The organism is Pseudarthrobacter sp. PvP090, from assembly GCF_040547365.1.
GTDB lineage: Bacteria > Actinomycetota > Actinomycetes > Actinomycetales > Micrococcaceae > Arthrobacter.
On record NZ_JBEPPO010000004.1, the window covers coordinates 228,938 to 327,388 of the forward strand.

99 protein-coding genes and 1 pseudogene (1 of these 100 running past the window's edge) are annotated in these 98,451 nt (G+C 68.5%); 33 read left to right on the forward strand and 67 right to left on the reverse strand.

All coding sequences use genetic code 11. From position 1 onward, the window contains the following. The 4 genes from ABIC21_RS06305 to lysS all read right to left on the reverse strand — a co-directional run. Positions 1-1,161, reverse strand: partial view of an ATP-dependent Clp protease ATP-binding subunit gene (locus tag ABIC21_RS06305; RefSeq protein ID WP_354349560.1) — the start only. Its footprint begins 1,332 nt before the window's first position; 1,161 of the gene's 2,493 nt are visible here — the first part of the coding sequence; its start codon is at positions 1,159-1,161; its stop codon lies beyond the left edge, outside the window. A gap of 380 nt (positions 1,162-1,541) precedes the next feature. Then, positions 1,542-1,868, reverse strand: a complete 327-nt coding sequence (locus tag ABIC21_RS06310) for a histone-like nucleoid-structuring protein Lsr2 (RefSeq protein WP_354349561.1) — start codon at positions 1,866-1,868, stop codon at positions 1,542-1,544. A 142-nt stretch (positions 1,869-2,010) separates the two neighbouring features. Beyond that, a complete protein-coding gene (locus ABIC21_RS06315; protein WP_354349562.1) occupies positions 2,011-2,199 on the reverse strand; it encodes a hypothetical protein in 189 nt (62 codons plus the stop codon). 2 nt (positions 2,200-2,201) lie between these two features. Next, positions 2,202-3,734 carry a lysine--tRNA ligase gene (lysS, locus tag ABIC21_RS06320; RefSeq protein ID WP_354349563.1) on the reverse strand — a complete coding sequence of 511 codons (1,533 nt, stop codon included), beginning with the start codon at positions 3,732-3,734 and terminating at the stop codon, positions 2,202-2,204. A gap of 77 nt (positions 3,735-3,811) precedes the next feature. On the opposite strand from lysS, the gene ABIC21_RS06325 reads away from it, so the two are divergent. The 3 genes from ABIC21_RS06325 to ABIC21_RS06335 all read left to right on the forward strand — a co-directional run bounded on the left by ABIC21_RS06325 (position 3,812) and on the right by ABIC21_RS06335 (position 6,337). After that, the gene (locus tag ABIC21_RS06325) at positions 3,812-4,756 is read left to right on the forward strand and encodes an alpha/beta fold hydrolase (RefSeq protein ID WP_354349564.1); all 945 of its coding nucleotides are present in this window, start codon (positions 3,812-3,814) and stop codon (positions 4,754-4,756) included. 47 nt (positions 4,757-4,803) lie between these two features. After that, positions 4,804-5,430, forward strand: a complete 627-nt coding sequence (locus tag ABIC21_RS06330) for a thymidine kinase (RefSeq protein WP_354349565.1) — start codon at positions 4,804-4,806, stop codon at positions 5,428-5,430. A gap of 73 nt (positions 5,431-5,503) precedes the next feature. Beyond that, complete coding sequence (locus ABIC21_RS06335; RefSeq protein ID WP_354349566.1) at positions 5,504-6,337, forward strand: alpha/beta fold hydrolase; 834 nt, start codon at positions 5,504-5,506, stop codon at positions 6,335-6,337. Positions 6,338-6,382: 45 nt separating this feature from the next. On the opposite strand, the gene ABIC21_RS06340 is transcribed toward ABIC21_RS06335, so the two are convergent. Next, the gene (locus ABIC21_RS06340; RefSeq protein WP_354349567.1) at positions 6,383-7,864 is read right to left on the reverse strand and encodes a DHA2 family efflux MFS transporter permease subunit; all 1,482 of its coding nucleotides are present in this window, start codon (positions 7,862-7,864) and stop codon (positions 6,383-6,385) included. Positions 7,865-8,102: 238 nt separating this feature from the next. Here ABIC21_RS06340 and ABIC21_RS06345 point away from each other — a divergent pair, with 238 nt between their 5' ends. Next, positions 8,103-8,558: an SRPBCC family protein gene (locus ABIC21_RS06345; RefSeq protein WP_354349568.1), complete on the forward strand. Its 456-nt coding sequence runs from the start codon at positions 8,103-8,105 to the stop codon at positions 8,556-8,558. On the opposite strand, the gene panC is transcribed toward ABIC21_RS06345, so the two are convergent. The 14 genes from panC to dacB all read right to left on the reverse strand — a co-directional run bounded on the left by panC (position 8,555) and on the right by dacB (position 22,298). Further along, positions 8,555-9,454: a pantoate--beta-alanine ligase gene (panC, locus tag ABIC21_RS06350; RefSeq protein WP_354349569.1), complete on the reverse strand. Its 900-nt coding sequence runs from the start codon at positions 9,452-9,454 to the stop codon at positions 8,555-8,557. The genes ABIC21_RS06345 and panC overlap by 4 nt on opposite strands. Before the next feature lie 15 nt (positions 9,455-9,469). After that, positions 9,470-10,378 (reverse strand): Rossmann-like and DUF2520 domain-containing protein, encoded by a 909-nt coding sequence (locus ABIC21_RS06355; protein WP_354349570.1) that lies wholly within the window; start codon positions 10,376-10,378, stop codon positions 9,470-9,472. Further along, positions 10,371-11,954, reverse strand: a complete 1,584-nt coding sequence (locus ABIC21_RS06360) for a PH domain-containing protein (RefSeq protein WP_354349571.1) — start codon at positions 11,952-11,954, stop codon at positions 10,371-10,373. Before ABIC21_RS06360 ends, ABIC21_RS06355 begins: the two co-directional genes overlap by 8 nt. Positions 11,955-11,990: 36 nt before the next feature. Beyond that, positions 11,991-12,503, reverse strand: a complete 513-nt coding sequence (locus ABIC21_RS06365; RefSeq protein WP_354349572.1) for a PH domain-containing protein — start codon at positions 12,501-12,503, stop codon at positions 11,991-11,993. After that, entirely contained in the window at positions 12,484-13,005 is a 522-nt protein-coding gene (locus ABIC21_RS06370) for a DUF3180 domain-containing protein (protein ID WP_354349573.1), read from the reverse strand. Before ABIC21_RS06370 ends, ABIC21_RS06365 begins: the two co-directional genes overlap by 20 nt. Continuing rightward, complete coding sequence (gene folK / locus ABIC21_RS06375) at positions 13,005-13,532, reverse strand: 2-amino-4-hydroxy-6-hydroxymethyldihydropteridine diphosphokinase (protein ID WP_354349574.1); 528 nt, start codon at positions 13,530-13,532, stop codon at positions 13,005-13,007. Before folK ends, ABIC21_RS06370 begins: the two co-directional genes overlap by 1 nt. Next, positions 13,529-13,897: a dihydroneopterin aldolase gene (folB, locus tag ABIC21_RS06380; RefSeq protein ID WP_354349575.1), complete on the reverse strand. Its 369-nt coding sequence runs from the start codon at positions 13,895-13,897 to the stop codon at positions 13,529-13,531. The genes folK and folB overlap by 4 nt, the downstream gene beginning before the upstream one ends. Before the next feature lie 14 nt (positions 13,898-13,911). Then, positions 13,912-14,853, reverse strand: coding sequence for a dihydropteroate synthase (gene folP, locus ABIC21_RS06385; RefSeq protein ID WP_354349576.1), 942 nt, complete (start codon positions 14,851-14,853; stop codon positions 13,912-13,914). 11 nt (positions 14,854-14,864) lie between these two features. Continuing rightward, on the reverse strand, positions 14,865-15,509 hold the full coding sequence (gene folE, locus ABIC21_RS06390; protein ID WP_502935960.1) for a GTP cyclohydrolase I FolE: 645 nt from the start codon (positions 15,507-15,509) through the stop codon (positions 14,865-14,867). A 9-nt stretch (positions 15,510-15,518) separates the two neighbouring features. Further along, positions 15,519-17,588 (reverse strand): ATP-dependent zinc metalloprotease FtsH, encoded by a 2,070-nt coding sequence (gene ftsH, locus ABIC21_RS06395; RefSeq protein WP_354349577.1) that lies wholly within the window; start codon positions 17,586-17,588, stop codon positions 15,519-15,521. Positions 17,589-17,803: 215 nt separating this feature from the next. Beyond that, positions 17,804-18,355 (reverse strand): hypoxanthine phosphoribosyltransferase, encoded by a 552-nt coding sequence (gene hpt / locus ABIC21_RS06400; RefSeq protein ID WP_354349578.1) that lies wholly within the window; start codon positions 18,353-18,355, stop codon positions 17,804-17,806. Positions 18,356-18,384: 29 nt separating this feature from the next. Continuing rightward, a complete protein-coding gene (gene tilS, locus ABIC21_RS06405; RefSeq protein WP_354349659.1) occupies positions 18,385-19,422 on the reverse strand; it encodes a tRNA lysidine(34) synthetase TilS in 1,038 nt (345 codons plus the stop codon). Between the two features lie 80 nt (positions 19,423-19,502). After that, a complete protein-coding gene (locus ABIC21_RS06410; protein WP_354349579.1) occupies positions 19,503-20,621 on the reverse strand; it encodes an Rv3626c family coenzyme F420 biosynthesis-associated protein in 1,119 nt (372 codons plus the stop codon). Positions 20,622-20,792: 171 nt separating this feature from the next. Further along, positions 20,793-22,298, reverse strand: coding sequence for a D-alanyl-D-alanine carboxypeptidase/D-alanyl-D-alanine endopeptidase (gene dacB, locus ABIC21_RS06415; protein ID WP_354349580.1), 1,506 nt, complete (start codon positions 22,296-22,298; stop codon positions 20,793-20,795). A 156-nt stretch (positions 22,299-22,454) separates the two neighbouring features. On the opposite strand from dacB, the gene ABIC21_RS06420 reads away from it, so the two are divergent. The 3 genes from ABIC21_RS06420 to ABIC21_RS06430 all read left to right on the forward strand — a co-directional run bounded on the left by ABIC21_RS06420 (position 22,455) and on the right by ABIC21_RS06430 (position 25,227). Then, complete coding sequence (locus tag ABIC21_RS06420) at positions 22,455-22,943, forward strand: inorganic diphosphatase (protein WP_282378589.1); 489 nt, start codon at positions 22,455-22,457, stop codon at positions 22,941-22,943. A 150-nt stretch (positions 22,944-23,093) separates the two neighbouring features. Continuing rightward, the gene (locus ABIC21_RS06425) at positions 23,094-24,428 is read left to right on the forward strand and encodes a carboxylesterase family protein (RefSeq protein ID WP_354349581.1); all 1,335 of its coding nucleotides are present in this window, start codon (positions 23,094-23,096) and stop codon (positions 24,426-24,428) included. A gap of 37 nt (positions 24,429-24,465) precedes the next feature. Next, positions 24,466-25,227 (forward strand): DUF429 domain-containing protein, encoded by a 762-nt coding sequence (locus tag ABIC21_RS06430; protein ID WP_354349582.1) that lies wholly within the window; start codon positions 24,466-24,468, stop codon positions 25,225-25,227. 40 nt (positions 25,228-25,267) lie between these two features. On the opposite strand, the gene ABIC21_RS06435 is transcribed toward ABIC21_RS06430, so the two are convergent. Continuing rightward, positions 25,268-27,808 carry a phosphoketolase family protein gene (locus tag ABIC21_RS06435; RefSeq protein ID WP_354349583.1) on the reverse strand — a complete coding sequence of 847 codons (2,541 nt, stop codon included), beginning with the start codon at positions 27,806-27,808 and terminating at the stop codon, positions 25,268-25,270. Between the two features lie 139 nt (positions 27,809-27,947). Between ABIC21_RS06435 and ABIC21_RS06440 the strand changes: the two genes are divergently transcribed. Beyond that, on the forward strand, positions 27,948-28,547 hold the full coding sequence (locus ABIC21_RS06440) for a MarR family transcriptional regulator (RefSeq protein WP_354349584.1): 600 nt from the start codon (positions 27,948-27,950) through the stop codon (positions 28,545-28,547). 53 nt (positions 28,548-28,600) lie between these two features. On the opposite strand, the gene ABIC21_RS06445 is transcribed toward ABIC21_RS06440, so the two are convergent. Further along, positions 28,601-29,491: an HAD family hydrolase gene (locus ABIC21_RS06445; RefSeq protein WP_354349585.1), complete on the reverse strand. Its 891-nt coding sequence runs from the start codon at positions 29,489-29,491 to the stop codon at positions 28,601-28,603. Between the two features lie 134 nt (positions 29,492-29,625). Beyond that, the gene (serS, locus tag ABIC21_RS06450; RefSeq protein ID WP_354349586.1) at positions 29,626-30,906 is read right to left on the reverse strand and encodes a serine--tRNA ligase; all 1,281 of its coding nucleotides are present in this window, start codon (positions 30,904-30,906) and stop codon (positions 29,626-29,628) included. A gap of 78 nt (positions 30,907-30,984) precedes the next feature. Between serS and ABIC21_RS06455 the strand changes: the two genes are divergently transcribed. Continuing rightward, a complete protein-coding gene (locus tag ABIC21_RS06455; protein WP_354349587.1) occupies positions 30,985-32,049 on the forward strand; it encodes a diacylglycerol/lipid kinase family protein in 1,065 nt (354 codons plus the stop codon). Here the strand turns inward: ABIC21_RS06455 and ABIC21_RS06460 are convergent. From ABIC21_RS06460 to ABIC21_RS06470, 3 genes are all read right to left on the reverse strand, one after another. Next, positions 32,046-32,282: a hypothetical protein gene (locus ABIC21_RS06460; protein WP_354349588.1), complete on the reverse strand. Its 237-nt coding sequence runs from the start codon at positions 32,280-32,282 to the stop codon at positions 32,046-32,048. The genes ABIC21_RS06455 and ABIC21_RS06460 overlap by 4 nt on opposite strands. Before the next feature lie 93 nt (positions 32,283-32,375). Further along, positions 32,376-33,356 (reverse strand): prephenate dehydratase, encoded by a 981-nt coding sequence (gene pheA, locus ABIC21_RS06465; RefSeq protein WP_354349589.1) that lies wholly within the window; start codon positions 33,354-33,356, stop codon positions 32,376-32,378. Positions 33,357-33,374: 18 nt separating this feature from the next. Then, the gene (locus ABIC21_RS06470; RefSeq protein ID WP_354349590.1) at positions 33,375-33,701 is read right to left on the reverse strand and encodes a rhodanese-like domain-containing protein; all 327 of its coding nucleotides are present in this window, start codon (positions 33,699-33,701) and stop codon (positions 33,375-33,377) included. Between the two features lie 381 nt (positions 33,702-34,082). Between ABIC21_RS06470 and ABIC21_RS06475 the strand changes: the two genes are divergently transcribed. The 4 genes from ABIC21_RS06475 (at position 34,083) to ABIC21_RS06490 (ending at position 38,549) form a co-directional block, all read left to right on the forward strand. After that, positions 34,083-35,522, forward strand: coding sequence for an amidase (locus tag ABIC21_RS06475; RefSeq protein WP_354349591.1), 1,440 nt, complete (start codon positions 34,083-34,085; stop codon positions 35,520-35,522). An 84-nt stretch (positions 35,523-35,606) separates the two neighbouring features. Beyond that, positions 35,607-36,719 carry an alcohol dehydrogenase catalytic domain-containing protein gene (locus ABIC21_RS06480; RefSeq protein ID WP_354349592.1) on the forward strand — a complete coding sequence of 371 codons (1,113 nt, stop codon included), beginning with the start codon at positions 35,607-35,609 and terminating at the stop codon, positions 36,717-36,719. A 179-nt stretch (positions 36,720-36,898) separates the two neighbouring features. Continuing rightward, positions 36,899-38,368, forward strand: coding sequence for a peptide MFS transporter (locus ABIC21_RS06485; RefSeq protein ID WP_354349593.1), 1,470 nt, complete (start codon positions 36,899-36,901; stop codon positions 38,366-38,368). A 4-nt stretch (positions 38,369-38,372) separates the two neighbouring features. Then, the gene (locus ABIC21_RS06490; RefSeq protein ID WP_354349594.1) at positions 38,373-38,549 is read left to right on the forward strand and encodes a hypothetical protein; all 177 of its coding nucleotides are present in this window, start codon (positions 38,373-38,375) and stop codon (positions 38,547-38,549) included. Between the two features lie 16 nt (positions 38,550-38,565). Here ABIC21_RS06490 and ABIC21_RS06495 read toward each other — a convergent pair whose 3' ends face one another. Beyond that, positions 38,566-39,165 (reverse strand): DUF4190 domain-containing protein, encoded by a 600-nt coding sequence (locus ABIC21_RS06495; protein WP_354349595.1) that lies wholly within the window; start codon positions 39,163-39,165, stop codon positions 38,566-38,568. 136 nt (positions 39,166-39,301) lie between these two features. Between ABIC21_RS06495 and pgm the strand changes: the two genes are divergently transcribed. Continuing rightward, positions 39,302-40,963 (forward strand): phosphoglucomutase (alpha-D-glucose-1,6-bisphosphate-dependent), encoded by a 1,662-nt coding sequence (gene pgm / locus ABIC21_RS06500; RefSeq protein ID WP_354349596.1) that lies wholly within the window; start codon positions 39,302-39,304, stop codon positions 40,961-40,963. 97 nt (positions 40,964-41,060) lie between these two features. Here pgm and ABIC21_RS06505 read toward each other — a convergent pair whose 3' ends face one another. Then, a complete protein-coding gene (locus ABIC21_RS06505; RefSeq protein ID WP_354349597.1) occupies positions 41,061-42,224 on the reverse strand; it encodes a GGDEF domain-containing protein in 1,164 nt (387 codons plus the stop codon). A 326-nt stretch (positions 42,225-42,550) separates the two neighbouring features. Continuing rightward, a complete protein-coding gene (locus ABIC21_RS06510) occupies positions 42,551-43,156 on the reverse strand; it encodes a malonic semialdehyde reductase (RefSeq protein WP_354349598.1) in 606 nt (201 codons plus the stop codon). Positions 43,157-43,372: 216 nt separating this feature from the next. Between ABIC21_RS06510 and ABIC21_RS06515 the strand changes: the two genes are divergently transcribed. Then, a complete protein-coding gene (locus ABIC21_RS06515) occupies positions 43,373-44,710 on the forward strand; it encodes a uracil-xanthine permease family protein (RefSeq protein WP_354349599.1) in 1,338 nt (445 codons plus the stop codon). A 94-nt stretch (positions 44,711-44,804) separates the two neighbouring features. On the opposite strand, the gene ABIC21_RS06520 is transcribed toward ABIC21_RS06515, so the two are convergent. Further along, entirely contained in the window at positions 44,805-45,056 is a 252-nt protein-coding gene (locus ABIC21_RS06520) for a hypothetical protein (protein ID WP_354349600.1), read from the reverse strand. 56 nt (positions 45,057-45,112) lie between these two features. Continuing rightward, positions 45,113-46,012, reverse strand: coding sequence for an SDR family oxidoreductase (locus tag ABIC21_RS06525; protein WP_354349601.1), 900 nt, complete (start codon positions 46,010-46,012; stop codon positions 45,113-45,115). Between the two features lie 283 nt (positions 46,013-46,295). Here ABIC21_RS06525 and ABIC21_RS06530 point away from each other — a divergent pair, with 283 nt between their 5' ends. Beyond that, positions 46,296-46,769 (forward strand): DUF6328 family protein, encoded by a 474-nt coding sequence (locus tag ABIC21_RS06530; protein ID WP_354349602.1) that lies wholly within the window; start codon positions 46,296-46,298, stop codon positions 46,767-46,769. A 1-nt stretch (position 46,770) separates the two neighbouring features. Continuing rightward, positions 46,771-47,478 carry a DUF6766 family protein gene (locus ABIC21_RS06535; RefSeq protein ID WP_354349603.1) on the forward strand — a complete coding sequence of 236 codons (708 nt, stop codon included), beginning with the start codon at positions 46,771-46,773 and terminating at the stop codon, positions 47,476-47,478. 19 nt (positions 47,479-47,497) lie between these two features. On the opposite strand, the gene ABIC21_RS06540 is transcribed toward ABIC21_RS06535, so the two are convergent. Then, entirely contained in the window at positions 47,498-48,622 is a 1,125-nt protein-coding gene (locus tag ABIC21_RS06540; RefSeq protein ID WP_354349604.1) for a glycerate kinase, read from the reverse strand. A gap of 133 nt (positions 48,623-48,755) precedes the next feature. On the opposite strand from ABIC21_RS06540, the gene ABIC21_RS06545 reads away from it, so the two are divergent. Together ABIC21_RS06545 and ABIC21_RS06550 are read left to right on the forward strand one after the other, a co-directional pair. Further along, complete coding sequence (locus ABIC21_RS06545; protein WP_354349660.1) at positions 48,756-49,505, forward strand: histidine phosphatase family protein; 750 nt, start codon at positions 48,756-48,758, stop codon at positions 49,503-49,505. Next, entirely contained in the window at positions 49,489-50,448 is a 960-nt protein-coding gene (locus ABIC21_RS06550) for an ADP-dependent NAD(P)H-hydrate dehydratase (protein ID WP_354349605.1), read from the forward strand. The genes ABIC21_RS06545 and ABIC21_RS06550 overlap by 17 nt, the downstream gene beginning before the upstream one ends. Before the next feature lie 16 nt (positions 50,449-50,464). On the opposite strand, the gene ABIC21_RS06555 is transcribed toward ABIC21_RS06550, so the two are convergent. The 10 genes from ABIC21_RS06555 to ABIC21_RS06600 all read right to left on the reverse strand — a co-directional run bounded on the left by ABIC21_RS06555 (position 50,465) and on the right by ABIC21_RS06600 (position 60,133). Further along, complete coding sequence (locus tag ABIC21_RS06555; protein ID WP_354349661.1) at positions 50,465-51,208, reverse strand: glycerophosphodiester phosphodiesterase family protein; 744 nt, start codon at positions 51,206-51,208, stop codon at positions 50,465-50,467. A 105-nt stretch (positions 51,209-51,313) separates the two neighbouring features. Further along, on the reverse strand, positions 51,314-51,562 hold the full coding sequence (locus ABIC21_RS06560) for a hypothetical protein (protein WP_354349606.1): 249 nt from the start codon (positions 51,560-51,562) through the stop codon (positions 51,314-51,316). Positions 51,563-51,691: 129 nt separating this feature from the next. Continuing rightward, positions 51,692-52,510 (reverse strand): HAD family hydrolase, encoded by an 819-nt coding sequence (locus ABIC21_RS06565; protein ID WP_354349607.1) that lies wholly within the window; start codon positions 52,508-52,510, stop codon positions 51,692-51,694. Between the two features lie 190 nt (positions 52,511-52,700). After that, positions 52,701-53,213, reverse strand: a complete 513-nt coding sequence (locus ABIC21_RS06570) for a YbhB/YbcL family Raf kinase inhibitor-like protein (RefSeq protein WP_354349608.1) — start codon at positions 53,211-53,213, stop codon at positions 52,701-52,703. Between the two features lie 9 nt (positions 53,214-53,222). Then, a complete protein-coding gene (locus ABIC21_RS06575) occupies positions 53,223-54,227 on the reverse strand; it encodes a carbohydrate kinase family protein (RefSeq protein WP_354349609.1) in 1,005 nt (334 codons plus the stop codon). 62 nt (positions 54,228-54,289) lie between these two features. Next, positions 54,290-55,654, reverse strand: a complete 1,365-nt coding sequence (locus tag ABIC21_RS06580; protein WP_354349610.1) for an MBL fold metallo-hydrolase — start codon at positions 55,652-55,654, stop codon at positions 54,290-54,292. A gap of 124 nt (positions 55,655-55,778) precedes the next feature. Continuing rightward, positions 55,779-57,128 (reverse strand): Na+/H+ antiporter NhaA, encoded by a 1,350-nt coding sequence (nhaA, locus tag ABIC21_RS06585; RefSeq protein ID WP_354349611.1) that lies wholly within the window; start codon positions 57,126-57,128, stop codon positions 55,779-55,781. 78 nt (positions 57,129-57,206) lie between these two features. Continuing rightward, complete coding sequence (locus ABIC21_RS06590) at positions 57,207-57,902, reverse strand: potassium channel family protein (RefSeq protein ID WP_354349612.1); 696 nt, start codon at positions 57,900-57,902, stop codon at positions 57,207-57,209. Further along, complete coding sequence (locus ABIC21_RS06595; protein ID WP_354349613.1) at positions 57,895-59,286, reverse strand: TrkH family potassium uptake protein; 1,392 nt, start codon at positions 59,284-59,286, stop codon at positions 57,895-57,897. Before ABIC21_RS06595 ends, ABIC21_RS06590 begins: the two co-directional genes overlap by 8 nt. Positions 59,287-59,338: 52 nt before the next feature. Next, positions 59,339-60,133 (reverse strand): alpha/beta hydrolase, encoded by a 795-nt coding sequence (locus ABIC21_RS06600; RefSeq protein WP_354349614.1) that lies wholly within the window; start codon positions 60,131-60,133, stop codon positions 59,339-59,341. A 212-nt stretch (positions 60,134-60,345) separates the two neighbouring features. On the opposite strand from ABIC21_RS06600, the gene ABIC21_RS06605 reads away from it, so the two are divergent. Further along, positions 60,346-61,452, forward strand: coding sequence for a GTP pyrophosphokinase (locus ABIC21_RS06605; RefSeq protein ID WP_354349615.1), 1,107 nt, complete (start codon positions 60,346-60,348; stop codon positions 61,450-61,452). Positions 61,453-61,464: 12 nt separating this feature from the next. Here ABIC21_RS06605 and ABIC21_RS06610 read toward each other — a convergent pair whose 3' ends face one another. The 4 genes from ABIC21_RS06610 to ABIC21_RS06625 all read right to left on the reverse strand — a co-directional run bounded on the left by ABIC21_RS06610 (position 61,465) and on the right by ABIC21_RS06625 (position 64,801). Further along, positions 61,465-62,205 carry a Type 1 glutamine amidotransferase-like domain-containing protein gene (locus ABIC21_RS06610; RefSeq protein WP_354349616.1) on the reverse strand — a complete coding sequence of 247 codons (741 nt, stop codon included), beginning with the start codon at positions 62,203-62,205 and terminating at the stop codon, positions 61,465-61,467. Between the two features lie 108 nt (positions 62,206-62,313). After that, entirely contained in the window at positions 62,314-62,598 is a 285-nt protein-coding gene (locus ABIC21_RS06615) for a DUF1540 domain-containing protein (protein ID WP_056428399.1), read from the reverse strand. A gap of 125 nt (positions 62,599-62,723) precedes the next feature. After that, on the reverse strand, positions 62,724-63,164 hold the full coding sequence (locus tag ABIC21_RS06620; protein WP_354349617.1) for a protein-tyrosine phosphatase family protein: 441 nt from the start codon (positions 63,162-63,164) through the stop codon (positions 62,724-62,726). A gap of 113 nt (positions 63,165-63,277) precedes the next feature. Next, positions 63,278-64,801: a SulP family inorganic anion transporter gene (locus tag ABIC21_RS06625; RefSeq protein WP_354349618.1), complete on the reverse strand. Its 1,524-nt coding sequence runs from the start codon at positions 64,799-64,801 to the stop codon at positions 63,278-63,280. Between the two features lie 294 nt (positions 64,802-65,095). On the opposite strand from ABIC21_RS06625, the gene ABIC21_RS06630 reads away from it, so the two are divergent. After that, positions 65,096-66,094 carry a bile acid:sodium symporter family protein gene (locus tag ABIC21_RS06630; protein ID WP_354349619.1) on the forward strand — a complete coding sequence of 333 codons (999 nt, stop codon included), beginning with the start codon at positions 65,096-65,098 and terminating at the stop codon, positions 66,092-66,094. A 62-nt stretch (positions 66,095-66,156) separates the two neighbouring features. On the opposite strand, the gene deoC is transcribed toward ABIC21_RS06630, so the two are convergent. The 7 genes from deoC to ABIC21_RS06665 form a co-directional block, all read right to left on the reverse strand. Further along, the gene (gene deoC, locus ABIC21_RS06635; protein WP_354349620.1) at positions 66,157-66,831 is read right to left on the reverse strand and encodes a deoxyribose-phosphate aldolase; all 675 of its coding nucleotides are present in this window, start codon (positions 66,829-66,831) and stop codon (positions 66,157-66,159) included. A gap of 21 nt (positions 66,832-66,852) precedes the next feature. Then, positions 66,853-68,844 carry an ABC transporter permease/substrate-binding protein gene (locus tag ABIC21_RS06640; protein WP_354349621.1) on the reverse strand — a complete coding sequence of 664 codons (1,992 nt, stop codon included), beginning with the start codon at positions 68,842-68,844 and terminating at the stop codon, positions 66,853-66,855. Next, positions 68,841-70,331: a sugar ABC transporter ATP-binding protein gene (locus tag ABIC21_RS06645; protein ID WP_354349622.1), complete on the reverse strand. Its 1,491-nt coding sequence runs from the start codon at positions 70,329-70,331 to the stop codon at positions 68,841-68,843. The genes ABIC21_RS06640 and ABIC21_RS06645 overlap by 4 nt, the downstream gene beginning before the upstream one ends. Position 70,332: 1 nt before the next feature. Further along, positions 70,333-70,737, reverse strand: coding sequence for a D-ribose pyranase (gene rbsD, locus ABIC21_RS06650; protein ID WP_354349623.1), 405 nt, complete (start codon positions 70,735-70,737; stop codon positions 70,333-70,335). A 60-nt stretch (positions 70,738-70,797) separates the two neighbouring features. Beyond that, positions 70,798-71,772, reverse strand: a complete 975-nt coding sequence (locus ABIC21_RS06655; protein ID WP_354349624.1) for a ribokinase — start codon at positions 71,770-71,772, stop codon at positions 70,798-70,800. A 33-nt stretch (positions 71,773-71,805) separates the two neighbouring features. Continuing rightward, positions 71,806-72,816: a LacI family DNA-binding transcriptional regulator gene (locus ABIC21_RS06660; protein ID WP_354349625.1), complete on the reverse strand. Its 1,011-nt coding sequence runs from the start codon at positions 72,814-72,816 to the stop codon at positions 71,806-71,808. Positions 72,817-72,985: 169 nt separating this feature from the next. After that, a complete protein-coding gene (locus ABIC21_RS06665; RefSeq protein WP_354349626.1) occupies positions 72,986-73,552 on the reverse strand; it encodes a LacI family DNA-binding transcriptional regulator in 567 nt (188 codons plus the stop codon). 178 nt (positions 73,553-73,730) lie between these two features. Between ABIC21_RS06665 and ABIC21_RS06670 the strand changes: the two genes are divergently transcribed. Beyond that, entirely contained in the window at positions 73,731-74,345 is a 615-nt protein-coding gene (locus tag ABIC21_RS06670) for a DUF6919 domain-containing protein (RefSeq protein WP_354349627.1), read from the forward strand. 71 nt (positions 74,346-74,416) lie between these two features. Here the strand turns inward: ABIC21_RS06670 and ABIC21_RS19315 are convergent, their stop codons facing one another. Next, positions 74,417-74,536 (reverse strand): DUF8730 family Cys-rich protein, encoded by a 120-nt coding sequence (locus ABIC21_RS19315; protein WP_502915579.1) that lies wholly within the window; start codon positions 74,534-74,536, stop codon positions 74,417-74,419. A 120-nt stretch (positions 74,537-74,656) separates the two neighbouring features. Between ABIC21_RS19315 and ABIC21_RS06675 the strand changes: the two genes are divergently transcribed. Further along, positions 74,657-75,973 carry an MFS transporter gene (locus tag ABIC21_RS06675; RefSeq protein WP_354349628.1) on the forward strand — a complete coding sequence of 439 codons (1,317 nt, stop codon included), beginning with the start codon at positions 74,657-74,659 and terminating at the stop codon, positions 75,971-75,973. Next, entirely contained in the window at positions 75,970-76,515 is a 546-nt protein-coding gene (locus ABIC21_RS06680; protein WP_354349629.1) for a hypothetical protein, read from the forward strand. Before ABIC21_RS06675 ends, ABIC21_RS06680 begins: the two co-directional genes overlap by 4 nt. A gap of 89 nt (positions 76,516-76,604) precedes the next feature. Here the strand turns inward: ABIC21_RS06680 and ABIC21_RS06685 are convergent, their stop codons facing one another. Then, entirely contained in the window at positions 76,605-76,967 is a 363-nt protein-coding gene (locus ABIC21_RS06685) for a hypothetical protein (protein ID WP_354349630.1), read from the reverse strand. Between the two features lie 256 nt (positions 76,968-77,223). Between ABIC21_RS06685 and ABIC21_RS06690 the strand changes: the two genes are divergently transcribed. From ABIC21_RS06690 to ABIC21_RS06700, 3 genes are read left to right on the forward strand one after another with little or no spacing between them, the layout of a single operon-like run. Next, on the forward strand, positions 77,224-77,979 hold the full coding sequence (locus ABIC21_RS06690; RefSeq protein WP_354349631.1) for a DsbA family protein: 756 nt from the start codon (positions 77,224-77,226) through the stop codon (positions 77,977-77,979). Then, positions 77,979-78,917, forward strand: a complete 939-nt coding sequence (locus ABIC21_RS06695; protein ID WP_354349632.1) for a cytochrome c biogenesis CcdA family protein — start codon at positions 77,979-77,981, stop codon at positions 78,915-78,917. Before ABIC21_RS06690 ends, ABIC21_RS06695 begins: the two co-directional genes overlap by 1 nt. Beyond that, entirely contained in the window at positions 78,904-79,443 is a 540-nt protein-coding gene (locus ABIC21_RS06700; protein ID WP_354349633.1) for a hypothetical protein, read from the forward strand. The genes ABIC21_RS06695 and ABIC21_RS06700 overlap by 14 nt, the downstream gene beginning before the upstream one ends. On the opposite strand, the gene ABIC21_RS06705 is transcribed toward ABIC21_RS06700, so the two are convergent. Next, positions 79,440-80,219 carry a GntR family transcriptional regulator gene (locus ABIC21_RS06705; RefSeq protein ID WP_354349634.1) on the reverse strand — a complete coding sequence of 260 codons (780 nt, stop codon included), beginning with the start codon at positions 80,217-80,219 and terminating at the stop codon, positions 79,440-79,442. The genes ABIC21_RS06700 and ABIC21_RS06705 overlap by 4 nt on opposite strands. Before the next feature lie 188 nt (positions 80,220-80,407). Here ABIC21_RS06705 and ABIC21_RS06710 point away from each other — a divergent pair, with 188 nt between their 5' ends. From ABIC21_RS06710 to ABIC21_RS06725, 4 genes are all read left to right on the forward strand, one after another. Next, entirely contained in the window at positions 80,408-81,019 is a 612-nt protein-coding gene (locus ABIC21_RS06710) for a hypothetical protein (RefSeq protein WP_354349635.1), read from the forward strand. 107 nt (positions 81,020-81,126) lie between these two features. Next, positions 81,127-81,705, forward strand: coding sequence for a copper resistance CopC family protein (locus ABIC21_RS06715; protein WP_354349636.1), 579 nt, complete (start codon positions 81,127-81,129; stop codon positions 81,703-81,705). A 53-nt stretch (positions 81,706-81,758) separates the two neighbouring features. Next, entirely contained in the window at positions 81,759-82,361 is a 603-nt protein-coding gene (locus ABIC21_RS06720) for a copper chaperone PCu(A)C (RefSeq protein ID WP_354349637.1), read from the forward strand. After that, positions 82,358-83,638, forward strand: a complete 1,281-nt coding sequence (locus ABIC21_RS06725; protein WP_354349638.1) for a Dyp-type peroxidase — start codon at positions 82,358-82,360, stop codon at positions 83,636-83,638. The genes ABIC21_RS06720 and ABIC21_RS06725 overlap by 4 nt, the downstream gene beginning before the upstream one ends. A 36-nt stretch (positions 83,639-83,674) precedes the next feature. On the opposite strand, the gene ABIC21_RS06730 is transcribed toward ABIC21_RS06725, so the two are convergent. From ABIC21_RS06730 to ABIC21_RS06785, 12 genes are all read right to left on the reverse strand, one after another. Continuing rightward, complete coding sequence (locus ABIC21_RS06730) at positions 83,675-83,977, reverse strand: antibiotic biosynthesis monooxygenase family protein (protein WP_354349639.1); 303 nt, start codon at positions 83,975-83,977, stop codon at positions 83,675-83,677. 94 nt (positions 83,978-84,071) lie between these two features. After that, on the reverse strand, positions 84,072-85,592 hold the full coding sequence (locus ABIC21_RS06735; RefSeq protein ID WP_354349640.1) for an aldehyde dehydrogenase: 1,521 nt from the start codon (positions 85,590-85,592) through the stop codon (positions 84,072-84,074). Continuing rightward, a complete protein-coding gene (locus tag ABIC21_RS06740) occupies positions 85,589-86,344 on the reverse strand; it encodes an HD domain-containing protein (RefSeq protein WP_354349641.1) in 756 nt (251 codons plus the stop codon). The genes ABIC21_RS06735 and ABIC21_RS06740 overlap by 4 nt, the downstream gene beginning before the upstream one ends. Before the next feature lie 41 nt (positions 86,345-86,385). Next, on the reverse strand, positions 86,386-87,729 hold the full coding sequence (locus ABIC21_RS06745) for an NAD(P)/FAD-dependent oxidoreductase (RefSeq protein ID WP_354349642.1): 1,344 nt from the start codon (positions 87,727-87,729) through the stop codon (positions 86,386-86,388). Between the two features lie 2 nt (positions 87,730-87,731). Next, positions 87,732-88,052 carry a 2Fe-2S iron-sulfur cluster-binding protein gene (locus tag ABIC21_RS06750; protein ID WP_354349643.1) on the reverse strand — a complete coding sequence of 107 codons (321 nt, stop codon included), beginning with the start codon at positions 88,050-88,052 and terminating at the stop codon, positions 87,732-87,734. Positions 88,053-88,101: 49 nt separating this feature from the next. After that, positions 88,102-88,908 (reverse strand): SDR family NAD(P)-dependent oxidoreductase, encoded by an 807-nt coding sequence (locus ABIC21_RS06755; protein WP_354349644.1) that lies wholly within the window; start codon positions 88,906-88,908, stop codon positions 88,102-88,104. A 7-nt stretch (positions 88,909-88,915) separates the two neighbouring features. Beyond that, positions 88,916-90,784: a PEP-utilizing enzyme gene (locus ABIC21_RS06760; protein WP_354349645.1), complete on the reverse strand. Its 1,869-nt coding sequence runs from the start codon at positions 90,782-90,784 to the stop codon at positions 88,916-88,918. Between the two features lie 65 nt (positions 90,785-90,849). Then, positions 90,850-92,013 carry a PEP/pyruvate-binding domain-containing protein gene (locus tag ABIC21_RS06765; RefSeq protein ID WP_354349646.1) on the reverse strand — a complete coding sequence of 388 codons (1,164 nt, stop codon included), beginning with the start codon at positions 92,011-92,013 and terminating at the stop codon, positions 90,850-90,852. Positions 92,014-92,018: 5 nt separating this feature from the next. Continuing rightward, complete coding sequence (locus tag ABIC21_RS06770) at positions 92,019-93,296, reverse strand: cytochrome P450 (protein ID WP_354349647.1); 1,278 nt, start codon at positions 93,294-93,296, stop codon at positions 92,019-92,021. Between the two features lie 331 nt (positions 93,297-93,627). Then, on the reverse strand, positions 93,628-94,422 hold the full coding sequence (locus ABIC21_RS06775; RefSeq protein WP_354349648.1) for an IclR family transcriptional regulator: 795 nt from the start codon (positions 94,420-94,422) through the stop codon (positions 93,628-93,630). A 163-nt stretch (positions 94,423-94,585) separates the two neighbouring features. Continuing rightward, a complete protein-coding gene (locus tag ABIC21_RS06780) occupies positions 94,586-95,842 on the reverse strand; it encodes an FAD-dependent oxidoreductase (RefSeq protein ID WP_354349649.1) in 1,257 nt (418 codons plus the stop codon). After that, entirely contained in the window at positions 95,835-97,184 is a 1,350-nt protein-coding gene (locus tag ABIC21_RS06785) for an MFS transporter (RefSeq protein WP_354349650.1), read from the reverse strand. The genes ABIC21_RS06780 and ABIC21_RS06785 overlap by 8 nt, the downstream gene beginning before the upstream one ends. 49 nt (positions 97,185-97,233) lie before the next feature. Here ABIC21_RS06785 and ABIC21_RS06790 point away from each other — a divergent pair, with 49 nt between their 5' ends. Continuing rightward, positions 97,234-98,046 carry an IclR family transcriptional regulator gene (locus ABIC21_RS06790; RefSeq protein ID WP_354349651.1) on the forward strand — a complete coding sequence of 271 codons (813 nt, stop codon included), beginning with the start codon at positions 97,234-97,236 and terminating at the stop codon, positions 98,044-98,046. A gap of 217 nt (positions 98,047-98,263) precedes the next feature. Continuing rightward, positions 98,264-98,451 (forward strand): annotated as a pseudogene (locus ABIC21_RS06795) (cupin domain-containing protein); the annotation flags it as partial.

Below are 98,451 nucleotides of genomic sequence, written 5' to 3' on the forward strand. Positions count from 1 at the left end.
GCGCTCGGAAAGGCTCGCTGCCGAGGCGAGGGCGCCGTCGGTGATGGTGACACGGTGGTGCGCCTCGTACCGGTCGCGAAGGCCCTTGAGGATCTCGATCGCGTGCGCGACGGAGGGCTCCTTGACCTGGATCGGCTGGAAACGGCGTTCCAGCGCGGCGTCCTTCTCGATGTGCTTGCGGTACTCGTCCAGGGTGGTGGCACCGATGGTCTGGAGCTCGCCGCGGGCCAGCATGGGCTTCAGGATCGAGGCCGCATCGATGGCTCCCTCGGCGGCACCGGCACCCACCAGGGTGTGGATCTCGTCGATGAAGAGGATGATGTCGCCGCGGGTGCGGATTTCCTTGAGGACCTTCTTGAGGCGCTCTTCGAAGTCACCGCGGTAGCGGGAGCCGGCCACGAGGGACCCGAGGTCCAGCGTGTACAGCTGCTTGTCCTTGATGGTCTCCGGAACGTCGCCGCGGACGATCGCCTGGGCGAGGCCTTCGACGACGGCGGTCTTGCCGACGCCGGGCTCACCGATCAGCACGGGGTTGTTCTTGGTGCGGCGCGACAGGACCTGCATCACGCGTTCCATTTCGGATTCGCGCCCGATGACAGGGTCCAGCTTGTTCTCGCGCGCAGCCTGGGTCAGGTTGCGGCCGAACTGGTCCAGGACGACGGAACCGGCAGGAGTGCCTTCGGCCTGGCCCGGCCCAACACCGGCTCCGGTCGTTTCCTTGCCCTGGTAGCCCGAGAGCAGCTGGATGACCTGCTGGCGGACACGGTTCAGGTCTGCACCGAGCTTGACCAGCACCTGGGCGGCAACACCTTCACCCTCGCGGATGAGGCCGAGCAGGATGTGCTCCGTGCCGATGTAGTTGTGTCCCAGCTGCAGGGCCTCGCGGAGCGAGAGTTCCAGAACCTTCTTGGCGCGGGGGGTGAAGGGGATGTGTCCGGACGGGGCCTGCTGGCCCTGCCCGATGATCTCCTGTACCTGCTCGCGGACGCCGTCGAGCGAAATGCTCAAGGACTCAAGGGCTTTGGCAGCAACACCTTCACCTTCATGGATCAGACCCAAGAGGATGTGTTCGGTACCAATGTAATTGTGGTTCAGCATGCGTGCCTCTTCTTGGGCAAGCACAACTACGCGACGGGCACGGTCCGTAAATCGCTCAAACATTTCGCCACACTCCTAGCTACGACGTACTTTGATGCTACGTGGCCGGGTTCAAGATTTGTGGCTTGTTCGCCACAGGGGAAACCGGGACGCCGCAGCCGCGTCACATCGGGGCGCAAACCGGGGCCTTCGGACCCCCGGCAGGGCGGCCGGCCGGGGCGCGCAGCGACGTCCGGCGGATGGTCCGACGGCGGCCGCAGCGACAACCCAGGGGGCGGCTGGACCCAAGCGCACTGCCATCCGGCTCCCCGGCGACAGCCGACCGTGGCGGCGCCGCCAGCGTCGGGGCCCACGTACGACAAAGCCCCCGACCAAAGCGGGGGCAAAGTCATCGGTATTGCACCATGGCACTGCGTCCACGACGCAGGCTTTTGGATCGGCCGCTAGGAATTCGCCTTTTGGTAGGCTTCCTGAATTTCAGCCTGGATGCGTCCGCGGCTGTTTACCGCATAGCCGTTATCGCGGGCCCACTGCCGGATCTGGGCGGAGTCCTGGTTCCGGCCGGAAGAAACCTTGGTGCGTGTTGGGCGGCCGCTCGAAGTCTTGCGTGCATGGTTCACAAACCGCTCGACTGCGGAGCGCAACTCGGAAGCATTCGCCGCCGACAGGTCGATTTCGTAGCTGACGCCGTCAAGGCCAAACCGGACGGTCTCGTCCGCGGATCCCCCATCCAGATCATCGACAAGGATGATTTTCACTTTCTGTGCCATAAATGACTCTCTTTCCAAACCAAAAGGATGGGTATTTCCGAAAAGCAGGATGTTTCTTGTTAAAAGTATCCTCCGCTTTATGGCAACGAGTCAAAGCGAAAAAGAGTTTCCAAAGGAAAACCCAAGGCCGAATAGTCCGCTATTAGTTCGGGCCGCTGGAATCGTCGCGGCCGCGGGGGGTATCGGCCCCCTGGGCATTTGCTTCGGCCTCAGCCTGGGCCCGCGCCTCGGCCTGGCGCTCGGATTTGTCGGCATTGAAAATCGATTTCATGGCGAACCAGAAAATCAGGCCGACGACCACGGAGGGAAGCAATACGGCGATGTACTCCATGGTCAGTGTCCTTCGGGCTTCAGCAGCGGGAACAAAATGGTCTCGCGGATGCCTGCACCGGTGAAGAGCATAACGAGCCGGTCGATGCCCAGCCCGATGCCGCCCATCGGCGGGGCCCCGTACTCCAGGGCACGCAGGAAGTCCTCATCCAGCTGCATGGCTTCCACGTCGCCGGCGGCCGAGCGGCGGGACTGCTCGGTAAGCCGTTCGCGCTGGATGACCGGGTCAATAAGTTCGGAGAACGCCGTGCCGCGTTCCATGCCGCCGATGATGAGGTCCCACGCTTCGATCAGCCGGTCGTCCTCGCGGTGCTGGCGGGCCAGCGGCTGGGCGGAGGGCGGATAGTCGTAAACGAAGGTCGGGTTCAGCAGCGTCGGCTCGACGAGTTCACCGAAGAGTTCCACCACGAGCTTTTCGGCGTCCCAGTTGGCGTCGACCTTGACCTCGTGCTTGGCGGCGAGCGCCAGCAGTTCCGACGCCGGGGTCTCCGGGGTGATTTCCTGGCCCACGGTTTCGGAGAGTCCCGGGTAGACCGCCATCCAGGCCCAGTCGCCGTCGAGGTTGATCTCCCCGGCCTCGGTCTGCAGGACGCGGCCCACGCCGGCGGCGTCGGCGGCGTCGAGGATGAGTTCCTTGATCCGGTCCGCCATGACGAACTGGTCGGCCCAGGCCTCGTAGCTTTCCAGGGTGGTGAATTCAGGGCTGTGGGTGGAGTCGACGCCCTCATTGCGGAAGACGCGGCCCATGTCGTAGACCCGGTCGATCCCGCCGACAACGGTGCGCTTGAGGTACAGCTCGGTGGCGATCCGCAGCGTCATCTTCTGGTCGAACGCGTTCATGTGCGTCTCGAACGGACGGGCCGTGGCGCCGCCGTGGACCAGCTGCAGCATCGGGGTTTCCACCTCGACGTAGCCCTGGCGGTGCAGGGTCTCGCGGATGGAACGGGTGATCGCGGCGCGGGTGTAGACCATTTCACGGGCTTCGTCGCGGACAATGAGGTCCACGTAGCGCTGGCGGACCCGGGTTTCCTCGTTGAGCCCGGCGTGCAGCACGGGCAGCGGGCGCAGCGCCTTCGACGCCATCGACCAGGACCCGGCCATGACGGAGAGCTCACCGCGCCGCGAGGAGATGACCTCGCCCTTGATGAAAACGTGGTCACCCAGGTCCACGAGGGCCTTCCAGTCGGCGAGCGCGTCCTCGCCGATGTTGGCCAGGCTCAGCATGACCTGCAGCCGGACGGCCTTGCCGTCCACGCCGCCCTCCTGGAGCGTGGCGAAGCAGAGCTTGCCGGTGTTGCGGATGAAGACGATGCGGCCGGTCACTCCGGCGACGTCGCCGGTGGTTTCGTCGGCCTGGAGGTGCGCGTACTTCTCCCGGATTTCTCCCAGTGAATGGGTGCGCTCAACGCCCACCGGATACGCCTCGACGCCGCGCTCGATCAGCTTGGCGCGCTTCTCCATGCGGATGCGCGTCTGCTCGCTGGCTTCATGGGAATCGGCGGCGGTATTCGGGGCGGAGGTGTTTTGGGAAGTCACAATCCCCAAGTTTACCGGGGATTCTGCCCGGGCAGGTCCCTCCCGGCCAAGGGCGGTGGCGGAATAGACTCAAGGCTGTGGAGACGCGGACCATCAGCACCGACGACGGCGACGGGCACCTTGAGCTGCACACCTTCCGTCCGCCTGCGCACCCGGCCGCTCCGGCACCAAGAGTCCCGGCGGCAGGACCCGCCACCGGTCAAGCACCCGGTCAGGGCATCGTCGTCGTGCACGGCACCATGATCACCGCCTCGCTGTACCGCCCGTTCGCGCGGAACATCAGCCGTCTGCTGGACCGCCCCGTGCACTGTTACAACCGGCGCGGGCGCGCCGGGTCCTCCCCGCAGCCGGCCGGGTACTCCGCGGCCATGGAGGTTGGAGACCTCGCTACGGTGATGCGGGAGACGGACTCGTGCGACGTGGTGGCGCACAGCTACGGCGGCTTTGTGGCCCTGCAGGCGGCACGAACGGTGCCGATCCGCAGGATGGTGACCTATGACGCGGCCGTGTCCCTTTCCGGGAACCTCACCCACCGCTGGCGGCCCGAGCTGGAGCGTTCGGTGGCTGCCGGGGAACTCGACGAGGCCTGGGCGCACCTGGTCCAGGGCATTGAGGTGGGCGGGCCCGTCGCCAAGCTCCCGCTGGGTGCGCTGCGGATGCTCAGCATCCTCTCCGCACGGACGAGCATGGGCGCCGAGATGCGCGAACTGCTGCCCACTGCCGTCGCTGAGATGCGTGCAGTTCTGGACGCCGATGCCGAACTGGCCGACTTTGCGGCCGTGACCACCCCGATTCTGATGCTGAGCGGCAGCTGGAGCCCGGACTACTTCACCGAAACGGGCCGGCAACTCGCCGCCGCCGTCCCCTCGATCGAGTGCGCCGTGCTGCCGGGACAGCTCCACGAAAGCCCGCTCCGGCCCGGCATCCGGCTGCCCCGGGCCGTTGCGCGTTACCTCCTGGCCGGGGAAGGGACCCTGAAGCGCCTCCCGGCGCGCAGGCGGCGGCTCAAGCTGGGCCGCTGAGGGGCGCGCCTTTACAATCGGTGGGCGACCCTTTCGAAAGGACCCCCTTGGCCAAGCTCTACTTCCGCTACGGCGCGATGAACTCCGGCAAGTCAACGGGGCTGCTGCAGGCCGCCTTCAATTATGAGGAGCGCGGCCAGCGGGTCCTGCTGGCCAAGCCGGATGTCGACACCAAGGGCGACGCCGACGTCGTGTCGCGCCTGGGCATGACCCGGTCTGTGGACTTCCTGATCCCTGCCGGGGCCTCCGCCAGGGAACTGTTCACCGCCCACGCGCACGGGGACGACCCCGACGCGCTGCTGGAGCACGTGGACACGCAGCCGGTGGCCTGCCTGCTGGTGGACGAGGCGCAGTTCCTCGAACCGGCCCAGGTGGATGACCTCTTCCGGATCGCAGTCCTGGACAACGTTCCCGTTCTGGCCTACGGCATCCGCACGGACTTCCGCACCCGGGCGTTCCCGGGATCGCTGCGGCTCCTGGAAATCGCGCACACCCTGGAGGAACTCAAGACCATCTGCCGCTGCGGCCGCAAGGCCATCTTCAACACCCGCCGGGCCGGGGACCAGGTGGTCTTCGACGGCGACCAGGTCGCGATCGACGGCCAGGACGTCTGGTACGAGTCGCTGTGCGGCTCCTGCTACCTCGAGGTCTCCGGCGGGCGGCTGGGCGGCTAGCCGGCCAGCCCCTGCGCGCAGCAGCCACGGCAACCTACTACGCCGTAGCTGCAGCCTCGGCTAGGCTCGGACCATGACCCGCGAGAACATCAGAACCCCCGACGGCGGAACAATCGAGCTTTTCAGCACGGGTGCCGAACTGGCCTCGGCGGGCTCCGGCGTCGTCGTTGTTGCGGCCTCCATGGTGACCGCCGCCGATTACACCCGCTTCGCGCAGAAGCTCAGCGCGTCCCTCGGGCGCCCGGTGCATACCTTCAACCGGCGCGGCCGCGGTTCCTCCTCCCCGCAGCCGGAGGACTATACCCTCGACGTGGACATCAGAGACCTCGACGCGGTGATGAAGCACACCTCCAGCACGGACGTTTTCGGGCACAGCTTCGGCGGCGCGGTGGCGCTGCACGCCGCCCGCACCCTGCCGGTGGAGCGCCTCGCCGTGTACGACCCGGCCGTCTCCGTGAACCACAGCGTCACCGCGGACTGGACCACCGAATATGAGAAGGCGACGGCGGCCGGCGACGACGACCGCGCCCTCGCCGTCTTGCTGCGGGGCCTCGAGACCGGCAGCGCCCTGTCCCGGATGCCGCTGTCCATGCTGACCCTGGCGAACAAGCTGGCCGCCGGCACCCCGCTCGGCAAGCAGATGCGCGAGCTGATGAAGACCGGGGTCCGGGAGATCAAGGCCATCATCGCCGCCGACATGCCGGCCGAGCCGTTCCTGGAGCTTCCGCTGGAAACGCTGATCATTGTCGGCGAGAAGAGCCCGGCGTATTTCGGCGTGGCGTGCGCCCAGATCCACGAGGTGCTCTCCGGCTCCAGCTACACGATCCTGCCGGGCATGGGCCACGACGGCGTCAACAAGGCACCGGACAAGCTCATCTCCGAACTCAGCGAGTTCTTCGCCAGCTAGCCACAACGCCGCACCACCCCAGCGCCGCACCACCCCAACGGGGGTTTAGTGGGCGGCGGGGGCGGCGGGGGCGGCGTGGTCCGCTGCGGCGGTCTTGCGCATCAGTGCGGACAGGACGACGGCGGCGACGGCAATGACCGACGCCGTGAGGAACGCCGCGTGCATTCCCGCGACGATTCCCGCACCGGCGGACACCACAGCGTAGATCGAGACGAGCAGCGCCGTTCCGGCGGCCCCGGCCACCTGCTGCAGGGTGCTCATGATGGCGGAGCCGTGGGAATACAGGTGCGGCGGCAGCGGGTTCAGCCCGGTGGTGAACGCCGGGGTGAAGATCAGGGCCAGCCCCAGGCTGAGGCCCACGTGCAGCGCAATGATCCACCCGACCGGCGTGCCTTCATCGAGCAGCGAAAACTGGAACAGGGCCACCACCAGCAGGGACGAGCCAGTGACCGTCAGCGGCAGCGGGCCGACCTTGTCAAACAGCCGCCCGATGAACGGGCCAAGCAGGCCCATCGCCAGGCCTCCGGGCAGCAGGGTCAGCCCGGTTTCCAGGGACGACAGCCCGCGGACCTCCTGGAGGTACAACGGCAGCAGGATCACGGAGCCAAACAGGGCGATCATCGCCACAACGAGCAACAGCACGGACACCGTGAACATCCGGAACGTAAATGCCCGCAGGTCCAGCAGGGGCGCCTCGGACTTCTGCAGCCGCAGCTGGCGGAGTACAAAGGCCACCATGGCGATGGCACCCACGGCCAGGGCGGTGATGGCGGGCGAGCCGGGTCCGCCCTCGCCGCCGATCTGGCTCAGGCCGTAAACGATCCCGCCGAACGCGGGAACGGTCAGCAGCACGGACAGGACGTCGAGCCGGGTCTTTTCCTTTTCACCGATGTTGGTCAGGAACCGGGCCCCGATGGCGAACGCGGCCACGGCGATCGGCAGGACGAAGACGAACATGAAGCGCCAGGAAAAGTGCTCAAGAATCAGGCCGGACACCGTGGGGCCCATGGCCGGCGCCACCGAGATGGCGATGCTGACGTTGCCCATCACGAAGCCGCGGCGCGTCACGGGAACCAGCGTGAGGATGGTGGTCATCAGCAGGGGCAGCATGATGGCCGTGCCCGCAGCCTGGACGATCCGTGCGAGCAGGAGGATTTCAAATCCGGGAGACATCGCCGCGAGCAGGGTGCCCCCGGAGAACAGGCCCATGGCCAGCATAAAGACAGCGCGGGTGGACAGCCGCTGCAGGATGAAGCCCGTTGTGGGGATCACGATGGCCATCGTGAGCATAAAACCGGTCGACAGCCACTGCACGGTGGGCGCGGTGACGCCGAGATCCACCATCAGGCGCTGCAGTGCGACGTTCATGATGGTTTCGTTCAGGATCACCACGAAGGTGGCCACCAGCAGGGTGGCGATGACGGTGACCGATTCCCGGGACATCTTTGCCGGCGGTGCGGCAGCCTCCGCGGCGGCCAGGGCCTGCGCGGGATCGCCGGCGGGCTTTGAAGAGACGTCAGTAGACATAGCGGTTCCCTCAGGGAGTTTTTTAACGTGGGGTCGGCGAGCGTCGTCGCTTCATCAGGTGCCAACCGGCGATGCGCCGCGGTAATTCCCGGCGCTGTAGAAAAGATTCCGGCGCCCGACGACCGGCAGGACCTTCTGCCCTACTCCCGAACGGCACAACGGCGTTGCCTAGACTGCAGGGAGCGCCACCGTCTACCGCTGGGCGCTGCCTCTCACCCCATGTTCAGAGGAGCTTTCGATGGGCCACATACAGCAGAGCATCCAGATCAACGCACCCGTGGACCGGGTTACGGACATCGCCACAGATCCCCGCCATTGGGCCTCCTGGTGGGTGAACCTCAGCGAGGCCAAGACTGTGGACGGCGACGGCGGCCCCGGAACCGTCGTCAAGCACAGCTACCTGATGGCCGGTGTGCCGTTCCCGGTCACCACCCGCGTCGTCGAGAACGCCCCCACAGAGTCAGGCGGCAGGCACGTGCGCATCGAGTTCGAGGGGCCGCTCAAAGGCTGGCAGACCTGGGACTACGAACCCGAGAATAACGGCACCAAAGTGTCCCTGGAGATCGAATACAACATTCCCGGCGCCGCGATCGGCAAATTCACAGACCGCGTGCTGGTGGAACGGCTCCAGGACAGGGCAAGGGAGCAAACCCTCGGCAACCTGAAGCTCATGGCGGAGAGCGGAACCGCCTAGGAATTTAGCGGGACGTTGTCGATGAGCCGGACCGGGCCGACCGTGGCCGCGATGATCGCCAGGCCCTCGCCACGGAACGGGGTGTCCCGGCAGTTCTCGGCCAGCGGGTCCAGGCTGCGGGGATCCACCACCTCGAAGTAGTCCAGGTCCACCAGCGGCTGGGACTCCACGAGTGCCCGCGCGGACTCGAGGTCCAGGGGCTGGTGGGCGTTGGCGCGTTCCTCGATGAGCCGCAGGGCCCGCGAGAGCACCAGCGCCGCCTCGTGTTCCGCGGCGGAGAGGAAGCGGTTGCGGCTGGACAGCGCGAGGCCGTCCGCGGACCGCACGATCGGCACGGGGACGATCTCCACCGGGAAGTTCAGATCCGCGACCATACGCTGGACCAGGGCCAACTGCTGGGCATCTTTCTGTCCGAAGTACGCCCGGTAGGCCGGCAGCTCGGGGCCCGCGGCGGCACCGGGCGTCCCATAGTGCAGCAGCTTGGCCACCACTGTCAGGGCGCCGTCGAAGTGGCCGGGGCGGGATGCACCCTCCCACTTTCCCGCCATCGGGCCCGCGCTGATCCGGACGCGGGGCGCCCCGCCGGGGTAGACCTCGTCCACGTCCGGGGCGAACACCAGGTCCACGCCGACGGCGTCCAGCAGCGCGAGGTCCGCCTCCAGCGTCCGGGGGTACCGTTCCAGGTCCACCGCCTCGCCGAATTGCAGCGGGTTCACGAAGATGCTCACCACCACCACGTCGTTCTGCTCGACGGCGGTGCGCGCCAGCTCGGCGTGCCCCGCGTGCAGGGCGCCCATGGTGGGCACCAGGCCCTGCGAGGTGCCGCCCTTCTCCTTGAGCAGACGGGCGCTTTCGGCCTTCAGCCGGGCAGCGGTGGTCACGAGTTGGATCGCCAAGTCAGGGAACCTTCCTTAGGTTTGCGGGCCGTCGAGGTCCGGGCCCTCGAGCGCCTGCGTGATGTCGCCGAGTTGCTCCGGCTTCAGCAGTCCCCGGCGTCCTGCCCGGCGGGCGGTCGCCCGGGCCATGGCCAGGTACGCCTCCAGAATATCGTCGCCCGAGCCGCCGTCGTGCTCCCGCAGGGACTCGGCGTGCGCGGCGACGGTGCCCACATCGCCGCGGGCCACCGGGCCGGTCAGGGCCGATTCGCCCGAGGCGAGCGCGTTTTCCAGGGTCGCCCGCAGCAGCGGTCCCAGCATGCGTTCGGGGGCCTCGACGCCGACCTCCCGGAGCAACTGCGAGGCCTGCGCCACCAGGGTGACGAGGTGGTTGGAGCCGTGCGCGAGGGCCGCGTGGTACAGCGTGCGGTCGGCCTCGGCGATCGCGACGGGCTCCGCGCCCATCTCCACCACAAGGGCCTGGGCAATGGGCAGCATCGCGGCGTCCGCCGTGACGCCGAAGGTGCAGTCCAGCAGCCGGGTCAGGTCCAGGCTCATCCCGGTGAAGGTCATGGCGGGGTGCAGCGCCAGCGGGATGGCGCCGGCGGCGCGGACGGGATGCAGGATCCCGACGCCGAAGCGGCCGGAGGTGTGTGCGACGAGCTGGCCGGGCTGCCAGGCGCCGAGCTTCGCCAGGCCCTCGATGAGCGGGCCGAGCGCGTCGTCGGGGACGGCCAGGAGCACCAGTTCCGCGCGCTCGACGATGTCCTGCACGTCCAGCACCGGGACACCCGGAAGCAGTGTCTCCGCGCGTTCGCGGCTGGCGTCCGAGACCGCGGAGACCCCGATGATGGCGTGCTCCGCGCCGCGCAGCGCCGCCCCCAGGACGGCGCCGACCTTGCCGGCGCCGATGATTCCGATGCCGAGTCGTCCTGGCTTAGCCATGCTGCGGGTCTTCCTGACTGTTGGGTTCTTCGGTGCGGGAATCTCCAGCCACGAGCGGGCGGACCTGGTCCAGCCAGTGCTCGCTGGTCTGGCGTTTGCGCGCGGCCCGGGCCCTGGCCGCCTGTGCATCCAGCAGGGCCCGGCCCTCGTCGAGGCCGGCCTGGACCAGCCGAGGGGACACCGGCCCGGCGGTGGTGTGCAGCACCAGGTCCGCCACCCGGAAGCGCCGGGCCAGGGGGCCCTGCTCCAGGGCCATGGACTGGGTGCGCTGGTGCGGGACCACGACGAGGTGCCGCCACCAGCGGCCCGAGCGGATCAGCAGGGCCGTGCCGGTGGCGGTGAAGCCGTTGCGCCGCCAGCCCAGGGGGGCCAGCAGCCGGGCGCGCCGCGGGGTGGTGACGAAGCCGCCGTCGTCCGTCCCGGACCCCGCCGTCTCCGCCGGACCCGACGGCCCCTCCCCCTGCAACGACACTGCAGGGGCGAGGCCGTTGATGCCGGCGGCGAAGATCCGCACAGGGTCCGGGGTGCCCGGGTCGGGCAGGACCAGGGAAAGCATGGTGAGCACGTCGGGGAAGGTGCCCACGGGCAGGAGCGTGGTCCGGGATGAGGCCTCGCCGTTGCTGCCCGCGGCGCCGTAGCCGGCCACGTTGACCTGGATCCGGTACCAGCCCAAGATCCGCCACAGCGGCGGCTGGCTGACGCGCAGGGCCTGGATCCGCCCGGGCGGCAGGGTCTGGGCCTGGGTGTCCAGCAGCCCGTACCGCAGCCGGATGCCGTCCGGGGAGATGGCGGCGGTGAAGTTGTAGCCCCTGTTGATGGCGTTCCAGTACGCGGCCACCATGCCCAGCACGGCGGGGATCAGGAAGAGGTAGAAGCTGCGGTTCTCGGTGACGGCGGAGAGCACGACGGAGGCCAGCCCGCCGGCGACGACGACGACGCTCTGCTCGCTCAGGAGCAGGGATCCGATGAGGCGGCCGGGCGGGACGGTCAGCACGGCATGTTCGGGCGCCTCCGCCGCGGCGGCCCCCGGCTGCGCGGGGTCCGGAGCCACGCCGGCGGCGCGGGCCAGGATCGTGGCCCGGAGCTGCCGCGCTTCGTCCATGCGGAGGTACGCCAGCCGCACCGCGGACTCGCCGGCGTCGGCGACCTCGAACTTGAGCTCGGCCAGCCCGAAGATCCGGGCGAGCAGCGGCTGCACGATGTCGATCGCCTGGACCCTGTCCAGCCGCGCCTGCCGCTGCTGTTTGAAGAGGAATCCGGTGTTGATCCGGACATAGCCTTCCGCCACCTGGTAGCGGGTGAAGTACCAGCTCAGGACGTAGCCCAGCCCGGTGAGCAGCAGCAGCACACCGCCGCCGAGCAGCAGCCACGGCGCCCGGCCCGCGAGCTGCTCATCGACGAGGGGGCCGCCCTGGAGCACCCGTTCGAAGGTGTCCCGGAAGAAGAAGAACGCAATGGCGGCCAGCGCCACCCAGCCGCGCACGAACGGTGAGGCCGGGTGCACGCGCTGCCACCCGCCGTCGGGGGTTCCCGCGTCGGCGCCTGCGGACGCCTCCGGGGCCGCGTCCGGCTTCACTGGGCTCCCCCAACGGAGGTCCTCACGGCGGAGCCGTCACAGTCCGGCCAGCCGGGCTTCACCACGGGCGGAGAGCTGCTCGCGGAGCCGCGCGCCCTCCGCGGCGGGCAGGCCCGGGATTTCCGCGTTGGTGCCGGCGGAGGCGGTGTGCAGTTTCAGCGTGCACAGGCCCACGCCGCGTTCCACCGGTCCGGCGCCGATGTCCACGTACTGCATGCGGCCGTAGGGCACCACGAGGGTGCGCTGGAAGAAGATGCCGCGGCGGATGAGCAGGTCATCTTCACGCTCGGCGTAGCCGATGGCGCGCACCTGACGGGGAATGAGAAGGAGCCGCCACAGGGCCAGGACCAGCATCCCGGCCGGGAGGGCGACAGCCAACCAGAGCGGGAAGGTCTCCCACCGGCCGCTAACGACAAGGACCAGGGGAACGCAGAGCAGGCCCACGACGACGAGGTTGGCCAGCGCCCAGCTGGCGAGCCGCACTGTGACGTATTTTGGCGAGACGCGCAGCCACGTGATGCCCGGGGGATCAATCGCCTCGGTACGCATATTCGCCTTCCGATTTGGGCTTGCGCTGCTCCTGGCGGCCCGGGGCCGCTTCGCCGTCGCCCTCCTCGGGCGGTATCCGGCAGAACCGTTCCACCATCAGGCCGACCCCGATCATCGCCAGGCCGCCGCCGGCCATGGCCAGGGCCTGCCAGGCGAGGGTCTGGTCACTGCGCAGATTCCAAAGGCGCAGCTGGTCAACGAAGATCCCGGCATGCCAGCCGAGCAGCACGCTGCCGGTGTAGGCACAGGCCTGGGCGAGGACGAGGGTCCAGGCGGCCAGGATCGGGTTCAGCATTTTCTTCTTGTTGCCGTTCCTCCAGCGGAGCACGCGGATGCCCAGCACGAGGGTGAGCACCACGATCACACCCATTGTGATGAGTCCGTTGAGCGGCAGCACGGGGGTGTTCAGTCCGTAGCGGGTGGTCAGCAGGGCGGCGAGCCAGCCCAGGATCCCGACGGCCACGCTGATCACGAGCAGCGCCAGGGGGCTGGTCAGCTTCATCACTCCACCGCCCCGGCCACGCCGTGGAGGTTTTCGAAGCCGTCGAAGGGCACGAGGTCGGCGAAGTCGGCGGCCTTGGCGGCCAGTTCGCCGACGCGTTCGCCGTTGAGCTCCGCGCCGGGGTCGATGAGCGACCACGGGTAGAGCACGAACGCCCGCTCGGCTGCTCGCGGATGGGGCAGGGTCAGCTCCGGGTCGGAACTGGCCAGCTCGCCGTACGTGATGATGTCGACGTCGAGGGTGCGCGGGCCCCAGTGCACGTCGCGGACGCGGAGGTGTTTCTGCTCCACCTCGTGGCAGTGCCGCAACAGCTCGAGGGGCGCCAGCGTGGTCTCCACGGCGATCACCATGTTGAGGAAGTCCGGCTGGCCGGCCGGCCCGCCGACGGCCTTGGTCTGCACGATCGGCGAGATGGCCAGCAGGCGGACCTCGGGTGGATCGACGATGTCCGCGACGGCCGCCGAGAGGGTGTCGCTGCGCGCCCCCAGGTTGCTGCCGAGCGCGAGTACGGCACGGGTGTAGTTCATGGCTGTTCCTGCCGGGTCCGCCGGACGCTGACGGAGACGTCGCCGAATTCGACTTGGATCGGGGCCTTGGGTTTGTGCACGGTGATGTCCACGGCGGCGACGGGGAACTTCGACAGCACGTCCTCGGCGATCCGCACGGCCAGCGCCTCGATCAGGTTCAGCGGCTCCCCCGTGATCCAGCCCCGGATGCATTCGGCCACTTCACCGTAGTGCGCCGTGTCGAGGACGTCGTCGGAGGCGGCGGCGCGGCTGAAGTCCAGGTGCAGTACGGCATCGACCACGAACGGCTGGCCGTTGCGCCGCTCGAAATCAAACACTCCGTGGTGGCCGACGGCGGTGACGCCGCTCAGCGTGATCTGGTCCATGGTCGCCTGCCGGTTCAGTTGTCGCCGGCGGCGGGCGCGGCTGGTGCCTGTGCCGGGGTCATGCGGGCGGCGACCTTGACGGCGTCGAGGCTGGGGCCGACGTCGTGCACGCGGACCGCCCAGGCGCCCCGGTGGGCGCTGATGGCGGTGACTGCGGCGGTGGCGTCGTCGCGTTCGGCCGGCGGGGCGGCCTTGCCGGCCACGGTCAGTAGGCTGCCGAGGAAACGCTTGCGGGACGCTGCGACAAGCACCTTGTGGCCCATGGCCTGCAGGACGTCCAGACGGCGGAGCAGTTCCCAGTTCTGCTCCTCGTTCTTGGCGAAGCCCAGTCCCGGATCCAGGATGATCTGTTCCGGGGCGACGCCTGCCGCGTACAGCTTGTCGCGGACGCCGGCGAGTTCCGCGGCCACGTCTTCCGCGACGTTTCCGTACTCGGCGAGGGAGTCCATCGTGCTGGCGTTGCCGCGGCGGTGCGTGAGGATGTACGGAACCTTGCTGCGGGCCACGAGTTCGGCCATTTCGGGCTCCATGGTCAGCCCGGAGACGTCATTAATGATGGCGGCACCGGCGTCGAGCGCCGCTGCGGCGGTGGCGGCGTGCGTGGTGTCGATGCTGACCAGGGCCCCGGCCTTGACCAGCGCCTGGATCACGGGCAGCACCCGCCGCAGCTCCTCCTCGACGCCGACCTCGACCGCCCCCGGGCGGGTGGATTCACCGCCGACGTCGATGATGTCCGCTCCGCCGTAGAACATCCGCAGGCCGGCCGCGATGGCGGTGTCCGCGGCGGCGTGCTTGCCGCCGTCGCTGAAGGAGTCCGGGGTGACGTTCAGGATCCCCATCACGAGCGTCCGGTCCGTGGGGAGGTTCTCGAACTTGGCGGCCGGGCGGGCCTTGCGCAGGACGGGCAGGGGCGAAGTCGCCGGTCCGGTCCCGGGGGCTGCGGCTAGGGAGTCCATAGTCTGTGTTGTTACCTTCCGATGATGAGGCTCATGGCTTCGGCTCGGGTGGCCGGGTCATGGAGTTGCCCGCGGACCGCGCTGGTGACGGTTTTGGCGCCGGGCTTGCGGATGCCGCGCATGGACATGCAGAGGTGTTCGCATTCGATGACGACGATTGCTCCGCGCGGCTTGAGATGGGTGACGAGGGCCTCGACGATCTGGGTGGTCAGGCGTTCCTGGACCTGGGGGCGGCGGGCGAACATGTCCACGAGCCGCGCGAGTTTGCTCAGGCCGGTGACTTTCCCGTCGTGCGAGGGGATGTAGCCCACGTGGGCGACCCCGTGGAACGGAACGAGGTGGTGCTCGCAGGTGGAGTAGAACGGGATGTCCTTGACTAGGACGAGTTCCTCGTGGTCCAGGTCGAACTGGGTGGCCAGGATTTCGGCCGGATCGTGGTGGAGCCCGGCGAACATCTCGGCGTACGCCTTCGCGACCCGTTTCGGGGTGTCCAGGAGGCCGCTGCGGTCCGGGTCCTCGCCGATGGCCAGCAGGACCTCCCGGATGGCCGCCTCGATCCGGGGCTGGTCCACGGGGCTGGTGCCGGGGACGGGTGCTCCCGCCGCCAGGGAACCGTTGGCGGGAGCGTCGTCGTCGTCATTGAAGAAAGAAGTCACGGAAGAAGCCTAGCCGGGATGGCCGTCGGGCCCGAGATCCGTTACACCGCCTTGGAACGGCTCCTGTCCGGAGACTCCCTGGGCGTGCGGCGGGAAGGTGTCCAGCGGTTCCTCGAGGCGGGCTTCCTTGGCTTCCTGCTGCGCTTCGCGTTCGGCCTTCTCCCGGCGCGATTCTACCGGACCGATCTCCTGGATCGGGCGGGTCTCCTTGGAGAGCCAGATCTCGCGGAAATCGCGTTTCCGGATGTTGGTGAAGACCTGCGCGATTTCGGCCTGGTTCAGCGTTTCGCGTTCCAGCAGCTCGAGGGCCAGCTCGTCCAGGACGTCGCGGTTTTCCACCAGGATGGCGTAGGCCTCGTCGTGTGCGCCCTCGATGAGGCGGCGCACTTCCTCGTCGACGATGTAGGCGATCTGGTCGGAGTAGTTGCGCTCATGGCCGGCATCGCGGCCCAGGAAGGGCTCGCCGCCGCCCTGGCCGAGACGCACCGCGCCGACGCGTTCGCTCATGCCGAACTCGGTGACCATCTTGCGGGCGATCCCGGTGGCCTTCTCGATGTCGTTGGACGCGCCGGTGGACGGGTCGTGGAAGACGAGCTCCTCAGCGACGCGGCCGCCCATGGCGTAGGCCATCTGGTCGAGCAGTTCGTTGCGGGTCACGGAGTACTTGTCGTTCTCCGGCACCACCATCGTGTAGCCCAGGGCGCGGCCGCGGGGCAGGATGGTGATCTTGGTGACGGGGGCCGAGTTCCGCAGCGCCGCCGCCACGAGGGCGTGCCCGCCTTCGTGGTAGGCGGTGACTTTGCGTTCGTGTTCCTTCATGACGCGGCTGCGCTTCTGCGGCCCGGCCATGACGCGGTCGATGGCCTCGTCGAGGGCGCGGTCGTCGATCAGGTTGGCGTTGGAGCGGGCGGTCAGCAGCGCGGCCTCGTTCAGGACGTTGGCCAGGTCCGCGCCGGTGTAACCGGGGGTCTTCTTGGCCACGGCCTTCAGGTCGACACCGGGAGCCATCGGCTTGCCCTTGGCGTGGACCTTCAGGATCTGGTCGCGGCCGATCAGGTCGGGGGCCTCGACGGAGATCTGGCGGTCGAAGCGGCCCGGCCGCAGCAGGGCCGGGTCCAGGACGTCGGGACGGTTGGTGGCGGCGATCAGGATGACGTTGGTCTTGACGTCGAAGCCGTCCATTTCGACCAGCAGCTGGTTAAGGGTCTGCTCACGTTCGTCGTTGCCGCCGCCGATACCGGCACCGCGGTGGCGGCCGACGGCGTCGATTTCGTCGACGAAGATGATGGCCGGCGCGTTGGACTTAGCCTGTTCGAACAGGTCGCGGACGCGGGAGGCGCCGACGCCGACGAACATTTCGACGAAGTCGGAACCGGAAATGGAGAAGAAGGGTACGCCGGCCTCGCCGGCGACGGCGCGGGCCAGCAGGGTCTTGCCGGTGCCGGGAGGGCCGTAGAGCAGCACGCCCTTGGGGATCTTGGCGCCCACGGCCTGGAACTTCGCCGGTTCCTGCAGGAATTCCTTGATTTCTTCGAGTTCCTCGACGGCTTCGTCGGCCCCGGCGACGTCGCTGAAGGTGACCTGGGGCATGTCCTTGTTGACCAGCTTGGCCTTGGACTTGCCGAACTGCATGACCTTGGAGCCGCCGCCCTGCATGCGGGAGAGCAGGAACCAGAAGAGGACACCGAGGAGGAGGACCGGGATCAGGAGGGAGAACAGTCCGGCGAACCAGTTGTTCTCAACCGGCTGGTCGGTGTAGCCGCTCGGGGGCCGGGAGTCGGTGACGGCTTTAACGACGTCGTCCGCGCGGGCGTTGACGTAGTAGAACTGGATGTTCTTGCCCTTGTCCTGCCCATCAACCTGCAGGTTTTCCTTCAGGACCAGGTCCACGCGGTTTTCCGCGTCGAAGATCTTTGCCTGTTCCACCTTGCCGCCGGCGTCGGTCAGCAGCGCGAGGCCCTTGTCCGTATCGATCCGGGCTGAGCCGCCCGGGGACAGGGTGGCAAAGGCCAGCAGGAGCATGCCAACAACAACGACAATCCAGATGCCCGGGCCCTTGAAGAAACTCTTAGCTTTCATCTGTTCGGGGCAGGCCCCGTCCCTCCTGGTAGTGCTGCACGGCGACCGTTCTGCGCGCGTGTAATGCTGCATCAGTGTCTAGCTATACACCGTCGCAGTAGCTCACGCACGGTGAAGTCCAAAAGTTCCCTGTGGGCGTAGCGGGGCCGGGCGGGACCGGCCCCCTGCCGGTCCCGCGCCGTGCCTGTCCTGCCGGACGTAGCGGCAGCGGCGGGCTACTCGTAGACGTGCGGCGCCAGGGTGCCGACGAAGTCGAGGTTGCGGTACTTCTCGGCGTAGTCCAGGCCGTAGCCCACCACGAACTCGTTGGGGATGTCATAGCCGACGTACTTGACGTCGATCTGGACCTTCGCGGCCGTGGGCTTGCGGAACGCGGTGCAGATTTCCACCGAGGCCGTGCCGCGGGATTCCAGGTTGGTCTTGAGCCAGGACAGGGTCAGGCCGGAGTCGATGATGTCCTCGACGATCAGGACATCCTTGCCCATGAGGTCCGTGTCAAGGTCCTTGAGGATGCGGACCACGCCGGAGGACTGGGTGCCGGACCCGTAGGACGAGACCGCCATCCAGTCCATTGAAACGTGGCTGTGAAGGGCGCGGGCGAGGTCGGCCATGACCATCACGGCGCCCTTGAGCACGCCGACGATCAGCAGATCGCGGCCTTCGTAGTCCTTGTCGATCTGGGCAGCGAGTTCGGTGATCCGTGCCTGGATCTGCTCCTTGGAGTACAGAACGTGCTTGAGATCTGCCTGGACGTCGTTTGAATCCACCAATAACTCCTGTGTAGATGCGGGGGCAACTATATTTTGGGCGGTTTTTGAGGCCGGAATACAAGCTTCCCACAGCGCGCCGCTTCGCGGGGAACACCGCCGGGGCCCGGCTGGCCTTCGGCGAGAAGCTGGGCGAGCGAGAGCCGGTAGACGCTGACGCCGCCGGGGAGCTCCACGGGACCCGCCGACCCCTGCCGGCGGAGCAGTGCTTCCGCGGCGAGCAGACGCTGGTAACTGGGCTGCTGGCCTCCGACGGCGGCCGCGGCCTTCGCGATGACCCGGAACCTGACGGCCGGTGCCAGCTCGCGCAGTGCTTCCTCCGGGAGGCTGATGGTGGCGCCGGACTGTTCCCGCAGCCGGACAAAGGTGTCGTTGGCCACGTCCTCGAGGTAATCGGCGTCCAGCTGCAGGATCGCGGCGGTCCGCGCGAGCGATTCTGCCACCCCCGGTCCCAGCTTCTCCTCGAGCAGCGGCAGAACTTCGACCCGGGTCCGGGACCTGGCAAACGCCGGATCCGCGTTGCTGGGATCGTGCCAGGGGTCAAGGCCCTCGACCTCGCAGATCTCGAGCGTGTCCGCGCGGCGCAGTCCCAGGAAGGGCCGCAGCAGGCGGTCGCGGGCGGGCCGCATGCCCGCCAGGGATCGGGTTCCGGAGCCGCGGGCCAGCCCCAGCAGCACCTGTTCGGCCTGGTCATCCAGGGTGTGGCCGAGCAGGATGGCTTGGGCGCCGGTGTCGTCGGCGGCGGCGTCGAGGGCGGCGTGCCGGGCGTCCCGGGCGGCCGCCTCCGGCCCCATCCCGGTGGAGGCTACCTCAACTGTCCTGACCTGCACGGGCGAGAGCCCCAGTTCCCGCAGCGTCTCAGCGGTGGCGGCGGCGACCCCGGCGGAACCGGGCTGCAGCTGGTGGTCCACGACGACGGCGCCCACGGAGACGGGGTGGCCGTCCACGTGCCCGCGGCGCGCGAAGTAGGCGGCGACGGCGGCGAGGGCCAGCGAGTCGGGCCCGCCGCTGCAGGCGACCATGATCCGTTCCGGGTACCCCGCCCCGGCCAGGGCGTCCTGCAGCATCTTCCGCGCCGTGCCGACGACGGGCGCCAGCCGGCCGGGCCGGCGTCGTCCGCTGGAAACGGGACTGGACGTCACGGGACCTAGTGCCCCATCCGCTCGAGCCAGAGCCGGGAATTGTGGATCTCGGCCTCGGTCGGCAGGTGGTCCGCGGACTCCCAGACCTTGTTGAAACCTTCCATGCCAGCCACGTCCACGACTTCGCGGACGAACTTTGACCCGTCGGCATACTGGCGCATCTTGGCGTCCAGCCCGAGCAGGTTGCGGATGAACTTTTCGATGACGCCGCGGTCACTGGCCCGGGAGTTGAAGCGCTGCCGGATGGTCTTCACGGACGGCACGATGCTGGCATCGACCGCGTCCATCACCACGTTGGCGTGCCCTTCGAGCAGGCTCATCAGTGCCGTCAGGCGCGAGATCGCGGCCTTTTCCTCCGGGTTCTGCAGCAGGTCGAGGATGGCGCCCCGGCTCGGGGCGGAGCCGGACGCGGTGCGGTCCTTGAGCGATTTCGCGGCGGCCGAGGCCCGTTCCATCAGGGAGTCGACATTGCCGAGGAGCTGTCCGCTGAGGCTGTCGATCTCCTCCAGCATGTGGTGCCGCAGCCAGGGTGCCGCGGCGAACTGCACACGGTGGGTTTGTTCGTGGAGACACACCCAGAGCCGGAAGTCTTCGGGCTCGACGTTGATTTCGCGCTCGACGGAGATGATGTTCGGCGCAACGAGGAGCAGCCGGCCGGCGGCGGGTGCGGTGGAGTTCTCGGCGAGGGCGGAGAAGGGGTCGTACTGGCCCAGGACCTTGCTGGAGAGGAAGGCGAGGATGGCGCCGAGCTGGCTGCCGGTGATGGCGCCGCTGACGCTGGCCGCGCCGGGGTTGAGGGTGCCGCGGCGGCCCTCTAGCATCTTTTCCATCGCGGGCTGGAGCATAACGGCGAAGCTTTGCGTGTTGGCCTTGGCCCAGGAGGCGCGGTCCACGACGAGGACCGAGGAGTCGCGCAGGTCGCGGGCGGCCTCCAGGCCGGTGATGTCATGGACGTGCGGCACGGACAGGTCCGCCATCAGCCGCAGGTTGTCGACGGCGGCGCCGATCTCCGCCGACCCTAGGGTGGGTCCGGCCGGCGTCAGGCGGGCGGCGGTGGAGGCGGCAAGCTCCCAGTTGATCAGGGCTTGGGCTTGGGCTGATGTCTCGCGGGCAGAGGACTCCATAGGCTCCATCAGATCACAGGGGACTGACATTGCGCCTTAAATTCGTCGGGCGGCGAACGCCGGCGGGCTGATCGCCGTCGTCCGGGACATCCGCTGCTCCGTAACTGCCGTTTTGGGGGTCCAAAAGGGCGTTTACGGAGCAGTCGACGGTTCGACGTCGGCCGGAGGCGGTCAGCGGCAGCCGCAGCCGGCAAGGACGGAGGCGGTGCGGTCCAGGGCCGTCCTGTTCCCCGCCCCCGGGGTCAGCCCGTTGCCGATGAAGGAAAACACCAGGAGCCGGCCGTCGGCGTCCACGACGTAGCCGCTCAGGGCAATCACTGTGTTCAGCGTGCCGGTCTTGGCGCGGACCAGGCCTGCACCGCCCGCCGTGGCCGCGTCGCCCACGTACCGGTCCTCCAGGGTTCCGGTGAGGCCGGCGACCGGGAAACCGGCCAGGCCGGCGCGCAGCCGGGTGTCCGCGCCCGACGTCATCGCCCGGACCACTTCGGAGAGCTGCCGGGCGGAGACCTGGTTTGCCAGCGCCAGCCCGGAGACGTCCGCGGCGCGCAGGGTGGCGGCGGGGATTTTCAGGTCTTTCAGCTGCTGCAGCACGGCGGCGACGGCGCCGTCATTGCTGCCGGGCTGTCCGGCGGCGAGCGCCGCCATGCGGCCGATCACCTCGGTGAGGTAGTTATCCGAGGTGCGCAGCATCAGGTCGACCTGCTGGCCCACCGTCGCGGACTGTACTTCGGCCAGGACCCTGGTGCCGCCGTCGTGCGTTCCGGCGGGGACCCGCGCGACGCCGGGCGCCACCGTCAGCCCGGCAGCGCCGGCCGCCGCCGCGAGTTGCGCGGAAAAAGCCTCGGCGGCGTTCATCGCGGCATCCTGCGGGCGGGGGCCGGTGGTTGTGGCCGGGTCGAAGCGGGCCGAGTTCAAGGCGAGCGGGAACAGCGGCGCCACCTCGCCGGCGGCGACATCCTCCGGGCTCCAGGCCGGGTTCAGCGCGGGGCCGGTGAACAGGGAGTCGTCCAGCAGGACCGTGACGGGGACGGAGACGCCGTCGTCCTGCAGGGCACGGACGGTCGACTGCGCCAGGCTGGCGAGGCCGGCGCGGCCCAGCACTGCGCCGGGCACCGATTCGCCGGCGCCGAGGAGCACGTCCCCGCCGCCGGTGAGCACCACCGACCCGGGGGCCGCCCCGGCCACGGCCCTGGTGCTGAAGCGGCGTTCCGGGCCGAGGGTGCGGAGGGCCGCGGCGGCCGTGAGGAGCTTCATGTTGGAGGCGGGGACCCGGGCCTCGCCGCCGGAACGGTCGAAGAGGACCTCGCCGGTGAGGGCGTCCTGCACGACGCCGGTGAAGTTCCCGGCGCCGTCGGTCTTCAGGGTTTCGTTGAGCTGGGCCGCCAGCGGGCCGGGCTGCGGGACGGGGGCGCCGGCGGTGAGCGGCCCGATGCCGTCCGGGGCGGGGCCGGCCGCCGCGCCGTCGCGGGCGGCCAGTGTGCCGGGCACCTGGTGCCAGGGCGGAGCCGGCTGCGCGGCGGGTCCCGAAGTGCCGGGGCCGAGGAAGGCTGGGGCGACGGCAATGCCGGCGGGGAGGGCGAGCGCCGCGACGAGCAGGGTCTGGAGCAGCAGCGGGAGGCTCCGCCGCAGCGGCCCGGTCACCGGGTCAGCGCCCGGGCGGCTCGTTCTGCGTTTCATGCTGCTGGTCCTTTATTCCTGAAATGTCCCCACTAGTTCCTGAAACCTGGGCCTCTCGCTATATCCTCAATAGTAGTCGGCGGCACCGGCAGCCTTTTGTGTGTGCCGCGCACCCCTGAAAACCGCGCATCCCCTGAATTTCTCAAGGAGCAGTCCATGAAGCATGACGTGACCATCGAGATCCCCAAGGGATCACGCGTCAAGTACGAAGTCGACCACGAAACGGGCCGCGTCCGCCTGGACCGCGTCCTGTTCACCTCGATGCAGTACCCCACGCACTACGGTTTCTTCGAGAACACCCTGGGCGAAGACGGCGATCCGCTGGACGCCCTGGTGCTGCTGCAGGACTTCGACCTGCACCCCGGCGTCATTGTTGAGTCCCGCCCCATCGGCGTGTTCAACATGACCGACGACGGCGGCGGTGACGCCAAGGTGCTTTGCGTGCCGGTCGACGCCCGCTTCGACCACATCAACGAGATCAGCGACGTCAGCGAATTCCTGATCAAGGAAATCGAGCACTTCTTCACCCGTTACAAGGACCTGGAGCCCGGCAAGTGGGTCAAGGCCGAGGGCTGGGGCGACCGCGCCGCCGCCGAGGCCGAGCTCGAGGCATCCATCAAGCGTTACGTTCCGCACACGCACTAACCTCCCCACCCACCACCAACGCGGGGTCACTTGCCGCCCATCCGGACGACGGACATGGGCCGGCAGTGACCCCGCGTTGCTGTTTAAGGGGCTGTCCTGGCCCTAGGCGGCTGTCAGTGACAGGTCAGGAATGTGTGAAATCGTGGGCTTATGAACGCCGAGCCTGCCTTTAGCCCTCCCTGCGGTCCGGTTACCGGATGGCGCGACGGTGACGTCGTGCGGGCCACCGGAATCCCGTATGCGACGGCGGGACGTTTCCAACCGCCGGCGGCTGCCCCGGACTGGAGCGCGGTCCTCGCGGCCACGTCGCTGTCGCCGGCGTGCCCGCAGGCCCCGGTGCCGTTCCTGGATGACATCCTCGGCACCCGCTACGGGGAGCTCCCCGGCAGTGAGGACTGCCAGCGGCTCTCCATCACCATCCCGGCCGGCCTCGCCGCGGACGAGCGTGTCCCCGTGATGGTGTGGCTCCACGGCGGGTCCTACACTTCCGGCTCCGGCGACCTGGCCATTTTCGACCCCAAGGCCCTCGTCGCCGAAAACCGGGTCATCGTGGTGTCCGTTACGTACCGCCTGGGCCTGTTCGGCTACCTTGCGACGGGCACGGGCCGGCCCGCGAACCTCGGCCTGCTGGACCAGCTCGAGGCGTTCCGCTGGGTGCAGCGCAACATCAGCGCCTTCGGCGGCGACCCGGAACGTGTCACGGCTTTCGGGCAGTCCGCCGGGGGCGACGCCGTCGCCCACCTCATGGCGACGCCGGAAGCCCCCGCCCTCTTCCAGCGGGCCATCATTCAAAGCGCGCCGCTGGGCATCACCCGGGGCCGGGAAAAGATGAGCACCGCGATGGGCATCGCGGCGGAGCACGTCACCGAGGACACCCCCGCGATGGAGGTCGTGGAGATCGAAGAGCGGGTGTCGCAGGTGGCCCGAAAGTTCGGGCTGATCGCGGCCATGCCGTTCGGCACGCAGTACGGGCATGCCCCCTTGCCACCGGAATCCGGCATTGAGGACGCGTGGAACGCCACGGCCCCCGGAATCGAGGTCCTGATCGGGCACACCTCCGAGGAAGCCCGGCTGTTCCTGCCGCGCAACCCGGTCATCGGCCGCGTGGCCAGGGTCCCGATGCTCGGGACCGCCGTCGTCAAGGCCGTCAACTGGGCGGTGACCGAAGCAGTGTACGGCCGGGCCGCCCGGAAGTTCGCCCGCCGGCACGCCCGGGCCGGGGGCACGGCCTACAGCTACGTGCTGTCCTGGGCGGCACCGGGGAACTCCTACGGGGCCGCGCACACGGTCGACCTGCCGCTGCTGTTCGGCGACAGGCAGACCTGGGCCGGGGCCGGGCTGCTCGCGGGCGCCAGCTGGGAGGAAATCAACGCCCAGGGCCGGGCCCTCCGCGCCGTATGGGCCCGCTTTGCCGCCGGGGAGGGCCTGGACAGCCGGGGCGGGCTGCCCGGCGCCCTGCAGTACCGGGCGGTCAGCGCCGGATGAAACGGACCCTAATGGTTGCCCTCCCGGGCGGACCGCGGTGAGGACCCTCGGCGTCGATCTCGCCGCGGCCACCCGGAAGACCGCCGCCGCCGTCATCGAATGGGGCAACGGCACGGCCCGCCTGGCGCACCTGGCCCTCGACGTCGGCGACGACGAGATCGTGCGGCTCTTCGGCGCCAGCGACATGACGGGGATCGACTGCCCGGTGGGCTGGCCGGACGCCTTCCTGCCCTTCCTGGCCGGGCATTTGGCCTTCGAACCGGACCCCGTGCTGGATTATGACGGCATCGAAGGGCGCCGGCTGCTGGCCTACCGGGACACCGACCGCTTCGTCACCGCCCAGACCGGGCTGATTCCCCTGAGCGTCTCCGCCGACCGGCTGGCCCACCCGGCGATGCGCTGCGCTGTCATCCAGGCCAAAATCGCCCGGGACCACGGCCCGCAGTCCCGGGACGGCAGCGGCCGGCTCGCCGAGGTGTACCCGGCGGCGTCGCTAAAGACCTGGGGCCTGCCGGCCCGGGGCTACAAGGGGCGCGGCGGCGCCGAGGCGCAGCGGCTGGCCGAGGTCCTGGCCGGTCTGACCGCGGCAGCGCCGTGGCTGGACCTGGCGGGATACGAGGGCCGGCTGGCGGGCTCCGACGACATGTTCGACGCACTCATCGCCGCCCTCACCGCGCGGGCCGTGGCCCTCGGCCTGACACTCCGCCCGGATGCCGGGCATGCCCGGGCGGCTGTGACCGAGGGCTGGATCCACTTGCCCGCCGGCGGGCTGGACGGGCTCCCCGGCACCCGGCCGTAGCGGACGGCTCCCTGTCGCGGGACTATTCCAGCCCGCGCGGCTAGTCCAGGCCGAGCGTCCAGCCGCTGATTTCCTCCGAGTCCTCGCCGTGGTCCCTGGTGTGGTTGTGCGCCCGGATCCGGCTGTCCTGCAGCGCCTGCCGCAGCAGCGAATGCTTCTCCGCCAGTCCCGGCACCCGGTCGATTGCGTCGATGGCGAGCTGGAAGCGGTCAATCCCGTTGAGCATCGCCATGTCGAACGCCGTCGTGGTGGTGCCCTCCTCCTTATAGCCACGGACGTGCAGCCCCTCCTGGTTGGTCCGCCGGTACGCCAGCCGATGGATCAGCGACGGATAGCCGTGGTAGGCGAAGATGATGGGCTTGTCCGCCGTGAAAATCCCGTCGAAGTCCCGGGACGTCAGGCCGTGCGGGTGTTCGCTGGCGTCCTGCAGGCGCATCAGGTCCACCACGTTGACCACCCGGATCTTCAGCCCGGGGGCGCCGGCCTTCAGCAGTTCCGCCGCGGCGACTGTCTCGACCGTGGGCACGTCGCCGGCACAGGCCAGAACGACGTCGGGTTCCTCGCCGGGGACTTCGGAGCCGGCGAACTCCCAGATGCCCAGGCCGCGCTGGCAGTGGTGCGCGGCGTCGGCGGGCCCCAGCCAGGTCGGCGAGGGCTGCTTGCCGCTGACCACAATGTTGACGTAGTCCCGTGATCCGAGGCAATGCTCCATCACGGAGAGCAGCGTGTTCGCATCCGGAGGCAGGTAGACGCGGATGACCTCGGCCTTCTTGTTCACGGCGTGGTCGATGAAGCCCGGATCCTGGTGCGAGAACCCGTTGTGGTCCTGCTGCCAGACATGCGAGGACAGCAGGTAGTTCAGCGACGCGACCGGCCGCCGCCAGGCCAGCTCACGGTGCACCTTGAGCCACTTGGCGTGCTGGTTGAACATGGAATCCACGATGTGGATGAACGCCTCATAGCAGCTGAACACACCGTGCCGGCCGGTCAGCAGGTACCCCTCCAGCCAGCCCTGGCAGAGGTGTTCGCTGAGGACCTCCATGACCCGCCCGGCGCGGGCAAGATGCTCGTCGAGCTCCTCGATCCGGTACTGCCACACCTTGTCCGTGACCTCGTAGACGTTCTGCAGACGGTTGGACGCGGTCTCGTCCGGGCCGAACAGCCGGAACGTCTCCGGATTCTGGCTGATCACGTCGCGAAGCCAGGACCCCAGCGTGATCATGGCACTGACCCGCTCCACGCCCGGCTGGGCCACCGCGACCGCATGGTCCTCGTACTTCGGCAGCTTGAGGTCCCGCAGCAGCACACCGCCGTTCGCGTAAGGGGTGGCGCTCATCCGGAGCGCCCCCTCGGGCGCATTCGCCGCAACGTCTTCCCGCAGCCGCCCGGCGTCGTCGAAGAGCTCGTCGGGCCGGTACGACTCGAGCCATTCCCCCAGCTGCGCCAGGTGCTCCGGGTTGGTGCGCACCTCGGACAGCGGCACCTGGTGGCTCCGCCACGTTCCCTCCACCTGCAGTCCGTCGACCACCCGGGGCCCGGTCCAGCCCTTCGGGGAACGCAGCACGATCACGGGCCAGCGCGCGGCCGGGGCGCCGGCTGTCACATCGTCCCCGGCTGTCGGGTCGCCTTCGGCGGGCCCGGCCGCACCGCCCCCTGCAGTTCCGCTCCTGCGGGAGGACTGGATCGCCCGGATCTCCGTGAGGCAGTCATCCAGGACGGCGGCGAAGTCCCGGTGCGCGGCCGCCGTGTCGTCCGGATGGCCCACGGTCACAAAGTGCGGCTCGTGCCCGTAGCCGCGCAGCAGCTGTTCCAGCTGGGCCTCGGGCATGCGGGCCAGGATGGTGGGGTTGGCGATCTTGTAGCCGTTCAGGTGCAGGATGGGCAGCACCGCGCCGTCGTGGACCGGGTCCAGGAAGTTGTGCGAGTGCCAGCTGGCCGCCAGCGGCCCGGTTTCGGCCTCGCCGTCGCCGATGACGACGGCGGTGATCAGGTCCGGATTGTCGAAGACGGAGCCGTAGGCGTGCGCCAGGGAGTAGCCCAGCTCTCCGCCCTCGCTGATGGAGCCCGGGGTTTCCGGGGCGGCGTGGCTCGGGATGCCGCCCGGGTAGGAGAACTGCCGGAAAAGTTCGGCCATCCCGGGTTCGTCGCCGCCGACATTGCTGTAGATCTCGGAGTAGGTGCCCTCAAGCCAGGCGTTCGCCACCACCGCCGGCCCGCCGTGCCCGGGCCCGGCAATAAACAGCATGCTCTGGCTGTCCCGGCGGATCACCCGGTTCAGGTGGGCGTAGACGAAGTTCAGTCCCGGCGTCGTGCCCCAGTGGCCCAGAAGCCTCGACTTTGTGTCGGCGGCGCTCAGGGGTTCGCGCAGCAGCGGGTTGGACCGGAGATAGATCTGCCCCACGGACAGGTAGTTGGCGGCCCGCCACCAGCGGTCCACGAGCTCCAGTTCCGCGCCGCCCCCGGACTCCCGCCGGGTGCCTTCCGGACGCGCGTCGGAGGCTTTGCCCGGGCTGCTGCCGGCGAACGGATCGGTGTCGGGATTCAGGTCGCTGGTCAACGCACCGGTCAACTTGCTGGTCATGGGATTCCTCGCTTCACGGGGGCCTTGGGCTGTGCGCAACCTCCATCGCAACACGTCGCAGGACCGGAGACAAGCCCGCGGGACCGTGTCCAGGAGACGCTCTTGCCAGCCCCTTACCACCGGGTAGTGTGGATCCAGAATGTTCACGCTGACCATCAACCAAACAGACAGCCGGCGCGACGGCGACTGCGTGCCGCAGCTCCTCAAGGACCTGCGGCACATTCCCGCGCGCCTGGATTTCGACCGCTCGGTTGAGGACGAGGTCCAGGGCATTGTCGACTCGCCGCACCAGGCCGTCGAAGCGGCGATGATCGCGCTGCGGACCGGCAGCTGGTACGTGGGCATCGGCGTCGGGCCCGTCAACGAGCCCCTGCCGAACCAGATCAAGGACGCCTCCGGGCACGGGCTGATTTACGCCCGCCGGGCCGTCGACCGGCTGCGCAACGGCAAGGACCGGATCCCGGTGGCCGTGGAAGGACCGCTGGCCGACCTGGCCGCGGAGTCCGAGTCCGTGCTGCGGCTGCTGGGGCACATCGTGCACGACCGAAGCCCTGCGGAATGGCGGGTCCTGGACCTGCTGACCCCCGGGGTCCGCGGACAGCAGAAGGCGGTGGCCGAGGAGCTCGGCATCACCACCCAGGCGGTCAGCAAAGCCGTGGCGCGGGCGCAGTGGAATGAGGAACACGCGGCGCGGCCCGCCGCGGCCCGGCTCCTGGGCCTCATCCTCGAGGTGCGCTGACAGCAGGCCTGCTGCAGGGCTGCCCGCCGGGGCCCAGAGCGGGCCGCCGGAGCCTACAGCAGCAGGCTGCGCAGCACGTGGGCGGCGCCGTCGTCGAACACCGAGTGCGTGACCTCGTTCGCGGCTGCGATGACTTCCTCCGGCGCCTGGCCCATGGCCACACCGCGGGCGGCCCAGGTGAGCATCTCGATGTCATTGCGGCCGTCGCCGACGGCGACGGTGCGGTGCGCCTCGATCTCCAGCCGGCCGCGGAGGTGCTCCAGGGCGCTGGCCTTGGTCACCCCGGCGGCGGCGATGTCCAGCCACGCCGTCCAGCCCACCGAGTAGGTCACGCCGGCCAGGCCGATGTGCTGGATGGCCGTGTTGAACTCCTCCGGTGTGTTCTCGGCGCTGAAGACCACCACGCGGACGGCGGTGGCTTCCAGCATGGTGTGGAAGTCGACGCCGATGGCCTCCACCCCGAAGCTCATGTCCTGGAAGCGCTCGGTGGAGAGGAAGTTGCCGTCCTCGTCCTCGAGCGCGTACTTGGCCGTGGGCAGCCGCTTGCGCAGTGCCCGCAGCACGGGGCCCGGGTCGAAGGTGGCCTTGTGCACGATCTCGTAACCGGCGGAGAGGCTGGAATCCAGCCGCAGGGTGACCCCGCCGTTGGAGCACACGGCATAGCCGTTGTCGATGCCGATGTGCTCGATGATCGGCAGGGTCGCGTTCAGTGAGCGGCCGGTCGCGATGGTGACGTGGTGGCCGGCGGCCACGACGTCCTGGGCGGCTTCGCGGACGGGAACGGACATGTGGCCGTCGTGGTCCACGAGCGTGCCGTCGACGTCGAGCGCCACCATCAGCTTGTGGGCTGCTGCGTTTCCGTTGTTTCCGTTGTTCTCGTTGTTCCTGGTGTTGTCTCGCCGGTCATCGTTGCCAGCGACTGAGGTTTCAGTCAATGTTGTCATCTCACAAGTAGAGCAGACACCCCCGACGGCCGCTAGGACGCGCGCCACAGCGCGCGGTGAACCCGGGGTGAACAGCTGTTGACGCCCATGACCCCGCGGCGCTCTGCGGGGTCATGGGCCGGGGAAACGGCGGCTCAGATGACGGGGAAGACCGTCATGCCGCCGAGGTACTTCTGCAGCGCCTGCGGGATGTTGACGGAGCCGTCCGGGTTCTGGTGGTGCTCCAGGATGGCGACGATCCAGCGGGTGGTGGCCAGGGTGCCGTTGAGCGTGGCGACGGCCCGGGTGCCCTTGGGGGCCCCGTCCTCGTTCAGCACGCGTTCGCGGATGTTGAGCCGGCGCGCCTGGAAGGTGGTGCAGTTGGAGGTCGAGGTCAGCTCGCGGTAGGCGCCCTGCGTCGGGACCCAGGCCTCGCAGTCGAACTTGCGGGCGGCAGAGTTGCCGAGGTCCCCGGCCGCGGTGTCAATGACCCGGTAGGGCAGTTCACACTTGGCGAGCATTTCCTCTTCCCAGGCGAGCAGCCGGGCGTGCTCGGCCGCGGCGTCCTCGACCGTGGTGTAGATGAACATCTCCACCTTGTTGAACTGGTGGACCCGGATGATGCCGCGGGTGTCCTTGCCGTGCGAGCCGGCCTCGCGGCGGTAGCAGGAGCTCTGCCCGGCGTAGCGGACCGGGCCGGCGGAGAGGTCCAGGATCTCGTCCGCGTGATAGCCGGCCAGCGCCACTTCCGAGGTGCCCACGAGGTAGAGGTCGTCCTCGGCGAGCCGGTAGATCTCGGCGTCGTGCTTGACGTCGAATCCGGTGCCCTGCATGGTCTCCGGGCGCACCAGGGTCGGGGTGATCATCGGCACGAAGCCGGCGTCGATCGCCTGCTCCATGGCCATCTGCAGCAGCGCCATTTCCAGCCGGGCACCGGCGCCGCGCAGGAAGTAGAACCGGGAACCGGAGACCTTGGCGCCGCGCTCCATGTCGATGGCGCCGATCAGCTCGCCGATTTCCAGGTGGTCCTTGGGCTCGAAGTCGGTGAATTCGCGGGGGGTGCCGACGGTCTTGACCACGATGTAGTCGTCCTCACCGCCCGCGGGGACGCCGTCCTCGATGAGGTTGGGGATGGCGCGCAGCAGTTCGTCGTGCTCGGTCTGGGCGACGTCGGCCTCGGCGGAAGCGGCCTTGACCTGGCCGGCGAGGACCTTGACCTCTGCCAGCAGGGCCTGCTTTTCCTCTCCCTTGGCCTGCGCCACCTTCTTGCCGAACGCATTCTGCTCGGCCCTGAGGTTTTCGAAGCGGATCAGGGCGGCACGCCTGGCCGAGTCCGCGGCGATGATCGCGTCCACCACGGATTCGTCGGCGCCGCGGGCGCGCTGGCTGGCCCGGAACTTGTCCGGATTTTCGCTGAGGTCTTTTACATCGATCACCTGACAAGAGTATCCAATCCGGCCACCGTTACCGGGCAATCAGGCCGCCGGCCACCGGCGGGATAGTGTTGGACCACAATGCGCGACTGGCTGCTCTACCTCGTCATCGCTGGAGTCCTGGCGTTTGCCGTCTCCAGCTGGTGGGGAGTGCGCAAGCTCAAGGCCCGGCACACGCGCAGCGCCGTCTGGGAGGAAACGCACAGCCCGGGCCTGGGCCAGCAGAAGGTCGCCGTCGTGATGAACCCGATCAAGGCCCGGTCGGCCGAGGCCCGCACCTTGATTGAAGAGGCGTGCGCCGCCGCTGGCTGGGTGCCGCCGCGGTTTTTCGACACCACCGCCGAGGACCCCGGGTTCTCGCAGGCGCGGGCCGCCGTCGACTACGGCGCCGACGTCGTCCTGGTGGGCGGCGGTGACGGCACGGTGCGGGTGGTGGCGGACATTCTGGCCGGCACGGACATTGCCATGGGACTGATCCCGCTCGGCACCGGCAACCTGCTGGCCCGCAATATCCACCTTGATGTGGGCGACCTGCACGGCAGCGTCCAGACCGCCCTGTTCGGCCACCAGCGTTTCATCGACACGGCACGGATGAAGGTGGAGAACTCACGCACCAAGGAGGCCTCGGAGCACACCTTCCTGGTCATCGCCGGCATCGGCATGGACGCTGAGGTGGTGGGCGACACCAGTGACGGGCTCAAGAAGGCAGTGGGCTGGCTGGCCTACACCGAGGCGGGGGTACGGCACCTCCCGGGGCGCCGCAAGAAGGTGTCCATCTCACTGGACGATCAGCCGGAACAAAGCCGAAAGATCCGCAGCGTGCTGTTCGCGAACTGCGGACTGATCCCCGGCGGGATCGACTTCATCCCCCAGGCCATGATCGACGACGGCATGCTGGACGTGGTGGTGATGAGTCCGCGCAGCGCGATCGGCTGGCTGGCGATGTACTGGAAAATCGTGCTCAAGCACAAGAGAAACCTGCCGGTGATGACGTACTACCGCTCCGGAAAGATCGTCATCCGCTGCGCGGAGCCTGTGCCCACGCAGGTCGACGGCGATCCGTCCGGTGAGGCCACGAAGGTCACCGTGCAGGTTGCCCCCGGCTCGCTGCTCGTCCGGGTCAAGGACGGCACCGAGGGAGATTAGGCGCTGGCTTCCTTCGCGGCGGCTTCCTTGTGCGCGTCCGCCGTTTTCTTCGCTTCCGCGGCGGCCTTGGCGGCACGCGCTTCGGACTGCTCGCGGATCATGGCCTGCTCCTCTTCGAAGCGCAGCCGGTCTGCACGGTCGGCGTCGTCGCCGTCCCAGTCCTGGTTGTCAGCGGTCGGCTTGGGATTCACGATCATTCCCTGGCCGTCATTTTCAAGGCTGGTGTTTGCCATGACCTGCTCCCTCGGTAGAGGACTTCCCCAATATGGATCAGGCAAGCATACGCACAGTTTCCAAGGGGCGGAAGTGCCGGATGTGGCATTTGTCTACGCTGTGGGCGAAGCCTTGGACATATATTCCGGCACCACAGATGCCCCGGACAGAATGTCTCTGACCCAGGCATGAGCCGCGCGGAAGGCCTGGTCGGAGGTATGCGGCTCCACGATGGTCCGGTGCCCGTCGGCGCGGCCGTATGAACCCAGGAAGCGGGTGGCCGGGCTGATCCGGTGCAGGCCCGCCAAGGCGTCCGCGACACGCGCGTCGGCCACATGGCCATCGGCGTCGATGCTGAAGAAGTAATGGCCCAGATACTGTCCGGTGGGTCGTGACTCGATCCGGCTGAGGTTCACGCCGCGGGTCGCGAACTGGTCGAGGATCTCCATCAGTGCGCCGGGGCGGTCTTCCGGCAGAGGAACGACGACGGTGGTCTTGTCCGCACCTGTGGGCTCCGGCAGTGCGCCGGGCCGGCCCACCAGCACAAAGCGTGTGACCGCGCCGGGGTTGTCACCGATATCCTCCGCCAGCACGGCGAGCCCGGGCTGTTCGGTCGCCACGATCGGGGCGCAGATTGCCGCGTCGTAGTGCGTTTCGCCCTCCAGCAGCCCCATGGCCGCCGCGGCCGTGGAGGAGCCCGGGATGTATTCCGCATTCGGAATATTATTTTCGGCCCACAGCCGGCACTGCGCCCAGGCGTGGCCGTGGGTGGAGATCCGGCGGATGTCCTCGATCCGGGTCCCGGGCCGGGCCACCAGCACGAAGCTGATAGGGACGAGGGCTTCGCGCAGGATCCGCAGTTCCTGGCCGGTGGCGATCGCGTCCAGGGTGGCGGTGACGCCGCCCTCCACGGAGTTCTCGATCGGCACCATGGCCGCGTCCGCCGAGCCGTCGCGGACCTTGTCCAGCGCCGTGTTGACGTTCGACGACGGTACGCGGACCGCGTCCGCCGCGTCGGGTACCTGCATCAGGGCGGCCTCGGTGAAGGTGCCCGCGGGTCCGAGGAAGGTGTACGTGACAGGTGATGCGGGCATCGGCGCTTCTTTCTTCAACTACAGGATCACGGGCTTGAGTCCGTTGTCGGACACCAGCGGCATTCCGGTTTCCAGCCACTGGTCCATGCCGCCGGACACGTTCAGGGCGGAATACCCCTGTCCGGAGAGCCACTGGGCCGCGCGGAAGGAGCGGCCCCCGGTGCGGCAGATAACGTAGAGGTCCTCGTCGGGGTCGAGCTCCTCGAGCCGGGCCGGGAGCTGGTCCAGGGGGATGTGCAGCGCCCCGGCGGCGTGGCCTGCGACCCACTCGTAGTCCTCGCGGACGTCGAGGATCCTGGCCCCTTCCGGGATGCCGGACACGGTCACGGTGTCAAAGTCGCTCATGGTCGTCCTTCCGCAGAATGCATGGTCTGCCTCCAGCGTATCGCCAGCCACCGGCGCCGCACCCCTACCCGGCTGCAGGTTACGCTTCTGGGATGGCGCACAGGAGATCCCCGGCAGCTCACCGTCGCACGGTTCCCGCTGCCCGCCCCCGGCCCTCCGGGACATGCCCTCCCCTGGCCGCAAAGACTGGGCACAATGCCACCATGTCCACCCGCCCGCCCCAACACTGGACATGTCCCACGGGACGGCCCGCCCCCACCCGCGGGTCATGCCCTCCCCTGGCCGCTAGGACTGGGCACAATGCCACCATGTCCACCGGCCCGCGCCAGCACTGGACATGTCCCCCGGAGCGGCGGGCGGGAAACCCGGAGCCGTGCCGCCGTGGCTGAGATCCACGAGCTCTCCGCCGTGGACCTCCGCGGCGCCCTCCGCTCCGGCGAGCTGTCCTCGCGGCAGGCCACGGGGCATTTCCTGGACCGCATCGCCGCGGAAAACCGGCACCTCGGGGCGTTCATCACCGTCACCGCGGAGCAGGCCCTGCTGGACGCAACCGCTGCGGACAAGTCCCACGCCCGGGCCGCGCGGGACGGGACCGAACTGGGGCTGCTGCACGGCATGCCGGTGGCCTTCAAGGACCTGACGGACGTCGCCGGAGTTGTCACAACCCACGGCAGCGCCGCCCTGGACCACAAGCCGGCGCTTACCGACGGCACCCTCGTCGCGCAGCTCAAGCGCACGGGTGTTATCTCGCTCGGCAAAACACAGGTCCCGGAGTTCGGGCTCACGGCCTACAGCGAGAACCGGATCGCGCCGCCGTCGCGAAACCCGCACGCGCTCAGCCGCAGCTCGGGGGGATCCACCGGCGGCAGCGCCGCGGCGGTGGCCGCCGGGCTGGTTCCCTTTGCCCCCGGGTCCGACGGCGGCGGGTCGGTCCGCATCCCGGCCGCCGCGTGCGGGCTCGTGGGCCTGAAGCCCGGCCGCGGGCTGGTCCCGGCGGGCGAAAGCACCGGCGATCCCGCCGGGCTGGTTGTGTCCGGGCCGCTGGCCCGCTCCGCGGCGGACGCAGCCCTGCTCCTCGACGCGATGGTGCCTGTCCCCGCGGACACCTCCGCCAACCCGGCTTCCAGTTTCCTGGAACGCGCCGCCCAGGACCCGCCCCGGCTGCGGATCGGGGTGAGCCTGGACAGCCCCTGGCAGACGATCTTCCCCTTCACCCCGGACCCCGAGGCGCTCGACGCCCTCGCCGACGGCATCCGGCTGCTGGAGTCGGCCGGCCACGAAACATCCGATGCCCCCATCCGCTACGACAACCGCTACCCGGCCGCCTTCACCACGGCCTGGACCGCCGCCGTCGGGGATGCCCGCATCGTTCCGCAGCGCGAGGCGCTCCTGACCCCGCTGACACGCACGTTCCGGCGCCGCGCGCAGCAGCGTGGACCCGCGAAACTCGCCGAATCCCTCGGGCTTTTGCGCCAGTTCCAGCGGGACACCGTCACCCAGTACGCCGCGTGGGACCTGATGCTCATGCCCGCGCTGGCACAGACGCCCCGCCCGGTGGGCTGGTTCACCGGGGCGGCACACGGTGACGGCTACTGGCCGGCGGCCACCTGGACAGGGGATGCCGACGGCGACTACCGCAAGCAGTGCGAGTACGCGCCCTGGTCCTCCATGGTGAACGTGTGCGGGCTGCCCGCGATCAGCGTTCCGGTGCACTGGACCGGTGGCGCCCAGGGCGCCGGACTGCCGATGGGCATCCAGCTGATCGGGCCGATGGGGTCGGAAGCGCTGCTGCTGCAGGTGGCGGCGCAGCTGGGGTTCTAGCATGGGTGCAGCTGTCCGGTGGACATGTCCACCAGTGCAGCGCCACCGCCCCAACACGAGCTGGAAACGACACGAGAGGGATCGATGAAGATCACCGGTGCAGTACTTGAGGAAATCGGCCGCCCCCGCCCGTTCGCGGACTCGCGGCCCATCACCATCTCCGAGCTGGAGCTGGAGGGCCCCGGGCCCACCGAGATCCTGGTGCGGATCGAGGCCGCCGGCATCTGCCACTCGGACCTGAGTGTTGTGGACGGCAACCGGGTCCGCCCGGTGCCGATGCTGCTGGGGCACGAGGCCGCCGGACGCGTCGTCGAGATCGGCTCGGACGTCACGGACCTGACGCCGGGCCAGCGCGTGGTGATGTCCTTCCTGCCCCGCTGCGAGCAGTGCGCGAACTGCGCCGAGGACGGCCGGCTCCCCTGCACCACGGGCTCAAAGAGCAACGGCGACGGGACCCTCCTGCACGGCTCGATGCACCTGGACCGCGGCGGTGAAAAGATCTACCACCACCTGGGCGTCTCCGGCTTCGCCACCCACGCCGTGGTGGACCGCGCCTCGGCCGTGCCGGTCGGCGATGACATCCCCGCGGACGTCGCCGCCGTCCTCGGCTGCGCCGTGCTGACCGGAGGCGGTGCCGTCCTCAACGCCGCCCGGCCGCGGCCCCAGGACAGCGTCATGATTGTCGGGCTCGGCGGCGTCGGCATGGCCGCGCTGATCACGGCGGTATCCCAGGGTGTCTCGCGGATCGTCGCCGTGGACACGCTGGATGAAAAGCTTGAGCATGCCCGCCGGCTGGGCGCCCACGAAACGTACACCCCGCAGCAGGTGCTGGAGGAGGGCGTCAAGGCCAGGTACGTGATCGAGTGCGCCGGGAACCCGCGCGCCTTCGAAACCGCCTTCGCCGCGACCGCGGCGGGCGGAACCACAATCACCGCAGGACTGCCGCATCCGGAAGCCCGCGCGCAGATCTCGCCGCTGACCATCACGGCCGAGGCCCGGACCATCGTCGGGAGCTACCTTGGCTCCGCGGTGCCGTCCCGGGACATTCCCAAGTACGCCCAGCTGTGGCGGGAAGGAAAACTGCCGGTTGAGGAGCTGATCTCGGCGCGCATTGCCTTGGCGGACATCAACCAGGCCATGGACCAGCTGGCCGACGGGAAAGCAGTGCGCCAGGTCATCATGTTCGACGCCGGCTAGCCCCAGCGCTGTCCCCCGGAGCCAGGTTGCTCTGTCACTTTTAGCTGCTATTCCGGGGGCAAAGCCACCAAAGGTGATAGCGCAACGGGCGGAAAATGGGAGCGAAACACCGGGCCGTTGACTTGCCCCGGGCCGCCGCGAATGTGACAATCCCGCGTCACACTGTCAGCATTAAGTAAATGAGCACTACTCATTTATCCCAGCCCACCGCGACAACGCCGGGCGACACGTCCTTTTTCGGCCACCCAAAGATGCTGGCCAGCCTCTTCTCCGTAGAGATGTGGGAGCGCTTCTCGTTCTACGGAATGCAGGGCATCCTGCTCTACTACATGTACTTCACAGCCGCCGAGGGCGGTCTGGGAATTGAGCAGGGCCTGGCCGCAGGCCTGGTCGGCGCCTACGGCGGCGGCGTCTACCTCTCCACCATCCTGGGTGCCTGGCTCGCGGACCGGCTCTTCGGTTCCGAAAAGGTGCTGTTCGGCTCCGCCATCCTGATCATGGCCGGCCACCTCGCCCTGGCCTTCGTGCCGGGCATTCCCGGCCTGATCGCGGGCCTGGTGCTGGTCGGCGTCGGCTCCGGCGGCCTGAAGGCCAACGCCACCGCGCTGGTGGGCGGCCTCTACCGGGAGAAGGACGAACGCCGCGACGCCGGATTCTCCATCTTCTACATGGGCATCAACGCGGGCGCACTGATCGGCCCGCTGGTCACCGGCTGGCTGCAGGAAAGCCAGGGGTTCCACTGGGGCTTCGGCGCCGCCGCCGTCGGTATGGCCGTGGGCCTGGTCATCTACGCCCTGGGCCGCAAGAACCTGCCGGAGGACGCACACCGGGTCCACAACCCGCTGCCCGCCGCCGAGCGCACCAAGTACGGCCTGCGCTTCGGCGCCATCGCCGCCGTTATCGCCGTTCTGCTGGCCACCGGCATCGTGAACGCCGAGAACCTGGCCATGTCCATGGCCTACGCGGCCATCGGCGCGTCCGTGCTCTACTTCGCCCTGATCTTCAGCAGCAAGCAGGTCAACGGGACCGAACGACGCCGGGTGGCAGCCTTCATCCCGCTGTACATCGCCTCGGCCGCGTTCTGGGCCCTGTTCCAGCAGCAGTTCACCTTCATCGCCGTGTACTCGGAGGAGAAGCTGGACCGGAACCTGTTCGGCTGGGAAATGCCGGCCGCCTGGGTCCAGTCCATCAACCCGGTGTTCATCATCATCTTCGCCGGCGTGATGGCGGCCCTCTGGACCCGTCTGGGCCGCAAGCAGCCCGGCTCGGCGCTGAAGTTCTCGATCGGCCTCTTTGTGATGGGCCTGGCGTTCCTGGCGTTCATCCCCCTGGCCGGGGACGGTAAGACCCCGCTGCTGGCACTGGTGGGGATCCTGTTCCTCTTCACGCTCGCGGAACTGTTCCTGTCCCCCATCGGCCTGTCCGTGACCACCAAGCTGGCGCCGGCGGCCTTCCGCACCCAGATGGTGGCACTGTTCTTCCTCTCGGTGTCGCTGGGCACCACGCTCGCCGGCATCCTGTCCGGCCTGTACAACCCGGAGGACGAACTGCCGTACTTCATCGGCATCGGCGGCACCGCCATGCTGCTGGCCGTCGGCCTGGCCGCGGCCTCGCCCGCGATCAAGAAGCTCATGGGCGGCGTACGCTGAGCCGGTGAGCTCCCGGCACCGCCCACCGCCTGAGTCCCGCGTGCACCTCCCCGCCGCAGGCGAGGCGTCCGACGTCGAACTCATGCCGGCGGGCGATGTCACCGACGGTGTGGTGCGGGTCGGCGGGACCATCCGCCGCCCGCACCTGCCGCAGTCCCGGGCCGTCGCCGGCAGCGCTTAGCGGCTGACGGAGGGGCCTACGCCCGGTACCCGCCGTAGCTTGCGCTGCCGATGGCCAACCCCAACGCGATAATGACGAAGACCAGCAGGGCCAGCGCGATCCCGACGTAACCGAGCACCAGTCCGGCAATGGCCATGCCTTTGCCCGACGGCTCGCGCTTGAGGGCCATGTGCCCGAGGATGACTGCTGCTAGTTGCGGCAGGAGGAAGAAGCCCAGCCCGATGAAGGCGGCGATGCCGCAGCAGAGGCTGGCGATGCTCAGGCCCTTGGGCTCCGGCGGCACGCCGTAATAGGCCGGCTGGCCGTAGGCATTGAACGGGCTGCCCGGCTGCCCATACTGAACTGGCGCACCGTACTGCTGCTGCCCGTAGGGCTGCTGGGCCTGGCCGCCGTAGGGCTGCTGGGCCTGGCCGCCGTAGGGCTGCTGCCCGTACGGCTGCTGTCCGTAGGTCTGCTGCGGAGCCGCGGCGTCCGGGGTACCGTATGGCTCCGTGGGCTGGTTGTAGCCGGCGGCGGGCGGGCGGGACTGCTCGCCGGGCTCCTGGCCGGGAATGTACGACGGCGGCCGGTAGCCCTCCGGCGTCCCGTCTTTCTCGGGTTTCGGCTGGTCAGTCATGGTTTTCCCCTTTTGGACGTCTCTGGATTCAGCCTACCGCCGTCCCGTGGCGAAGAGCAGGATAATTCTTGCGTCACAGGGGCCGTAATGCGCCGAAATCATGTTGCCTGCCACGCAGGTCTGGCATGCTGGTGCAATGGCTAGCCGCGCGGGCACTGTTGCCCAACCCCAAGACCTTGTTGACCTCACTGCGCTTCTGGATGCGTACTACGACGTTTCCCCGGACCTTGGCGACCCCGGACAACGGGTGGCCTTCGGCACCTCCGGGCACCGCGGTTCAAGCCTGAAAGCCTCCTTCAACGAGCCCCACATCCTCGCCATCACCCAGGCGATCGTGGAGTACCGTGCGGGCCAAGGCATCACCGGGCCGCTGTATCTTGCCAAAGACACCCACGCCCTCAGCGAACCGGCCCAGAATTCCGCCCTGGAAGTTCTCGCGGCCAACGGCGTCAACGTGCTGATCGACGCCCGCCACGGCTACACCCCCACCCCGTCGCTGAGCCACGCCATCCTGACGCACAACAACAACTCCCCGGCCGGCGCCCCGCAGGCCGACGGCATCGTGGTGACCCCCAGTCACAACCCGCCCGGCGACGGCGGTTTCAAGTACAACCCCCCGCACGGCGGACCCGCTGACTCGGACGCCACGGGCTGGATCGCCAACCGCGCCAACGAACTGCTGGAGAACGGACTGCGCGGGGTCAAGCGGATTCCCATCGCCGAGGCACTCAGCGCCGGCACCACGGGTAAGTTCGACTTCCTCAGCAGCTACGTGGACGATCTCCCCTCCGTGCTGGACCTCAATGCCATCCGTGAGGCCGGTGTCCGCATCGGCGCCGACCCGATGGGCGGAGCGTCGGTGGACTACTGGGGCGAGATCGGCGAACGCCACCACCTCAACCTCACGGTGGTCAACCCCACTGTCGATCCGCAGTGGGCCTTTATGACGCTCGACTGGGACGAGAAGATCCGGATGGACTGCTCATCGCCGTCGGCGATGGCCTCGCTGATCAACCGGATGTCTGTTGGTGCGGACGGGTCCGCAGCCTTCGACGTCGCCACCGGCAACGACGCCGACGCCGACAGGCACGGCATCGTGACGCCTGACGGCGGGCTGATGAACCCGAACCACTACCTCGCCGTCGCGATTGACTACCTGTACCGCCACCGCACCGGGTGGAACCCGCAGTCCGTGATCGGCAAGACCCTCGTCTCGTCCTCTATCATCGACCGGGTGGCCGAAAGCCTGGGCCGCAAGCTCGTTGAGGTGCCGGTGGGTTTCAAGTGGTTCGTTCCCGGGCTGCTGTCCGGCGAAGGCGCCTTCGGCGGCGAGGAGTCCGCCGGCGCTTCCTTCAACAAGATGGACGGCAGCGTCTGGACCACGGACAAGGACGGCATCCTGCTGGCGCTGCTGGCCTCGGAGATCACGGCCGTCACGGGCAAGTCGCCGTCGCAGCTGTACAAGGGCCTCACAGATCAGTTCGGCGATCCCGTCTACGCGCGGATCGACGCCGCGGCCACGCGCGAGCAGAAGACGGCCCTGGGGAAGCTCTCGCCGTCCGACGTCACCGCCACCGAACTTGCGGGTGAAACCATCACCGCCAAGCTGACCGAAGCGCCGGGCAACGGGGCGGCGATCGGCGGGCTCAAGGTGGTCACCGAGAACGCCTGGTTCGCGGCCCGCCCCTCCGGCACCGAGGATGTCTACAAGATCTACGCCGAGTCCTTCAAGGGAGCAGAGCACCTCAAGCAGGTCCAGGCCGAGGCAAAGGCGCTGGTGGACGGGGTCATTTCCTAGCCCACCCGGGCTGAGTCTTTCAGGCACCCGTCCGCGGTCTGACTCGTTCAGTCCGCGGGCGGTCCTGTTCAGGCCGCCGGCTGGGAGCGCCGCCGGTTCAGGCCGGTTCGTCCTCGCGGCCGCCGGCGAGGACGGAGCGGTCCCGGCCCAGCGTCTTGGCGCGGTAGAGGGCGGCGTCCGCGGAGGCGATCATGGCGTCAAGGTCAACGCGGCCGGGCGCGGTCGAGGCGATGCCGTAGCTGGCGGTCGGCAGGCGTGGGATCACCGGAGACGTCGAGGTCTGCATCCGGGCGCTGATGTCCGAGGCGATTTCCCCGGCCCTTTCGGGCGTCACGCCCGGCAGGAGGATGATGAATTCCTCGCCGCCGTAGCGGCCCACGAGGTCGGAGGAGCGGACCGTGGTTGAGCAGGCGTCGGCGAACGCCTGCAGCGCGGCGTCGCCGGCCGTGTGGCCGTACTCGTCATTGATTCCCTTGAAGTGGTCCAGGTCCGCCAGGATCAGCGACGCCGCGGTCCTGGCCCTGGTGAGGCGGCGAAGCTCTTCCTTGGCGAGATCAAGGAATGCCGTGCGGTTCAACAGCCCGGTGAGCCCGTCCACCGTGGCGCGGGCGCGGAGGTCTTGGGTCCGCTGTTCGTAGCTCAGCTCCGCCATGGTGAAGGACGCCACCACCATAATCACGGCCGAACAGACGGTCATCGGGACGGACCCAAAGACGGTCAGGAACACGGCCCCGTCGGGTCCCTCGAGCACAAACACGGTAAAGCGGCCCAGATAAAACGCGGCCAGGAGGGCGGAACCCACGGCCAGGATGAGGTGCACGCGGGAGAAGTGCCGGTCCAGCAGGAAGAGTTCCCGGCAGCCGAGACCGATCAGCAGGGCCATGAATCCCAGATACGCCGGGCCGCCTGACCACACGTTGGTTGCCGGCTGGTCCAGCATCGACGCCACGGCTGTGATGGCAGGCCCGGCAGCGAGGTACCAGATTTTCGGAACCGAGGTCCGCAGCGAACGGGCACCAGCCCAGATGCTGGCCGCGCCCGCCACAAGGAACACATTCCCGAGCGGGTTGGTCCAGACCTGGTGTGGCGTGCCGTCCATCAGGTAGGCCGCATTGCCGGACAGAAACAGGAGCAGGGCCAGGCACCACCAGCCGCTGTAGGCGGAACGCGTCCGGCGGAAGGTGATGAAGTAGAACAGCAGCAGCAGGGTCAGATCGACCACCGCCAGGGCGACACGCAAGGTTGCGATGTCAAGCATCATATAGTGGCCCCCCGGTCCGCTCGCAATAACCCGATTTGCGTCGACGCCGCGCCGCTGGTGACCCTAGTATTGCACCCCGCACCAAGGAACTGTGATCACGGTCTCGAACGCGGCGCGCGGCACCCTGGCTGCCCCCTTAACAAGGCCCAACGCCCCTGTGTTAACGGCCCGGAAGCGGACTAAACTGGGAAGCGGCCCCGGATGCGGCCTTGCGCTCAACCGCAGAATTGCGTCCCGAGTGCCTCCGGCCTGTCCCCCATGGTGCCGGAGGCACCTCCGCGCCCACCCAGTCCCGGAGGCACCTCCGCGTCAGCGGCTCATTCCGGTCAGACCGTGCGGACGACGTCCTCGTAAGCGAACTTCGGCTTCGCCGCACCCCAGGCGTCAGCCGCGGGCTGGCCGATGTTGACCACCAGGAAGCTCTTCTGGCCGCCGTCGGGGAAGAACGCCGCATCGATCGCGGCGAAGTCCGCGCCCGTCATGGGCCCGGCGGACAGACCCAGGGACCGGACGGCGAGGATGAAGTAGCCGGCCTGCAGGTGGGCGTTGTTGTTGCCGGTGGCCGCGGTGAGGTCCGGGGAGGCGTCGTACATGGCCTTGGGCGCGTTGTAGCCGGGCAGGAAGTTGTCCCACTGGTCCTGCCAGGACGCGTCGTAGCTGAGGACGGCGACGAGGGGCGCGGTGGCAGTCTTGGCGCGGTTGCCGTTGGCGAGGGTCCCGACCAGGGTGGCGCGGGCCTCCGCGGACCGGACATACGTCACGCGCAGCGGCTGCGAGTTGAACGCTGTGGGACCGAACTTGGTGAGCTCATAGATGGCCCGGGCCTGGTCATCGGTGACCTCGCCCGTGAAGGTGTTGGGCGTGCGGGCCTCGGCAAAGATGGCGTCCACTGCGGCGGCGTCGATTACTGCTTCGTCATGGGCGATGGTCATGAGCGTCCCTTTCGCTGGGCGGGTCCGCCGGGGGCGGCGGCCACTGATTCCTGTCTATGGTTGCAACTTCAACTTGTGTCTTCTGCTTCCCGTAACGCCCCGTGACGTCCGGCACAGCGGCGCCGCCGGCGACGCATGCCGGAAACACCGGCGCGGTAAAGTTGCTCCGGAAGATTCCTTCCCGCCCCGCCACACATTCTCTGAAAGGCCCCGGCAATGAGCATGCTCGGTACCAAATGGAAGCTCCACGGCAACGGCAAGTCCATCCGCCCGGGCGAGGTCGTGAAGCCGGATGAGCGCCTTGCGTGGCCGCTGACCATCGGCGTCGGGATGCAGCACGTTGTCGCCATGTTCGGCGCCACTTTCCTGGTCCCGATCATCACCGGAATGCCGCCGGCCACCACACTCTTCTTCTCCGGTATCGGCACGCTGCTGTTCCTGGTCATCACCAGGGGCCAGGTGCCGAGCTATCTCGGGTCCAGCTTCGCGTTCATCGCGCCGATCATGGCCTCGCAGCAGCAGTACGGCGTCGCCGGCGCGCTCGGCGGCGTGGTGCTGGCCGGCGTCGGGCTGGCGGCCATCGGTGCGATCGTGCAGAAATTCGGTGCCGGGTGGATCAACCGCCTGATGCCGCCGATCGTCACGGGCGCCATCGTGGGGCTGATCGGCCTCAACCTCGCGCCCGCGGCGAAGAACAACTTCGACGCGGCCCCCATCACGGCCCTCATCACCCTGGCCACAATCATCGTGGTCAGTGTCTTCTTCCGCGGCATCCTGGGCCGCCTGAGCATCCTGGTCGGCGTCGTGGTCGGCTACTGCGTGGCGATGATCCGCGGCGAAGTGGACTTCTCCAAGATGGACGCGGCCGCCTGGGTGGGGCTGCCGTTCTTCCAGACGCCGGAATTCCATCTCGGCGTCGTCGGCCTGTTCGTGCCGGTGGTGCTGGTCCTCGTGGCGGAGAACATCGGCCATGTGAAGTCCGTGTCCGCCATGACCGGCCAGAACCTCGACGGCGTCTCCGGGCGCGCGCTGATGGCCGACGGCGCCGCCACCGTCCTGGCCGGCATGGGCGGCGGCTCCGGCACCACCACCTACGCGGAAAACATCGGCGTGATGGCCGCGACCAAGGTCTACTCGACGGCGGCCTACTGGGTGGCCGGCGTCTTCGCCGTAGTGCTGAGCTTCTCGCCGAAATTCGGCGAACTCATCGCCACCGTCCCGGCCGGGGTGCTGGGCGGCGCCGCGACGATGCTCTACGGCATGATCGGCGTCCTGGGCGTCAAGATCTGGGTGCAGGCCAAGGTGAACTTCTCCAACCCGATCAACCTGACCACCGCCGCCGTCGCACTCATTGTCGGCATCGCCGACTACACCTGGACCATCGGCGACCTGGTGTTCACCGGCATCGCCCTGGGCTCCGCGGCGGCCCTGGTGATCTACCACGGCATGACGGCGATCGCGAAGGTCCGCGGCACGGTTGCCGAGCCGGAAACGGAAGGTGTCGTGGCCGCAGCCACCGCCGCCGCGAAGCGCCCTCCGAAGAAACGCCGCTAACCGACGGCTCACCGCCGCGTGACAGCGGGAAGGCCGGGACCTGGACACCCATATGGGTGTTCGGGTCCCGGCCTTCGCTGCTTGAGTGGCGGCTTTAGCCGGCGTCGAAGGCTTCCTCGTCGTCGCCGCGGTCCTTGGGGGCCTTGTCATCCGGCAGGTCCGTTCCCGATCCGTCCGGCAGGCCGGCCGCGTCGGGGCCGGGCTCCGAGGAGAACGGCCGGCCGGCGTCGGGCTCTTCGGTGTTGGACGCGTCCATTTCCGCCTCCGACGACGGCATGGCTGCCTCGGACTTTTCCGAAGTGTCGGCGTCGTGGGCGGGTGTTGTGTTGGCGTTTTCCGAACTCATTTGTTCCTCCATGGTGAAATCGAGAACTGCATGGTTTCCTGGGTGCGTGAAAAGGCTCAGAGGCCCTTGCCACCGGTAACGGGCAGGACGGCGCCGGAAATGTAGGAGCCGTGGTCGGAGGCGAGGAGCACGTAGGCCGGCGCGAGTTCGGCCGGCTGTCCCGCCCGCTGCAGCGGGGTGTCCTGGCCGAAGGTCGGCAGCTTCTCCGGCCACTGGGTCGCCGGGATCAGTGGCGTCCAGATCGGGCCGGGGGCCACGGCGTTGACGCGGATCCCCTTCGGGCCGAGCTCCTGGGCCAGGGCTTTGGTGAAGGCGACCTGCGCGGCCTTGGTCATGGCGTAATCGATGAGCTCGGGCGAGGGGTTGAACGCCTGGATCGAGGCCGTCGTGATGATCGACGCGCCCGCCTTCAGATGCGGCACCGCCGCCCGCGCGGTCCAGATCAGCGAGTACAGGTTGGTCTGGAAGACCCGCTCGAACTCCTCGGTGGGGAGGGACTCGAAGCTGTCGCGGTTCTTCTGGTACGCGGCGTTCAGCACGACGACGTCCAGCCGGCCGAACTCGGCGAGCGTGTCGTCCACGATCCTGGTGGCGAACTCCTCATGGCGCCCGTCGCCGGCGATCAGCAGCGCCCTGCGGCCTGTTTTGCGGATCCACGCCGCCGTGTCCTGGGCGTCGGCTTCCTCCTCCGGCAGGTAGGAGATGGCGACGTCGGCCCCCTCGCGGGCGAAGGCGATGGCGACCGCCTTGCCGATCCCGGAGTCCCCGCCGGTGATCAGCGCGGCCTTGCCCTTGAGGGCGCCGCTGCCCTGGTAGCTCTCCTCGCCGTGGTCCGGCTGGGGGTCCATCGGCGCGGTAAGGCCCGGCTGTTCCTGGACCTGTTCCGGGAAGGACCCGGAGTAGTAGCCGCCCCGGGGGTCGCGCGGCTGGTCCTGCTCTTTGTTTGAATCACTCATAGTCCACCTACCCAATGTGTCGTTTTTCCAGGGGCCGCTCCCCGGGCCGCGGGCGCTGGCCCGGACCTGTGAAGCTGACCCCACGAACTAAACAATTCCACCCTACCCGGAAATTCATCAGCACCCTTAGTACTGCCTTGAATTTCGCTACGCTCAAGCCTAGGTTGAGTCTTAACTGCCACCGCAGCCTGATCCTCATTCACCGGAGGTTCCAGTGTCCTATCCAGAGTCTGCGTCCGCTCCACAAGAGTCCGCCCCGACTGAATCCGCGCAGGAACGGCCCGTGCAGGGCAGCAGGAACGAGTCCGCCGTCGAAAAACTGGACCGGAACTGGATGGAACTGCTGCAGGAGCTGCGGGTGCTGCAGACCGGTGTGCAGATCCTGGCCGGATTCCTGCTGACCCTGCCGTTCCAGTCGCGGTTCGAGACGCTGGACGATTTCCAGACCACCCTCTACTTGGCCAACGTGGCGCTGGCCGCCCTCACCACGGCCCTGATCCTGTTGCCCGTGAGCGTGCATCGCCGCCTGTTCCGCCTGCACCTCCGGGCGGCCCTCGTGTCCAGCGCGGACAGGATCGCGAAGGTTGCCCTGGCCGGCATCGGACTCCTCAGCGTCGGCACCACCGCGCTGGTCTTCGACGTCACGGCGGGCCGGGCTGCAGGATTGACGGCCGGCGCGGTGCTGCTGGCGGTGCTGCTGATTCTGCTGGTCTATGTGCCGAGCAGGCTCCGCCGGCAGGCCGAAAAAGGGAACTGACATGGCTAACGCCGCACGCCAACAGCGCAGCACGCAGCCGGGCCGGACCACGGGCTGGGTGAAGAACCACGGCCTGCTGCTGGCGAATATCGGCCTGTTCCTGGTGTTCTTCGGCGGCATGGTCGTCAGCGGAGCCGCCGAGTACAGCGAGGACCAGCTGGTCCACGGCGGGCCCGGTGTGACGGCACTGGAGTACCTCGGCACCGGGGCGTTCCTCGAGGCGACCTTTGAGAACTGGGAATCCGAGTTCCTGCAGATGGGCATGTACGTCATCCTGACGGTGTTCCTTTTCCAGAAAGGATCCTCGGAGTCCAAACCGGTGGACCGGGCTGCCCCGCAGGACGAGGACCCCCGGGACGCGCCCCTGAAAGCCGCCGCCCCATGGCCGGTGCGGCGCGGGGGCTGGGTCCTCAAACTCTATGAACACTCCCTGTCGGCCATGTTCCTGCTGCTGTTCCTGGCGTCCTTTGCCCTCCATACTGTCGGCGGCAGCGGGGAATACAGTTCCGAGCAGCAGAGCCATGGGCAGCCGCCCGTGACCGCCCTGGCGTATCTGGCAACGAGCCGCTTCTGGTTTGAGTCATTCCAGAACTGGCAAAGTGAGTTCCTGGCAGTGGCCGTCCTCGTCGGCGCTTCGGTGTACCTGCGCGAGCGGGGCTCCCCCGAATCCAAACCTGTCGCGGAGCCGCACTATGAGACTGGCGCCTGAGAGACTCGCGCCTGGGCGCTCAGGCGCCCTCGAGCACCTGGCTGGTGGCCCAGGTGAGGTACTTGGCGGCGTTGGCGACGGCGTCGCCCGGGCTCCCGGCCAGGTCCAGCAGCTGCGCAGCGGCCACCACACCGTGCTTGGCGAGGTCCTCCGGGGTGACCAGGATCCGTCCCGCGACCACGATCACGGGAATCCCGAGGCTCTGGGCGGCGTCGGCAAGCGCAATCGGCGCCTTGCCGGTGAGCGACTGCGAATCCAGTGAGCCCTCACCGGTGATCACGAGATCCGCCTCGGCGAGTTTGCCGGCCAGCCCGGTGAGTCCGGCCACCAGCTCGAACCCGCCTTCCAGCGCCGCGTTGCTGAAGGCCAGGAACGACGCCGGGAAGCCTCCGGCCGCCCCGGCCCCGGGGACGTTGACGTCCCGGCCGGTGGATTGGCGCAGCACCGAGGCCCAGTTGCGGAGTCCGGCGTCGAGCAGTTCCACGGCGTCCTCGTCGGCGCCCTTCTGCGGGCCGAACACGTGGGCGGCGCCGTCGCCGCCAACGAGCGGGTTCTGCACATCGACGGCGATCCGGAACGTCACCGAGCCCAGCCGCGGGTCGAGGCCGCTGACATCGAGCCGTGCCACCTCGGCGAGCGAGCCGCCGCCCAGCGGCACCACATTGCCCGCGGCGTCGAGCGGTTTGAGGCCCAGCGCGCGCAGGGCGCCGCTGCCGCCGTCGCTCATGGCCGAGCCGCCCAGGCCCAGCACGATCTCCGTCGCGCCGGCGTCGAGGGCGGCGGCGATCAGCTGGCCGCAGCCGTAGCTGTGCGCGCGCAGGGCGTTGGCCGGGGTGGGTTCCATGTGCGCCAGCCCGGAAGCCTGCGCGGTCTCGATCACGGCGGTGGCCCCGCCGAAGGCGTCCTTCCGGATCGCCCAGGCGGCGCCCACCGGCGCCAGGATCGGGCCCACAACGGCGTTCAGCCGCTCCTCGTAGCCGGCGGCGACGGCCGCCTCAAGGGTTCCTTCGCCGCCGTCGGCCACCGGAAACTGGATGGCCTCGGCGTCGGGATAGACGCGCAGGGCCCCTTCGGCGATGGCGGCGGCGGCTTCGGCGGCGGTAAGGGAGCCCTTGAATTTGTCCGGGGCGATCAGAATGCGCATGGGTCCATCCTGCCAGTCCCGGCGCCGGGACACCGGCGACAGGCGATGGCGCCGGTAGTAACGTGGCAGCCACACGAAATCGGCACGGACCGAGGGGGTAGCGGTGAATGAGAACGGAAAGTCCCGCCAGCGCATGACCGGCCTGCCAGGCATGGCCGAGCTTCTGCTCGTCCGGCACGGCGAGAGCCAGGGGAACGTCGCCGCCACGCTGGCGCACCAGTCGGGGGCACACGTCATCAATGTTCCCGCGCGCGATACCGACGTCGAGCTGTCCGGAACCGGGCGCGAGCAGGCGCTGGCGCTCGGCGGCCTGCTCGCCGGGTTCCCGGCGGACGGGCGTGCCGCTGTGTGGTCCTCCCCGTATCTCCGGGCGCAACAGACGGCGGAACTGGCCGTCCACACCGCAGGCTGGCCTACGCAGGTCCTGCTGGACGAACGGCTGCGTGACCGGGAGCTCGGCATCCTGGACATGCTCACCTCAGCCGGGGTGGAGGCCCGGCTCCCCCAGGAAGCGGAGCGGCGGCGCTGGCTGGGCAAGTTCTACTACCGCCCGCCTGGCGGGGAATCGTGGGCCGACGTCGTCCTCCGCCTGCGCTCCCTGCTGGCCGACCTGGACCGCCTGTACCCCGGCCAGCGGGTGCTGCTGGTCTGCCACGACGCCGTGATCATGCTGATCCGCTACATCCTGGAAGGGCTGACGGAGCGCGAACTGCTGGACATCGCCGCCACGACGGCCATTCTCAATGCCTCCGTAAGCCGTTTCGTCCGGCCCGGCGGCACGGGCCCGTGGCAGCTGGAGAGCTTTAACATGGCAGACCACCTGATGAGCGAGGGAGTCCCCGTGACCGAGCACGCCGGAGATGCCAATGTCCACCCACGCTAAGGCGGCCCCCGGGGGCGGGCAGGGGCCGGCCCGCCCCGAGCCCGTGACGCCGACCCTGCTGCGGGCCTGGCCGCTGCCCGGCGGGGGCTCCGGCAAGGACGACCGCGGATCGGTGCTGGTGATCGGCGGGGCGCGGATGACGCCCGGCGCGGTGCTGCTCGCCGGGGTGGCCGCGCTGCGCTCCGGCGCCGGCCGGCTCACCCTGGCCGTGGCGGAATCCGTGGCCGTGCCCCTCGCGGTGGCGCTGCCGGAGGCGGGCGTGCTCCGGCTGCCGGAAACCGCGTCGGGAACGGTCAAGGGCTCGTCGGCAGCCGCCGTGCTCGCCGCACCGGTCGAAGCCGCGGACGCGGTCCTGATCGGCCCGGGCCTGGACGACAAGGACGAGGCCACCGCCTTGCTCCGCGCCCTCCTCAAGGTGCCGGCGGGGAAGCGGCCGCCGGCCATCATCCTCGACGCCTTCGCCCTGGGCAGCCTGCCCGAGCTGGCCGGGGAGCTGGGCCCCTGGGCGGGCCGGCTGATCCTGACCCCGAATGTCACCGAGGCGGGCATCCTGCTGGGGCACGACGCCGGGAACCTCGCCCGGGATGTGCCGGAGCTCGCGGAGAAGTACGGCGCGGTGGTGAGCTGCCAGGGTGTGATCGCGCGGCCGGTCGGGGCGGCCCGCCGGGCTGGCGGCGCTGAGGGCGGCGGGAACCGGGCCTCGCTGTGGGAGATCACCACCGGACACAGCGGCCTGGGCACCTCGGGTTCCGGCGATGTGCTGTCCGGGACCATTGCCGGGCTGCGGGCGCGGGGAACCACGGACGAGCAGGCCGCCTGCTGGGGCACCCATCTGCATGCGGCCGCCGGCGACCGGCTCGCGAGCCGGCTGGGCGGTCTCGGCTACCTCGCCCGCGAACTCACGGACGAACTGCCCCCGCTGATGATGGAGCTCGGTTCCTGACCGACCTGGTCGGGGGTCAGGCGCTCCAGCCGCCGCGTTCCTGCAGGACTGCCTTGAGCAGGTCCGCGCGGTCGGTGACGATCCCATCCACGCCGAGGTCCAGCAGCCGGTGCATTTCCGCGGGGTCGTTGACGGTCCAGACATGCACCTGCAGCCCGTGCCGGTGGGCGCGCCGGACGAAGCCGGGGGTCACCACGGTCACGGCACCGTAACGGACCGGGACCTGCAGGGCGTCGACGCCGCGGAGCGCACGTCCGGCCGTGAGCCGCAGCAGGGGTGCGGGGAGCACCGGTCCGAGCAGGACGAACAGGGCGCTGGAGACGATGCCGGCCGAGCTAGCGGCGGGCCGGCTCAGCCGCTTCAGCACGGCCCGGCGCCGGCGGTCCGAGAAGCTGGCGATCAGTACGCGGTCGTGCAGGCCGAACCGTTCGATCGCCGCGGCCAGGGTGTCCACCGAATTCCAGTCCTTGACGTCGAGGTTAAACCGGACGTCCGGGAACGCCGTGGCGAGTTCCTCAAAGCGCGGGATGGGCTCTGTGCCGCCGATCCTCGCCCGCGCCACGGTCTCCGCCGGGAGTTCCGAGATCCGGCCGCGGCCGTCCGTGATCCGGTCCAGGGTTTCGTCGTGGAACAGCAGCAGGACGCCGTCGGCGGTCGTGTGCACGTCCGTCTCCAGGTGCCGGAAACCGAGTTCGACGGCGGCGCGAAACGCCGCCATGGAGTTCTCCAGACCCTCCCGGGAGAAGCCCCGGTGCGCCATGGCCACGGGACGTGCCGGACCGTCACCGGAGGCAAAGAACGGGTGCGGGGGGGTGCTCACTCCTGAAGCCTAACGGAGCGCCGCGCAATGAGTTGGAGGGATAAATCAGGTGGCGCGCGGGAGGATCTCCACGCCGTCACTGCAGTGCAGGAGCGTGCGGCCCCGGCCGCCGTCGAGGTCCACCCAGACGGCGGTATGGTCCGCCGTGACGGCGTCCACCCGGCCGCCGGTTTCGTAGCCGGGCGCCAGCCTGACACTGACGCGGTCGCCCTGCTGCAGGCTCTTCCAGTGTGCGTCCGGCGCCGCCGGGCGCAGGGGCGTGTCGTCCATGTTCTTCGTGCGGTACCTGGCCATGATTTCCCACCGTCAGTCAGCTGATCCGTCGTGAGATTTCAGCGTAGGACGCCAAGGTGAACGCCAGTTGACCGCCAGCTGGGAGTCCGGTGTCTGTGCGGGCGGCCTCTGCCGGTCAGGGAAGCCGGGTCAGGGAAGCCGGACGCCCAGGGCTGCGAGCTTGGCCTCGAGGATCTGGGCGACGCCGTCGTCGTCGAAGTGCGGGGCCTGCTGCCCGGCAGCAAGGATGGCCTCCGGGTGGCCGCTGGCCATCGCGTAGCCGTCGCCGGCCCAGCGCAGCATCTCGATGTCGTTGGGCATGTCCCCAAACGCCACGACGTCGGCCGAGTCGATGCCCAGGGCGGCGGCGTATTCGGCAAGCGTGACGGCCTTGTTGATGCCGGGCAGGGAAAGTTCCAGGAGCGCGATGTTCGGTGCCGAATGGGTGGCGGCGGCCAGGTGCGCGACGGCGGGCGTGACCTCGGCGAGGAACTCGTCAGCCGTGCCCTCCCGGACAATGGCGAGGAATTTCACCACGGAATCCGCCTCGGTGAGCGTGGTGTGGAGCGGCGCCGGGGTGACCTCGGCCAGCAGCTCGCTGGAGCCGTTCTCGATGAACCCCGGTTCCAGGTGGAAGCCGGTCAGGGTCTCGGCGGCGAAGAGGGCGGAGGGGCGCAGCCGCTGGATGATGCGGCGTGCCTCGAAGACGGCGTCGAGCTGCAGGCCCCGGGCGGAAACAAGGCGGTCCGCTTCAAGATCCCAGACGACGGCGCCGTTGGAGCAAATGACGGTTCCGGTGTGGCCCAGCCGGTCCTGCAGCGGGTGCAGCCAGCGCGGCGGGCGGCCCGTGACGAAGACCAGCTCGACGCCGGCTTCCCGGCACGCGTGGAAGGCCCGTACGGTCCGGTCACTGATTTTGCCGTCGTGGCCGAGGATCGTTCCGTCTATGTCACTCGCTACCAGCCGCATACTGCAAGTCTACGTTGGCGGTGCCGGGCCGGTTTCCGGCGGCGGCCGACCACCCCGGCCCGCGCCGCCGCCCCCGCGCCGCCGTCGAAATCGTGGGATCGGTGCCCGGTCGCCGGAAGGTTACGGCGAGCGGGCAGGCCTCCGGCGACTTGGGTGGCTGGAGGCGGATGGGGCGGCGGGCGGACCGGGCCTAGTGCCGTTCGTAGATGCCGGTCAGGCTTGCCCGGGCCAGGGTGTGCGGGGCGAGCTTCGCTTCGAGCTTCGCGGGACGGTCTCCGGCGTCAAGACCGGAGTGCGCGACGTCGAGGGCGTGGACCGTGACGACGTACCGGTGCGGGCCGCCGCCCCGGGGCGGGGCTGCCCCCATGTAGCCGGTGGTGCCGCCGTCGTTCCTGAGCTGGAAGGCGCCGGGCGGCAGGTGCCCGCCCTGGCGCGATCCTGCCCCTGCCGGCAGGGACGTGGCGTCGGCCGGGACGTCCAGCACGGCCCAGTGCCAGAAACCGCCGTGGCCCGGGGCGTCGGGGTCGAACACGGTGACGGCGTAGCCCCGGGTTCCGGCCGGGGCGCCGCTCCAGCTCAGCTGAGGGGACTCGTCCTTGGCTCCGGCCCCGGTCGAGGCTCCGCGCTGGGCCGGCGGCAGGGTCTGGCCGTCCTGGAATGACTCACTGCTGACACGGAAGGACGGGGCATCGTGGTGTGCCATGGCTGCCTTTCAGTTGCTGGGGAGTTCTGCACTTTCAGGGTCGATATGCGCCGTGCCCGTCGGGCGGGAAGCCTGGCCGCGCAGCTCCATCCGGGTCAGTTCCGCCCGGGTGGGAGGGTTGGCGCCGGCCCGGGAAACGGTGACGGCGGCGGCCCATGCGGCGTGGGCGAGGAGGTCGCGGAGGCTTTCGGCGGAGAGCTCACGCAGGTCCTTGCGGTTCTGCGCACCCGCCAGGCCCAGGTCCACCACGCCGGAGAGCAGCGCTGCCATGAAGGAATCCCCCGCGCCGACGGTGTCCGCGACCTTCACGGGCGGCGCCGGGAAGTGCGCTTCGCCGGAGGCATTCACGCCCCAGGGCCCTTCGGCGCCGCGGGTGACCACCACCATGGCCGGGCCCTCGGAACCGCCGAGCGAAAGCCAGCGCCGGGCAGAATCCAGCGGATCCTCGCCCGGGTAGAGCCATTCGAGGTCCTCGTCGGAGGCCTTGACCACGTCCGCGAGGGTGACGAACTTTTCCGCCTGCCGGCGCGCGTAGTCCACGTCGGTGATGATGCTGGGCCGGCAGTTGGGGTCGAAGCTGATGGTTGCCGAGGGATGGGCATGCTCGACGGCGGCGAGCACCTCGGCCGCGCCGGGAGCCAGCATCGTGGCGATCGAGCCGGTGTGCAGCAGCGTTGTTGCCTGCAGCATAAACGGCAGCCGGTCCGCGAGCCCGGGCAGTTCCCAGGCGAGGTCGAAGGTGTAGCTGGCGGCGCCGTCGTCGTCGATCAGGGCGGTGGCCACTGACGTGGGGAGTTCGTCCGGGCCCACCGGAAGCAGCACCGAGCTCGACTTCAGGTGTGCCGCCACCGAGTCGCCGTAGGCGTCGCGTCCGTAGCGGCCGATGAACTGCACCGGATGATCCAGCCGGGCCAGCCCGACGGCGACGTTGAGGGGACTGCCGCCGACGTGGGCCTGGATACCGGAGGAACGCTGGACGACATCGACCAGTCCCTCGCCTATAACTGTGAGCATCCTCATACTCTGCCAGAGAACGCGGGCCGGCGCCCCAGTGTTTCGCTGGCCTGCCGAGTTGTTCAGCTTGAGGCGGCCGCCGACGTCGTCAGCGGGATCCCGGCAGCCTCGGCGTCATCGAACTTCGCATCGATGAGGACCACGTCCCTGCCGGCGCGCTGCAGCAGGCTCGCGGCGATGCCGGCCCGGTAGCCGGAGGTGCAGTGCACCCACAGCTTCCCGGCGGGGAGTTCAGCCAGGCGCAGCAGCAGTTCGTGCAGGGGGAAATTCACGGCCCCTGCCACCCTCGATTCGGCATATTCGTCGGCCCGGCGCACGTCGAGGACCGCGTCACGGCCGGAAGCGCCCGTCGGAACGGCCTCCCAGCCGACGCAGGGAAAGGAGGCGACGGCGGCCCGCGGGGCCAGGGCGTGCGGATCTGTCCCTACGGCGGCGTCCGGGGATTCGATGCCGATCCGGGAGAGGTCGCGGATTGCGTTCTCCACGTCGTCGCGGGACCCGACGAGGGTCAGTTGCTCGCCCCACGGCATCACCCAGCCGAGGTAGGTGCTGAAGCTGTTCCCGTAGCCAAAGCTCACACTTCCCTTGAGGTGGCTGCTGGCGAAGGCTACCCGGCGGCGCAGGTCCACCACCCACTCGCCGGCCTCGAGCCTGCGCATGAGTTCCGCGGCGTCGAGCGACGCCGGCACGGCCAGGTCGGCCGGGCCCGGGCCGGCGGCGTTGGTGACCCCCATGTGGGCGTAGTAGGAGGGGTGGGCCGTGAGGTTGGCGATGAGTTCCTGGACGAAGTGGTCCTCGTCCGGGTCCGTCAGGGCATGGTTGCTGGCGAGCTGTTCGCCGATGGTGGAGGATCCGGCGCCGCTGGCCGGGCCGGAGGAGCAGAAGGAGCCGAACCCGTGGGTCGGGAACAGGGCGGCTTCCGGCGCGGCCTCCCCGGCGAGCCGGTGCACCGAGGCGTACTGGTCATGGGTCAGGCCGAGCGTGTCCTCGGCGGCGACAAGGTCCGTGCGGCCGACCGAGCCGTAGAGCAGGCTTCCGCCGGAGAAGACGGCCTGCTGCCCGCCGTCGTCGACGATAAAGGAGAGGTGGGTGTGGGTGTGGCCCGGTGTGGCGACGGCCTTGACCGTCAGCGCACCGACCCGGACAGTTTGCCCGTCCGTGATCGGCTGCCGCTCGAAGTGAACCGGGTCAGCGGCGTTCACGAGGTAGCTCGCGCCGTGTGCGCGGGCCAGTGCGAGGCCGCCGGTGAGGTAGTCGTTGTGGATGTGAGTCTCGGCGACGTGGGTGATGGTGACGCCGGCGTCGCGGGCGGCCGCTTCGACGCGGTCCGTGTCCCGCTGCGGGTCAATGACCAGCGCCACGGAGCCGTCGTGGACGAGGTAGCTGCGGTCCCCGAGTTGGGTGGTCTCGATGACGATGACGTCCATGGTTCACTCCTGGCTGGTCCGGATCGACACAACCGGCCGCGAGGCCGCCGGCTGCGCACACTCCATGATCAAACCCCCCAGGGTATGGACGCAAGCCCCGATGCGTGGCGGGAGCCCGGCGGGGCTACCGGGCGGGGTCGTCCTGCTGGTAGACGTCGGGAATTCCGTCCATATCAGAGTCGACCTTCTCCGCTTCTTCGGCCTGCCGGTACTGCCGGTTCCGCGTCCGCAGCACCACCGTTGCCAGCAGGGCTGCCAGCACGGAGGCCGCAAGGATGCCCACCTTGGCGTGGTCGTCCTGGAGGGTGCCGTGGCCAAAGCTCAGCTCGGCCACCAGGAGCGAGACGGTGAATCCGATCCCGGCCAGCAGGGACACCCCGAAGACATCGATCCATTTGAAACTGGTGTCAAGCCGGGCCTTGGTGACCCTGGTGAGGAGCCAGGTGGTGCCCATAATGCCGATCGGCTTGCCGAGGACCAGCGCCATGATGATGCCGACGGCCACCGGGTCGGTCAGCGCCGATCCAAGTCCCTCCCAGCCGCCCACGGCCACGCCGGCGGAGAAGAACGCGAAGATCGGGACGGCGACGCCGGCCGAGATCGGGCGGAACCGGTGCTCGAAGACCTCCGCGAGGCCCGGACCGGCGTCCGGTCCGCCGCTGGCCTTCGAGCGCAGGACCGGGATGGCGAACCCGAGCAGCACACCGGCCACCGTGGCGTGAATCCCCGAGGCGTGGACGAGGGCCCAGGTGACCGCGCCCAGCGGCAGCAGAATCAGCCACGCGGCCGAGGCCTGGATTTTGAAGAAGCGCCGGTACTTGTGCGCCAGGTATGTGTAGATGCCCAGCGGAATCAGTGCCAGCAGCAGTGGCACCGGCTGGAGGTCACTGGTGTAAAAGACAGCGATGATGGTGATGGCGATCAGGTCGTCCACGACGGCCAGGGTCAGCAGGAAAATCCGCAGGGCGCTGGGCAGATGCGAGCCGATGATGGCCAACACGGCGACGGCGAAGGCGATGTCGGTGGCAGTGGGGATCGCCCAGCCGCGCAGGGTCTCCGGGCTTGCGAGGTTGACGACGGCGTAGATCACCGCCGGGATAATGACGCCGCCAGCGGCCGCTGCGACCGGAACGATCGATTTGTTGAGCTGCCGCAGGTCCCCTGCGATGAACTCACGTTTGAGTTCGAGACCGACCAGGAAGAAGAAGATCGCCAGCAGCCCGTCCGCCGCCCAGGCGCCCAGGCTCAGTTCCAGGTGCCACGGTTCGTAGCCGAACTTGAAGTCCCGCAGGGCGAAGTAGCTCTCGGAAACGGGCGAGTTGGCCCAGATCAGGGCGATCACGGCCGCGGCCACGAGGAGGGCGCCGCCGACGGTTTCCTTGCGAAGGATCTCGCCGATCCGGAGGGATTCGGCGTAGCTGCCACGGCCGAAGATGGTCAAACGTGGCCGGGTGGGAGGGGGTGTGGGGCTCATGCGGGGAGTCCTAAAAGTTGGCTCGACAGAACTATGCCGACCAGACTTCCCGGCGCACCTGCAACCCAGTCTAGTGGGTTACGGCATGGTGCTGAACCGTTCGGCCTTGGTTTTGCTGCCCTGGACGATGATCTGGTCGTCGTCGTAGAGCACCGTTTGCGCGGTCGTGTGGCCCCAGGTGCCGCCGGGACGTTTGACGGCCACGATGGTGACGCCGAACTTGTCCCGGAGTCCGAGCACGCCCAGCGGCCGGTCACGGACGGCGGAGGGCGGGCTGGTGCGGATCATGACGAAGTCGTCCTCGAATTCCACATAGTCAAGAATCGAGCCCAGGACCAGGTGCGCGACACGCTTGCCCATATCGTGTTCCGGCCGGATGACGTGCTCGACGCCGAGCTGGCCCAGGATCTCCGCGTGCGGTTCGCTGATGGCCTTCGCCCAGATCTGGGGACGCTGGAACTTCAGGATCCGGGACGTGGTCAGGATGCTGGCTTCGATGTCGGAGCCGATCCCGACCACGGCACGGTCAAATTCATGGACCGAGAGCTGGCGCAGCGCCTCCTCCTTGGTGGAGTCGGCCCTGACCACGTGGGTGAGGCGCCCGTTGTAGGACTGGACGATGTCTGCGCTGGCGTCGATGCCGAGCACCTCCGTACCCTGCGCCTCCAGCTCCAGGGCCAGCGAACCGCCGAAGCGGCCCAGGCCGATGACCACCACCGAGGACGCCTTGTCACTGGCGGCAGCAGAGTGGGAAGAGAAGATATTCCTAGCCAATGAGGGGCCTTTCCTTGGGGTACTCGTAGAGCAGGGGTCGTTCGCGCAGCGCCAGGGCCGCGCCCAGCGTGACGGGACCCAGCCTCCCGACGAACATGAGCATGATCAGCACGAGCTGTCCGGCGGGCGGCATGCCGGCGGTGATCCCGGTGGACAGCCCGACCGTGGCGAAAGCCGAAATGACCTCGAACAGGATCCGCTCCTGCCCGAAGTCGGTGATCAGCATCAGGAACATCGTGGAGCCGGTGACGAGGGCGATCGCCAGCAGCACCACGGTGATGGCCTGGCGGTGCACAGCGCGGGACAGGCGCTTGCCGAAGATGTTCACGGCCGTTCCGCCCTGCAGTTCGGTGCTGAGGATGAAGAACAGCACGGCGAACGTGGTGATCTTCAGGCCGCCGGCCGTGCCGGCGGGGCCGCCGCCGATGAACATCATGATGTCCATGCCCAGCCAGGACACAGGATTCATCTGGGCGATGTCGATGCTGTTGTAGCCTGCGGTGCGGGTAATGACGGACTGGAAAAAGCCGGCCAGTATGCGCTCGGCCGGGTGGAGGCCGCCCAGGGTTGCCGGGTTGGCCCATTCGACGGCGGTGAGGAACACGGTCCCGCCGGCCAGGAGGAGGCCCGAGCCGACGAGGACGAGTTTCGTGTTCATGCTCCAGAGGATCGGGCGCCGGTACTGCCGGCCCAGTTCGAAGAGGACCGGGAATCCGAGTCCGCCGATGATCACGGCGGCGGCGATCGGCAGGCAGATCCAGGGATCCCCGACGAACCCCATCAGGTTGTCCGAGTACAGGGCGAACCCTGCGTTGTTGAAGGACGAGATGGAGTGGAATATGCCATGCCAGACCGCCTCGCCCAGCCCGTAGCCGTACCCGGCCCTAAAGCGGACCGTGAGGATCAGCGCCAGCGCTGCTTCCACGGCCACACTGATGAGCAGAACGCCGACCAGCACGCGGCGGACGTCACCGAAGCCGCTGCTTTTGGTTTCGGCGGCGGCAGAGATCCGGGACTTCAGGCCCAGCCGGCGTGCGGTCAGGACCCCGAGCAGCGTGCCGAAGGACATCACGCCGAAGCCGCCGATCTGGATGAGGACCAGGATGACCACCTGGCCGAAGCCGCTCCAGAAGACGGGGGTGTCCACGGTGATCAGGCCGGTGACACAGACGGCGGAGGTGGCGGTGAACAGCGCCTCCAGGAGGCTGGCCCCGCCCCCGTCGGCTTTGGCCACCGGGAGCAGCAGCAGCCCGGTCCCGACGGCGACGGCAGCGGCGAAGCCCAGCACGATCACCTGGGCCGGGTGGCGCGGCGCGAACACCCGGAGGAACCGGGTGAGGCCCGCGGCCAGGGCGCGCGGAACCGCGGGAACTTCGACTTGCATAGGCGCCACGCTACCACCGGCCGCGCGGCCGCGCGTCCGTGGCTGACAGAGGTCAGCCGAGGAGCAGCTGTACGAGTTCGCGGCACTTCCGGTAGGCGGCGGCCTTCGGGTCGATCAGCGCGAAGTGGTCGCCCGGAACCTTCAGGAGCTGGACCGGGGCGCCGGCGGCCTTCGCGGCCGCCGCGTAGGAGTCGGACTGGCTGGCGGGCACGTCGTCGTCGTCCGTGCCGTGGACGGCATAGACGGGGACCGTCAGCGGCACCGCGCTCATCGGGTCCGCATACTTATGCCGTTTCGGGTATTTTGCGGAGGAGCCCCCCAGCAGATTGCTGACCGCCCCGTTGCTGAGGTTGAGGCGTTCGGCTTCCGCGAGGTTGAGCAATCCGGACTGGCTGACGACGCCGGTCAGGTGCACGGCGCCGTCGTCGTCCCTGCGCAGCAGCTGGCGGTCCGCGTCCGGGGCGCCGAGCTGGGCGAGGCGGCCCCGTCCGGCGGCCCAGACCGCAAGGTGGCCGCCGGCGGAGTGTCCCAGCGCCACGACCCGGTCCAGCCCGAGGCCATGGTCGCCGGCGATGTCGCCGAGCTTGTCGATTCCGGCGAGCACGTCGGAGAAGGTATGTGGCCAGCCGCCGCCGTTGCCGGCGCGGCGGTACTCCAGGTTCCAGGCGGCCATGCCGTGCGCCGCGAGGTCTTTGGCCAGCGGTTCGCCGAGTTCCGCGCCGTACTGCGAACGCCAGTAGCCGCCGTGGATGACCACCACCACGCCCTTGGTGGCGGCCGTCTCCGGCAGGAAAAGCTCACCCCACTGGCTGGGGTCATCGCCGTAGCCGTACCTATGCCGCTTCACAGTGTCCTCCTCGGGGCCCGGTGAACAGGCGGCGGAGACTGCCCCCAGAGTCACCGTCGCTGCGGCCGCGATTAAAGCCCGGCGCCGCATATCAGACATGTGCCGAGCCTACCTTGAGCCCTGCGCGGTGCGGGGTAAGGCGGCACCGGCCCGGGTTGGGGCGCGGGGGTGTCACCCCGTCCGCCGTCGTACCCCCGCCGTAAGCTGGATGCATGGCGAGCAACTGGGATCGACTGGACCCGAAACTGCGCGAGTCCGTGCAGGAAAACGTGGAACTCTACGAGCGGGTGCGCCCTGCCCTGAAGCTGGTCACCCGCGAGGTCCTGCTGACGCTGCGCAGCATGCTGAAGGGCACCGAGGTGACGCCGCTGTTCGTTACCGGCCGCACCAAGACGGTTGAGTCCTTCCGCGAGAAGATCTCCCGCATTGAGGAGCCGCTGGAGCCGGGCGGTCCGCCGGTGCTGAAGTTCCCGGACCCGTTCCGGACCCTGAATGACATGGTGGGCGTCCGGGTGATCACAAAGCTGCCGGCGGAAAACGCGGTGGTGGCCAACATCATCAAGCGCCAGCGCCAGCTCTTCGACTGCCGCGGCGACCGCGAGAAGGATATCGGCTCCATCGAGTCCGGGACCTACGGCTATTCCAGCCGTCACCTGATCCTGCGGACCATCCAGAACGAGGCCGTCAAGGAGTACCAGCAGGTCTTCAACCCCGAGGTCCCGCCGAACGGCAGCTACTTCTTCGAATGCCAGATCCGGACCGTCTTCGCGCATGCCTGGAGCGAGATCGAGCACGACATCCGCTTCAAGGCCGAGGATCCGCGCGCCTGGACCCCGCACTTCGATCGCCAGTTCACCGCCACCGCCGCCATGCTGGAAACCGTGGAGGGGGCGTTCGCTGACCTGCACGAACGCTACGAAGAGGTCCGCAGCTACTGGGACATGGACGGCGAAGGCGCCGCGCAGCTCACCCCGAACCGGATCCGCGACGTCTGGCGCACGCTGCTGCCGCACGTGGACCGGAAGGTCGACGACGACTGGGGCTGGGCCGCCGAACTGATGGCCGCCCACGGCCTCAACCAGACCATGCAGCTGGCCGGGCTGCTGAGCGCCAACCGGATCACGGAGGTCCGCAAGGCCCTGGACCACCGCTACTCCCCCGGCCCGGACCGGCTCCTCGATGACCTGCTGCTCTGGCAGTACGGCACCAAGCACATCGACCTCACCGCCGAACCCGCCGACGCCGTCCCGCACCCGCGGCGCGACAGCCTCCAGCGGCGGCTCAAGCAGATCGAACGCTACCGGCTGACGCAGGGTTAGTGGACCGCCGCCCTACAGCTCGCTCGGCTCCAGGCGTTCCTCAAGCACTCCGGCGGTTGAGTCCCCCGCCTGGACCAGCGTCACCCGGTAGGCGGCTTTGCCCGGCGTTTCCGTGACCGCCTCGACGAGTTCGGTGCCGCGGTAGAGCAGGCCCACGCCGTCGTCGGTGCAGTGGGTCTCGCCCAGCGTCCCGTCCGCCACCAGGCGGTGGACCAGGGGACGGCGCGCGGCTTCGGAGTCGTAATGGACCCCATTGTCGTAGGGCAGCAACCCCAGGCCGTTGTTCACGGCACGCAGCTCGGGACCGAACGAATCGGTGGTCCCGCCGTTGAACCAGCAGATCGACCCGGCCGAGACGCCGGCCAGCACCACCCCGGCTTCCCAGACGCGCCGGAAGATGGCGTCCAACTCATGGGCCCGCCAGACGGCGAGGAGGTTGACCACCGAACCGCCGTTGACCCAGACAACATCCTGACCGAGCAGGTAGTCCTCGACGTTGGCAACGTTGGGCATGGTGAACAGGTTCAGATGCGTCAGTTGGAAGCCGGCGACGTTCCCCGCCTCGCTGATCTCGTTGTTGAACCACCGCTGATCGCCACTGGCGGTGCCGACGTGGGCCACCCTGGGCGCCCGCCCGGTGACGCCGGACAAGTCCACGGCGTGATGGACCAGCTTGTTGAACTCCAGGCGTGTCCGCGCCCCCGGCTGGTAGCCCCCGGAGGTCGCAAGGATGGTCGGACTTTCGGCAGCCATAACGGTACTCCTGGGTCGGGAAAAACTGTCTCGGCTTCGAGACTACCCAAGTCCGAGGAGTCGCCCGCGGGTTTCCGGAATGCCAGCCAGCAGGAGTTCGGCGGTTGACTACCGGTGGGCGTAGGTGAGGCAGTCGGCGTTGTCGACCCCCGGACCCACATGCACCTCGGTGGCCTTGCACATCAGGTGGTCGTTGTGGGCACATTCGGAACGCTGGCAGGCGCCGACGTCGGCGAGCACCTTAGGCAGTCCCCCGTGCACTCCGATATCGATGAAAGTGGCGCAGGAGGCATGGTCTTCGGCCCCGCCGACGGTAATGGCGGCGGCGTTGCAGTTGGAATGGTCGTTGAAGGAGCAATTGGTCACGCTGCAGTCGGCTACGTGCGTCGTCATCGGATTTTCCTCCGTGGTCCGGCCACCCGGGCTGGGCGGCTCCGTCCGTCCACGGTAGGCCGACCCACGGCGAACAAAAAAGACCCAATCGTGTGACCTAATGCCGCCGGGACGCAACCGGCGCCTTATTCCCCCGGCCTCCGGAACCGGGCGACATACTTCCGCTGCCACGGAGTCTCCACGGCGCCGGGCCGGTAGCGCGCCCGCACGAAGGCGACGGCCTCCGCGGGCGGGACGCCGTCCAGGACCGCAAGGCAGGCAAGGGCGGTGCCGGTCCGGCCACGGCCGCCCCAGCACGCCACTTCAACCCGCTCCGTCTCGGCCCGGCGCCAGGCTTCCTCGAGCGCGGCCAGGATGTCGGCGTCGTCGGCCGGCAGGCGGAAATCACGCCAGCGGACCCACCGGGAATCCCAGGGCACCGGGGCCGGGCGCCGTCCCAGCAGATAGAGGCCAAACTCGGGTCGCGGCCCGGAGGGGAATGGCATGAGCAGCCCCCGGCCGCGGATGAGCCGGCCGGACGGAAGTTCCAGGACTCCGCCCTGGCCCGGATCCCAGGTCTGCGTCATGTTCCTGAGCGTAGACCTTCCGCCGGCGACACGCACCGCCTGCGTTCCCGCCCGGTTACTCCAAGGCGGCCGCTTTCCGGGTCCGGGAAGAAGTAACCGGGCGGGAACGCAGCCTAGTGGCCGGCGCCGAGCTTGCCGCCGAGGCGTTGGCGCATCAGGATGCTGGCGTCGTTGAGCCCGATGATCTTCACATCCTTGCCGTGGTGGTGGTACTTCGCGGTGATGGCGTCCAGGGCGGCGATGGTGGAGGCATCCCAGAGGTGGGAGGCGTTCATGTCGATGACGACGTGCTCGGGGTCCAATGCGTATTCGAACTGGGTATAGAGGTCGTTGGAGGAAGCGAAAAAGAGCTCGCCGTCCACCACGTAGGTGGCGGTTTCGTGGCCCCCGATGGTCTTGACCGAGCGTTCCACCGTGACAAAGTGGGCCACGCGCCGGACGAACATCACCATGGCCACGAGTACGCCACCGCCAACGCCGATCGCGAGGTTGTGGGTGGCGACGGTGACGATGACGGTTGCGACCATGACGGTGGTTTCGCTCTTGGGCATCGCTTTGAGGGTACGGAGGTGGATGCTGTGCCAGTCGAACGTGGCCACGGATACGAAGATCATGACGGCAACCAGCGCGGCCATGGGGATCAGCGAGACGATGTCCCCCAGGACCACCACGAGGATGAGCAGGAAAACGCCGGCGAGGAAAGTGGAGATCCGGGTCCGGGCGCCGGAGGCTTTGACGTTGATCATGGTCTGGCCGATCATCGCGCAGCCGCCCATGCCGCCGAAGACACCGGTCACGATGTTCGCCACGCCCTGCCCCCAGGCCTCGCGGGTCTTGTGGGACCGGGTGTCGGTGATGTCGTCGACGAGCTTGGCCGTCATCAGGGATTCGAGCAAACCGACGAAGGCCATGGCGAGGGCGAACGGGAAGATGACCTGCAGGGTCTCCAGCGTGAACGGGACGTTCGGGATGAACAGCGTCGGCAGTGAATCAGGGAGTTCGCCCTTGTCTCCCACGGTCGGGACGGCGACGGCGGCGAAGACGGTGATCAGTGTCAGGACCACGATCGCGACGAGCGGGGCCGGGACGGCCTTGGTGAGCTTCGGCAGGCCGAACACGATAACAAGCCCCAGCGCGGTGAGCGGGTAGACCAGCCACGGGACACCGAGGAGTTCGGGCACCTGGGACAGAAAGATCAGGATGGCCAGGGCGTTGACGAAGCCGACCATGACAGAGCGCGGGATGAACCGCATGAGCCTCGCCACCCCGGAGAGGCCCAGGACGATCTGGAAGATGCCGGCCAGGATCACCGCGGCGACGAGGTAGTCCAGGCCATGGGATTTCACCAGCGGGGCAATCACGAGGGCGACAGCGCCGGTGGCTGCCGAGATCATCGCCGGGCGGCCGCCGACGAAGGCGATCGTCACGGCCATGGTGAAGGAGGCGAACAGTCCGATCCGCGGGTCGACGCCGGCGATGATCGAGAAGGCGATGGCCTCCGGAATCAGGGCCAGCGCGACGACGAGCCCGGCCAGGACCTCGGTTTTGAGCCTGCGCGGTGACTTCAGGGTTCCCCGGACGGTCTGGAGCCGCTCCGGGGTCAGTGCCGGGGCATCTAAGGCGGCTTTGGTGGCCATTGCTGGCTCCGTTCAGTCTCGTGAAGACGCGCCACCGCGGCTTCGGCATTCAGCAACGGCTGGGCGACGTCGGCAGATCAGTGAAGGATGGGGCGCCACACCGCGCCGGAAGATAAGTCAGGCAGCAGGGGCGCCGGCCGGAAGGGGCCGCGTTTCGTCCTGCCCGAGCAACTTTACCGTGAGGGACCGGGGGGTCGCCTGCCGCGAGCCGGACGCCGCAAAAAATCTGACATATTCGGGGGCCGGGGCGGTCACGAATTCGCCCTGGAGCGGCCACAGTGGCACCATCTTTGGATGCTTGAGGCAACCAAAACACCGCCTGCCCCCGGGACCAGTGCAGTCCGGGTCAATCCCGCTCTTGCCGCCGAGGCGAAGATCGCCCGCATCGCGGTCACCGTGTTCCCGCTGCTCGTCGTCGTCGCGGGCGTCGCCGGGTACCTGCTGCCGGACGCGTTCAAACCCTTGGGTCCCAGCGTCCCGTACCTGCTGGGCATCATTATGTTCTGCATGGGCCTGACCCTGACGCCGCCCGACTTCGCGTCAGTGGCAAAGCGCCCCTGGGCCGTGGTGCTCGGCATTGTGGCGCACTACGTCATCATGCCCGGTGCCGGCTGGCTGATCGCCGTCGCCCTGAACCTCCCGCCGGAACTCGCCGTGGGCCTGATCCTCGTCGGCTGCGCGCCCTCCGGAACCGCGTCCAACGTGATGGCGTTCCTGGCCAAGGGCGACGTCGCCCTCTCGGTCGCCGTCGCCTCGGTGTCCACCCTGATCGCCCCGGTGGTGACGCCACTGCTGGTGCTGTTCCTGGCAGGGTCCTATCTGCAGATCGACGCCGGCGGCATGGTGCTGGACATCGTCAAGACCGTGCTCCTGCCGGTGATCGCCGGCCTGCTGGCCCGCCTGTTCCTGAAGAAGCTCGTCGCCAGGGTGCTGCCGGCGCTGCCCTGGGCCTCCGCCGTCGTCATTTCACTGATCGTGGCGGTTGTGGTGGCCGGAAGCGCCAGCAAGATCGTCGCCGCGGGCGGGATCGTGTTCCTGGCCGTAGTGCTGCACAACGGGTTCGGCCTGGGCCTGGGGTACCTCGCGGGCAAGCTGGGGCGCCTGGATGACAAGTCCCGCCGCGCGCTGGCCTTCGAAGTCGGCATGCAGAACTCGGGTCTGGCCGCCACCCTGGCCACGGCGCATTTCAGCCCGCTGACCGCGCTGCCCTCGGCCGTGTTTTCGCTTTGGCACAACATCTCCGGCGCCATCGTCGCGGCCTGGCTGGCGCGGCGTCCGCTGCAGGACGAGTAGGGGACGGCGCGTCCCGCGGGCCGGCGCAACGGTCCGCCCCGCCGGCCCGCAAGGGATCAGGTTTAGTACCCGGTGCTGCGTCCGCCGCCGAGGACCTCTTCGGTTCCGGAAAGCCCCAGCCGGGTGGCGCCTGCAGCGATCATCGCCTGCGCCGCTGCCCAGTCGCGGATGCCGCCGGATGCCTTCACCCCGAGCCGCGTGCCCACGGTCCGTGCCATCAGTCGAACCGCATGGACGGTCGCTCCGCCGTCCGGGTGGAATCCCGTGGATGTCTTCACGAAATCGGCGCCGCTGCTTTCAGCAGCGGAACAGCAGCGCACGATCTGCTCGTCCGTCAGCGCCGCGGTCTCCAGGATGACCTTGAGCACAGTCGGTGCCGGGACAGCCTTGCGCACAGCGCTGATATCCCGCTCGACGGCGTCGTAGTCACCGGCCCGGACCGCACCGACGTCGATGACCATGTCGATCTCGTCTGCGCCGTTGCGCACAGCTTCTCGGGCTTCGGCTGCCTTGACGCTGCTGTGGTGCTTGCCCGAGGGGAAGCCGCAGACTGCTGTGATCCGGGTGCCAGCGTTCATGCCCACCAGCGGAAGCATGGACGGCGGGACGCAGACCGAATAGGCCCCCAGCCGCGCGGCTTCGGCGGCCGCCTGCTCCGCCTCGGCCCTGGTTCCGGTGGATTGCAGGAAGGTGTGGTCCACGATCGCGGCCAGGCTGGCCGCCTTCAGTTCAGTCATGATTCTCCTTGGATGTGGGGGCTACTTGCAGGTGGCGGTGTCGCCGATGCCGCGCAAATACGAGCAGAACTCCTCGACACCGCCGCCGGTGACGAGCTTGCCCTGCAGAACGCGGGACTCTTCGACTTTCTCCCCGCTGGCAACGGCATGGCCGATCTTGGCGACCTCCTGGCCCAGCGCGAACGGGGACTCGGCATTCGTGGCGTACATCTCCCCGCTCTTCACAGCGGCCAGGGCATCGCCGATTCCGTCGTTTCCGACGATCTTGATCGTGGACAGCAGTCCGCGTGACTTGACGGCGGCCACGGCGCCGAGCGCCATTTCGTCGTTGGCGCCGTAGATGCCGGTGATGCCCGGGTTGGCCTGGAGGATGTTGGTGGTGACATCCAGTGCCTTGCCGCGGTCGAAGTCCGCGGACTGCACTGCGACAACCTCAACGCCGGGGCATTCCTTCATTCCGGCTTTGAAGCCTTCGGACCGGTCCCGTGCCACGCTCGTGCCGAGGAGGCCCTGCAACTCGGCCACCTTGCCGTTGCCGCCGACCGCTTCGCACAGGGCCTTGGCGCCGTTCTTGCCGGCCTGGACTGCGTCGTAGCCGATGAACGCGGCCAGTTTGCCCTGGTCGGGCATACGGTCGAACGCAACCACGGGGACGTTTGCCTGGTTGGCTTTGACGGTGATGGATCCGCCGGCTTCGCTCGAGGTCGGGTCAAGCAGCAGCACTCCGGGCTTCTTGACCAGTGCGGTGGTGGCCTGGTTCAGCGAGGACGTGTCGTTGTTGTTGGCGTTCTGGACATCCAGATTGACGCCAAGTTTCGCAGCCTGGTCCTTGGCACCGTCGCCGACCGAGACGAAGAATGGGTTGTTGAGCGTCGAGATCACCAATGTGGCCGATTTCTGCCCGGCGCCCGCGCCGCCGTCGTCTGTGGAGCGAACGGCTGTTGTGACACCGGCGCCGACCACCAGCAGTCCCACGACGGAGATCATGGCGACCTTTGGAAGCACCGGTGCCGGCACGGACGCGCCGGCTCCGGCCGCCGGCGAGGCTGGTGCCGCCTTGGCCGGGCCGGTGCGGAAGATGCGCATCAGGACGCCGGAGTTCCGGTCCACGAACACGGCCAGGAGGATGACGGCGCCCTTGACCACGCTCTGCAAGAACGGCGAGACGTTCAGGAGGTTGAGCCCGTTGTCGATCATGGCAAGCAGGACGGCACCTACGAGGGTGCCCAGCAGCGCTCCGCGGCCGCCGGCGAGGCTGGTGCCGCCGATGATCACGGCGGCGATTGCGGCGAGTTCGAGGCCGGTCCCCGCGGTGGGCTGTGCCGTCCCGAGACGTGCGGTCAGAATGAACCCGGCGGTCGCGGCGAGGACGCCGGAGATCATGAAGGCCAGGATCTTGACGCGCTCGGTGCTGATGCCGGCGAGGCGGGCGGCATCGGCGTTGTCGCCCGTCGCGTACAGCTCACGGCCGTACCGGGTGCGGGCCAGGATATAGCCGAACAACATACCGAGGACCAGCATGATCCAGATCGGGGTCGGGATCCCCAGCAGGTTGCCCTGGCCCAACGACAGGAACACCTGGTCGGTTACCTTCACAGGGTTACCTTGCGAGAACTGCAGCGTCAGCCCGGCGAAGATGGACATCGTTGCTAGCGTGGCGATGAACGAGGGCATTTTGGCTTTGGTGACCAAAAGACCGTTGATCAATCCCGCCAGCGCGCCTACCGCGAGGCCCGCGGCCAGCCCGGCGACAACACCGTACTGACTGATCACACTCGCGGTTGTGATGGCGCTGAAGCCGAGCACCGCGCCGACGGACAGGTCGATCTCCGCGAGGATAATCACATACGTTTGGCCGGCCGCGATCAGGGCGACGACGGCGGCCGTGAGAAGGACGTTGAGCATGTTGGATGGCTGCAGGAATAGAGGCGTGGCGAAGACAAGCGCCAGGGCCACGAAAGCCAGCATCCATACCGCACGAAGCTGGTCACTGAAGAGGGATATTTTTTTCATCGGGATACGGTCTCCATTGCGTGTTCCAGGACGGACTGCTGGGTCAATGCGTCGGAGGTCAGTTCAGCGTTGATGCTGCCTCCACGCATGACCAGCACCCTGTCCGACATTTCGACTAGTTCGGGGAGGTCTGACGAGACAAGGACGACGGCGACACCTTGGGCCGCTACGTCGTTGACGATGGAATAGATCTCGGCCTTGGCGCCCACGTCGACCCCGCGCGTGGGTTCTTCCATCAGCAGGATCGCGGGGTTGCTGAGGAGGCAGCGGGCCAGCAGGACTTTCTGCTGGTTGCCGCCGGAAAGGGTCCCGACGGCGTCGTCAATGCTGTTGGATTTGACGCTCAGCCGCATGGAGATCTCCTGGCACCGGTCCTGTTCGCGCTTCAGGTCCACAATCCCGTTTCGGGTGATGGCGCCAAGGGTGGACAGGGATTCGTTGTGCGAGATGGGCTGGGCCAGGGTGAGGCCTTCCGCCTGCCGGTCCGGGGTCAAGTAAGCGACGCCGGCGTTGATGGCATGCCGGGGCGACTTCAGGGTGAGGGGCTTGCCGTCGATGGTGACGGAACCGGCCGCGTTGTCCAGACCGAACAGTGCCCGCAGCACCTCGCCCTTTCCGCTGCCCATCACCCCGCCGATGCCAAGCACTTCCCCGGCGTGGACTTTGAAGGACACACCGTTGACGCCGGTCGATTCAAGGCCGTTTACTTCCAGCCGGACGCGGTCCGTGGCGTGGTGTTCCTTGGGGTAGAAGTTCTCGACTTCCCCGCCCACCATGGCGGCGACGACAGCGGCTTCGGTCAGGTCCTCCGCCGTTCCGGTTTTGGACACGCGGCCGTCGCGCATCACAACGATGCGGTCGGAGAGGGCGAAGACCTCCGGGAGCCGGTGGCTGATGTAAATGACGGCGACGCCGGCCGCCTGGATCTTGCGCACCTGTGCGAACAGGAGCTCCGATTCGCGATCGTCCAAGGCCGCGGTGGGCTCATCGAGGATCAGCAGCTTGACTGAGTGGCTAAGGCAGCGGGCAAGCTGCACCAGCTGCTGCTGGCCGAAGCTGAGTTTCCCCACTGGAAGGCGCGTGTCGACGTCGATCCCCACCTGGCCCAGCAGTTCGGCGGCGCGGGCGTGCATCTTATCCTTGTTAACGAACAGTCTGCCGAACTCGCCGGCGCCGTCGTGGGCGAAGAGGTTCGACGCGACGTCCAGCTGTGGGAACAGGTTGTTCTTCAGCTCTTGGTAGATGACTTGGATCCCGGCGGCCATGGCCTCCTGGGGGCCGCTGAACTTCCGCACCTCACCGCCGATGGAAATCACGCCGGAATCGGGCTGGTAGGCCCCGGCGATGATTCGGGTCAGGGTGGACTTGCCGGCCCCGTTTTCGCCCACGAGGGATACGATTTCGCCCGGTTCGATGCTGAGGTCCACACCGCGGAGCACACGGTTGGGGCCGAAGGATTTGGTGATGCCGCTGAGGGTGATCGTCATCTCAGTACACCACCCCGGCCACCAGGATTACGTTGGCATAGGGGGTGAATTCGCCTGAGCGGACGGCGGCTTTGGAGGACTTGCTCCGCTCTTTGAAATCCGTGTGCGGGACGAGCTCCAGCGGGATGCCGTGGCTGCCGAGCCGTTCCCTGAGGGCCTCGAGGAGTTCCGGGCTGTGCTCGGCGATCTCCGATGCCGCGATAGCGCCTTCCGCCTGGACTTCGGCCAAAACGACGTCCAGGCATTCCAGGAACCGCGGAACGTTGGCCGTCAGGGCCAGATCGATCCGTTCCACTCCGGCCGGGATCGGCAGCCCGGCATCGGTCACGACCAGTTCGTCGGTATGGCCCAGTTCGGAGATGACCCGGGCAAGTGATGGGTTGAGGGTACCGCTGTTTTTGCGCATGATTGCTCCGCTGCGTTGAGGAGGGATGAAACGTAGGGGTGGATAGCCGGGGGGCGGCAGCTAACGGGCCGCGGCAGCCTGGCTGGCGAGGAACGCCTCAATGGCTTCGCGCCGGGGGAGGCTCGGGCTGGCACCGGCAACGGTGACAGCCAACGCACCGCCAGCCATGGCGCGGCGCAGGGACTCGTCCCAGTCCCGGCCCTCGGCCAGCGCGCTGCCCAGTACCCCGGCAAAGGCATCGCCCGCAGCCGTGGTGTCCACAGCCGCGACAAGGAAGGGCTCGTGCAAGGTCACGGCCGTGCTGTCCGGCGAGGTCCGCTCGACGACGACCGCACCGGCGCCGGCCAGGGTAACAACAGCCCGCTGCACGCCGCGGTCGGTGAACCAGCGACCGGCCGCGGTGGCTGATGCATGGTCGGTCACGTCGATGCCGGTGATGAGCCGCGCTTCGGTCTCATTCGGCGTGACGATGTCCACGTGCGGCCAGAAGTCCTCATCAAGTGCCGCCGCCGGTGCCGGTGCGGGGTCCAAAATGACGGTAACGCCGCGGGCTTTGCATGCACGCGCCGCCTCAAGCGCCGATTCATGCGGGATCTCCAGCTGGATCAGGGCCACCCCGGCTTGACACGTGGACCCTGAAAGGGACTCCCTGATGTGGGCGGGGCTCAGCCGGGAGTTGGCGAGCGGGATCATCACGATGTCGTTTTCCGCCGAAGCGTCCACCCGGATGTGGGCGATTCCGGTGGGACCCTCCGTGCGCATCACGTGCGTGGTGTCGATCTGTTCCCCGGCCAGGGTCCCGAGGACCAGTTCGCTGAAGCCGTCATTGCCCACGCATCCAATCAGAGAGACCTGGCTCCCGGCGCGTGCCGCCGCCAACGCCTGGTTGGCTCCTTTGCCGCCGAGCACCATCGTGAAGGCGTTTCCGAGGACGGTTTCCCCCGGCTGCGGCAAGCGGTCGCTGAAACTGGTCAGGTCGCAGGTGATGCTGCCGATCACCAGTACATTCCCGTTTCCGGGCACAGATGTAGTCATGGGTTTCCTTAATGGGGTGGTCAGTTAGGGACGTCAGTCGGAGGCAGGAGCGGAGCAGGACTGCCGGATGGTCAGACTTACCGGCAGCACTTTGTGCTCAAGAGGGAGCTGAGTGGGGCTGCCGATTTGTTCGATCCGTTGGAGAAGGAGGTCCGCTGCGGCGTGGCCCTCAGCGATGGCGGGTCGCGAGATCACAGTGACGGGGGCCTGAAGGAGTTCCGCAAGGTCAAAGTCGTCAAAGCAGAGGAAGGAGAGCTGCCCGGGGATCGAAACCCCGGCGGCGTGAAGGGAGAGCAGTGCACCCTGCGCCATGGTGTTGTTGCCCACGAAGAGAGCCGTCATTCCGGTGGGATTGTCGATCAGTTCCTGGGCGGCGCGACGGCCGAAATCACGGCTGAATTCGCCGATTTTGATGGCTTCAGCCGGGACGTGGATGCCGGCGTCGGCCAAGGTCTTCAGAAAGACCCGGTGCCTCACCCGTCCGGGAACAGTGTCCTGGCGACCACTGATGATGCCGAAGCTCTGGTGCCCCAGTGATAGCAGATAGTCTGCAGCCGCCTTGGCCCCGCTGGCGTTGTCCACGTGGACAAGGTCGAAGCCCGGCTCATCACCCACCGTACGGTCGATAAGCACCACCGGCTTGTTGAGGTCCGCTAGCATCCTGCGGGTGCGGTCGCCTTCCTCTGCCGGGACGATAGCGACGGCGTCGACGGCGTCGATAAGGTTGCCCAGCAGCTCCGATTCCGCACTGAACTGCTCATCGCTGCTGGCCACGATGATGCGGAACCCCTGGGTCATGGCCCGTTCCTCGATGCCACGTACCAGTGCGGCGAAGTAGGGGTTGGAGATATCGGGAACAATCACTGCAATGCTGTGATGCTTGCCCAGGCGCAGACCGCGGGCACTGGCGTTGGGCCGGTAGCCGAGGTCTTTGATTGCGCGCCTGATCGCTTCGGCGCTGCGGACGTTTTCCCCGGCCAGCATGCGCGAGACGCTTGCGATCGAGACGCCCGCGAGCTTGGCCACGTCATGGATGTTTGCCACGGATGCCCTCTCCTTTGAGTCGTCTGCCGGGTCTGCGATGCTGGCCGGTGGGCCGAGCCGGACACTGGTTGTGAATCCCGTCACGCCAGCATTCGACTACTGTAAACGTTTTCAGTTGGGATGACAAGGGCGCCTTTTCAGGAGCTCTTTCGTGAACCGGCGCCGGCGCCTAATCTTGCAGCCGGGAAAGCAGTTGGGCGACAGCGCGCTCCGCGAGAGTCTCCGACATCCCCGCCGCGCCCGGTGCCAGCACGTCGAAACCGTCCGGCTGCAGGGAGCCGGAGAAGACCAACTGGGCGACGCTGCGTTCCTCGAGTTCCGCCATGGCCTCAAGATCCTCGGGGGATCGCTCCGCCGGTACGGAGCCGAGGATGACGCCGTCGGCTCCGCCGGAGAGCATAAACTGCCGCCAGCTTTCGCCCACCAGGATGACCGGCTGGTAACCGTGCCGGGGCAGGATCCTTGCCGCTGCCGCAGCGAGCGCGCGGTCCCAGGGATCGTCGAGGTCGGTGATGGCCACAGCCACGACGTCGGTGCGTCCGCGCCGCATCCCGCGGGCGGCCCGGTTGGGCACATAGCCCAGTTCGTGGGCCGCGGCATGGACGCGGTCCTGGGTGGGCTGGCTGATCCGCGTGTTTCCGCCGGGGCGGCCGGAAAGCACGTAGGAGACCGTGGTCAGGGACACTCCGGCCGCCTCCGCGACGTCGCGGATGGTGGGCTTGGATCCGTGCCGCACTGATGACTCCCGGGTACTTCTCCACCACGGATGCGCGGCGGTGCTGAGGGCTTGTTCCCTGAACTCTAGCGGGAAAGGTCGCAGGGCCGCGCCGGAGAAGTTCCATATGCCGCGGCCTTTGTTAAGGCTTGAGTACTCCTGCCCTTCGGCCACCGTTCAGGAGGCGTAGCCTTCAAATATGGCTGACGACAGATACACCACCGAGCGGGATTCGTTCGGGCGGCTCCTGGCGGACCGCGAGGTCTGGCGGCAGGCGGGCACCATTCCCGCGGCCGGCGAGCTGACCGCGCGCTGGCTGGAAGGCCGCAGCGAGTACCAGCCGGGAACCTTTGCCCCGAGCTTCGACAATGAGACAAAGGCCATCGCCGGCGAGCTCGCGGAGCTGAACCGGAACGGGCTCTTTACCAAGGAATCACAGCCCGGCGTGCTCGCCGAGGGACACTCGCAGCGCGCCTACGTGACGGGATTCTGCAGCGTGGAGTCGGCGGCCGCGCTGCTGGCGCTGTCCGGCCGGACCGATCTGGTCACTGTGGCCCACGCGCCCGGTGAAGCGAGCCAGTCTTCCATTCCCGTCACCCTGCAGGACGGCGAAGTGGAGACAGTCCTGGGCAGCAGCGAAGGCCCGGCGGGCGAAGAGCAACTCCGGGACTGGTCCGAGGAGACCAACGACGCCCTCGCCCTGCTGCTGGCCGAGTCCTGGTACGTGGAGGTCTTTGACCCTTTGTGGGGACGGAACGGCGTGCTCCTGCCGGCAGTGCTCACGGCGCTGGCCGGCGTGGAAACAGGCGGCTAGGGCGAGTCCCGGCTAATGCTCAAGGCTCAGTCCGGACACGGCTTTTTGAACTCCGGGCTTCGCCTCGTCGTTCAGTCGTCGCAGGTGCAGCGCTGATCCTGGGGCACATCGGCCATGACCGAATCGACGTGCTCTCCGCAGCCGGCCCAGGTTATTTTTCCACAACGATTACAACGAACTGCAGCGCACATCTGAACTCCAATTTTGGGGTGCCGCGGATGCCGCACCTGATACAGCAATAATACCCCATAGGGTATATTGAAGAGGTCCCCGGCTGCAGGGGCAATGCCCGGGAGCCCCGAAGGATCACCATGAACACGCAGGAACGGCCGGAAGGCCTGACGCCAGACCAGGCCACCAGACCTGGTCAGATCACGGTCTCCGCCCAGCCAGGCGTGGAGAATCAGCGCCTTCAACGCCGTGTGGTCTCCGTCCTTGTCGGCGGTCAGATCCTCGGCGGCATCGGCATGGGAGCCACGCTTTCCCTGGGCTCGCTGCTGGCAGCACAGCTTTCCGGATCCAATGCGTGGTCCGGCATGGCCGCCACGATGAGCACCCTCGGCGCCGCCTTCGCCGCAGTCCCCCTGGCCCGGCTGGCGCAGGCCCGCGGCCGTCGGATATCGCTGTCCGCCGGCGCCCTGATTGCCGGCGCGGGCGCCGTCACGGCCATCACCTCCGCCGCCCTGGGCATCTTTCCGTTGCTGCTGCTGGGCCTCATGCTCCTAGGTGCAGGATCCGCCGTGAATCTGCAGGCCCGATTCGCCGCCACCGACCTATCCCGCCCCGGGTCCCGCGGCCGGGACCTCTCGATCGTGGTGTGGTCGACCACAATCGGCGCCGTCCTGGGCCCGAACCTCTTTGGTCCCGGCGAGACCGTCGGCGCCGCCCTGGGCCTGCCCCCGCTCACGGGCGCGTTCGCCTTTTCCGTAGCCGCCCAGCTCGCGGCCGCCGCCGTTTATGCGACAGGCCTGCGGCCCGACCCCCTGCTCACCGCGACGGCCTCCCGCGTGCCCGACCTGGAAGCACCCCCGCCCAAGAGCGGCCTGCGGATTCTGCGGAGCAACCCCAGGGCGCGGTATGCGGTGGCGGCTGTCGCCCTCAGCCATGCCACGATGGTGGCGCTCATGTCGATGACGCCCGTGCACCTGCGCGACCACGGGGCCAGCCTCACTGTCGTCGGCCTGACAATCAGCCTGCACATCGCCGGCATGTACGCCCTGTCGCCCGTTTTCGGCTGGATGGCGGACAAGGCCGGGCGGCGGCCGACCATCCTACTGGGCCAGGGCATGCTGCTGGTTTCGCTGGTACTGGCCGGCGTCGCGCCGGATTCCGGCACTGCCGTGACCGCGAGCCTGATCCTGCTCGGCCTGGGCTGGTCCGCCTCGGTGGTTGCGGGCTCTGCCCTGGTGGCCGAGTCGGCCCATGTGCAGGACCGGCCGGCAATCCAGGGCGTTTCGGACCTGAGCATGAACGCGGCCGGGGCGACCGGCGGTGCGCTGGCCGGTCCGGTGCTGGCCGCCGTCGGGTATTCCGGGCTCGGCTTCCTCTCCATCGCCCTGGTGGTCACCGTGATCATCTGGACCGGCCTGCAGCCACGACGACCCGCCCCAGACCTGGAAAAGCCATGACCGTCAACAGCAAGCCCGAAGCGCACCTCCCTCCGAGCACGGGTCAGGCGCCCGTGGGCCGCGCCCGCGTCCGGCAGCTTCCGCAGGTGCTCCGCAGCTGGCACCGGTCACGCGTGGCTGCGACCGGCGTCGCGGCCGGCGTCGCGGCCGTCTTCCTGATGGCCGCCAACGGCATGATTGCCGGTGCCGGCACCGGCTGGACGGGTTACGCCCTGGTGGGTGCGGGGTCGGTCCTGGCCGGCTTCCTGGCCGGCAGTTACGTGAACGCACCGATCGGTGCGGCGGCCACGCTGTGCGATCTGCGCTGGCCGGTCCTGGGCCTCTTCGGCGCGGTGTGGGCGAGCTCGACGAGGGAGGCACTTCCGGCAGCCCAGACCGCCGTCGGCATCCTGTCCCTGGCCGTAATGGCATGGGCCCTGCACGGCCGTCTGGAGCTGGAGCGCAAGGTCACCCTGGGCCGCAGCGGATCGCCGGATGCCGACGTCGAGGCCTGCACCGACTGCCGCCCGCTGTTTCCCACCAAACCGCGGCCGCAGGACTGATCCGGCAGGCGCCGCGGTCACTCGTCAGAGGCGGATGTAGGCCCAGCCGTCCCATTGACGTCGGGCAAGGTGAGCAATGGCCGCCGGGACTATATCGACGCCGGGCAGCAGGCCCTCCGCCGGGACCCCGGCCGAACGCAGGCTGTTCCCGCAGGCGCCAGCACCCTGACACCGCTGGCGACGGCGCTGCCGACGGCGTCACCGGATCCCGAGCCCTCCGCCAAAAGTGCCACACCGGGCCCCTGGATGACAGCCTCGACGGGCACTTGTGGTCCGAGCGCCACAACAGCGTTCTGGCTGCTTCGCAGCACGCCGGCCAGCGCCCCGTCCGGCAGAAGTCCTGCCGCATGGGCCACGAGACCCCGCTGGCCCCGTTCTGGACGCTCCCCCGGGCGGGACCCGCCGTAATCAGCGGCGTCCTCGGGACGGTTTTCGGCGGCAATTTCAGACACGCAATCTCCTTCGGCGTGGACGGGCCCGCCCGCTTCAGGGACGAAACGGGCCGTTTCCTGCATGCTAGCGGGCGCCGTACGGAAATGTACATACATTCCTCCGAAGGCGGGCAGGCGGCGGGCGGGCGGGGCTCCCGGCCGGGTCCCGCCAGGGGATGTCCGGTGTTTTACATCGACGCGTACGTCACGTAGCCTCGCACACTACTAAATGTCTAAACATTTCGTGGTCACACCACGGCACGCTTGAGGAGCCCTTATGCCCACCTTGACCAAGCCCGAACCTGCGGCCACCAAGCCACGCCGCCGCACCGCATCGATCGTCTTGCCGGCGATAGGCCTCGCCGTGCTGCTGCTGTTCGTGGGACTGCTCTCCTACCAGGGCGCATCGGCCCAAAGAGACGCCGCCGAACAGCAACAGGGGTCCCAGGACCCGAAGGGCGCCGCCGGCGAAAAACTGGACATGTCCCGCCGCATAGCGGACGACCCAACCGCGATCGGGAGCCCGGACGCTCCGGTTGTCCTGGTGGAGTACGCGGACTACCGCTGCCCCTTCTGCGCGCTCTTCTCCCAAGACACTCTTCCCCCGCTGGTGGCGAAATACGTCGACAGCGGCGACCTGAGGGTGGAGTGGCGTGACCTGCCGGTCTTTGGCGCGGAGTCATCCGCCGCCGCCGTCGCCGGACGCGCGGCGGGCGAGCAGGGACGGTTCTGGGAATACAACAAGGCCGTCTACGCCATCGCGCCGGACCGCGGACACGCCGAGCTGCCCCGGGAGCGGCTGATCCAGCTTGCCGGGGAGGCCGGAGTCCCTGACTTGAAGAAGTTCGAAGCGGATCTTGACTCCGCAGAACTGAAGGCCGCTGTGTCGAAGGATGCCCAGGAGGCCGCGTCCCTGGGTGCCACCGGCACCCCCACCTTCCTTGTCAACGACACCCCGCTCGTTGGTGCGCAGCCGCTGGCCACCTTTGAGAAAGCCATCGAAGCTGCACTGAAAACGGCCGGGGGCAACTGATGGACATCGGCTACGCCGGCGCGTTCCTGGGCGGCGTCCTGACCCTGCTGAGCCCTTGTTCCGCCCTGTTGCTGCCGGCCTTCTTTGCCTACGCGTTCTCCACCAAGAGCCGGCTGGTGGCGCGGACAGGACTGTTCTACCTGGGCTTGCTGAGCACCCTGGTGCCGCTGGGCATCTTTGCCGGGGTGCTCGGCTCCCTCGTCACGCAGCACCGGCCAGTCCTGATCAGCGTTTCAGCGGCCCTGGTGATCCTCCTGGGCGCCGCCCAGATCGCCGCAGTCCGGCTTCCCTCCGCGCTGACGCCGGCTGCGGGCACCGGGTCTTCCCGGCTGTCCGTCTTCGCCCTGGGAACCGTCTACGGCGTCGCCGGAGTCTGCACCGGGCCAATCCTGGGCTCCATCCTGACCGTTGCGGCAGTGGGCAGCAACGCCGTCTACGGTGGCGCGCTGCTGGCAGTCTTCGCGCTCGGGATGGCTTTGCCGCTCTTTGTCCTGGCCCTCGTGTGGGACCGGCTGGGCATCTCCGGCCGCCGCTGGTTGCGGCCGCGTCCGCTCACCATCGGAACGTGGTCGAACTCCTGGCTGATGGTCATTTCCGGCCTCATTGCCGTCGGCATCGGTGTGCTCCTGCTGATCAGCGACGGGACGGCGGGACTGGGCGGCGTGCTGACGGTCCAGGACCAGTTCCGCGCAGAATCGGCCGCCACCGAGGCTGCCGCCAGCATCCCTGACCTAGTTGTCGCCGGGGTCGCGGCCCTCGTTCTCACCACCGGCGTGGCACTGTATTTCAAGAGCCGAAAAAACGAGCCAACCATGACCCACCGACACGTCTCCGGAGCAGCGGACCAGCAAAATGCGCCGAAAACCACGACCAACCGGACCGCCAGCGCCGTTGGCCCGGCCCAGCCAAAGACAGGAATGCCCGATGATCCGCAGTAAATACGGAACCTTGATACCCGCCTTGGCGCAGTGGCCGGTGCGACGCTGGCTGGCCGCGGCCGTCGCAGCCGCCGCCACCTACCTCGTGGTGGCCGTGCCCACGGACCTGATCGACACGCCGCTTTTCAGCCGCGAGGTCCCGCCGACCTGGTGGTCCTTCCCGGTCCTCGGCGTCACCGCCGTCCTCACCGGATTGCTGCTGGCCACCTACGTCTCCCGCGAACCCGCCGCCGGCGGCGAACCCGGCAGTGAAGTGTCCGACAGCAAGGGCCGCTTTGGGGCTGCCGGCGCCATCGTTTCCTTTTTTGCGGTGGGCTGCCCGGTCTGCAACAAGCTCGTGCTGCTGGCCCTCGGCACGTCCGGGGCCATGCAATACTTCGAACCGATCCAGCCCCTGCTGGCGGCCCTCTCCATCGCCCTGCTGCTCTGGGCATTCGTGCGGAGGGCAACCTCTGAGGATCGCTGCCCGGTGCCCCGCGGCCAGGCTGAACCGGCAGCCGACAGCCGACAGCCGGCGGCCCCTTAGTCCCGACGGGGCGGAGTGGCCTTGCAGCCGAAAGCGGTCGCGATTGCCACCCGGTCGCCCAGGACATAACTGCGCCGGAATTCGAGGTCACGCGCCCGGTGGCAGCCGGTCCGCTCGATCAGCAACAACGGGGAGCCCTCCGGACACCCGAGCAGGGCCGCATGTGCGGCGGAGGCGAGCACGGCAGTGAGCTGCTCCGTCCCGCCGTCAAGCACGACGCCGCAGCGCCGGTCGAGCTCCCCGTAGAGGGACGCGTCCCGGAAGTCCGCCTCCAGCAGCTTCCCGGCGGTCGCTGCGGGGAGCCAGACCTGGTCCAGGCCGATCGGCTCACCGTCGGCGAGGCGGACCCTTGAGAGGTGGAAGAGCTCCGCGTCGGGATGCAGGGAAAGCTTTGCCGCCACCTCTGGATTGACCACCAAGTGCTGCTCCAGGACCACACTGGCGTGCTTCATCCCGGACTCCCGGATGGATGCCAGGACACTGTAGATCGGCCCGTACGCCGTGCTTCTTCCGGCGACCACCGTCGGCTTCTTCCCGGGGTGGGCGGTGATGTGCCCGGCATCCCGCAGGGGTTTCAGGGCGGCCCGGATCGTGCCCCGGCTCACCCCGTAGCGCTGGGCAAGTTCCAGTTCACCGGGGAAACCTGCCGCGAACTCCCCGGCGAGGACTTCCTGCAGGAGCTCGGCGCTGACGGTTTTCCAGAGCGGGCCGGCCTTGGCCCGTTCAACAGCACCCTCCGCGCGGGACGCGGACGCTGGTCCCTGGTGATTCTTCACATCGCTCCCGACCGAGTTGCTCCACAAAGCTGCTGGCATTACGACGTTACTGCATCACACACGCCCGGCACCCGAGCAGGACGCCCCTGCCCGTATCCGGGTCCTCTCCGGCGACTTTTATACCCCCAAGGGTATGTGAGATACTGGCGTCCATCTTGTTTTTCACCGAGTGTGAGCGAGGAGGAACCATGACGGCACGCGGCCTGCGCCTTGTACGCGGCTGGATCGGCGCCGTCGTCGCGACCTCCGTCGCCGCCGGTTCGCACTTCCTGGCAGGCGGCAACGCCCCCGAACCTCCCCTCCTCCTGCTGGCCCTGGCACTGTCCGGACTGGCCTGCACCGCCCTCACCGGCCGCGGGCTGTCCCTGTGGCGGCTCTCCGCCGGCGTGGCACTGAGCCAGGGACTTTTCCACTGGCTGTTCAGTGGAGCAGCGGCTTCCCATGGGTCCATCACTCCGGCCGGCGGCCATCTGGCCCACTCGTCCGTGCTGGAACCTGCCGCCGGCGCGGTCCTCTCCTCCGCGGCGGACCATGCCTCACCACTGATGTGGCTTGGCCACGCCGTTGCCGCCATCCTGACCGTGGCCACGCTGCGCCACGGCGAGGTCGCCGCCCTCCAGCTGGTTCACGCCATGCGCCTGCGCGTAACGGCCTTCCTCCCGCTTTTCCTGCCCCTGCCGGTGCGCCCGGCCCCTGCGGCCCTGCCCACCAACCGGCCCGTCAGGCCGCTGCGCAACCTCGGCGCGCCCCTGCTGGTGATGCGCCACCGCGGGCCTCCCCTGCTTCCGCTCGCGTCCTAGGCGCCCTGCGCCTTTCACCCGATAAGCCCCGCCACGCTGCCAAGACAGCGCCGGGGCGGGAAGCAGCCATGACAAGAAAACCCTTGACAACATGGCGGAATCCTGGCTTGGGAGCAACCCTGCTCGCCGCCCTCCTGCTCTGCGTAGGCGCCAGCCTCCCAGCAGCACCGGCGGCCTTCGCCCACGACCAGCTGATTTCGTCCAGCCCGGCGCCCGATGAGCGCCTCGACAAGGCACCCGCCAGCATCACGCTGGCCTTCAGTTCGCCCCTGCTGGCGCTCGGCCACGAGGTCCGTGTCGTCGATGACAATGCCAGGAACTGGGTCAGCGGCGCGGCGGTACTCAGCCGGGAAACGCTGACCCAGGCGCTCCCGGAACTTCCCGACGGCGGCTACCAGGTCAGCTGGCGGGTGGTCTCCGCAGATGGTCACCCGATCAGTGGCAGCTACGGGTTCCGCGTCGGCAATCCTGCCGCCGCTGCGCCCGCGGCCTCCCCCGGCCCGGCTGCAGGCGCTGAACCGGGCGCGGCTGCCACCGCGGCTGACGCCGACGGCGCCGGGGACGGTGCCGGTGTGCCCGGCTGGCTGCCTGCCGCCGGAATCGCTGCGGCCGCGGGCCTCGGCAGCTATCTGGTCTTTGCAGGCCTCCGGCGCATGAAGCGCAACACACAATCCCCCAGCGAATAACACTTTCCAGGCCGGCCCGCTGCGGCCGCCTGCCACGATTCAGGAGCACCGCCATGTCCAAGAAGCTCATTATTCCCGCCCTTTCCGTTGTCGCCGCCGCAGCCCTGGCCCTCACCGGCTGCGCTTCCTCAGCCTCGACGCCGGCACCGTCCGCGTCTGCCGCCGCCACCCCGGCCACCGCTGCCACCGCGCTGGCGGCCAGCCAGGCGTGGGTCAAAGCCGCCGCGTCGGGCATGACCGGCGGATTCGGCGTCATCAAGAACACCTCCGGCTCCGACATCACCGTCACGGGCGCCTCGACCCCCGCGGCCCGGATGGTCGAACTGCACGAAACCGTCGTGGGATCCAACGGCGCCATGCAGATGCAGGCCAAGCCAGGCGGCTTCGTGATCCCGGCCGGCGGCGAACTGAAACTGGAGCCGGGCGCCAACCACCTCATGCTGATGGGGCTCACCGAGCCTGTCACGGCCGGCACTGAGGTGACGTTCACGCTGGCGCTGGCGGGCGGTGGAAACTTCGAGTTCACCGCCGTGGCGAAGGACTTCAGCGGCGCCAACGAGAATTATGTCGAAGAAGGAGGCTCGGGCATGTCCCACGGCCAGCCCTCCGGCACCGGCAGCGCAAGCAGCGTCGCGCCGTCGTCGTCCTCCAAATGAGCAACCGGGACCAGCACCCTGCGGACCCAACTGCGGACGGTAACGAAACCGGCACCCAGCGGAAACTGCCACGGCGCGGACTGCTGTTCGGCGGCGCCGCCGCAGGACTGGGGGCGCTGGCCGCGGCGGGCGCGCATCTCGCCGGGGCTGGCGGCCAGAACTCGAGGAACCCCGCCCCGGCTGAGCCCGCGGAGAGCGTCCACGGCGGCGGGCTCGTCCCTTTTTACGGCGCCCGCCAGGCGGGGATTACGACGACGGCGCAGGCCCACGGCGTTTTTGTCGCGCTGGATCTGCTGCCAGGAACGACGAGGACCGGGGTCAAGGCCATGCTGCGGCTGCTCAGCGACGACGCCGCGAACCTCGCCGCGGGAGAACCGGCGCTGGCCGACACCGAGGGCGAACTGGCCCGGGTGCCGGCCCGACTGACCGTCACTTTCGGCTTCGGGCCCGGGCTGGTGGCCGCTGTGGATCCCGCCCGGGCGCCGCGGTGGCTGAAGCCCCTGCCAGCCTTCAGCATCGACCGGCTGCAGCCTGGGTTTTCCGACGGTGACCTACTGCTGCAGATCTGCGCGGATGATCCGCTGACCGTGGCGCATGCCCAGCGGATGCTCCTCAAGGACAGCCGGAGCTTCGCGACTGTCCGCTGGGTGCAGACCGGGTTCCGGCGGTCGTATGGCAGCGAGAAGTCCGGGACCACCATGCGGAACCTCTTTGGCCAGGTGGACGGGACCTCGAACCCGGCGCCGGACAGCACGGACCATGAGCGTGTGGTCTGGGGCGGCGGGGATATCCCCGCGTGGACGGACGACGGCACGTCGGTCGTCATCCGCCGGATCGCGATGAACCTGGACAAGTGGGACGAGGTGGACCGCGTGGGCCGGGAGGAATCCGTGGGCCGCCGGCTGTCCACCGGCGCACCCATGACGGGGACGAACGAGCACGACGAGCCGGACTTCGCGGCCGTTTCCAGGCTCGGGTTCCCGGTGATTTCGGACGTCTCGCACCTGCGCCGGGCCCGGCCCGAGGACAGTTCCCAGCGGATCTTCCGGCGGGCGTACAACTACGATGCCGCGCCCGGCGCAGGAGGGGTCTCGGACTCGGGGCTGATCTTCGTGTCCTACCAGGCCGACGTCGACAAGCAGTTCACGCCCATTCAGCGCAGGCTCGATGAATTGGACATGCTCAATCAGTGGACGACGCCGATCGGCTCGGCCGTGTTCGCCATCCCGCCGGGGTGCCGTGAGGGCGGGTTCGTCGGCGAAGGCCTGTTCGCCTGACCCACAGCAACGCGGGGAAAGTGCGTGCGGCCAGGGCTAGTCCCCGCCGGCGCTGGCGGCCTCGTCCAGGGTGCGTGCCTCGAAATGCTCCAGCATCTCGCGCATGCCCTCCATGCCCTGCTTGAACACCTCGGACGCCCGCCACGCTTCAGCCTGTTCCAGGGATTCCCACGGGCCGGTGCTGATGAACCGGTTCCGGACATCGTGGTCATGCATCAGCACGGCCTTCCCGTGCGGGAAGTCCTCCTGGGTCTTCCGGGCCAGATCCCGCCAGGCCTGCACGAAATCATTCTCGCGGCCCGGGTGTACCAGCCAGATTCCCAGCGTATAAACCGACACGTCGATCGCCTCCATAGTTCGCAAGGGGTGGATACCCCTGATTATCGGCCCGGCCGCCGGGCTGCCGGTAGGGCCGATTTACCCGCCAGCGGGCTTAGACCTTCCGGTGGATCGACTTGTAGCTCAGGTACGCGTTCAGGCCCTCGACGCCGTACTCGGTGCCGAGGCCGGAATCGTGCCGGCCGCCGAAGGGTGCGGCGTGGTTGGAGGCGAAGAAGTTGATGCCCACCGAGCCGGTGTCCATCCGGTCCGCCACGGCCAGCGCCGCGTCCGGATCGGCGCCGAATACCAGCCCGCCCAGCCCGAATTCCGTGTTGTTCGCCAGCGCCACGGCCTCATCGGTGCTGCCGCCGGCGTCGTCGTATTTGAGGATGCAGATCACCGGGCCGAAGATCTCCTCCCGGGAGATCCGCATGTCCGGGGTGACGTCGGCGAACACGGTGGGTTCCACGAAGTACCCGCCTTCGAGGCCGCCGCCCAGGGACGCCGCGCGTCCGCCGGTGGTGGCGCGGGCGCCTTCGGCCAGCCCCGACTCCACGTACTCCAGTACGGTGCGGTACTGGGATTCCGTGGCGCAGGGCCCGAAGACCGTGTCCGGGTCCAGCGGGTCGCCCTGCTTGCCGGCGGCGATGGTGCCGGTGACCATGTCCACGACTTCCTCATAGCGGCTGGCGGGGGCCAGGATCCGGGTCGAGATGTAGCAGGTCTGCCCGGTGTTGCGCATCGAGGAGCGGATCAGCACCTTGGACATCGCGTCCAGGTCCGCGTCCGGCAGCACGATCGCACTGGACTTGCCGCCGAGCTCCAGGGTGACCGGGCGCAGCAGCTCGCCGCAGGCCGCCGCGATCTTCCGGCCCACCGGCGTCGAACCCGTGAACGCCACCTTGTCCACGCCCGGGTGCTTCACCAGCGCATCCCCCAGCCGGCCGGACCCGGTGACCAGGTTGACGACGCCGGCCGGGACGCCGGCGGCGGACACCGCATCGATGATCACCCGGAGCGACAGCGGGGTGGGCGACGCCGGCTTGATCACCACGGTGCAGCCGGCCAGCAGCGCCGGGGCGAGCTTGATCACCACGAGGTTGATCGGGAAGTTCCAGGGCGCGATCAGCGCGCACACGCCGATCGGTTCGCGCCGGACCACGGATTCGCCGCCGCCTTTGGGGAAGGCCCGCACGTCCTCGCGCTCCAGGTAGTCGGCGAGGGTGGCGAAGTAGCGGAAAATGCCCGCGGCGTTGGCCGCGGCCCCGGCGGATTCGGAGACCGGGGATCCGTTCTCGCGGGTGTTGGTCAGCGAGAGTTCCTCGGCCCGATTCTCGACTTCCTCGGCGATGCGCAGGAGGTACGTGGCCCGTTCGGAGGGCGCCAGCTGCGGCCACCCGCCGTCGTCGAACGCTTTGCGGGCGGAGCCGACGGCGGCGTCCACGTCGTCGGTGCTGCCATCCGGGACGGACCCCCAGACTTCGCCGGTGGCGGGGTCGGTGACCGGGTTGCGGCCCGTGCCCCGCGCCGGGGTCCAGGCGCCGTCAACGAAGATGTCGTCCACGTGGGTGTACGGCAGCTTGAGCGCGGCGCGGGCGGCCAGGGCGGGAGCATCGTGCGTCGCGGCGGTCACCGGATCACCGCCGTCTTGAGCAGGGCGGTGGAGCGGTTCAGGTCGGCGGTGGCCATGTCGTGGGCGGCCTGGGTGATGAGTTCGGGCACGATTTCCGTGGCCAGCCGGTCCGTGTAGGTGGCCGGGTCCATCTTGAACCACGTGGAAGCCAGGGCAATCCCTGCCTGGTCGAAGCGCCACAGCCGGTCGGCGTCGCGCATCAGCGCGTCCTCCAGCGACTGAGCCACCGGGCGGGTGTCATGGCCGTCGATGATCTCGCAGACGCGCTCAATGAATTCCGGGGAGTAGCCCAGGCCCGGGAGCACCCGGCGGGCCACGTCGCAGCCCTGCCTCTCGTGTTCGTAGCGAATTTCGGCCTTGCGCCAGTCCCCCGCGAACCCCTCGGAGAGGATGCGGGATTCGTCCACATGGGCCCAGCCGGTGTCGTGCAGCAGGGTGGCCACCCGGACCAGTTCGGCGTCGGCGTCGGGGTGGGCGCGGCAGAGGCGTTCGGCGAAGGCGAGCGAGATCGGCAGGTGGATGTCGTTGCCGCGGGTGCGGGTCTCGTGCACCACGGCCCGCCAGAGTCCGTCGAGGTCCCCGAGCGCCGCCGGGGTGGTGGCGATCGGGGACGTGTCCACCGGTCCCGGCGCCGGGACCGGCCGGACCGGGTACGCGGCGGCGAACTCCGCGGCCGCGGGACTGACTGCCGCCGGGTTTCCGGTGCCGGCGGGAGTGCCGGCGTCGGCTACCGGGGTCTTGGGGGTGGTCATAATGCTCCTTCGGGTGGGGCCGGCTTACTGTCTGAGTCCAGTTAGCTGTCCGTGGTGATCGTCTTGAGGGGTGTGGCCGGGTCCGCGGCGGCGTCGGCGGGGATGTTCTGGCCTTTGGCGAGGGCGTTTTTCACGGCCATGAAGTCCAGCGGGGCGTTGACGCAGTCCGCGGCGATGACCTGGCCCTGGCGGTAGTAGAGGACGCTGAACTTGCCGCGTTCCTCATCCCGCCGCAGCACGGTCCGGTCGTAGCCGTTGCAGAGTCCGGCGATCTGGAGTTTGAGGTCGGCCTGGTTTGACCAGAACCACGGGATGCCGGCGTATTCCTCGCGCCGGTCGGTGAGTGAGTACGCGGCCACCTTGGCGTGTTCGATCGCGTTGTTGACGCTTTCCAGCCGGATCCGTTCCCCGGGTTCCGAGCCGGGCACCGGGTTGGGCATGTTGGCGCAGTCGCCGATCGCCACCGTGGTGCCGTCCGAGGCCAGCGCGAAACGGTCCACCACGATCCCGTTGTCGACGGCGAGGCCGAGCTGTTCGGCCAGCTGGGTGTTGGGGATGACCCCGATGCCGACCAGCACGATCTGCGCGGGCAGCACGGTGCCGTCCTGGAGTTCGACGCCGGCGACGGCACCGGCGTTACCTGCGGCGCCGGCCGCGGTGAAGCGTTTGGCGCTTGTGTTGAGCCGGATGTCCAGGCCGCGGGCGCGATGGGCCTGCAGGAAGTAGTCGGCGGTTTCCTCGCCGACGGCGCGGCCCACCAGCCGCGGGCCGAATTCCAGCACCGTGACGTTCTTGCCCATCTTCTGCAGGCTGGACGCGGCTTCGAGCCCGATGAATCCGCCGCCGATCACGACGACGTCGTGCGCGTCCCCCACCCGGGCCTTGAGCGCCAGGGCGTCGTCGGCGTTGCGCAGGTACAGCACGCCGTCGAGGTCCCCGCCGTCGATCTCCAGTTTCCGGGCACGGGCGCCCACCGTGAGGGCGAGTCGTTTGAAGGGGAACTGCCTGCCCGAGGAGGCATGCGCGACGCCGGAGCCGTCGGCTTCCTTGTCGATTTTGACGATGTACTCGCCCTTGACCAGCGCCACATTGTGGTCGGCCCAGTAGTCATTGGAGCGGAAGATCAGGGATTCGCTCTCCACCGTGCCCTGGAGGAACTCCTTGGACAGGGCCGGGCGCTGGTAGGGGCGGTGGTCCTCGTCGCCGAGCAGCGTGATGTGCTCGTCGAAGCCGAGGGCCCGCAGGGAAACGGCGAGCTGGACGCCGGACTGGCTGGCGCCGATGATCAGCAGGCCGGTGCGGGTGGGGCTGTCCGGCTGCGCAGCGGCGCCGGCGGCGGTTTGTGCAGCGGCGGTGCGCGCAGCTGCGGCAACATGGGCGCCCATCACTACACCTGTGTTTCCGGTGTGGTGACGAACAGTTCGAGCTCGTCCGTCAGGCGCAGCTGGCAGGACAGCCGCGAGTTGTCCTCGCGGTCCACGGCGGTGCCGTACAGCATTTCGTCCTCCATGTCCTCCATCGGCGGGAGCTTCGACAGGCAGTCCTCGCGGACAAAGACGTGGCAGGTGGCGCAGGACAGCGAACCGCCGCATTCGGCCACGATGCCGGGGACGCCGTTGCGCACCGCGGTTTCCATGACGGAGTCGCCGGGATTGCCCTCGACGTCGCGGACCGCGCCCTCGGCGTCGGTGAAATGAACCGTTGGCATTGGTTCTCCTTGGTGTTGAAAGCGGAAAGTTGAGCGGGGAGTGGAGCGGTCAGATGAACTGGCGGCCGCCGTCGACCACCATGGTCTGCCCGGTGTAATAGGAACTGTCCGGCCCGGCCAGGAAGAGCGCCGCGCCCACGATGTCCTCGGGCTGGCTGGCCCGTTTGATCGCCCCGCGGTCCACGCCATAGTTCTCGGCGTTCTCCATCAGCCCGTAGCTGGCCTCGGTGAGGGTGAAGCCGGGGGCGATCGCGTTGACCGTGATCCCCCGCCGGCCCAGTTCCTTGGCCATCACCCGGGTCAGGGCCACTACCCCGCCCTTGGAGGCCACGTAGTGCAGCCACTGCTCCGAGCCGCTGAAGATCGTGGCGCTGGAAAGGTTGATGACGCGCCCGCCCTCGGGCAGGTACGGGCTGGCAGCCCGGGTCACGAGCCAGGGGCCCTTGAGGTTCACGTTCATCACCAGGTCCCATTCAGCCGGGTCGATGTCCTCGAACGCGCTGCGGGTCACCCCTGCGTACACCGCGGCGTTGTTCAGCACGACGTCGATGCTTCCGTTGCCGAAGTCCGCGCAGCTTTTCGCGAGGGCCTCGGTGGAATCGACGCTGGTGACGTCGGCGTGGAAGGCGGCCGCGTCGGCCCCAGTGTCGAGGACCAGTTTGGCCGTTTCCTCCGCACCGTCGAGGTTCACGTCCGCCACCGCCACGCGGTAGCCGCGGCGGCCGAAGCCGAGCGCGAACGCCCGGCCCAGGCCGCCGGCGGCACCGGTGATTAGGACGGTGCGGGCGGGCTGCCCCGCCTGGCTTTCCTGGCCCGTAGCGGCATATTCCGTGGCAGGCATATTTGATTCAGGCATCCGCTGCTCAGACATGGCTGTGGCTGTGCGCCCCGGGTCCGGAGACGAGCAGTTCGGCCTCGTCGTCGAGGATCTGGACAGTGCCCTTAGTCCCGTCCACCCGCAGCCGCTGGCCGGTCTTGATCGTCGTCGACGCCGAGCCGGTGCCGGTCACGGCCGGGAGGCCGTACTCGCGGCAGACGATCGCTGCGTGGCTCATCATGCCGCCGATGTCCGTAACCGTGGCCTTGATCTTGCCGAAGATCGGGCCCCAGGACGGTGCCGTGACGGTGGCGACGAGGATCTCGCCCTGCTGCACCTCGGAGAGCTGGTCTGCGTCGGTGACCACCCGGGCCAGGCCTTCGACGACGCCGGGTGAGGCCGCCATGCCCCGCAGGCCGCCGCCCTCGACCGCTTCGCCGGCGCCCAGCCACTGCTGGACCTGTTCGGTGGTGATGCCCCAAAGCATCCGGGTGAAGGGTTCGGTGATGATTTCCGGCGGGGTGTTCAGCGCCGGTGCGGGCCGGGCGGTCTTGAGCGCGTCCACGATCCCGCGGCGGCGTTCGATCTCCTCCGGCCAGTAATCCGGGCCGATCGGCTTGGCGCCGACGCCCCAGCCGGTGACGAGGTCGAAGAGCGCGTCGCGGACCTCGTTACGGCCCAGGTAGAGCAGGTCGTCCGGTTCGGTCCAGAATCCCTCGGCCTGCATCATGCGGGACAGTTCACGGATCTTGCGCCAGAAGACGCCCATGGTCCAGTGCTCGATGTAGAAGTTGTGGTTCTCCACATACGGGTAGGCGGTGGCGGCGAGCCCGCGCTTGGCGTCGAACAATGCCTGGTTTTCGCCCTCCAGCAGGTCCCGGTATTCCTCGATGATGCGGTCGCGTTCGACGATCAGGGCATCGACCGGGCGCATGATTTCCTGGCCCTCGTCCACGCGGCGGATGTAGTCCGCGATATACCCGAGCGGGATTTCCTGGTGTTCGTTCCAGTACTTGTCGTGGCCGTAGAAGCCGTTGCCCACGGTGAAGTTGAACCACGGGTCCTTGGCGGCCTCGTACTGCGCCATCCAGCGGTCCCCGCCGGGGGCCTCGGCGAGGGCGGCCAGGGTGGCGCCGACGTCGTCCGTGTTGCCGAAGTGCGGCTGGAGCCTCAGCTCGACGGCGAGTTTGGCGAGGTGCTTGAGCTCGTCATCCGGGCGGAAGAGTTCCATGTCGACGCCCTGCACCATGGTGGCGATGGACTGGTCCGGGATGTTGGGGAAGACCTGCTTGCAGAAGTTGAAGAAGTCCAGGTAGGCGATGTAGCCGAGGTTGAGGAATTCGAAGTGGTACTGCCAGTTCTGGTATGCCAGCTGGATCAGTCGGTCGTAGCTCTCCAGCAGCTTCTCGGAGCCGTCCTTGCCCTTGCCGGAGAGGATGTCCTCCAGCGGGACCACATCCGGGAGCTTGGGGAAGGAGATGGTTTCCATCTCGTCGATGGTGCCCTTGACCTTGACGTGCCACTGCTTGAGGAGCTGGTCCCAGTTCTGGAAGTAGTGGCCCACGCGCTGCTCGAAGAGCGGCACGCGCGCGGCGATCTGGTCCGCCGGTACCGGGATGGGCGACATGTACAGGTAGCCGAGGTGCACCCGGAATTCGATGCCGTTGGCGTTGGGGATCATCAGGTGCCGGGCGTTGTACTGGCCCAGGCATTTGACCGCGAATTCGCCGCCGATTGTCTCGAAGGGCTTGAACACGGTGGGCCAGTGCTGACTGTCGCAGAACCAGAACTTGGCGTCCTCCTGATCCTTGAGCTTGTCCTGGAAGACCAGGTAATACGGGTAGATGTTTTCCCAGCCCTCGGCGCCGGCGGGGACCGCGAGCTCGGAGGGTTTGGGGAAGGACTTCAGGGACATGGCGGTCCTTTCAATACGGGCTCGGCGTTGAGCCTGGGTGACGGAGCGGACGAGCGGGTCAAGAACTAAAAGGAGGGCTTCAGCAGCGAGGCGGTGATGCTTCCCAGGCTGAAGCCGGTGGCGGACGACGGCGCCGGGCCGGCCGCCGTCGTCGTCGAACCGGGCGCGGGTGAAGCGGGCGTCGGGCTGAGCCCGCTGAAGTAGCCGCCGGTGGCCGCCGATGACGGGACGGCCGGTTTGGACGAGTGCACGGTTTCCGGGCGGGACTGGAGCAGGAGCAGGTTCGCGCCGTCGGGCAGGTCCGTGTCGAGGGCCCACTCGATGTCCTGCGGGCACTTGTAGTGCTTCTCCGCGCGCTTGGCCATCTGCGCGACGGCCGTGAGTTCGGCGTCGGTGAGGCTGCGGCGGGCACGGCGTTCGGCGTCGACCTCCCGCTCGACCAGGTGGCCCGCCGCGGTGTCCGGGACGAGTTCGGCGTGCTTGTCGCCGAGGTGTTCGGAGATGACGGTCAGGGTGACCTTGTCCAGCATGATGTTGTCCGGGGTGACCTGGCCGGAGACCACCATCTCGCCGACCCCGTAGGAGGAGTCGATGGTGATCTTGGAGCGGTCGCCGTTGGTGGGGTCCATGGTGATGGCGACGCCGGAGATGCGGGCGTTGACCATCTTCTGGACCACGATGGCCATCGAGAGGCCCTCGTTGGGGATGTTGTTCTTGAGCCGGTAGATGATGGCGCGGGAGGTGAAGAGCGAGGCCCAGCACTGGCGGATGTGTTCGGTGACGGCTTTCACGCCGTCGAGCCAGAGGTAGGTGTCCTGCTGGCCGGCGAAGGAGGCGTCCGGGAGGTCTTCGGCGGTGGCGCTGGAGCGCACGGCCACCGGGACGGGTGCGTCGAAGCGGGACATCAGGGACTCGTAGGCGGTGACGGTGAGCTCGCGCAGGGCCTGGGGCACCGGGCGGGACCGGATGTCCTCACGGATGGCGGCGGAGACCTTGTCCACCTGGGCCATGTCCTCCGGGTCCAGTCCGGCCAGGAGCTCGTGGATGTCGCGGGTGATGCCGGCTTCCTCCATGAAGGCGTCGAACTGGGCCGTGGTGACGACAAAGCCGGGCGGGACGGGCATGCCGGCGGACGTCATGGTGACCAGGGAGGCTCCCTTGCCGCCGAGAGTCTCAAGCTTCGGTTCGAGGCCGCCGTCGAAGAACTGGATGTATTCGTTGCTTTGCATATTTCTCAGGCCTTCCAGCTGACGGGGACGGTCTCGGGGACACGGAAGGAGAGGTTCTCCCGGAAGGCGATGGCTTCCGGCTTCTCCAGCTGCAGCTCCGGGGCAAGCCGGGCCACTTCCTCGAGGGCGATTTTGGCCTGGAGCTTGGCGAGCATGTTGCCCAGGCAGTAGTGGATGCCGTACCCGAAGGAGAGGTGCTCGCGGGCGTTGGGGCGGGTGATGTCGAAGTCCTCGCCGGCGTCGAACTTGCCCTGGTCGCGGTTGGCAGAGCCCATCAGGAGCAGCAGCTGCGAGCCCGCCTCGATCGCGACGCCGCCGACCTCGGTGTCCTTGAGGGCCTTGCGCCGCCAGCCGACGATCGAGCCGGCGTAGCGCAGGACCTCGTCGATGGCGGCGGGGATCTTCTTGGGGTCTTCGACGAGCTGCTTCCACTGCTCGGGGCGGGCCAGGAGTTCGCGGAGGGCGTTGGAGATCAGTGTCGTGGTGGTCTCGTGGCCGGCGAAGAGCAGGCTGTAGAGGACGGAGGCGATCTCGTGGTCGGAGATCTCGGCACCTTCCTGCTGCGACTTCACCAGGTCCGCGGTGAGGTTGTCGCCGCCCTCCTCGTGGGCCACCCTGACCAGGCGGAGGCATTCCTGCCAGTACTCGACGAGGTTGTGGGCGTGCGGGATCTGTTCCTCGTCGCTGAGGTCGCCCCAGGTCATCGCGGCGCGGGAGTCGCTCCAGCGCTTGAAGGTGTCCACCTGGGAGACGTCCGCGCCGATCAGGGTGAGGATGGTGATGGTGGGGACGTCGTAGGCCAAGTCCTTGACCATGTCACCGCGGTGTTCCGGACGGGCCAGCATCCCTTCGAGCAGTTCGACGACGTTCTGCCGGATGAACGGTTCCAAGGCCTTGTAGCGGCGGGGCGTGAAGGCCTTCTGGACCACGGCGCGGATGCGGGTGTGCTCCGGCGGGCGCCGGGCGGACAGGCCGGAGTAGGCGGTGAAGCCGCCGTCCTCCATGATCTTCTTCGCGGCGGCGCCGCGTTCGCGGACGGGGGCCTGGGCGTTTTCGCTGGAGAAGGTCTCCCAGTCCTCGAACACGGCCTTGATGTCGTCATAGCGGGAGACGACGTAGAGGCCGACCCGCTCGTCGAACATCACGGGCTGCTCGGCCCGGAGTTCGGCGTAGGCGGGGAAGGGATCCTTCATCTGGAACGGCTCGTAGCCGTGGTGCCCGGCGGGGGCTTCGGCGCCGTGGCCAAAGGGACAGCGGCCGGCCGTGTCAGTCGACGATGACATCTGGGCTCCTTGGTTTTCGGTCCCGCCGGCGGCGGCGGTGCCTGCCGGGGGTTCTTATTCACCAGTGTGGCCCCGATCACTCTCCGGGTGCAGGGTTCGCTTCCACTCAGTGGAAACCAGTTATTTCCGGCCGCGAGCGGAATCCAGGCGGGCTGCGCTCCGGTGGCACTTCGACACGGACACGCCGCCAACTAAGCCGCCGCCGTCGAATATCGCCACCAAAGTGCCCCCGGACGGAGACAACCCGGCCGCACAACAGGACCGCGGGCCGCCCCGGGCTGCCGGATGCCGTAGAACGCGGCGCTGGACACACAGCGAGGACCGTGCCGGCTCAGTCCGCGCCGGCGACATGGCTGCCCAGCAGCGTTTCCAGCGGGATCCGGGCCGTGGCGCGCTCAATCTGGGCAGCGATGCCCCGCAGGACAGGCAGGTGCCGGGTCATCGTGGCGGCCTGGCTGGTGGGAAGCACCAGCCCGATCGAGGCGCCGATCCTGCCGGTGTGGAAGACCGGAACGGCGATAGAGCAGGAACCCAGCCGGACTTCCTCCAAGGTGGTGGCGTAGCCCTGCTCGCGGATCTGGGCCAGCTCCGCGGCCAGCTTCTTGGGGTCCACATGGGTGTGCGCGGTGTGGCGTTCCAGCTGCCGGTTCAGGTAGGCGTCCCGGACCCAGTCCTCCTCGAAGGCCAGGATGACCTTCCCGACGGCGGTCGCGTGCATGGGCAGCCGGCCGCCGACCCGGCCGGCGCGGGGTACCCGCTTGGAGCCGTAGACGCGGTCAATGTAAAGCACCTCGTGGCCGGCCCGGACCGCCAGATGGGCGGTTTCGCCGGTGAGCGAGAAGAGGTCCTGAATGTAGGGCCGGGCCGCGTCGCGCAGCTGCCGCCCGGTGTTCTGGGCAAGCTCCCAGAGCCGGATGCCCAGCTGGTAGCGGCCGTTCGGCTCGCGGGTGAGGAATCCCCAGTCGGTGAGCTCGTTGACCAGGCGGTGGGCGGTGCTCAGCGGCAGCCCGGATTTCTCGGCGATGTCGGTCAGGCTCAGGGCGCCCCGGGACTTCTCGAATGCTTCAAGGATGGCGAGGACCTTTGACGTCACGGTTCTGCCGGGTTCGCGGCTGCCGCCGGCCATCCTGACCTCCTCGTCGCGGGCTTGTCACGGGCGCTGGACGTGCTTCGTGACGTCACCGGGCCCGGTGGCCCGCCCGGAATCGAGTGTAGTCCGGGGCGGTCCTAACGGACTCCGGGCCGGCTCCACGAAGGAACCGGCCCGGAGTCCGTCCAAAAACAGCCGGTCAGGCGGAGACCCGTTCCGCGACGCTGGACTTGGCCGCGCGAACGGGCGGCACGCCGTCGCCGTCCTGGCCGTACAGCCAGTCGTTGTACCGGAAGTCGTTGTCCTTCCGGCTCTTGAAGAGCAGGTTCCGGAGGGTCCGTGCCAGCCCGGAGACGTGCCAGGATTCGCCCCAGACGCGGGCGGTGCGCTGCACCCGGGCCGTGCGGCCGGCACGGAGGTTGTTGAATTCCTTGATCGCACCGTCCCAGGCTTCCGGGTGGATGCCGACGGCGGTGAAGACGGTGCCATTGCTGACGTCCTGCAGCGCGGCGGCGTCCTCAAGGGCCTGGCAGGCGCCCTGGGCGAGGTACTGCAGCATCGGGTGCGCGGCGTCGCCCATCAGCACCATCCGGCCGGCGACCCAGTTTTCGATCGGGTCGCGGTCGTACATGGGCCAGCGGATGCCGGTGGCCAGGTTCTTGAGCGCTTCCTGGACGGCCGGGACGCAGTCCTTGTACGCGGCCTCGAGCTCGTCGACTCCCCCGTACTGCTCTTCGCCGCGCTCGAAGGAGGCGGACTTGAAGACAGCCACGGTGTTCAGCAGCTCGCCCTTCCGCAGCGGGTACTGCACGAGGTGGCAGTCCGGGCCGAGGTAGACGATGACGTCCTCAAGGTCGGCCTTGGGCGTGTTTTCGGTGATCGGCACGGTGCCGCGGTAGGCGACGTAGGCCGAGGGGACCGGCTCGTCCTGGGCAACGAGCGGGCGCAGGGTGGACTTGAGTCCGTCGGCGCCGATCACGACGTCGGCCTCGTAGTCCACACCGGCCGCGGTGTGCGCCACGCCGCGGCCGTTCACGGTTTCAACGCTCTCGACCATGACGTCATTGACAAGCTTGACGCCGGCCGCCTCGCAGCCCTCGAGCAGAACCCGGTGCAGGTCGCTGCGGTGGATCACAACGTAAGGGGCGCCGTAGCGGTCCGCGAATTCACCGTTGAGGGTCTGGCGCGTCAGCTCCTCGCCGGTGACGGCGTCGCGGAAGACGAGGTGCTTGGGCTGGACACCGATTTCCAGCGCCTTTTCCAGCAGGCCCCAGCGCTGCAGGACGCGGGAGGCATTGGGGGCCATCTGCAGCCCGGCGCCGACCTCGCCGAATTCGGGGGCCCGTTCCACGAGGGTGACGTTGGCGCCGTTTTCGCGCAGTGCGAGGGCTCCGGCCAGTCCGGCCATCCCCCCTCCGATGACGAGGACATCGGTGGACGTGGCGTGCTCAGACATTGCTTGCTCCTGTTGATGAGAGGGAGGGTGAGATGGAGAGTTTGGATTTCAGTTTGAGTCCGACGGCGGCCAGCAGGACCGCGGCGATGGCAGCTGCACCGGCGAAGGCGAGGAAGTTGGAATTGACGCCCAGCCCGGCGGCCAACAGGAGGCCGCCTACCTGGGGTGCGGCGACGGCGCCGATGCGGCCCGTCCCCAGTGCCCAGCCCAGCGCGGTTCCCCGGAGGTGTCCGGGATAGTGGCTCGCGACGGCGGCGATGATGAGGCACTGCGTGCCGTGGGTGCCGACGCCGGCGAGGACCAGCATGAGGTACACGACCGTCACTGACGGTCCGGTCACCAGGACCATCAGTGCGACGGCGGCGACGGCGGCCGCGGCGATCGCGGTCGGCACCGGCCCGAAGCGGGTCCCGGCCCAGGCCGTGATGACCGAACCGGCCACGGCACCCAGGTTGAGGGCCAGGGCGAAGGTCAGGGCGGAACCGAGGTTGTAGCCGGCCAGTTGCATGAGGTTGGGCAGCCAGGTGCCCAGCCCGTACCAGGCGAACAGCGTGGCGATCGTCGCCAGGGCGAACAGCAGGCTGACCCCCAGGTACGGAGCGCGGAGCAGGGAGGAGAACCCGGACGGTTCCTTGATCGTGCTGGCCTTACCGGCTGCCTTGCGGGCGGCCTTGTCGGCTGCACTGACCGGCGCCAGCGTCTCCGGGAGGTATTTCAGGCCAAGCGGGACCACAACCACCAGTGCGAGCCCGGCGACGAGGAACATGGACTCCCAGCCGAAGGCCGGGATCAGCTGGATGCCGACGAGGGCGGCGATGGAACCGCCGATCGGAACGCCGGACATCATCAGGGTGGCAATGGTGGACCGCCATTTGGTGGGGACCAGTTCGGCAACGAGGGCGTTCGCCGAGGGCACCAGGCCGCCGAGCCCGATGCCGGCGAGAAGCCGCAGGGCACCGAAGGCGGCCGCGTTGGGGGCGAAGGCGCACAGGACGGTGAAGATCGAGAAAACGACGGCGCAGCCCAGGATGGTGCGGCGGCGGCCCCATGAGTCGGCCATGCGGCCGGCGAAGATCGCCCCGATCATCATGCCGACGAAGGCCATGGACCCGATGGTTCCGGCGGTGGCCTTGGCCAGGCCCCAGCCGGTCTCGGAGATCAGGGAGGACTGGACGGTGCCGTAGACGATGAGGTCGTAGCCATCGAAGACCACCAAAAGCCAGCAGACGAAGACGGCGACTGCCGAGCCTTTGGAGAACCGGGACGCGGGCCCATCAGCGGTGGGGGCCGGAGCCCCAGGCGAAGACCGGTGCGGCGCTGCAGCGGAAGGTGTGTGATTCATGCCACTCACTGTCCTAGCGGTCGCAGGTGAACCACAATACAATTCTGATGTGCAGAACAAGCCAGCGTCCAAGAAGCCCGTGCAGAAGCGGCCGACCTACTCCATCGAGGCGGTCGACAATGCGCTGCAGCTCCTGCAATTGCTCCGCGACGGCGGGACGCTGCGCCTCAAGGACGCCGCCGAGGAGCTGGGTGTTGCCCCGTCCACCGCGCACCGCCTCCTGGCCATGCTGGTCTACCGGGGATTCGCCGTACAGGACGAAACCCGCCGCTACGTGCCCGGTCCGGCCATGGGGGTCGGGCCGGCCGGCCTGAGCTGGACCCGGCTGCTCCGCTCGCTCGCCCAGCCGCACATGGAGCTGCTCTCCGCGCAGCTCAACGAGACCGTCAACCTCATGGTGCGGGTGGGGACGAAAGTGCGCTTCCTGGCCACGGTGGAGGGAAACAATGTGTTGCGGGTGGGTGACCGGCAGGGGACGGTGATGCCGGCCAACAAAACCTCCGGGGGCAAGGCCATGCTCGCCGAGCTGGAACCCCAGATGATCGACCAGCTCTTCCGCAGCAACAATGCCGAGATCGGCGGGGATAACATTCCCGCCGCGGAATACCCTGCATTCATGCGCGAGCTCGAATCCATCCGCAGCAACGGCTTCGCGGCCAATTTCGAAGGCACCGAGGATGGCGTGAGCGCCCTCGGTATGGCGCTGCACAACCGGCACGGGCACGTGGTCGGCGCGGTCAGTGTCGCCACGCCCGCGACCCGCTTCCGCAGGGTATTCGACGCCGGGCTTGTCCCCGCCCTGCGGGAGACCTGCCGCCAGCTGGAGATCGATATTGCAGCCAATCCGGCCGAGCCGGACTAAGCCGCGGTCTCACGGGGCCAGATGACTCGCCTCGCTCCGGCCCCAACTGACTGGCAGCAGGGGCCGTTTTGAGGGCTCACAACGGCCTTAACGGCGAGTTAGTTGGGTGGAGCCGTTCCCTCAATTCTGACCAGCAGAATATGTTGGGGGTCACACTGCCTCATCCGTAGAGTCGAACTACGCCAAAGAATTGTTCTGACCTACCGAGGAGGCCCACGTGTCCATCAGCGCCGAGAACACGACTCACGAATCAGTGGCCGCCGGGCACACTGCTCCGGAGCCGACGCCCGAAGAAGCCGCGCAGCTGAAAGAGCTGTACCGGGATTTTGACCGCGAGAACCTGATCCCGCTCTGGACCGAGATCGCGGACCTCATGCCGATGGTCCCGACGCCCAAGGCGGTGCC

What these genes read in the sequence shown, in the direction of transcription:
- ABIC21_RS06310 (WP_354349561.1), bottom strand. Translation starts at nt 1,868, where the DNA reads ATGGCACAGAAAGTGAAAATCATCCTTGTCGATGATCTGGATGGGGGA.
- ABIC21_RS06315 (WP_354349562.1), bottom strand. Translation starts at nt 2,199, where the DNA reads ATGGAGTACATCGCCGTATTGCTTCCCTCCGTGGTCGTCGGCCTGATT.
- ABIC21_RS06335 (WP_354349566.1), top strand. Translation starts at nt 5,504, where the DNA reads ATGACCCGCGAGAACATCAGAACCCCCGACGGCGGAACAATCGAGCTT.
- ABIC21_RS06340 (WP_354349567.1), bottom strand. Translation starts at nt 7,864, where the DNA reads ATGTCTACTGACGTCTCTTCAAAGCCCGCCGGCGATCCCGCGCAGGCC.
- ABIC21_RS06345 (WP_354349568.1), top strand. Translation starts at nt 8,103, where the DNA reads ATGGGCCACATACAGCAGAGCATCCAGATCAACGCACCCGTGGACCGG.
- ABIC21_RS06355 (WP_354349570.1), bottom strand. Translation starts at nt 10,378, where the DNA reads ATGGCTAAGCCAGGACGACTCGGCATCGGAATCATCGGCGCCGGCAAG.
- ABIC21_RS06365 (WP_354349572.1), bottom strand. Translation starts at nt 12,503, where the DNA reads ATGCGTACCGAGGCGATTGATCCCCCGGGCATCACGTGGCTGCGCGTC.
- ABIC21_RS06370 (WP_354349573.1), bottom strand. Translation starts at nt 13,005, where the DNA reads ATGAAGCTGACCAGCCCCCTGGCGCTGCTCGTGATCAGCGTGGCCGTC.
- folK (WP_354349574.1), bottom strand. Translation starts at nt 13,532, where the DNA reads ATGAACTACACCCGTGCCGTACTCGCGCTCGGCAGCAACCTGGGGGCG.
- folB (WP_354349575.1), bottom strand. Translation starts at nt 13,897, where the DNA reads ATGGACCAGATCACGCTGAGCGGCGTCACCGCCGTCGGCCACCACGGA.
- folP (WP_354349576.1), bottom strand. Translation starts at nt 14,853, where the DNA reads ATGGACTCCCTAGCCGCAGCCCCCGGGACCGGACCGGCGACTTCGCCC.
- ftsH (WP_354349577.1), bottom strand. Translation starts at nt 17,588, where the DNA reads ATGAAAGCTAAGAGTTTCTTCAAGGGCCCGGGCATCTGGATTGTCGTT.
- tilS (WP_354349659.1), bottom strand. Translation starts at nt 19,422, where the DNA reads ATGCTGCAGGACGCCCTGGCCGGGGCGGGGTACCCGGAACGGATCATG.
- ABIC21_RS06410 (WP_354349579.1), bottom strand. Translation starts at nt 20,621, where the DNA reads ATGGAGTCCTCTGCCCGCGAGACATCAGCCCAAGCCCAAGCCCTGATC.
- dacB (WP_354349580.1), bottom strand. Translation starts at nt 22,298, where the DNA reads ATGAAACGCAGAACGAGCCGCCCGGGCGCTGACCCGGTGACCGGGCCG.
- ABIC21_RS06420 (WP_282378589.1), top strand. Translation starts at nt 22,455, where the DNA reads ATGAAGCATGACGTGACCATCGAGATCCCCAAGGGATCACGCGTCAAG.
- ABIC21_RS06425 (WP_354349581.1), top strand. Translation starts at nt 23,094, where the DNA reads ATGAACGCCGAGCCTGCCTTTAGCCCTCCCTGCGGTCCGGTTACCGGA.
- ABIC21_RS06435 (WP_354349583.1), bottom strand. Translation starts at nt 27,808, where the DNA reads ATGACCAGCAAGTTGACCGGTGCGTTGACCAGCGACCTGAATCCCGAC.
- ABIC21_RS06440 (WP_354349584.1), top strand. Translation starts at nt 27,948, where the DNA reads ATGTTCACGCTGACCATCAACCAAACAGACAGCCGGCGCGACGGCGAC.
- ABIC21_RS06445 (WP_354349585.1), bottom strand. Translation starts at nt 29,491, where the DNA reads ATGACAACATTGACTGAAACCTCAGTCGCTGGCAACGATGACCGGCGA.
- ABIC21_RS06455 (WP_354349587.1), top strand. Translation starts at nt 30,985, where the DNA reads ATGCGCGACTGGCTGCTCTACCTCGTCATCGCTGGAGTCCTGGCGTTT.
- ABIC21_RS06460 (WP_354349588.1), bottom strand. Translation starts at nt 32,282, where the DNA reads ATGGCAAACACCAGCCTTGAAAATGACGGCCAGGGAATGATCGTGAAT.
- pheA (WP_354349589.1), bottom strand. Translation starts at nt 33,356, where the DNA reads ATGCCCGCATCACCTGTCACGTACACCTTCCTCGGACCCGCGGGCACC.
- ABIC21_RS06470 (WP_354349590.1), bottom strand. Translation starts at nt 33,701, where the DNA reads ATGAGCGACTTTGACACCGTGACCGTGTCCGGCATCCCGGAAGGGGCC.
- ABIC21_RS06480 (WP_354349592.1), top strand. Translation starts at nt 35,607, where the DNA reads ATGAAGATCACCGGTGCAGTACTTGAGGAAATCGGCCGCCCCCGCCCG.
- ABIC21_RS06485 (WP_354349593.1), top strand. Translation starts at nt 36,899, where the DNA reads ATGAGCACTACTCATTTATCCCAGCCCACCGCGACAACGCCGGGCGAC.
- ABIC21_RS06495 (WP_354349595.1), bottom strand. Translation starts at nt 39,165, where the DNA reads ATGACTGACCAGCCGAAACCCGAGAAAGACGGGACGCCGGAGGGCTAC.
- pgm (WP_354349596.1), top strand. Translation starts at nt 39,302, where the DNA reads ATGGCTAGCCGCGCGGGCACTGTTGCCCAACCCCAAGACCTTGTTGAC.
- ABIC21_RS06505 (WP_354349597.1), bottom strand. Translation starts at nt 42,224, where the DNA reads ATGATGCTTGACATCGCAACCTTGCGTGTCGCCCTGGCGGTGGTCGAT.
- ABIC21_RS06510 (WP_354349598.1), bottom strand. Translation starts at nt 43,156, where the DNA reads ATGACCATCGCCCATGACGAAGCAGTAATCGACGCCGCCGCAGTGGAC.
- ABIC21_RS06515 (WP_354349599.1), top strand. Translation starts at nt 43,373, where the DNA reads ATGAGCATGCTCGGTACCAAATGGAAGCTCCACGGCAACGGCAAGTCC.
- ABIC21_RS06520 (WP_354349600.1), bottom strand. Translation starts at nt 45,056, where the DNA reads ATGAGTTCGGAAAACGCCAACACAACACCCGCCCACGACGCCGACACT.
- ABIC21_RS06525 (WP_354349601.1), bottom strand. Translation starts at nt 46,012, where the DNA reads ATGAGTGATTCAAACAAAGAGCAGGACCAGCCGCGCGACCCCCGGGGC.
- ABIC21_RS06535 (WP_354349603.1), top strand. Translation starts at nt 46,771, where the DNA reads ATGGCTAACGCCGCACGCCAACAGCGCAGCACGCAGCCGGGCCGGACC.
- ABIC21_RS06540 (WP_354349604.1), bottom strand. Translation starts at nt 48,622, where the DNA reads ATGCGCATTCTGATCGCCCCGGACAAATTCAAGGGCTCCCTTACCGCC.
- ABIC21_RS06545 (WP_354349660.1), top strand. Translation starts at nt 48,756, where the DNA reads ATGACCGGCCTGCCAGGCATGGCCGAGCTTCTGCTCGTCCGGCACGGC.
- ABIC21_RS06550 (WP_354349605.1), top strand. Translation starts at nt 49,489, where the DNA reads ATGTCCACCCACGCTAAGGCGGCCCCCGGGGGCGGGCAGGGGCCGGCC.
- ABIC21_RS06555 (WP_354349661.1), bottom strand. Translation starts at nt 51,208, where the DNA reads ATGGCGCACCGGGGCTTCTCCCGGGAGGGTCTGGAGAACTCCATGGCG.
- ABIC21_RS06560 (WP_354349606.1), bottom strand. Translation starts at nt 51,562, where the DNA reads ATGGCCAGGTACCGCACGAAGAACATGGACGACACGCCCCTGCGCCCG.
- ABIC21_RS06565 (WP_354349607.1), bottom strand. Translation starts at nt 52,510, where the DNA reads ATGCGGCTGGTAGCGAGTGACATAGACGGAACGATCCTCGGCCACGAC.
- ABIC21_RS06570 (WP_354349608.1), bottom strand. Translation starts at nt 53,213, where the DNA reads ATGGCACACCACGATGCCCCGTCCTTCCGTGTCAGCAGTGAGTCATTC.
- ABIC21_RS06575 (WP_354349609.1), bottom strand. Translation starts at nt 54,227, where the DNA reads ATGCTCACAGTTATAGGCGAGGGACTGGTCGATGTCGTCCAGCGTTCC.
- ABIC21_RS06580 (WP_354349610.1), bottom strand. Translation starts at nt 55,654, where the DNA reads ATGGACGTCATCGTCATCGAGACCACCCAACTCGGGGACCGCAGCTAC.
- nhaA (WP_354349611.1), bottom strand. Translation starts at nt 57,128, where the DNA reads ATGAGCCCCACACCCCCTCCCACCCGGCCACGTTTGACCATCTTCGGC.
- ABIC21_RS06595 (WP_354349613.1), bottom strand. Translation starts at nt 59,286, where the DNA reads ATGCAAGTCGAAGTTCCCGCGGTTCCGCGCGCCCTGGCCGCGGGCCTC.
- ABIC21_RS06605 (WP_354349615.1), top strand. Translation starts at nt 60,346, where the DNA reads ATGGCGAGCAACTGGGATCGACTGGACCCGAAACTGCGCGAGTCCGTG.
- ABIC21_RS06610 (WP_354349616.1), bottom strand. Translation starts at nt 62,205, where the DNA reads ATGGCTGCCGAAAGTCCGACCATCCTTGCGACCTCCGGGGGCTACCAG.
- ABIC21_RS06615 (WP_056428399.1), bottom strand. Translation starts at nt 62,598, where the DNA reads ATGACGACGCACGTAGCCGACTGCAGCGTGACCAATTGCTCCTTCAAC.
- ABIC21_RS06620 (WP_354349617.1), bottom strand. Translation starts at nt 63,164, where the DNA reads ATGACGCAGACCTGGGATCCGGGCCAGGGCGGAGTCCTGGAACTTCCG.
- ABIC21_RS06625 (WP_354349618.1), bottom strand. Translation starts at nt 64,801, where the DNA reads ATGGCCACCAAAGCCGCCTTAGATGCCCCGGCACTGACCCCGGAGCGG.
- ABIC21_RS06630 (WP_354349619.1), top strand. Translation starts at nt 65,096, where the DNA reads ATGCTTGAGGCAACCAAAACACCGCCTGCCCCCGGGACCAGTGCAGTC.
- deoC (WP_354349620.1), bottom strand. Translation starts at nt 66,831, where the DNA reads ATGACTGAACTGAAGGCGGCCAGCCTGGCCGCGATCGTGGACCACACC.
- ABIC21_RS06640 (WP_354349621.1), bottom strand. Translation starts at nt 68,844, where the DNA reads ATGAAAAAAATATCCCTCTTCAGTGACCAGCTTCGTGCGGTATGGATG.
- ABIC21_RS06645 (WP_354349622.1), bottom strand. Translation starts at nt 70,331, where the DNA reads ATGACGATCACCCTCAGCGGCATCACCAAATCCTTCGGCCCCAACCGT.
- rbsD (WP_354349623.1), bottom strand. Translation starts at nt 70,737, where the DNA reads ATGCGCAAAAACAGCGGTACCCTCAACCCATCACTTGCCCGGGTCATC.
- ABIC21_RS06655 (WP_354349624.1), bottom strand. Translation starts at nt 71,772, where the DNA reads ATGACTACATCTGTGCCCGGAAACGGGAATGTACTGGTGATCGGCAGC.
- ABIC21_RS06670 (WP_354349627.1), top strand. Translation starts at nt 73,731, where the DNA reads ATGGCTGACGACAGATACACCACCGAGCGGGATTCGTTCGGGCGGCTC.
- ABIC21_RS19315 (WP_502915579.1), bottom strand. Translation starts at nt 74,536, where the DNA reads ATGTGCGCTGCAGTTCGTTGTAATCGTTGTGGAAAAATAACCTGGGCC.
- ABIC21_RS06675 (WP_354349628.1), top strand. Translation starts at nt 74,657, where the DNA reads ATGAACACGCAGGAACGGCCGGAAGGCCTGACGCCAGACCAGGCCACC.
- ABIC21_RS06680 (WP_354349629.1), top strand. Translation starts at nt 75,970, where the DNA reads ATGACCGTCAACAGCAAGCCCGAAGCGCACCTCCCTCCGAGCACGGGT.
- ABIC21_RS06690 (WP_354349631.1), top strand. Translation starts at nt 77,224, where the DNA reads ATGCCCACCTTGACCAAGCCCGAACCTGCGGCCACCAAGCCACGCCGC.
- ABIC21_RS06695 (WP_354349632.1), top strand. Translation starts at nt 77,979, where the DNA reads ATGGACATCGGCTACGCCGGCGCGTTCCTGGGCGGCGTCCTGACCCTG.
- ABIC21_RS06700 (WP_354349633.1), top strand. Translation starts at nt 78,904, where the DNA reads ATGATCCGCAGTAAATACGGAACCTTGATACCCGCCTTGGCGCAGTGG.
- ABIC21_RS06710 (WP_354349635.1), top strand. Translation starts at nt 80,408, where the DNA reads ATGACGGCACGCGGCCTGCGCCTTGTACGCGGCTGGATCGGCGCCGTC.
- ABIC21_RS06720 (WP_354349637.1), top strand. Translation starts at nt 81,759, where the DNA reads ATGTCCAAGAAGCTCATTATTCCCGCCCTTTCCGTTGTCGCCGCCGCA.
- ABIC21_RS06725 (WP_354349638.1), top strand. Translation starts at nt 82,358, where the DNA reads ATGAGCAACCGGGACCAGCACCCTGCGGACCCAACTGCGGACGGTAAC.
- ABIC21_RS06740 (WP_354349641.1), bottom strand. Translation starts at nt 86,344, where the DNA reads ATGACCACCCCCAAGACCCCGGTAGCCGACGCCGGCACTCCCGCCGGC.
- ABIC21_RS06745 (WP_354349642.1), bottom strand. Translation starts at nt 87,729, where the DNA reads ATGGGCGCCCATGTTGCCGCAGCTGCGCGCACCGCCGCTGCACAAACC.
- ABIC21_RS06750 (WP_354349643.1), bottom strand. Translation starts at nt 88,052, where the DNA reads ATGCCAACGGTTCATTTCACCGACGCCGAGGGCGCGGTCCGCGACGTC.
- ABIC21_RS06755 (WP_354349644.1), bottom strand. Translation starts at nt 88,908, where the DNA reads ATGCCTGAATCAAATATGCCTGCCACGGAATATGCCGCTACGGGCCAG.
- ABIC21_RS06760 (WP_354349645.1), bottom strand. Translation starts at nt 90,784, where the DNA reads ATGTCCCTGAAGTCCTTCCCCAAACCCTCCGAGCTCGCGGTCCCCGCC.
- ABIC21_RS06765 (WP_354349646.1), bottom strand. Translation starts at nt 92,013, where the DNA reads ATGCAAAGCAACGAATACATCCAGTTCTTCGACGGCGGCCTCGAACCG.
- ABIC21_RS06770 (WP_354349647.1), bottom strand. Translation starts at nt 93,296, where the DNA reads ATGTCATCGTCGACTGACACGGCCGGCCGCTGTCCCTTTGGCCACGGC.
- ABIC21_RS06775 (WP_354349648.1), bottom strand. Translation starts at nt 94,422, where the DNA reads ATGGCCGGCGGCAGCCGCGAACCCGGCAGAACCGTGACGTCAAAGGTC.
- ABIC21_RS06780 (WP_354349649.1), bottom strand. Translation starts at nt 95,842, where the DNA reads ATGTCTGAGCACGCCACGTCCACCGATGTCCTCGTCATCGGAGGGGGG.
- ABIC21_RS06785 (WP_354349650.1), bottom strand. Translation starts at nt 97,184, where the DNA reads ATGAATCACACACCTTCCGCTGCAGCGCCGCACCGGTCTTCGCCTGGG.